The 82,045-nt window shown below is 45.2% G+C and carries 56 protein-coding genes and 2 tRNA genes; 22 read left to right on the forward strand and 36 right to left on the reverse strand.

The features are described 5' to 3' along the window. Positions 1 to 159 precede the first annotated feature (159 nt). Complete coding sequence (locus KW844_RS27100; RefSeq protein ID WP_218379908.1) at positions 160 to 594, reverse strand: MarR family winged helix-turn-helix transcriptional regulator; 435 nt, start codon at positions 592 to 594, stop codon at positions 160 to 162. A 79-nt stretch (positions 595 to 673) separates the two neighbouring features. Between KW844_RS27100 and KW844_RS27105 the strand changes: the two genes are divergently transcribed. The 4 genes from KW844_RS27105 to KW844_RS27120 all read left to right on the forward strand — a co-directional run bounded on the left by KW844_RS27105 (position 674) and on the right by KW844_RS27120 (position 9,659). Further along, a complete protein-coding gene (locus tag KW844_RS27105; protein WP_370626518.1) occupies positions 674 to 2,800 on the forward strand; it encodes a thiamine pyrophosphate-dependent enzyme in 2,127 nt (708 codons plus the stop codon). A gap of 96 nt (positions 2,801 to 2,896) precedes the next feature. Further along, positions 2,897 to 4,189 carry a hypothetical protein gene (locus KW844_RS27110; protein WP_218379909.1) on the forward strand — a complete coding sequence of 431 codons (1,293 nt, stop codon included), beginning with the start codon at positions 2,897 to 2,899 and terminating at the stop codon, positions 4,187 to 4,189. 706 nt (positions 4,190 to 4,895) lie between these two features. Further along, positions 4,896 to 8,051 carry a TonB-dependent receptor gene (locus KW844_RS27115; RefSeq protein ID WP_218379910.1) on the forward strand — a complete coding sequence of 1,052 codons (3,156 nt, stop codon included), beginning with the start codon at positions 4,896 to 4,898 and terminating at the stop codon, positions 8,049 to 8,051. 30 nt (positions 8,052 to 8,081) lie between these two features. After that, positions 8,082 to 9,659, forward strand: a complete 1,578-nt coding sequence (locus KW844_RS27120; RefSeq protein WP_218379911.1) for a RagB/SusD family nutrient uptake outer membrane protein — start codon at positions 8,082 to 8,084, stop codon at positions 9,657 to 9,659. A gap of 58 nt (positions 9,660 to 9,717) precedes the next feature. On the opposite strand, the gene KW844_RS27125 is transcribed toward KW844_RS27120, so the two are convergent. Beyond that, positions 9,718 to 10,254 (reverse strand): RNA polymerase sigma factor, encoded by a 537-nt coding sequence (locus KW844_RS27125; protein WP_218379912.1) that lies wholly within the window; start codon positions 10,252 to 10,254, stop codon positions 9,718 to 9,720. 195 nt (positions 10,255 to 10,449) lie between these two features. Here KW844_RS27125 and KW844_RS27130 point away from each other — a divergent pair, with 195 nt between their 5' ends. The 6 genes from KW844_RS27130 to KW844_RS27155 all read left to right on the forward strand — a co-directional run bounded on the left by KW844_RS27130 (position 10,450) and on the right by KW844_RS27155 (position 21,410). After that, on the forward strand, positions 10,450 to 11,514 hold the full coding sequence (locus tag KW844_RS27130) for a FecR family protein (protein WP_218379913.1): 1,065 nt from the start codon (positions 10,450 to 10,452) through the stop codon (positions 11,512 to 11,514). A 124-nt stretch (positions 11,515 to 11,638) separates the two neighbouring features. After that, positions 11,639 to 15,073 (forward strand): SusC/RagA family TonB-linked outer membrane protein, encoded by a 3,435-nt coding sequence (locus tag KW844_RS27135; RefSeq protein ID WP_218379914.1) that lies wholly within the window; start codon positions 11,639 to 11,641, stop codon positions 15,071 to 15,073. 10 nt (positions 15,074 to 15,083) lie between these two features. Continuing rightward, a complete protein-coding gene (locus KW844_RS27140; protein ID WP_218379915.1) occupies positions 15,084 to 16,889 on the forward strand; it encodes a RagB/SusD family nutrient uptake outer membrane protein in 1,806 nt (601 codons plus the stop codon). 213 nt (positions 16,890 to 17,102) lie between these two features. Beyond that, positions 17,103 to 19,571 (forward strand): PQQ-binding-like beta-propeller repeat protein, encoded by a 2,469-nt coding sequence (locus KW844_RS27145; RefSeq protein ID WP_218379916.1) that lies wholly within the window; start codon positions 17,103 to 17,105, stop codon positions 19,569 to 19,571. A 173-nt stretch (positions 19,572 to 19,744) separates the two neighbouring features. Next, positions 19,745 to 20,524, forward strand: a complete 780-nt coding sequence (locus tag KW844_RS27150) for a type IV toxin-antitoxin system AbiEi family antitoxin (protein WP_218379917.1) — start codon at positions 19,745 to 19,747, stop codon at positions 20,522 to 20,524. Further along, positions 20,508 to 21,410 carry a nucleotidyl transferase AbiEii/AbiGii toxin family protein gene (locus KW844_RS27155; RefSeq protein WP_218379918.1) on the forward strand — a complete coding sequence of 301 codons (903 nt, stop codon included), beginning with the start codon at positions 20,508 to 20,510 and terminating at the stop codon, positions 21,408 to 21,410. Before KW844_RS27150 ends, KW844_RS27155 begins: the two co-directional genes overlap by 17 nt. Before the next feature lie 77 nt (positions 21,411 to 21,487). Here the strand turns inward: KW844_RS27155 and KW844_RS27160 are convergent. Both KW844_RS27160 and KW844_RS27165 read right to left on the reverse strand, forming a co-directional pair. Continuing rightward, positions 21,488 to 21,559: transfer RNA gene (locus KW844_RS27160), tRNA-Met, on the reverse strand. Between the two features lie 151 nt (positions 21,560 to 21,710). Continuing rightward, positions 21,711 to 22,478 (reverse strand): NIPSNAP family protein, encoded by a 768-nt coding sequence (locus KW844_RS27165; RefSeq protein ID WP_218379919.1) that lies wholly within the window; start codon positions 22,476 to 22,478, stop codon positions 21,711 to 21,713. A gap of 90 nt (positions 22,479 to 22,568) precedes the next feature. On the opposite strand from KW844_RS27165, the gene KW844_RS27170 reads away from it, so the two are divergent. Next, on the forward strand, positions 22,569 to 23,678 hold the full coding sequence (locus KW844_RS27170; RefSeq protein WP_218379920.1) for a suppressor of fused domain protein: 1,110 nt from the start codon (positions 22,569 to 22,571) through the stop codon (positions 23,676 to 23,678). 96 nt (positions 23,679 to 23,774) lie between these two features. Here KW844_RS27170 and KW844_RS27175 read toward each other — a convergent pair whose 3' ends face one another. From KW844_RS27175 to KW844_RS27240, 14 genes are all read right to left on the reverse strand, one after another. After that, complete coding sequence (locus KW844_RS27175; protein WP_218379921.1) at positions 23,775 to 26,951, reverse strand: lantibiotic dehydratase; 3,177 nt, start codon at positions 26,949 to 26,951, stop codon at positions 23,775 to 23,777. A gap of 107 nt (positions 26,952 to 27,058) precedes the next feature. Further along, the gene (locus KW844_RS27180) at positions 27,059 to 27,421 is read right to left on the reverse strand and encodes a response regulator (RefSeq protein WP_255578653.1); all 363 of its coding nucleotides are present in this window, start codon (positions 27,419 to 27,421) and stop codon (positions 27,059 to 27,061) included. Positions 27,422 to 27,443: 22 nt separating this feature from the next. After that, entirely contained in the window at positions 27,444 to 27,650 is a 207-nt protein-coding gene (locus tag KW844_RS27185; RefSeq protein WP_218379923.1) for a hypothetical protein, read from the reverse strand. Between the two features lie 137 nt (positions 27,651 to 27,787). Next, entirely contained in the window at positions 27,788 to 28,537 is a 750-nt protein-coding gene (locus tag KW844_RS27190; RefSeq protein ID WP_218379924.1) for a LytTR family DNA-binding domain-containing protein, read from the reverse strand. An 8-nt stretch (positions 28,538 to 28,545) separates the two neighbouring features. Then, the gene (locus tag KW844_RS27195) at positions 28,546 to 29,325 is read right to left on the reverse strand and encodes a sensor histidine kinase (protein ID WP_218379925.1); all 780 of its coding nucleotides are present in this window, start codon (positions 29,323 to 29,325) and stop codon (positions 28,546 to 28,548) included. Positions 29,326 to 30,236: 911 nt separating this feature from the next. After that, on the reverse strand, positions 30,237 to 31,493 hold the full coding sequence (locus KW844_RS29310; protein ID WP_218379926.1) for a TlpA disulfide reductase family protein: 1,257 nt from the start codon (positions 31,491 to 31,493) through the stop codon (positions 30,237 to 30,239). A 10-nt stretch (positions 31,494 to 31,503) separates the two neighbouring features. Continuing rightward, positions 31,504 to 32,370, reverse strand: a complete 867-nt coding sequence (locus KW844_RS27205; protein ID WP_218379927.1) for a peroxiredoxin — start codon at positions 32,368 to 32,370, stop codon at positions 31,504 to 31,506. After that, on the reverse strand, positions 32,370 to 33,803 hold the full coding sequence (locus KW844_RS27210) for a PKD-like family lipoprotein (RefSeq protein ID WP_218379928.1): 1,434 nt from the start codon (positions 33,801 to 33,803) through the stop codon (positions 32,370 to 32,372). The genes KW844_RS27205 and KW844_RS27210 overlap by 1 nt, the downstream gene beginning before the upstream one ends. 21 nt (positions 33,804 to 33,824) lie before the next feature. After that, positions 33,825 to 34,511 carry a DUF4843 domain-containing protein gene (locus KW844_RS27215; RefSeq protein ID WP_218379929.1) on the reverse strand — a complete coding sequence of 229 codons (687 nt, stop codon included), beginning with the start codon at positions 34,509 to 34,511 and terminating at the stop codon, positions 33,825 to 33,827. 10 nt (positions 34,512 to 34,521) lie between these two features. Then, on the reverse strand, positions 34,522 to 35,937 hold the full coding sequence (locus tag KW844_RS27220) for a RagB/SusD family nutrient uptake outer membrane protein (RefSeq protein ID WP_218379930.1): 1,416 nt from the start codon (positions 35,935 to 35,937) through the stop codon (positions 34,522 to 34,524). A 10-nt stretch (positions 35,938 to 35,947) separates the two neighbouring features. Continuing rightward, the gene (locus KW844_RS27225) at positions 35,948 to 39,385 is read right to left on the reverse strand and encodes a SusC/RagA family TonB-linked outer membrane protein (protein ID WP_218379931.1); all 3,438 of its coding nucleotides are present in this window, start codon (positions 39,383 to 39,385) and stop codon (positions 35,948 to 35,950) included. A 140-nt stretch (positions 39,386 to 39,525) separates the two neighbouring features. Then, entirely contained in the window at positions 39,526 to 40,686 is a 1,161-nt protein-coding gene (locus KW844_RS27230; RefSeq protein WP_218379932.1) for a FecR family protein, read from the reverse strand. Positions 40,687 to 40,765: 79 nt separating this feature from the next. Beyond that, positions 40,766 to 41,362 carry an RNA polymerase sigma factor gene (locus tag KW844_RS27235; RefSeq protein WP_218379933.1) on the reverse strand — a complete coding sequence of 199 codons (597 nt, stop codon included), beginning with the start codon at positions 41,360 to 41,362 and terminating at the stop codon, positions 40,766 to 40,768. Between the two features lie 72 nt (positions 41,363 to 41,434). Continuing rightward, positions 41,435 to 42,049 carry a bifunctional 2-polyprenyl-6-hydroxyphenol methylase/3-demethylubiquinol 3-O-methyltransferase UbiG gene (locus KW844_RS27240; protein WP_218379934.1) on the reverse strand — a complete coding sequence of 205 codons (615 nt, stop codon included), beginning with the start codon at positions 42,047 to 42,049 and terminating at the stop codon, positions 41,435 to 41,437. Positions 42,050 to 42,153: 104 nt separating this feature from the next. Between KW844_RS27240 and KW844_RS27245 the strand changes: the two genes are divergently transcribed. Next, on the forward strand, positions 42,154 to 43,266 hold the full coding sequence (locus KW844_RS27245) for a Fic family protein (protein ID WP_218379935.1): 1,113 nt from the start codon (positions 42,154 to 42,156) through the stop codon (positions 43,264 to 43,266). A gap of 14 nt (positions 43,267 to 43,280) precedes the next feature. Further along, positions 43,281 to 44,090, forward strand: coding sequence for an ATP-grasp domain-containing protein (locus KW844_RS27250; protein ID WP_218379936.1), 810 nt, complete (start codon positions 43,281 to 43,283; stop codon positions 44,088 to 44,090). 2 nt (positions 44,091 to 44,092) lie between these two features. Here the strand turns inward: KW844_RS27250 and KW844_RS27255 are convergent, their stop codons facing one another. The 4 genes from KW844_RS27255 to KW844_RS27270 form a co-directional block, all read right to left on the reverse strand. Continuing rightward, positions 44,093 to 44,980, reverse strand: coding sequence for a hypothetical protein (locus KW844_RS27255; protein ID WP_218379937.1), 888 nt, complete (start codon positions 44,978 to 44,980; stop codon positions 44,093 to 44,095). Positions 44,981 to 45,073: 93 nt separating this feature from the next. After that, positions 45,074 to 46,117: a bifunctional transcriptional activator/DNA repair enzyme AdaA gene (locus KW844_RS29315; RefSeq protein WP_218379938.1), complete on the reverse strand. Its 1,044-nt coding sequence runs from the start codon at positions 46,115 to 46,117 to the stop codon at positions 45,074 to 45,076. Between the two features lie 155 nt (positions 46,118 to 46,272). Then, the gene (locus KW844_RS27265; protein ID WP_218379939.1) at positions 46,273 to 48,420 is read right to left on the reverse strand and encodes a DEAD/DEAH box helicase; all 2,148 of its coding nucleotides are present in this window, start codon (positions 48,418 to 48,420) and stop codon (positions 46,273 to 46,275) included. A gap of 11 nt (positions 48,421 to 48,431) precedes the next feature. Further along, a complete protein-coding gene (locus KW844_RS27270; protein WP_218379940.1) occupies positions 48,432 to 51,284 on the reverse strand; it encodes a BREX system ATP-binding domain-containing protein in 2,853 nt (950 codons plus the stop codon). A 345-nt stretch (positions 51,285 to 51,629) separates the two neighbouring features. Between KW844_RS27270 and KW844_RS27275 the strand changes: the two genes are divergently transcribed. Next, entirely contained in the window at positions 51,630 to 53,054 is a 1,425-nt protein-coding gene (locus tag KW844_RS27275; protein WP_218379941.1) for an ATP-binding protein, read from the forward strand. Positions 53,055 to 53,328: 274 nt separating this feature from the next. Here KW844_RS27275 and KW844_RS27280 read toward each other — a convergent pair whose 3' ends face one another. The 3 genes from KW844_RS27280 to KW844_RS27290 form a co-directional block, all read right to left on the reverse strand. Beyond that, positions 53,329 to 54,072 carry a hypothetical protein gene (locus KW844_RS27280; RefSeq protein WP_218379942.1) on the reverse strand — a complete coding sequence of 248 codons (744 nt, stop codon included), beginning with the start codon at positions 54,070 to 54,072 and terminating at the stop codon, positions 53,329 to 53,331. Positions 54,073 to 54,518: 446 nt separating this feature from the next. Further along, positions 54,519 to 56,744 (reverse strand): hypothetical protein, encoded by a 2,226-nt coding sequence (locus KW844_RS27285; protein WP_218379943.1) that lies wholly within the window; start codon positions 56,742 to 56,744, stop codon positions 54,519 to 54,521. A gap of 196 nt (positions 56,745 to 56,940) precedes the next feature. Beyond that, positions 56,941 to 58,386, reverse strand: coding sequence for a caspase family protein (locus tag KW844_RS27290; RefSeq protein WP_218379944.1), 1,446 nt, complete (start codon positions 58,384 to 58,386; stop codon positions 56,941 to 56,943). Positions 58,387 to 58,742: 356 nt separating this feature from the next. On the opposite strand from KW844_RS27290, the gene KW844_RS27295 reads away from it, so the two are divergent. After that, entirely contained in the window at positions 58,743 to 60,365 is a 1,623-nt protein-coding gene (locus tag KW844_RS27295; protein WP_218379945.1) for a recombinase family protein, read from the forward strand. Positions 60,366 to 60,560: 195 nt separating this feature from the next. Here KW844_RS27295 and KW844_RS27300 read toward each other — a convergent pair. Next, positions 60,561 to 60,634: transfer RNA gene (locus KW844_RS27300), tRNA-Met, on the reverse strand. A gap of 119 nt (positions 60,635 to 60,753) precedes the next feature. Then, on the reverse strand, positions 60,754 to 63,291 hold the full coding sequence (locus KW844_RS27305; protein ID WP_218379946.1) for a mechanosensitive ion channel family protein: 2,538 nt from the start codon (positions 63,289 to 63,291) through the stop codon (positions 60,754 to 60,756). Between the two features lie 113 nt (positions 63,292 to 63,404). Between KW844_RS27305 and KW844_RS27310 the strand changes: the two genes are divergently transcribed. Then, entirely contained in the window at positions 63,405 to 64,970 is a 1,566-nt protein-coding gene (locus KW844_RS27310) for a glycerol-3-phosphate dehydrogenase/oxidase (RefSeq protein WP_218379947.1), read from the forward strand. A 76-nt stretch (positions 64,971 to 65,046) separates the two neighbouring features. Here the strand turns inward: KW844_RS27310 and KW844_RS27315 are convergent, their stop codons facing one another. From KW844_RS27315 to KW844_RS27330, 4 genes are read right to left on the reverse strand one after another with little or no spacing between them, the layout of a single operon-like run. Further along, positions 65,047 to 65,640, reverse strand: coding sequence for a nitroreductase (locus KW844_RS27315; RefSeq protein WP_218379948.1), 594 nt, complete (start codon positions 65,638 to 65,640; stop codon positions 65,047 to 65,049). Between the two features lie 12 nt (positions 65,641 to 65,652). Beyond that, positions 65,653 to 66,087, reverse strand: coding sequence for a thioesterase family protein (locus KW844_RS27320; protein ID WP_218379949.1), 435 nt, complete (start codon positions 66,085 to 66,087; stop codon positions 65,653 to 65,655). A gap of 20 nt (positions 66,088 to 66,107) precedes the next feature. Further along, positions 66,108 to 66,689, reverse strand: coding sequence for an RdgB/HAM1 family non-canonical purine NTP pyrophosphatase (rdgB, locus tag KW844_RS27325; protein WP_255578651.1), 582 nt, complete (start codon positions 66,687 to 66,689; stop codon positions 66,108 to 66,110). Positions 66,690 to 66,696: 7 nt separating this feature from the next. Continuing rightward, a complete protein-coding gene (locus KW844_RS27330) occupies positions 66,697 to 67,194 on the reverse strand; it encodes a hypothetical protein (protein ID WP_218379950.1) in 498 nt (165 codons plus the stop codon). Positions 67,195 to 67,325: 131 nt separating this feature from the next. Between KW844_RS27330 and KW844_RS27335 the strand changes: the two genes are divergently transcribed. The 3 genes from KW844_RS27335 to rpsG all read left to right on the forward strand — a co-directional run bounded on the left by KW844_RS27335 (position 67,326) and on the right by rpsG (position 69,615). Continuing rightward, positions 67,326 to 68,423, forward strand: a complete 1,098-nt coding sequence (locus KW844_RS27335; protein ID WP_218379951.1) for a branched-chain amino acid aminotransferase — start codon at positions 67,326 to 67,328, stop codon at positions 68,421 to 68,423. Between the two features lie 314 nt (positions 68,424 to 68,737). After that, complete coding sequence (rpsL, locus tag KW844_RS27340) at positions 68,738 to 69,118, forward strand: 30S ribosomal protein S12 (RefSeq protein ID WP_012789278.1); 381 nt, start codon at positions 68,738 to 68,740, stop codon at positions 69,116 to 69,118. Between the two features lie 29 nt (positions 69,119 to 69,147). Next, positions 69,148 to 69,615, forward strand: coding sequence for a 30S ribosomal protein S7 (rpsG, locus tag KW844_RS27345; protein ID WP_073083158.1), 468 nt, complete (start codon positions 69,148 to 69,150; stop codon positions 69,613 to 69,615). Positions 69,616 to 70,342: 727 nt separating this feature from the next. Here rpsG and KW844_RS27350 read toward each other — a convergent pair. Genes KW844_RS27350 through KW844_RS29320 form a run of 5 tightly spaced genes read right to left on the reverse strand, consistent with a single transcriptional unit; the run spans position 70,343 to position 77,932 of the window. Beyond that, positions 70,343 to 73,282, reverse strand: coding sequence for a collagen-like protein (locus KW844_RS27350; RefSeq protein WP_218379952.1), 2,940 nt, complete (start codon positions 73,280 to 73,282; stop codon positions 70,343 to 70,345). Positions 73,283 to 73,336: 54 nt separating this feature from the next. After that, entirely contained in the window at positions 73,337 to 73,708 is a 372-nt protein-coding gene (locus tag KW844_RS27355) for a hypothetical protein (RefSeq protein WP_218379953.1), read from the reverse strand. Between the two features lie 42 nt (positions 73,709 to 73,750). Then, positions 73,751 to 74,917, reverse strand: a complete 1,167-nt coding sequence (porV, locus tag KW844_RS27360) for a type IX secretion system outer membrane channel protein PorV (RefSeq protein WP_218379954.1) — start codon at positions 74,915 to 74,917, stop codon at positions 73,751 to 73,753. A 31-nt stretch (positions 74,918 to 74,948) separates the two neighbouring features. After that, on the reverse strand, positions 74,949 to 75,455 hold the full coding sequence (locus tag KW844_RS27365; protein WP_218379955.1) for a T9SS type A sorting domain-containing protein: 507 nt from the start codon (positions 75,453 to 75,455) through the stop codon (positions 74,949 to 74,951). Between the two features lie 11 nt (positions 75,456 to 75,466). Continuing rightward, positions 75,467 to 77,932: a tail fiber domain-containing protein gene (locus KW844_RS29320; protein ID WP_218379956.1), complete on the reverse strand. Its 2,466-nt coding sequence runs from the start codon at positions 77,930 to 77,932 to the stop codon at positions 75,467 to 75,469. Between the two features lie 629 nt (positions 77,933 to 78,561). Between KW844_RS29320 and fusA the strand changes: the two genes are divergently transcribed. From fusA to KW844_RS27385, 3 genes are all read left to right on the forward strand, one after another. Beyond that, positions 78,562 to 80,706: an elongation factor G gene (fusA, locus tag KW844_RS27375; protein WP_218379957.1), complete on the forward strand. Its 2,145-nt coding sequence runs from the start codon at positions 78,562 to 78,564 to the stop codon at positions 80,704 to 80,706. Positions 80,707 to 80,981: 275 nt separating this feature from the next. After that, positions 80,982 to 81,752: a glycosyltransferase gene (locus tag KW844_RS27380; protein WP_218379958.1), complete on the forward strand. Its 771-nt coding sequence runs from the start codon at positions 80,982 to 80,984 to the stop codon at positions 81,750 to 81,752. A gap of 10 nt (positions 81,753 to 81,762) precedes the next feature. Beyond that, a complete protein-coding gene (locus tag KW844_RS27385; RefSeq protein WP_218379959.1) occupies positions 81,763 to 81,984 on the forward strand; it encodes a hypothetical protein in 222 nt (73 codons plus the stop codon). The last annotated feature ends 61 nt before the right edge of the window (positions 81,985 to 82,045 follow it).

Consider the following 82,045-nt stretch of genomic DNA (forward strand, 5'->3'; position numbering starts at 1 on the left):
AAAGGCGCATGGCTATGGAAGTCAGGGATCTGGCAATTGCTCAAATCGTTGTCTTATGTGGCGGAAATCCTGATATTTACTTCAAAACATAAAGAAATGGTCGGAATTTCTTCCGACCATGACTACCTTTGGCCCCTTTATTTTTTTTGTAATCCAATGCTATGGCACATTCGCATAAATAGTATCCAATATGCGCGTCAGCTCATTATAATCCTTTTCCGACAAGGTTTTCCACCCCACCTTACGCATGTCATGCACCATCGGCTTCACATCCTTGTATTTATCCACACCCTCCGGCGTGAGTTGTAAATACACCTTCCGGCGGTCCAGACTATCCGCCTCCCGCTTCACCAGCCCCTTCTTTACCAGTAACTCAATAATCCGGCTGATCGTGGTAATGTCTTTCGACGTATTCCGCGCCAGCTCATTGTGGGTGGTCTTCTTATGCTTGTACAGATTTTCTATCAGTAACCATTGATCCACTGTGATGTCTTTCTGCTTGGCATCAAACTCTTTCTGCCAATAATTGCGCAGTTTCTTAAGCGTAGCATCCAACTTAAAAAAAGATGGATTACTGACGAAAGTATCAGTCATATTTCTTTAATTTGCATTAGCAACAGTTGTTATAGCAACTATTTTGCTTTTTCGGATTTCATCACCAAAACAGTCTTACGTGTTTAAAGATAGTACAAGCGTTTCAACTTTAAAAGCACCGGCTGAAGGGATCGAGAAACCAGACGGTAACCAGGACCTGCTCCGGGCCTACCGCCTGATGTGTGAAGCCGCCGCCATGGCAGCTGTATATGAAGCCAACCGCCCCATCTGCAAGTACGTACATTCCACCTCCAGAGGCCACGAAGCCATTCAGATCGCTACCGGATTACAACTACACCCATGGGATTTTGTAAGTCCCTACTACCGGGACGACAGCATGCTCCTCGCCATGGGATTCTCCCCGTATGAACTGATGCTGCAACTCCTCGCCAAAGCGGAAGACCCCTTCTCCGGCGGACGTTCCTACTACGCACATCCTAACAGCAACCGGGCCGACAGGCCAAAAATTCCCCATCAGAGCAGTGCCACCGGCATGCAGGTAATCCCGGCAACCGGCATGGCCCAGGGACTCCAATACCTGGCTCAGATGCAGCTAAACCTGCTCCAGACAGGTCCGGATGGAGAAATGCCCGTTGTACTCTGCTCCCTCGGCGACGGCAGCGTAACCGAAGGAGAAGTAAGCGAAGCCCTGCAGTTTGCCGTACTCAAACAATTGCCGATCATCTACCTGGTGCAGGATAACGATTGGGGGATTTCCGTAACCGCGGCAGAAGCCAGGGCCATGGATGCCTACGAATATGCCGCCGGCTTTAAAGGCCTGGAACGTATGCGTATCGATGGCAGCGACTTTGAAGCTTCCTGGTCAGGAATGGCCGCCGCTATCAATTATGTACGCCATGAGCGCCGGCCCATACTGGTGCAGGCTACCGTGCCGCTCCTGGGCCACCATACCTCCGGCGTGCGCAAAGAATGGTATCGCGGTGCCGATGACCTCGAAAAACACGCTAAAAATGATCCTATTCCAAAACTGCGACAGCTCCTGCTCAAAAAAGGCATAGCGGAATCCGCCCTGCTTGAAATTGAAACAGACGCCACCGCCTATATACAAACCTGCTTCGATAAAGCCGTAAATGCGGCTAATCCGGACCCTGCTACTATTCATGATCATGTGTTTGCCCCAACGCCGGTAACGGCCGAAAAGGGGGATCGTACGCCCGCAGGAGGCGCTAAGGTCGTGATGGTGGACGCAGCCCTGCATGCAGTGGAAGAAATCATGCAGGCCTGCCCGGAAGCCATCCTGTTTGGACAGGATGTAGGCCGACGCCTCGGAGGCGTATTCCGGGAAGCAGCCACCCTCGGCGATAAATTTGGTGACCACCGCGTGTATAACACCGCCATTCAGGAGGCTTATATTATCGGCTCCACCGCCGGCTTGTCCGCCACTGGCGTGAAACCTATTGTGGAGGTGCAGTTTGCCGACTATATCTATCCCGGTTTTAACCAGCTGGTAACCGAGATTTCCAAATCATGCTATCTGTCCAATGGAAAATACCCTGTCCAAACCCTGGTACGTGTGCCTATAGGTGCTTATGGAGGAGGAGGACCCTATCATAGCGGCAGCGTGGAATCTACTTTGCTGACCATCAAAGGCATCAAAGTGGTATATCCTTCCAACGCAGCAGATATGAAAGGGTTGATGAAGGCCGCATTCCTTGATCCTAATCCGGTAGTGATGCTGGAACATAAAGGATTATACTGGAGTAAGGTACCAGGTACCCAGGATGCAATGACGATCGAACCTGCAGCGGATTATGTGCTTCCGTTAGGAAAAGGCAATGTGGTGCTGCAGGCGCATCCTAAAGATGTAGCCAACGGGAATTCCCTTTGCGTAATCACCTACGGTATGGGTGTTTACTGGGCAAAGGCAGCAGCTAAAAACTTCCCGGGAAATGTAGAGATCATCGACCTCCGCACCTTGTTCCCGCTGGATGAGGAATTGATTTATACTACCGTTAAAAAACATGGCAAATGCCTGATTTTAACCGAAGAGCAGCTGAATAATTCCTTCACGCAGGCGCTGGCCGGACGCATACAACGTACCTGCTTCCGGGAACTGGATGCACCGGTGTTTACACTGGGTGCGCTGGACCTGCCGGCCGTTCCGCTCAATACCGACCTGGAAGCAACCATGCTGCCCAACCCGGATAAAGTAGCTGCGGCCATCAATGAGTTATTGCACTATTAATCCATACTACCAAACAATCAGAAAAAGCAGCGCCCCGGTGCTGCTTTTTTATTTCCGGCATAGTTCGTGCAAATGATCCCGGCAAAACATGCCCGTATGCCTGCTATCCATGATCTGAACATCCGTGAGCTGATCCCTGTGTATGATACCACCCGCAACGCTGATGCACGCGAAGTGCTGACTTCCCTGATGCTGGAATTACCCGGTAGTCCGGAACTGATTTACAAAAAACAGGCAGTGATGAAAGCCATGATTCATCACGGCTACTACCGTACGCAGCTGGAGTATTCAAAGGTGGACTATAGCGAAGTACAGACGTTTCTGCACCGGTTGCAGCAGGTGGAGTTGCCTGCCGCCGCGGATGTGATAAACAGGGTGTTTAATTACAAAACCTTGCGCGATGACCAGTATATGCTACAGGGTGGATTACGCCAGTTAATTGGACTGCTGGATGTCGCGGATCGCTATTTCTCTTTTATAAATCCTGCACATTTTCCGGATGAATTTCGCAGGCAAATAATAATAATCCATGAATTATTTCGGAAGATGCAATTGCCGTCCTGGGCCATAGTAGCGCGTAACGGAACATTTACCACCAGGGAGATCAGGCGGCTGATACAATTATTCCGGCATGAAATAACAGCTTCTGATTGGGCGCTGTTCTGGCAAACCTTTAATTACTGGGAAGCATGGTTATCGCTCGCTAATGCAGCAGTACGGATGAATATGGCATTTGCAGCGTTTACGGGTAGCGGTTTTGAGCTCACAGATTTTTATCATCTGCTGGTGAAGCAGCCCGTGCGAAACAGCATTTGTACCAATACTACAGTGCTGTTACTGACCGGCGCAAATATGTCCGGCAAATCTACTTTGCTGAAGGCGATAGGTTGTTGTGTATATCTCGCACACGCCGGTATGCCGGTACCAGCCAGCGTTTGCAGGATTCCATTTTATGATGAGCTGCGTGCCGCCATTCACCTGCGCGATGATTTGCAAAGTGGTTACAGTCATTTTATGATGGAGGTGCAGCAGTTAAAGCAAACCCTGCATATGGCAGGTGAGGGACGTAATTGTTTTGCCATCTTCGATGAATTGTTTCGTGGCACCAATGCCGACGATGCAACTGATATTTCCCTGCAAACAATCCAGGGACTAACTACATCTCCCCGGGGATTATTTATTATATCTACACATTTGCATGCACTGGAAAATTTGCTCACACCCGCGCCGGGCTGGAAGGCCCTGCATATGGAATGTGTGCTGAAAGAGGGAATGCCGCGCTTTTCTTATCAGTTGCAGGAAGGGTGGGGGCGACTCAAAATAGGCCGTATAATTTTTGAGCAGGAAGGCCTGCCTGCGATGCTGGGCCAGTGGAAAAGCTTAACTTGAAAATAGCGGTTTAAACAGGTAAAATGCGAATATTCTACCATTGGAAAAAAAAGTTGCAAAAACGTTTTAGTTATTGGGAATAATAACTATTTTTATCAAGAGAAACTGCCCGTGTGAGGACCCGGTTCTGTATTGCTTAATGACCATCATCAAAATGAAAAATTAATTAACCTACTGCATAAAGGAACAAAGATCCAGTGTTGAGACGCTATTGCGAAAAAGTTTTCCACGAAAAATGCTGTAAAACCAAACTGAGTAGTAGAAATAAATTAAGCTGATAAGTATGTAACAAAAATTCACAGTAGTTCTGGCTTGCCTTCTGTGCTAAATCGATTTTATAATGCAGTTGCAGCTGCATTATATCCATCTTGTATTCCAGAGACTGTTGAATTGCTTGTAAAAGTTAGTGCCAATAATATTGCAGATGCTGAGCGTATTTTTCCACGTATGGCACTCAGGCTTTCTGCAATCGTGATTCAATTCTATTTTTTTAATCGACATCGCATGTAAAACTTAAAAACATTTCTGTAATGCAACGCTGACGGCTATACGAAACTTATAAGTAGCCCTCTTCCCCATGTACCCATTCCGGTACATAACAGCTTCCTATTGTCCATTTTTCATTACCGCTATGCCGGGATGACTGGATGCTGTTTGCAAAATCGATTTAGCATACGTGCTAACCAAAACCTAAAAATCAAAATGTATGAAGAAGAATTTGACATGCTTTTTGCGGTCGGCCCTGTTCAGCATGCTGTTCCTGCTCACCGGTCTGATGGCATTTTCACAAAACAAAAAAATCACCGGGCGCGTATTCGACGGTAGGGATAACTCCCCACTGCCCGGCGTAACCGTGCAGATAAAAGGTACCAGCTCCGGCACACAAACAGGCGTTGATGGCTCCTATACCCTCGAAGCACCAGCAGGAGCAACCCTGCTATTTACCTTTATCGGCTATACCAGCCAGGAAAAAGCCCTGGGAAATGCCACCCAGCTCAACATGGCCCTCACCACCGATACCAAGTCCCTCCAGGACGTAATCGTAATCGGTTATGGTACTACCAAACGCTCGGACCTCACCGGCTCCGTAGCCTCCGTACGTGCCGCACAATTGCAGGAAAGACCCGCACCTTCCCTCAACCAGGCCCTCAGTGGTCGCGTACCAGGGGTGCAGGTTAATACCAACTCAGGCCGCCCGGGCGGACAAACAAAAGTGCGCATCCGCGGCTTCAGCTCCATCAACTCATCCAACAACCCACTCTATGTGGTAGATGGTGTGGCACTGCCAGTTGGTTCACAAACCCAAAACAGTAACGCCATTGACTTTATTAACCCAAGCGATATTGAATCAGTGGAAGTACTCAAAGATGCTTCCGCCACTGCTATCTATGGCGCCCGCGGTGCCAATGGCGTGATCCTCGTGACCACCAAAAAAGGCTCCGCCACAGGCGGCCGCGTTACCTACGACGGCTACCTCGGCAGAAACGTACCAGGTCCTAACCGCGTGGAAATGCTCAACGCTAAAGAATATATGGCCGTAGAAGACCTGGCATGGAAAAACGCAGAAATCTATGACCCGGAAGGATGGGCAAAAGGTGACTACGTATCCAAAAATCCGGCACTCAAAAGAACAGACCCACGCCTCTTTGATAAAAACGGGAACCCGCTGTATGATACCGACTGGTTCGAAGAATCACTGCAGCACAAACTCTCGCAAAACCATCAGGTGGGATTCACCGGCGGTAACGAAGATTCACAGTACGGCCTCTTCCTCGGTTACCTCGATGATGAAGGGCTCCTGAAAAATTCCTACCTCAAACGCTACTCCGCACGCTTTACCATCGATAGCAGAGTAAAAAGCTGGCTGCGTGTAGGCGCCACCATGTCCTATAACAATCAGGAAGAAAACCTGGTAGATATCGGTACCGGCGGTTTGAACTCCGTTCGTATGATTACAGAAGCATTACCTTTTCTGCCAGTTAAATTTGCAGATGGCACCTGGGCCAACAACAAAGTATATCCTGGTGCAGAAGGTGGCTCCAACCCAGTACAAATCCTCAACGACAGAAAATATATCCTCAATACCCAAAACCTGCTGGGTAGCGTATATGCAGAACTGCAACTGGCTAAAAACCTGACTTTCCGCAGCGTGTTAGGTACCAATATCGTTACCCGTGGCCGTAATGAATGGAATGGCCGTTCGCTGATCGACATCTCCGCGAGCCAGAAAGGTATTGCCATCAGCGCCAACGATCGTGAAACCTACTGGTCATTCGAAAACTATATGACCTATACCAAACGGTTCAACGATAAACACAGCTTCACCGGCATGGTGGGCTTGTCGTGGCAGGAAAATAATTTCTTTGGCTTCAACGCCAGGGCTGAAAACTTTTCGACAGATTATTTCGAGAACAACTCCCTGGGTTCCGGTTCCAACATTCCAGCCAGTGGCGTGGGTTCCAGTCGCACTAAATTCGGATTTAATTCCTACTTCGCCCGCTTGAACTATGCCTTCCGTGATAAATATATGGTAACGTTTACCGGTCGCGCAGATGGCTCTTCCAAATTCGGAGAAAACAAGAAGTTCGCCATATTCCCTTCCACAGCATTGGCCTGGAGAGTATCTGAAGAACCATTCCTGAAAAACAGCCGCGTTATCTCTAACCTGAAACTGCGCACCAGCTACGGTTTAACCGGTAACTCTGAAATTGCACCTTACACTTCCCTTGCATCGCTGGCTGCCAGCAGCACTTATGCGGCGGTTATCAACGGCGCTAAAGTACAGGGCGTAGGTACCAACCGACTTTCTAACAGCGACCTCCACTGGGAAAGAACCGGGCAGTATGATGCCGGCGTGGAAATAGGCTTCCTCAAAAACAGGTTGAACCTGGAACTGGATTACTACTACCGCAAAACCACTGACATGTTACTGGATGCACCAGTGCCTACCACCAGCGGCTATACCACTATCAAAAAGAATATCGGTACCATGGCCAACAGAGGGGTGGAAATCGGTATCAACGCTACCATCGTGGATAATGAAAAATTCACATGGAATAGTGCCTTTAACATCTCCTTTAATAAAAATGAAGTACTGTCACTGGCTACCCCTGCGGATATCTTCGGGGTGGGTGGACCTAACTTCACCAACCAAACGAATATTATTCGTGTAGGCGAACCCGTTGGTTCTTTCTGGGGACTGGTACGCCTTGGTACCTGGAGCCAGGCAGAAGCAGCGGAAGCAGCTAAGTTTAAAGATTATCGCGGCGGTAAACCAATCCTGCCCGGTGATATCAAATACCTGGATGTAAATGGTGACCACGCTATCAACGATGCGGACCGTATGATCATCGGCAACGGTAACCCGGACGGATGGGGCGCCTGGAATAACAACTTCAAGTATAAAAACTGGGAACTGGCCATTGAACTGCAGTTCATGTTCGGCAACGATGTGCTGAATATGACCCACCACTCCGGCGAAGACCGTACCGGCCTGGCTAACAGCTTCAAATCCGTATTGGACTACTGGACTCCGGAACACCAGAATACCATGATTGCCGCACCACGTAATCCGAGTGCTGGATACGTAACCAACGTGGATACACGCTGGGTAGAAGATGGTTCTTTCCTCCGCGGCAAAAACCTGCTGCTAGGCTATTCTTTCCCGGGTGAGACCGTACAACGCCTGCACCTGCAACGCCTGCGTGTATACGGTTCCGTTCAGAACTTCTTCCTGAAAACCAAGTTTAGCGGCAATGATCCTGAAGTAACTACCTATGGCGATGTGTTCGCACAAGGGCAGACCTTCTTCGACTACCCGAAACCAACCACTTTCACCGTAGGGGTAAATGTGGCATTCTAAACCAGTTGTGTTATTAAAATGAATAAGATTATGAAACGTAAGATATTTAATAAATCCTTGCTCCTGGTGCTTACAGGTGCGCTTATGCTGGGTACTGGTACTGGTTGTAAAAAGTTCCTCGAAGAGCAGGATCCGTCCAACCTCTCGCCGGACAGTTACTTCACCCTGCCTGAACATGCGGATGCTGCTGTGTTTGCAGCCTACGCACGTACACGCATCATCGCCGAAGGCGCGGGTATCTTTTCCAACAACTTCCAGATGCTGGATGCGGTAACAGGTACAGCTAACACCGGTACTGCCCAAAACTCCGATCTCAACAACCTGCTGGGGCTGGTGTACAACGGAGAAAACCTGCACGTACAACAGTGGTGGAGAGGGTTATACCGCGTAATTGCACAATGTAACCTCACCCTCGACAACGTGCCTAAAATCAATCCGATGGATGAGGCGCAGCGTAAGCGGGTAATGGGAGAAGCCAGTTTCCTCCGCGCATGGGCCTACTTTTATGCCGTAAGGCTCTGGGGCGATGTGCCGTTGGTATTGAACTCACAAACCGCCAGCTCACCCGATTTTGCCCCTTCCCGCACCAAGGCAGAGGAAGTCTACAACCAAATCGTGAAGGACCTGCAAACTGCTGAAGCAGCAGGCCTGCCATGGATAGACCCTACCGGCCGCGTAAGCACGGCAGCTATCAAAACTGAACTGGCAAAAGTATACCTGACCATGGCGGGGAACCCGCTGGGTAAAGGTGCCACTCACTACAAACTGGCTGCTGACAAGGCGAAAGAGGTGGTGGACTACGCCAATGCGCATCCTGCAGAAATTGGCCTGTTCCCAACCTACAACCTGCTGCATGCTGTTGCCTCCAACAATAAGCTGGAACACCTGTTTGAAGTGCAATACCTGAGTGGAGTGGAAGAAAACCCGCTACAATCCATCATGCTGCCCAACAACTCCCTGTCTAAAAACATCTCCGCAGATGGCAGTGGGGTAGGTAGCTCCATGCCAACGCGCTCATTCTACGATTCCTACAAAAAATTTGAGCCTAAGGATAAACGTACCGATGAGCAGCAGTTCTTCTTCACCACTTATTATGTAGATGGCAGTGGGGCCGACTTCCCATTAGGAGCCCCTTACATCTTCAAACATTTCGATGTGGTATGCCACGGTACAAAAGGTGTGGCCGGTACCGGTATCAGCAACCTGAACCTGCCGCAGATCCGTTATGCAGAAACGCTCCTGATCTACGCCGAAGCACAGAACAAAGCGGATGGCGCACCTAACGCACAAGCCTATACGGCACTGAATGCCATTCGCGGAAGGGCGGGTTTGGATGCACTCTCCGGCCTGAGCTCCGAGGTATTTGAACAAGCGGTATGGCGCGAGCGCTGGCATGAATTCGCTTACGAAGGCATCATCTGGTTTGATATGGTACGACTCAAAAAAGTCTACAATGAAGATAATAACGGTTTCGACGAGTTTGAAGGACACGTGAACAAAAATTCAGGTCAGGCCCTGCAGAAAAAGCACCTGCTTTTCCCGCTGCCTACCTCTGAAATGAAGAACAACCTCAACCTCAAACCGCAGAACGACGGTTACGGTAACTAGCAGGTTACTGGTTTAAGGCAGTGTTTTCCCGTGGCATAGCGCGGGAAGCACTGCTTTTTTATTTATACAGATCTTCCTTCTCAAGGGTAAACTTCACCGCAGCGGTGAGGCGCTTAATAGCGATAGACAGTTGATTCTCCACTGTTTTTACAGATACATTGAGGATTTGCGCCACTTCCTTGTACTTCAGCCCATGCTGTTTGATCATCAGGTAAATAGCTTTGCACTTGGGCGGGAGCTGCTGAATGGTGGACTCCATTTTCCGGACCATCTCAGAAGTGATCATTAGCTCCTCAGGATTGCTATCGAATGTAATTTGGATATGTTCCTCCGGATGTAGGTCGACGGCCTTAAATTGGGCTTGTTTTCGCTTGTAATCGACCGATTTGTTACGTGCCACTACGAAGAGGTACACTTCCGGGTTCTTTATGTCTCCCAGAGAACCCCTTTTTTGCCAGCAATGCATAAAAACGTCATTGGCAATTTCCTCGGCAACTTCTCTTGACCGGGTGAGGGACCAGGTATAACGCAACAGGCGGACAAAACACTGATTATAGAAAAGCTTGAAAGCCTCTTCATCATTGTTCGCCGTCATATCAGTAAAAAGCTGATTAATGTTACACTGTTCCATCCCTGTTGACTGCTAGATATTGGTTGCAATTTATATAACGCAGATTAAGCTAAAGTTAACAAAATATTCCGGCTGCATACACGCCAAAAAAAAATTCAATTCGCTTTGGGGGTTTTTCCCGGTTATGCCGACCTACCTGTATAACGATCAGCAGAATTAATGAGTGAACAAAGCCGTATTTATGCACTAATGGCCAGAAAAGCAGCAGGGGAGGCCTCCGCTGAAGAACTGGAAGAACTGGAGCAACTGCTGCTGGAAAACCCGGAGCTGCAATATGCTTTCAATATAGTAGTGGATATCCGCGAAGTGCAGGAACCTGATAACTTTACGGATGAGGAAGCCGAGGCACTCAAAGCTAAAGGCCTGGAACAACTGGCCGGCTGGCTGCAACAGGAGCCGGACCCGGTTAAACGCCACCACCTCACCTGGAAAGTTTTTGCTGCCATCGCTGCCAGCGCAGGGCTCCTGATAGGTACCTTCTTCTACTGGCCTAAGTCCGGTACCACCACCTTTGCCAACCAGGTAGTGACCCGGAACGGCTCCAAATCCACCATGGTATTGCCTGACGGCAGTACCGTAGCACTGAACGCCTGCAGCCAGCTGCAATATGATGCCGACAAATTCCTGAAAGGTAACAGAGAGGTAACACTCACCGGTGAAGCCTATTTCGATATCAGGCATGATCCCGCCCACCCTTTCATTGTACACTCAGGAAAAGTAAATATCAAAGTTTTAGGTACCTCCTTTAACGTGAAAGCCTACCCGGAGGATAAAAATATTGAAACAACGCTGATCAGCGGAAAAGTAGCCGTCTCGTTTAAAACTACCAATGAGGAAGAAGTGATACTGCTACCCGCCCAGCGACTCATCATCAGCAAGCTGCCTTCATCGGATACACGTCAGTCCGCACAGCAGGCAGCCCTGACCAACTATTCGGTTGCTCCTGTCCGCAACACCAATACAACAGTAACAGAAACCGCCACACCAACGGCCTGGATGAGCGACCGCTTCGAATTCGACAGTATCACCCTGGAGGAGTTATCACACGACCTCGAACGCTGGTACAACGTCCACATCATCTTCAAAAACGAAAAATACAAACAGGAACTTTTTACAGGCGTATTCAAAAAACAACAGCTGGAAGAAGTGCTGAACGCACTCCAACTTACGCTGGGCTTTAATTACGAGATCGATAAAGACAAAAAAACAGTGATCATCCGATAATTATCATATTTCCAGACATGAAAAAAGGGAAATGCGGCAACATTCCCCTTTTCAAAGGCTAAACAAGTAAACCGATCAGCGAGATCCGGTAATGGCCTATTATTTAACCTAATGAAACAAAATTATGAAAAAAAACTATTGGTGGCCTTCGCATATTCCCGATGGGAGTATGAGGAAACTCATTATGCGTATGAAATTGACTTCCGTATTGCTATGCGCCGGTTTTTTACAGTTGAGCGCCCACGGTTTCTCCCAGGAGAAAATAAGTGTGGACTTCAACAATGTACACATCAGTAAATTACTCAGCCTCATAGGCAAGAAAAGCGACTATACCTTCCTGTATAAAACCGGCGCCCTGCCCGATGTGCGCGTAAGCCTGCGCATGGAAAACGCCGCAGTTACCGCTATTCTGGATAAAGCCTTTTCCGGCACCAACCTCAACTATCGCGTAATGCCCAACAATCTCGTGGTAATCGTGAAAGGTGGTGAAATAGTGAAAACCATACCTGTAAAGGGGATTGTGAAAGATATGGAGGGTACCCCCCTCATCGGTGTGACCGTAAAAGTACAAGGCACCTCCCAGGGTGTTACCACCAACGTAAAAGGAGAGTACGAACTGGAAGTGCCTGAAAATGCAGTGCTGGAATTCAGCTATATCGGCTATGAAGCCCGGCAGATGCCCATCAAAGGGGTACAGAACTTTAATGTAACACTCACCGCTAACTCCAGCGGCCTCAACGAAGTGGTGGTAGTAGGTTATGGCACCCAGAAAAGAGTAAACCTCAGCGGCGCCGTAGATAATATCTCCGGTAAAGCACTGGAAAGCCGTCCGATCACCAACGTAGGTACCGGTTTACAAGGGCTCATTCCCAACCTGAACATCGGTATCAACAACGGCCGCTCTTCCTCTGCACCTTCGTTTAACCTTAGGGGTTATACCTCTCTTTCCGGTGGTGAACCCTTTATCCTGGTAGATAATATCCCTTTCAGTGCCGATGAGGTGTCGCGCCTGAACCCTGCTGATATTGAAAGCGTAACCGTATTGAAAGATGCTGCCTCTGCTGCCATCTACGGTGCCCGCGCAGCTTTCGGGGTAGTGCTGATCTCTACTAAATCCGCCATGGACGGCCGGCTCACAGTATCTGCCAATACCAACTATGCTGTGCGCACGCTCGGCAAAGTGCCGGATGTGGTGACTGACCCGCTCACCACCATGCAAATGAAGCATGACGCAGCCACACCGCTCTATAACCTCTTCCCGGACGCCGTACGCGAGTATGCCGCCAAACGCTCCAAAGACCCGTCCCTGCCGGCAGTGATTACAGACCCTACTAACCCTAACGCCTATGCGTATTACGGTACTACCGACTGGCTGCATGAGGTATACAACAAAACCGCTCCTGCATTTACCGGTAACTTCAGCATAGCAAGAGGCGACGAAAAACTGAATTACTACCTCTCCGGAGAATATTATCAGCAGGATGGTATGCTGCGCTACAACCCGGATGTATACAAGCGTTACAACCTGCGTGCAAAGGCGACCTATACCTTTAATGATCGTATTAAAATAGGTACCAACACTACCTATACTACCTCTTCTTATGATGCGCCCAGCACGGCAATGGACTACCTGTTTTTCCATAATGCCAACCGTACACCATCCCTGTCAGTGCCACGCAATCCTGATGGTACCTGGACATCCGACGGTGCCTCCCTCCTGGGCCGCCTTCAAAGCGGTGGACGCAATACCAGTAATATGAACGAATTCCTCGCCAGCTTCAACGGCGAACTCGGTATCATCAAAGGTATATGGAAGCTCAAAGGAGAAGCCACTTTCCGCCGTACTAACTCCACCGGTAAATCATTTGTGCTGCCGGTAGCCTATCGCACCGGCCCTGCACAGCCATTACAATATACGGATGGCAACCAGTCCAGTGCAGCGTTTAACAGCATGGGCATGAAGTATACGGTGTACAACCTGTATTCTGATTTCTCCAAGAAATTCGGAAAGCATGAACTGTCGGCACTGGTAGGCTTTAACCAGGAGTATTTCCAGACAGATGCGTTTAACGGTAACCGTAATGGCTTAATCAGCACACTGTACCCAACCGTGCAACTGGCCACCGGCGCACCTAAAATTGGTGAGAGCTATGAAGACTGGGCAGTACGCGGTCTTTTCTACCGCCTTGCCTATAATTACAACGATAAATATCTGGTAGAAGTAAACGGTCGCCGGGATGGATCTTCCCGTTTCCCGATGTTTAACCGCTGGGGTACTTTCCCCTCCGCCTCTGCAGCATGGGTAGTATCCAACGAGAACTTTGCCAAACCATTGGCTACCACCATCGGAATGGACTTCCTGAAACTCCGTGGCTCCTACGGCTCTCTGGGTGATCAAACGTTTAACTCTTACGGCTACTTCGAAACAATGAAAGCCGCTACGCTGAATACTATCCTCGATGGTACACAGCCGGTTGCCGTGTTTATGCCAAGCCCCGTAACAGCAGATTATACCTGGCAAAACGTTCGATCTGTAAATATGGGGGTGGATGCAGCCTTCCTGAAAGAACGCCTCTACGTTAGCTTTGACCATTATACCCGCTTCACCGAAGGAATGTTTGTAAAAGGTAAAACACTGCCTGGTGTATACGGGGCAGAGTCGCCAAAAACAAATGCAGCCGACCTGAAAACCCGCGGTGGTGAACTGTCCATCATGTGGCGCGATCGTATCGCCATCGGTAAAGACAACCTCTCCTATAGTATTAAAGTAGCAGTGGCCAACAGTAAAACATTTATCACCAAGTATGATAATCCGGTAGGCAATCTCAGCGACTACTACGTAGGCCAGCGTTTAGGTGAAATATGGGGACTGGAAACAGAAGGTTTCTTCCAGAGTGAGGATGAAATCAAGGCTCATGCGGATCAATCTAAAGTTGGGTCTGATGATCAGGGATACAAATGGTATGTAGGAGATCTGAAATTCCGCGACCTGAATAACGACGGGGAAATCAGCTATGGAAAAAATACGGTAAGTGATCACGGAGATAAGCGAATTATTGGTAACAACCTGCCACAACTCCCGTACAGCGTGGATTTGAATAGCAGCTTCAAAGGCTGGGACTTCAGGGCATTTTTCCAGGGTATCGGCAAACGCGACTGGTATCCGGGTGCGGGTAACCACTATTTCTGGGGTATCTATGCACAGCCATGGGCAAACGTGCAGGTACAGAATATGGACCACTGGACACCTGAAAATCCTAACGGCTACTTCCCGCGTGTAAAATCCTATATCGCGGAAGATGCTACAGAACTAGGTGCACCGCAAACGCGCTACCTGCAGAATGCCGCCTACCTGCGCCTCAAAAACGTAACCCTGGGTTATACCCTGCCTAAGTCAGTAACCGACCGGTTAAAGATCGCACGCCTCCGCTTCTATGCTTCAGCAGAAAACATCTTCACCGTGTCCCACCTGAAAGCAGACATCGATCCGGAAGGCCTGGACGGTGCCGTGTACCCTTTCCAGAAAACCTATTCTGTTGGTTTAAACCTGAATTTCTAAAATGTGCAACATGAAAAAAACTACTTCTTATATACTTTTGCTCGCTGCAGGCTTTTGGACCGCCTCCTGCAATAAAGAGTTCCTGCAGAGAAATCCGCAGACCGACCTTGTGCCGGATGCCTACTTCGCATCACCGAAGGACCTGGAAACCTATTCCAACTCTTTCTACAATGTAGCTACCTACGCTACGGATGATATCAACAGCGATAACATTTCCTACTATAGCCAGGCAGGTGAGCTGGACCTCATGCTGGAAGGTGGCCTTAATGCTACTACTGTAGGTAATTCCGGCTGGAACGACTGGGGGCGCCTGCGTTCCTACAACTACCTGCTGGATAATGCATACAAAGCTACCGGCGATACAGCGCTGATCCATCATTATATCGGTATCACCCGATTTTTCCGGGCTAAATTTTACTTTGATAAACTGGCCCGTTATTCTGATGTGCCATGGTATTCGCACGTGCTGACAAATATTGACTCTGCCTTGTATGCGCCACGCAGCCCACGTGCGCTCATTGCGGATTCTATCATGGCTGACCTGAAGTACGCCATTACTTTTATTAAACCGGATGAAGGTAACAGAACCCGCATCAGTAAGTGGACTGCGCTGGCGCTGATGAGTCGCTTTGGTTTGTTTGAAGGTACCTTCCGTAAATATCACGCGGAACTGAAATTACAGGAAACAGCTACTCCTTTTCTGGAGGCTGCGGTAGCGGCTTCGCAGGAACTGATTAACAGTGGCAGGTTCCAGGTGTATAACACCGGCAAAGGTGCACCGGATTACCGGGCACTGTTTGTGAGCGGTACACTGGCAGGAAACCCGGAAATGATTCAGTGGTATGAATGTCAGCAGGCGCTGAAAGTGGGCAACAACTCACACGCAGTGCTGGGCTGGACCTGGTCCATCAGTAATAGCCTGGTAGAAACTTACCTGATGAAAGACGGGACACCATTTACCAGTCAACCTGGTTATAACAAAAAAGGTTTTGTAGAAGTGTTTGCCAACCGTGATCCCCGACTGGCGGAAACCGTGGCCTATCCTGGATTTTCCACTACCAACGATGATAAGTATTATATTCCAAAGCCCAACCTGGGTGGTTTTGATCAGCTGAAATTTTATCCCCGCGATCCTGCACAGCGTCAGGGCTGGGATGCCAATTACACCAGTTTACCGGTGTACCGCTACGCGGAGGTTTTGTTGAATTATGCAGAAGCAAAGGCCGAGCTGGGCTCGCTCACGCAGAATGATCTTAACAACAGTGTAAACAAGCTGAGGGCGCGTGTGCAAATGCCCGACCTGTTGCTGGCCAATGCCAATACTATTCCTGATCCGGTGCAGGCGGCTGCCTATCCTAATGTGAGCGGTGGTAACCAGGGCGTATTGCTGGAAATCAGAAGAGAGCGCCGGGTGGAAATGGCTTGTGAAGGCTTGCGCCTCAACGACCTGAATCGCTGGGCTGCAGCGGCACGCATGGAACAGTCGCAGCAGGGTATGTATGTACCAGCGCTGGGTCCTATGGATATTACGGGAGATGGTATTGCTGACATCGCCATACTGGCTACGCCTAATGACACCGCTTCGCTGGATGGTTTGCCACCCGCGGTGAAGCAGTCGATCAGCCGCTATGCGCTGAAAGATGTGAACGGTAAGGAAAATAATTTCTACCTGGATAATACAACTTCCGGTCATATTTCGTTTACCCGTTACCGTGATAACAAGCGAAAGTTTGTGGCGCCACAATATTATTATCGTCCGATTTCTTTCAGTGAAGTAGTACTGAATCCGAATCTGGATCAGATTCAGGGCTGGTAAAATTTATTGCATAGCGTTATCCCTTGCTTAGCCTGGGATAACGCTGATTATTTTACATGAATGCGGGTTGCATGCCGGGTAAATACTTGCGCGAAAAAACGGAATAGCGCGTTTCGCCTGGCAGCCATGAGCCCATAAGCAACCAACGCAGTTAACCGCGCGAAGCGCGGTACCTATCCAATGACACCTCGGTGTCATTTTTAAATTATTTATATGAAGATACAGCTACTCCTCGCTGCGGTGCTAAGTTTCGCCGGCAGTGCATCCGGGCAAGCCTTCACCGGCAATGTGTACCACGACAGTAACCGCAATGGTGTGAAGGATGCCGGAGAAACAGGCATTCAACACATCAGCGTTTCCGATGGACGGAACGTTGTGAAAACTGATGCTGCCGGTAATTATACCTTGCCAGGTCATGCCAGGCAAAAGTTCATTTCCGTTACCCCTGCGAACGGGTACAACTTTGTGAATAATTATTACCTGCCAATCGACTCCGGAAAAAGTACTTACAACTTTCCGATGTATCACACCGGCAAATCCGCTGCCAGCAGTCACTTTATAAGAATCACCGATACGGAAACCTATATGTATGGCAACTGGATCAACGAAGTGAAAAACTTTGCGCGCAACGAGGCGGCGGACTTTGTTGTTCACACCGGTGATATCTGTTACGAAAAAGGAATGCAGTTTCACGCACAGCAGGTGAATACTAAGACGATGGGGCTGCCAGTGTATTACTGCATAGGCAACCATGACCTGGTACGTGGGCCGTATGGCGAAGCGCTGTATGAATCTCTCTTCGGACCTGTATTTTATTCTTTTGAATATGGGAACACGCATTTTGTAGTAACGCCTATGCCGTATGGGGATTACAAGCCATCCTACACCTACGACGACCTGTATTACTGGCTGCAAAACGATCTTGCCAACACAGACCCTGCTAAATCGGTAGTGGTGTTCAATCACGACCTGCTCACCTACGGGACAGACTTCTCCATTAAGAACGCTAAAGGAGAAGTGCTGAACCTCAGTCAACATAACCTGAAAGCCTGGATCTACGGCCACTGGCACTACAATTTTACACATCAGCATGGCAATAGCGGCATTCGCAGCTTATGTGCGGCGCCGGCTGCTGACGGCGGCATCGATAATTCCATCTCCAATTTTGAAATGATTCATGTGGATAAAGAAGGAATTCAACAGGTGACACGGCGCTACAGTTACGTTGCCAATCACATCTCCCTGATAACCCCTACTGTAAAGGGTATTAGCTATAGCAAAGGCAAAATACAGGTGAGCGCAAACATTTATCAAACGGATGAACTGGTACAAACTGTTCATTATAAAGTTTACAACAAAAAGGGAAACCTGCTGAAATCCTTGTCGCTACAGCCTTCTGGCGACTGGAACTGGAACGCAGGCATAGAAGCTTCTACACTGAAACCTTATCTCAAAGATACCTGCTATAGTACACTGGAGGCTACCTTGCGCTCCGGACGTGTACTTTTCAGGCGCGATACTTTTGTGATGCAGTCGCCGGTGGAACTCAAATCCAATAGCGACAACTGGACACAGGTCCTCCAAAACGCGCAGCGGATGCCGGTTACAAGGCAGGAGATTTTCTCCGGACTGCAATTGTTATGGTCGGCCAACTTGGGCACAGCCATTTGGAAATCGGCTCCTATAGTAAATAATGGTAAGTTGTACCTGGCAACTATCGATGATGAAAATCTGGATAAATGCGCTATTGTTGCCATGGAAGCCACTACAGGTAAGGTTTTGTGGAGATATAAAACTACCAATTCTATCAAGCATAGTCTTTCGCTCAGTGGTAACTACTTGCTGGGCACGGATGCAGAAGGTATCACTTATGCCCTGGATGCCGCTACAGGAAAGCTTCTCTGGCAGCATAACGGACCGATGAAAGGCTTGCCTCCTTATAACTGTGGTGGTGTGGTGTATGAAGATTTGTATATCACCGGCACAGGAAACTTCTTACAGGCACTCGATATAAAAACCGGAAATCCACGCTGGACCAATACTTCCTGGAACGGTGGAGAAGCTACGCCCACTGCCATGACTATCTGGAATAATCTCCTGATTACTTCCAGCAACTGGAACCATCTTTTTGCTCACGACCTCCAAACCGGCCAGCTTCGCTGGAAAAGAAGTGATGGTGGTATCCGTTTCAGGAGCGGCACACCGGCAGTATACAACAATAAATTGTTGGTACAAGGGATCAATATGCTCCATATTTTGAATGAAGAAGGAAAAACAATCGACAGTATCAAAGTAGGCGGAGAGCTGAAAACGATGACTGCGCCTGCTGTCTGGAAGAATCAGGTACTGCTTGCCACTGCCGCAGATGGTATTCAGACTTACGAATTAAGCACCGCCGGTTGGTTGTGGAGCTTCAAACCTGCGCAGTCATTGAGTTTTACTGCGCCGTATTCTTTACCACCGGCAGCTACTGTAGAAAGCACGCCTATCATCATTGGTGACCGGGCTGTAGTAGCCGCTGCAGATGGCTGGTTGTATGTGTTGGACCTCGCCGCCAAAGGCAAGATGGTGGCTAAGTTCGAGGTAGGTGCGCCGGTGTATGCAGATATGGCATTAGTGGGAGAGGTGTTGTATGTGGCAGATTTTTCCGGAAATATCAATGCATTTAGGTTGGTTAAATAAACGGAAGAGACTTTAGTCTCGCATCAGAAGAAGGAGGCGGAATTCTTTCCGTCTCTTTTTTTATACTACTTTTACTTTATTTTAAATTAAAAAGTAGTACTATGAGTACTTGTTTTTTACTTAAAATAAAGCAATATAATGTTTTACTTTGAAAGTTTTCTTATTTTAGTACTATGGGTACTAATAATGAAAGTAAATTAAATAGGCTGTTCTCCCTACAACCGCCTGGGGTGGTTCTCCAGTCAGATTGGCTGGTAGCCCAAGGATATTCTCATGATCTGCAGCAACGTTATAAAAAAGGAAACTGGCTAACTCCAATTGGAACGGGGGCCTTCATAAGGGCTAGCGAGCCAGTTAGCTATGAAGGGGCTGTATACGCATTGCAAAATCAAAGTAAGTTATCCATACATCCGGGCGGGAGAACTGCATTATCATTATTGGGGAAGGCTCATTACCTGGAGTTGGCACCAACTCATGTCTTCCTTTTTGGGTATAGTAATGAAAAGCTACCTGCTTGGTTTAGGAAACGAGAATGGCATGAAAAAATTATTTATTACCCAACTTCATTTCTTCCTATGGACGTGGGGCTGACATCGATCGAGATGAAAAGTTTACAGATTGTGGTGTCTAATGCTCCTCGGGCGCTCATGGAGTGTTTATATCTGGCACCGGATAAACAGGATTTACAGGAATGTTATGAATTAATGGAAGGACTAAATGGTTTGGTCCCAAAACAAGTGCAGTTGCTATTAGAAGTGTGTAATTCTGTCAAGGTTAAAAGATTGTTCGTATATATGGCAGAGAAGGCCGGGCATCAGTGGTTTAAATATCTTAACATAGAAAGAGTTAACTTCGGAATTGGAGTTCGAAGTATTGTGAAGAACGGTATATATGTAGATAAATATAAAATCACAGTTCCAAAAGAGTTCGAGCAAAATGCAAGCAAACTATAAGAAACAGGTTTCATTATTACTTCAGATTTTACCGGAAGTTGCAGAAGAAAAGTGCTTCGCTTTACACGGTGGCACTGCAATTAATTTGTTTGTGAGGAATATGCCCCGGTTGTCTGTTGATATTGATCTTACCTACTTGCCAATACAAGATAGAAAAAAATCTGTGGCTGAAATATCGGCAGCACTCCAAAGAATTAAATCTCATATAGAAGGGGTGATTCCCAATGTTCACATTCTACACCGGGCAGAAAATGCTAAGCTACTAGTATCATCCAAGGGAGCAGAGGTGAAATTAGAAGTTAATTTAACAAATCGTGGAGGCTTGGCTGAACCTAGAGAAATGGAACTTTGTCAAAGGGCACAAGATGAATTTGAAGCCTTTTGTGTTATGCCTGTTGTGTCTCAGGGCCAGCTTTACGGAGGGAAGATCGTAGCTGCATTAGATCGGCAGCATCCACGAGATCTGTTTGATGTGAGAGACTTACTGGCAGAAGAGGGAATTACTCAAGAAATAAAAGAAGGGTTTATTCATTACCTCATTTGTAGTAATAGAGCCATTGGTGATGTTATTAGCCCAAATTTACAGGACCAGCGTGGTACTATGAATAATCAATTTTCAGGAATGACCAATGTAATATTTGAATATTCAGACTTTGAACAGGTGCGTGAACAGTTGATAAGAGCACTTCATGACTCCTTAACTACCCGCGATAAGGAATTTATACTGAGTGTAAAGAATGTAACACCTGATTGGAGCATCTATGATTTTGAGAAATACCCTGGTATAAAATGGAAGTTGAATAATTTGGAAAAGCTAAAAAAAGAGAATCCTCAAAAGCATAAGGCAGCGTATGAGGCATTACTACAAAAAATTAATCATCAATAAAAACAACATTAATTTTATCATTCAAGCTGCCAACTAAAAAAGGCTTTTAAGCGTCTGCTTAAAAGCCTTTCTCTTTGTAGCGAGGAGCGGATTCGAACCACTGACCTTCGGGTTATGAGCCCGACGAGCTACCTCTGCTCTACCTCGCAATGTGGTTGCAAATGTAGGCAAATAAATCAAACCACAAAAAATAGTGTTAAGTTTTTTTTATCAATTGCTAAAAAGTTGAAATTTGATGCGCGCTGTAATCCTTTGTGGTAAAGCGTTTTAAGCCTGTTGAAAAAACTTCAAAAAACTTTTCTAAAAATCAGAATATGCAGTAGGTCGTACAAATATTATATCCTGATGTGATACATTGTGTGCATATTCAGGCAATGCAGATAATTTTTTCCACGCAGGATCAGCCCCAAAAGATTTCCAGTGTGCATCGCGATCGGCCTTGTTATTAAAGGTCGTCATGTACATCAGGTTGGGCGTGTGGCTACCGGCAACTACACTGCCGTAGAACACTGCGTTAAATCCAAGGCGTCTGAAGATTTCTATTTCACCACCGGCATTAAACATCTTTACCTTATTGCTGTGATAAGCTTCTGTAGCGCTTTCGTAACTGCGGAGCTCATATACTCTTTCCGCTTTTGGGCTGTTAAGTGCAGGAAGTGCCATTTTGGGCATATCTGCAAAAGCCAGGAGCAATATGGATTCTATGCGATTGTAGGGCGCATTGTTATTATAGCCACTCATGAAAGTAGCAGCAGCATTGGTGTAGGCGGCATCCTTGTCGAGCCTGGCTGGCAGCTGTGAAATCTGCTCCGGGGATTTGAATGCAGCGAACACGTATACACGAAGATCGGCAGTATCCTGCGTCACTGGCTTGAATACGCCTACCTGACTAATGCCTGCACGATGTAATGCCGGCAGGTAAGCCTGTTCCAGGTAGCTGTCGAGCGCTGCTTCCTGGCCGGCGCTGATATGATATACCTTCAGTTGGTAATATTGCTGATTACCCTTGCCAGTAGCGAGGAAAGGCAGGGTTATACACAATGTCAGCAATGATAATAATGTTTTCATACACGGTGAATTTGCCGGTCAAAATACAAAAAGATGTCTGAGTTTCATCTGCCTGGATAGCCGTATATTAGCTGCCACAAATGGAAACTTATGTATAGCGAACCTGAAATGCTAATAGAAGAAACGAACGAGAGAGGCACCATGTATGCCATGGTAGAGCAGGATGATCGTACCGCGTATTTTTATTTATATCCATCTGAGATCATGGGAAACCGTTTCAAACCCAGGCCTTGCTGGTTACGTAACCTGCAACCTGCCCCTGAAAAACGGGATACGGCAGCCATGCAAAACGGTGTAGCTCCCATGCTGGAAGCTAAATTTTGTAAACATCCCGAAGGGGAAGCGCCATTGGAAAAAGAACGGATTTCCTTTATCTGGAATGCAGAAGGAGATGGCGCCGCCATTTTATATGATAACGAAATCATTGGTATTATTCCGGGCTGGGGATTATATATGGATCAACCGCCGGCTTATGCCGCGGGTTGTGTAGAAAGTAATGACAGCAGTATTACTTTCCCGCTGGGAACTCCGGAAACCAATATCCAATACCGGAAGTTTGTGGCTGTTGCTGATTTCTGGCGCAGCTGGTTCGACGAGGAAAACCCGCAATGGCCGCCTATTCAGCATGCCTTTGTAGATGCCTATACAAAGGTATTTGGCCCACACCAAACTTATTATGGTATTGATGATAATAAATGGCCACCGATGGCGATGGTCAGCTTTGAGAAAGATGATATTGTATACTTTATTACGCTTGGTATGAGCATTCGTCCTATGCCATGGGTCGATTTCCTGTATAATGAAAATGCCGGTGCTTACCACCGCGCGGAACTAGGCCTGGCGATGGATACGAAGGTATATACCACTGAGCAGATCACCAACGTAGCATTGGCATTGGCAGGCCTGGCCGACAGGCCATGGAAAATCATGACCTGGCTCGGAGAAGGGCATACGCTATCCTCTGGTTTGTTGCCAAAACCTTATGAGAGCCTGATTCTCTCCTCTGCATTATATAACGGACCAGCTATAGAATTGCCGCAGGTGTATGGGGATAAAGTAAACCTCTACTGGTGTGTGCCTATTACCTTCGAAGAGCGTAATTTCGCTCACAGCAAGGAAAACGGTGGGTACGACCTCCTTGAAAAAATGATCGGGGAAGGCAGCAATCATATTGTTACGGAGAGAAATCCTGTAGTATAAAAGCGCAGGTGTAAATAATCAGGAACTGATAGAAAAAAACAGGGGTGTATCAAGAATGATGCACCCTTTTTTAATTACCAACTATTCTATTTTATCCTAAATCATTAAGTTTCGCAAATTGAAACTAGTCTTTTCTTTTGCCAGTACTGCTGTATAATGCTTGGCCAGGCAGTGGTAGGTAACCAGTTCGTGTAAACGGGGGCTGGCTACGAAAAACCTGTTAAGCATCATATGGAGCAGGTCACCGGTTAACTTTTGCAGCCGGTACGACCGTTGGGCCGTGGCCTTGCCACAAATGATCCGTATTTCTGTACAAATATTTTTTATTTCGGTATCGTACTGGCTGAACTGGTCATAGATCAGGTCGGCCAGTGGGAATGCGCTGGCAGTTTCATCCAGTATACCTGTGATGGCCTGCTGATGTTCCCTGAATTTATTGTTTAGCTGAAACTGGAAGTCGCTGTTGCCATTGAACTCTCTGAACAGGCTGTCGCGCAGTGTGCTGAGCAGTTCCAGCTTTTGTTGAACGGTAAACCCCAGGTTTTCGAGCATGGTATCTGTTGCCTTTACTGCAAAGATCCACCGGTAAAACTCCTGGTTACCGCTTTGTATATGTGGGAGTAGTTCCAGTACCAGTTCGCTGTCGTGGTAAAAGAGCTGCTCGCAAAGTTCCATCGTTTCAGTGCCATAGCGTTCCAACTCGCGCTGATAGGTATCGAACTGGATTTTATGGACGATATCTTCGTCGATATATTCCTGGAAAGCCTGGTTGATTTCATTGATAACGGTCTGGCTTTGCTCCGGATCGGTGAGATGGAAGCGGAGGCGCAGGTGGTTATCGGTATCTACGTATCGTACGAAGAACCATTTGTCGATGATTTCGTCCAGTTTCAGGTTATTGATAATAGGGTAAACTTCTGTGGTCAGCAGTTTATCCACCCATTTCGGGCCGCAGTAAATTTTAGCATACAGCCATTCAGAGCCTGGGCTGAATGTCCTTTTGACACTGGTATGCTGGTTTTCAGGAATGGCTGTTCTGCTTTGTGTATATGTACTATTATAGAGAGGGACGATGATTTCGTTGCAGAAAGCACCTGATTCCGACCGGATGAAGAGGTGTTCTTCTTCCAGGAAAGGTTCATAAAGTGTAACATTTCCTTTTTTGAGATAGGAGATCAGGAGTTCCTGGGCCAGTACACATGTCAGGTCGAGGAACAGTTCATTGTCTGATTCTGCAAGGATTACCTTTTCAGGTATATTATTTTTTTTAAGGAGATGGGAGAGCTGTTGCTGATCACCTCCGTCGTCCTGGAGAAAGTCTTTACTGAGCAGTCGCCATTGTGCCCTGCGGAGGATAACTTCTTTATACCTTACACGAGGCAGGTAGGGAAGGTCCCGCAGGATATTCCAGTCCCAGGCGATGTTAAGGCTTTCCTGCTGGCTTTGCATGGCGCAGAGGAATTTATACACGCTGAGACTGTTGGTAAAGTTATGTGCGCTGGTGAGTCGCGGTACAATTTCTTTATTGAGGGATTTAGAAAACAGGATGATGTTGTCATTGACTACGTTTACGTAGATATCGCTGACAGGTATTTGGAATTCCTTGTCCAGGGAGGATGTTCCGAGGAATGGGATTTCGTAGTCGTACAGTTTGGGGCGAAGTAAAACGTTACCGGTACGGCCTTGTGGGAGGTGGATAATCTCTGCGATTATTTTGTCTCCCAGCAGCATTTTTTCATAGGCTGCTATCTGGCGCATGTGATCGGCGAGGGGTTCACTCGAAGAGCCGAAGCGCCCCATTAGGGGAAGGGCGGAAGGACCACCGCAGCTTTTGAGTACGAACTGGAAATCGCCTTCATCCAGGTTACTGGTGTTAGCAGCGATGAGTGTACCCATGGCGGTGGAAGTAGCCGGCAAGCCGGTCGGGTTTTCGGGGGTCGCTTCCAGCAAGTCTTCAGATGTAAGTACGATTTCGGTTAAATGATGTTGCTGAGCCTCTGCAAATTTTTTCAGGACCAGCTTATGGTGATTGGTCCATTGATTTTGGTTGAAAGAAGGAGCTGAGGGGAGAACAAGATCATCGATGACCGGGGTATAATTGGACTTGTCACCTGTAACGATGCCAAAGCCAATTCCATTTTCACTATCCAGTACCGACATCAGGGGCATTTCTTTCCCGTCGTAGCGGGCCAGGAACTTCTTTTTGAAGGTCGCTAGTTCGGGGTCTTCGCTGGAAATATTGAGGGCGGTTAGTTCGCTGAGTGTTTCTGCAATAGTGTCAATCACCCCGTGGTGGAGGTTATTGGCGGGTGTTTCATGGAACAGGTCTACCACAACAAGGTCTTTGTTGAGCAGGCCCGGACTAACTTTCTGCAGTAGTTCTCCTATAACATTATAAGGTTCATTTCTTTTCTCATAAGCAAACAAATGTTGTTGTGCTTCTGTCAACAGTTGCTGCAAGGGGGCTTTTACCCCTGTTGAATGTAGCTGTGCTGCGATTGTACTCAGATAATCCGGACCTGTTAACGTAGGATGAAAGGCCGAGACGAGTATTTGGTTTTCCACCAGCATGCTGATGAAGCTTCTGGCTTCATCAGCAGTGATAGAAAGATCCATGAGTACAGCAGTGAGCTGTTGAATGGATGCGCCGTTACCGGCAGTAGATAGGATTTTCTCTAGATAGATGTTATGGGAGAAACTACTGAGAAAATAGTGTCTTTTATTTTCCTTGATTTGGTATTCGTAGTAGCGGTAAGTGTTTCCTACCCGGTAAATGCTGCTGTTGGGAAGGAAAGTAAGTACGGCGGCGATTTCCTGGTCAGCCACCAGTTCATCGGCAATGACCGACAGGCAGTGCATGTCGATTTTTGCTTTTTTATGACGGGAGGTCTCGTTGATGGTAATAGCAGTCGGTGCATCTGTGATGCTACCGGTAGAACAACCTGCGAATAAACCATATGGTGTGCAACGAGCACTCATTCTTAATAAATATTTATATAGGGTCAGTACCAGTTTATGTTGTTTATGCGGTCGGAGTACTGATGTACCGCTTAACCAGTCCAGAAGGTTTGAATGTAGCTCCTGGCTGGCAAGATATATAGCTTCCTGCAGCACGGGCTGCTGGTAAATTCCCTTTAATGCTGCCGTTAATGAGGCTACATCACGCTTATTTCCAGAATGAAGGGACTTAATTGTGTTGTAGGACAAAAGCGGCAATCGTAGTAGATAAAAATCGAAAGACTTAACCTGCGGCAGCAATACGCGATCGTGCATGTCTTTTATTTAAAGTACAAGGTGCTAACATCTTTATCTACACAGATATTTTTTCGACCAAATTCATCGTTTACACGACGAAATGATTAACATTTCCAATATCCTGCTTAAGCAAGTTTTAGCATTTTGGTGACCTGATCCCGAAATTTCGGGAAGCTGACAGGTTTTGGAAGATATCCGTGACGCCCTCCCAACGGTAAATCTCCCAGGCTGGCAAGTGGATAGGCAGTGACTACTATAAAGCTGCAATCAGTATTTTTTAATAATTGACTCAAGCCGGTAGTTTGTCTGCCATAGATATTCACATCCAGCAGGATAAGATCTATCTCCCTGCAGCGGATCAGTTCCGAGACATCCTGCAATTTATCAGTAGCGATAACGAGCTCCATGTGGTCCATTTTGTTCAGATAGCTACTGAGTAATTCCACCGCAAGGGGCTCGTCATCGACTATTGCACAACGGTATGGCATCTCTCTCACCTCAACAACGGGATTAGTTATGATACAGGACTAGTGTCGACAGGGAAATCGTCGTAGGAATGCTGCCACCAGTGGTGTCAGTTGTTTCCGTACGATGCTGCAATAATTGATTTTTCCTTACAGAAAGATTGTTAACTGCATGAGAATCAGCTTTAGCCACGATTTCTTTACGCAGCTCGAGGGTAGGTTGCATGTTGGTGTTCAGAAACTGTTTTTTCATGGAGATAAGGGCGTTTTAGTTGTAAACAAAAATGCCGATGTTCCACTACAGTAAATTTTCTTTTAGACCAAATGCAGCCGCTACACGACGAACGTAACTGTACTTCTAATTAGCTGAATGAGTGGGTGAGCGGGTAACTATTCTTCTCCTTCCCGGGCATCTGAGGTAATGCCCAGCCGTTTATTCAACTCGGATTTGTATTGTTTTGAAATGATTATCGTATGGTTATTTATGAGTTCGGCGGTGTTGCCAATGATATTTTTAATCGCATTTAACTGTACTATATAGGACTTATGTACCCTGATAAACTGGTTGTCGGGCAGTAAGTCCTCCATATGCTTCATCCGCTGATAAATGATGTGCGTTTCCCGGGCCGTTACAATTTTGATGTAGTCCTTCATGCCTTCTACATAATAAATATCATCGAAGATGACTTTACTTAGCTTCTGACCATCCTTCACAAACATATAGGTTGCCGGGGAGGATTTCTCTTTCCCGGGTGCTGCTGCGGGCTGTTTCCGCTGTTGTAATATCGCTTTGGCTTTATTGATTGCCTTCAGCAGCCGGTCAAATCCAAAAGGTTTCATCAGGTAATCCACTACATCCAGCTCATAACCTTCCACCGCATAGTCCCTGCTGGCGGTAGTAAATATAACCAGGGGAATATGAGAGAGCGACCGGATCATTTCCACACCATTGATGTTGGGCATTCTGATGTCGGAAAAAAGCAGGTCTATGGAATCCTGTTGCAGAATCTCCAGGGCTTCCAAGGCATTTTCACAGGTTGCCACCAGCTCCAGCTGGGGAACTTTACTGATATAGGTTGTCATTAATTCTCTGGCAAATGGTTCATCATCTACCACCAGACATCTGATCTGCTGCTCCATTTATTACTTTAATTAAGATTTAACGATAGGGTCACCGAATAAGTGTCCTCTTCATCCTGAATGTCCAATTGATGTTTGCCCGGATAAAGCAACTCCAGCCGCTTGCGGGAATTGGCCTGACCAATCCCACCCACTTCTTTTGGTACATTGTTCACACTGTTCTTACTGTTACGCACACTCATAGTGAGGAAAGACCCGCTGGCACTGATCCTGATAGCAACATGGCACTTGCCGTCGTTGCCTACATGACTGTACTTGAACGCATTTTCAACAAATGGAAACATCAGCAAAGGACTAATCAATTGCTCACCCACTTCCTCCTCATTATACTCAAATATAATGATTGCTTTTGCACCGTAGCGCACCCGCTCCAGTTCTGTATAGTTTTTCAGGAAAGCCACATCATCCTGTAACTCCACCATCGGCGTATCAGAATCATATAACGTATACCGCATCATCTCAGATAAATGCAAAATAAGATCCGACGCCTGTTCCGCGCCTTTTAACGACAACATGTAAATATTGTTCAGTGTATTAAAAAGGAAATGCGGATTCAACTGCGACTTCAGAAAATTTAATTCCATGTCCAGCCGGTCTTTTTCCAGCCTTAAAGTACGGGTAATATGCCGGATAATATCCAGCACCAGCTTAGCTACAATACAAGGCGCCACGGATGTAGTGAATGCCCAGGTCCCCCTCAGCATGCGGTGAATGGCCGGTTTGCCAAAAGCACCGTCCGCAATAATCCCCTGCGAAATTGCACGCACCCCCGGTGTAGCAACGTTCAAATGATTATAAATTAATACCGTACTGTAATAATTAATGACGTGAAAAGCCACGAAAGGTACCAGCAACAATATAATCCCCGGTACATACTGCCCCTTTACAATAAAAATGGGGACAACCAAATACATCACCCAGTAAAAACCAAATGCCACCGCCAACACATTCCGAAAGGCAAATGCCTGGCAAACAAGTAACGATTCATTATGAGAAATGACTACAGTAACAGTCTGTAATATATATAATAATAGCCACATAAGAATATGTGCCATTATACTCACCCGTCGGGTAAAGAACTTGTCAAATGCCCCCGAGGTTATCCATCGCATCAGCCAGTTACCCTGCTTCGTTCCGGATGTAACTAAATTATGTCTAGCCGTTATGGACATTGGTCGAATAATATTTCATGAATTCTAAATTCTTTCGTGCTTTGTAACCAAAATAAGAAAAAGTAACAATTCATAAATTAATTATTTGTCGGGAGCACTTATGTTTTACAATACCAATTTTTTTTACTCAGCTGGAACGATATAACTGTTTAATGTAGTGATATCACCTGTTTTGTATATATAAAATATTATTATAATTCAAAAGCAGAATTACATCCACTGAAGTTTCATCCCTCAAAATACCCTGCCGGAAAACCCTTCCAGAGTCGCAAATCCATAGATGGATTTGCGGCTAATGCAGGTGTTAAGACTGTTCCGCCGGAATAACCTTCTACAACATTGGACCATTTAACCCTCCATTTTCATCGTTAACCCCAACTTTTTTCCATTACCAGTAAAGACACTATCGCCATGCACTCGTTGCATGCCACTACCTATAATTACCCTTTTTGCTTTTCCTTCAAACATAACAAGGCCTCCACCGGTGATCCGGGGAGGCCGTTTTCGTAGTGTTAATCAGTATCTTCCTATAATAACTTTTCCAACATCAGATCCAATTCCATCATTGACGCATCAAAATTGCCGGAAAACCCGCTTAATTTATACCGCACATTACCGCTCCTGTCAATGATGAACTTAGCCGGAATACCTTTGACCTGGTAGTCAGTAGCTACCTTCGCTCCCTTATTATCAGCCATGGCCTCATCCAGCAGCACATCAAACCGGTACTTATTTTCCCTGATGTATTTAGCCACCAGGTTATGGCGCTCCACCGGATTAGCTTTCTTCTCCCAACAATTAATGAACAGAAAAACAGCTTTGCCCTTATATTTGTCCGCCGCCGCCTGCATTAACGGGAACGACCCTACGCAGGGACCACACCACGTAGCCCAGAAATCCAGCACTACCACCTTGCCCTTCAGGTCCGCCAGCTTCCACGTTTTCCCGTTAAGGTCCACCAGTTCAAAAGCAGGTGCAACATAGTTCGTGTCGGCATGCGCTACCTCCGCGTGGTACTTACCGCGCAGCTCCTCACTCAGTGAAGCCGTCAACGCATCGTAATCAGCCGGTTTTCTGCCCGCAGCCTTCCATGCCTGCTTAAATAATTCCCGGCTCTCCTTATCACTCCTGCCTTCTTTTACCATCCCCTGTAATATTGCTGCCGCACTATCCGCCTGTTTATTCGCCAGCAAAATTTTCGCATAATACGTCAGGTCCTTGTTCTCCTTCACATAACGCAAACGGTAGGATGGTTCCATATAGGAATAAGCCGCCGGATAGCGTTTTGTATCATACAATAATGTAGCATAGCCTACACTAAACGTATAATAATCAGCGCTGTCCATTCTGGCACCACCCTTTGCCCCCGCTAAATCCTGCAGGTACAATTGTTCTGCCTCGGCTAACCTGCCCTTCTTTATCAGGGCATTGCAGGTAGGCCTGATAAACTGCCGCCTCATCATTCCCGGAGGAATGGCAGCAAACGTATCCAGCGCACCAGGCTTATCCGCCATAATCATTTTGGTCACCACCACAGAACGGGCAATCTGGTAAATGTTCGCGTTCTCCGGGTTTTCCTTTTCCGGGTATTTCGACAGCAACCGCTCAAACAGCATCCTGGCTGTATCCGCATTACTGGCAGTGTCTATCGGTGTAAACTGCCGGAAAATCTCCTGCATCATGTTGGGCTTTTTCGCTGCTGGTGTTGTCTTCACCTGCGCCTGCGCCTGACCATCCAGGTACATACAGGCGGAAAATACCGCAATAGATAATAGTTTCTTCATAATGGTTGGTTTAAGATTTTTTATGTTCCAGGATAATATCCAGCTGGTCTAATAACTTTTGTCCGCGCAGGTTGCGGGCTACAATCCTGCCCTGCGGATCAATCAATACGTTCTGGGGAATAGCATTGATAAAATATTGCTTTGCCACTGCCGACTTCCACCACTTCAATTCAGATACATGCGTCCACGTTAGTCCGTCTTTTTGAATGGCAGCAAGCCAGGCGGCCTTTCCATCTTCCTTATCCAGACTGATTCCAAGTACCGTAAAATTTTTAGGACTGTATTTTTTATAAGCCGCCACTACATGTGGATTCTCAGCTCTGCAAGGCCCGCACCAGCTGGCCCAGAAATCAAGGAGCACATACTTGCCTTTATAATCATGCAGACTTACCATCTTCCCGGAAGTATCAGGTAAACTAAATACTGGCGCCATTTTACCAATTCCCAAGGCTTTCATTTTTTCTACTTCTGCCAGGTAAGCTTTCACTTCCGGTACTTCCATCACGGCTGGCGATAACTGCTTCATTGCCGCATAAATTTTCTCTGGCTCATTGCTGCCACCAATCTGCCGGCGTACAATATCATAACTGATCATAGAGCCAGGATAGGTATGCAGGAAGATCGAATCGTTTTTCATCTTCAAACGGCCAGCCATACCAAACTGCCTCGATACAGCAGCTTTTAAGGCAGTATCCGTCTGGAAGGTAGCTGCATGAATTTTAATGGTGTCCGAAATGGCTGCGGTAATGCTATCCGCTGCGTGATTCAGTGCCATATATTGCTGATAATTTGGGTCGGTAGACCTGTCTTTTTTCTGTGCCTGAGATGCCATGACACCCGCCAGCAGCAGGCTTGTAATTACAATTGTTTTACGCATTATTTTCTGTTTTTATATTCCAGGTCCATCACTTTCTTAAAGCCGGTATAAACCTTCGTATAGGTATTGTTTACAAAATCGCCGGTGTTGGAAATGGAGAAGGAGTATACTTTTCCTTCGTTATTTTCCAGGGTACCTACAGTGATGGTTCTGTTATTGTCCGGATAGCTGATCAGTAATCCCTGTGCCATTTTCAGGCGCATGGCAGTAATCTGTGTACCGCCAGGGAAAGTATATACCAACCTGGCCTTTTGTGCCGGAATATCCAGCAGGTATACCTTGTTGCCTACTGCATAATAAATTTGCAGATAGATACCCGAGGAGGCAAACAGCTTTGCATCCTTTATTTCCGGTGCATCCACCACATCATACTTTTCGGCAGCCATATTCGTGGCGGCAGTGTTGAGGCGGTATACATAGAATTTATCAGCATTGTTATCTTTGAACAGGCAGTTATGATAATCATTATTGCTTTCGCCGGCATATACCAGCGTTTTGCCTACATTGGCCAGGTCAAAGGCAGATCCGGCAGGACTAACCAACGGAGTTATTTTTCCAGCAGTGTGAGAAAGGAAGCGTTGATTTTTAGTGTCATAAAAGATTGAAAAATCATTGTTCATCATGGGTAGCACATGTGGAGATATTACATAATCCCCTTCCAAAGGAGCGCCGTACCTGCGCGTGCCTCCACTACCAAATGGCAGATAATGAACCTTTCCATTGTTAATGAGAAAACCTGCTACGCCGAGTTTATTATAAAAAATGTTGTTTGGTGCTATGGTATCTGGTGTACTAAAGAACCAGTTTCGATAGTCCAATTGTTTCTTAAAGGAAACATAATCCATGGATACACCTCCATCTTTACAGATCAAAAAGATATCCTGGATACCTGTATAAACATTGAGTACACGTACGCGAAAACCATTTGCAGGCAGCTTTTCTCCATTTGCCGTCTGGTAAATATTCCGCATCACACTGGCATCTGGCCTGATAAGGGATAATTCCTGATCATCTCCTTCTCCTTCCAGGACTATCCAGCCTTCGCTATAAATACCGGATACCCGCATAAAGAATTTTTTAAAGGTGCTGATGCCAGTTTTCTTTTCCGTTGCGGTAAACAAAAGCACATAATCGCCGGGATTTACCTTTACAATCGTATCGATGGCCATGCCGAAACCAAGCGTATCATTAGAGCCCCCATTAACGTACGGGAAGACGGTCCAACGGTAGCTATAATCACTCCCAGGCATGGTTTGTGTAATCGCCACTTCCATCTTAATTCTGTCGAACTGGTTTACCTGGATGGAATCAGGTGTGGTACTGCTGATAGCTAATTCATTAATGGGATGCAGATCGTAATTGCCTTTGTCTTTAAAACAGCCTGTGAGTACGATCAGTAACAGGCATAAACAATTGTATAGCTGACGTGTCATAATATTAGTTTTATCCTGATCTTATGGGAACACAACGAGTTCACCGTTTTCATCATATAAAAACCCATGTTCATTTTCATAGGCATAGAGTGCATTGCGGCATTGCTGCAACAGATTTCTTTCGGCGGGATAGTCCAGTCCTGTGTAATCAGCCACACCACTGGCTTTGATGATCAGATCATACTTCACATTACTGTATTTGCCAAACAGGTTATCGCGCCAGCTGGATGGTTTGGACAGAAAATCGTTGAGCCGTACCAGGTATTTCAGCTGATCGTCCACACCGGTTTTAAAATCGGGGGAGTTAGTAATCTGTATCCACAGGCGCATTTCTTTTGTTTTCAAAATCGCTGCCCGGTTTACTTTTACCGGGATAGAACCGGTGTAACTATTAGCAGGAATGATAGCAGGTAATATTTCAAACGTAGCAGGATCCGCTACAGAAGTTGCTGTAATCAGCTCACAACCTACCTGTCGGTCCGTTTTTGCAGCTTCTCCTATGATGCGCAAGGGGAGGTAAATCGTATCGGATTGTATGCTATCCGGTACTACCGCAAAGGAATAGGTGGTACTGTCGTCGGTAATGGTTTTAAACCGAACGGCTTCATAAAAATAAACCAGCGCAGTGGAACTATAGGCCTGCAGCGATTCTTTCTGACAAGCACCCAACAAGATGATCAATGAAAAAAGATATAATAGTCGTTGCATATTTTAAGTTTTATCCGTGGTTGAATTCAATTTCATCGTCAGGGACAGGCAGTACGTATACCGCTTCACTGCCGGCAATACCGGAACCTGCAATTTGTGTACTGTTCTTACGCTTGTAGTAAAAAAACAGCTGTCCTTCCTGGTAGAATTCTTTTCTGTATTCCTTAAAAATTTCATTGTCTAACTGCTCTGCAGTCAGGTTGGTGGCTAATACCGGCAATCCGCGGCGCTGCCGCACCTGGTTGAGCAATGTTGTTTTCTCTGCGAGGTCGGCGGTGGCCTCTGCAGCTATGTAGTACATCTCGGAATATCGGAGAACCGGTACACGTCGAATGGCATTGCCATTACCGGCCAGGAGGTCATCCAGCCAGTATTTTGCCGGATATTTAGTAGCACTGCTACCTTCTGTTTTCCAGAGGTATAAGTACCGGTAATCGGTGCTTCCGCCGGCGGCTATCTCATATAGTGTATTGATGAAAGCTGTTTTGTTGGTGAGCACATTGTTAGTGCCTGCCGTGCTCTTAAACAAGCCTGTATTGATTTCTTCCTGATTGGCAGAATAAACGGAAAATAAATGCTCTGTTGAAAACAGGCGGTCAGGATAAATGGTGCTGACCGCACTCACATCTATAAACGTAAATTTACCTCCATCGATAACTGCCTTGGCCATGGCATAAGCATTCGTGAGGTCGCCTTTGTACAGGTAGATGCGGGCCATCAATCCGGTAACCGCCCAGTAATTCATGTGATTGCGCGTGTGCGACAAAAACAGATCTGCGGTGCCGTTGTTGAGGTTTTGATATACTGTTAATAACTCTCTGGCAGCGGAGAGGTCTTTCAGACAGGCATTCAGCACCTCATTCATTGGGAGATTGGACTTCACCGTCATGGAAAATTCCGTAACGTAAGGAATGCTTTTTTTGTCCAAACCTAATAACGGTACGCCACCAAAGGCTCTTAAAAGGTCGAAGTGCAGTAATGCACGTAACCCCAGCGCTTCGCCTTTGATAATGTTGTAATTGTTATTTACAAACAAGGCTTTGTGGCTGTCAACATTAGCTAATAGGTTGTTGAGGTTGGCGATAGCACTATACCCCTTGGACCAGTACTCGTTAATCAGCGTCTTAGCTTTGGTATCAGTATACTGATAAGCGCCCGCCTTATTATAGATATGAAAGGAATTGGAAACATCGTAGTTGCCGCCTAATACATCCATCATGCCCATCGTAAAATTTTTCCCATACAGCGACGTATCAGAGATGGAGACATACACACCAGTGAGTGCGTCTTTAAATCCCTGTTCATCTTTCCAGAGGTCTGATTCGTTGACGTAAGTTTTAGGCTTCACATCCAGCCATTTGCTGCAGCCGGTGCTGCAGAGTATTACCAGTAGCAGCCAGTATATTGATCTGTGCATAGTAGTCATCAGCAGTGATTTAAAAAGTGGTGGTGAGATTGAAATTGATATTACGGGCAAAAGGATAATCCAACCCTCTTTCCACCTGGATGGTAGATAATCGGAATAGATTGTTCATCTGCAGATTCAGCCGTGTATTTTTGAAGTGCCATCTCTGGGTCCATTTATCCGGCACCTGGTAGCCGAGCGACAAACTTTCCATTTCTATGAAATTGTTGGTTTGTACAAATCTGGAAGTAGCCAGGGTGGGACTGGTAACAGAAAAACCATCCAGATCGGTGAGGCCTTTGAAGTAGGTGTAATCGCCCGGATTTTTCCATCTGCCCAGCAGTACGCGCTCATCCACATTAAAGCGTATGTCGGCATTTTCCACGCGGTCGGCCAGGGTTTGGTTGTACATCTTACCACCGTATTGGTAGCTGCAATACACACCCAGTTGTATGCCTCTCCAGCTTACGTTGGTGCCTACGTTTCCGCTCACATCAGGCAATGCATCGCCCACAATTACTTTGTCGGCCGCATTCCAGATGTAGGTGCGTGCACCAGCTTTGTTGATATAGATTTCCTTTCCGGTACCTGGGTCAATACCTGCGGAGCGTACGGCCCATATTGCGTTTACAGATTGTCCTTCTTCAAAGCGCAGCTGAGGTTTTGTTTGAAGGTTATTATCCGTTTTATCGTTGTTGGCATTCATTTTTTGTAAGGAATTTGAAATCTCTTTGATTTCATTTTTATTGTGAATGCCATTCACGAATACACTCCAGAAGGTTGATTTTTTGTCATTCTTAATCAGGAATACGTTGATATTCCCTTCCAGACCCCGGTTTTGCAGCTTGCCGATATTTTCTTTATAAGAAGACACGCCGACGGAAGGAGGGGTGTTAATATCCAGCAGGAGGTCGTTCGTAGTTTCCAGGTAAGCATCCAGCCGGATAATCACTCTTTCTCTTAACAGGCTAACGTCCATGCCTATATTTTTTTTCATGGTTTGCTGCCAGCGGAGGTTCGGGTTTCCATACGATAATAAGTTGGCACCCAGCATGCCGAGGTAATCGCGGTTGGTATTGTAGCTATAGGTGGAAGTAGCCATGTAGGGAGAGAATGTTTGGCTACCGGTGGTGCCCACGCCACCACGTAGTTTCAGCCGATCTATAATGCTACCTTTCATAGCGCTCATGAATGCTTCCTCATGCAGGTTCCACCCCAGACCTAAAGCCCAGAATGGGGCAAAACGGTTGTCTGCACCAAACTGCGTAGAGCCATCCATGTTAAAGGAGAAGTCGGCCATATAGCGGCGATCGTATGTATAGTTCAAACTGCTGAACATAGATGTTCTGCGGGTAATATCATTTTTCCCACTAGGCCTGGAATTGCGCAGGTAAGTGTTTCCCAGGAAGATTTCGTCGAGGTTGGTATTGGGGAATCCGCGTACTGACATGCCGGAGGCGCGACTGGTTTGTTCCGCGGCACCAGCGCCAATAGTGGCGAAAAACAGCCCGTCGCCGATTGTTTTATTGTAATCCAAGGTGGCGCTGGCATCAAAAGAGAAGAAGCTGCCATTAGTTTTATCGTAGCTGCCCCGCTCCAGGTAAGCCTGTGAGCCGTAATCAACGACGTTGATAAAGGCGGTATGGTCTGCCGGCAGGAATTTATCAGACTGATCTGTTTGATTGACGATCCCCAGCTTACCCGTGAATTTAAGGCCATTGTGTAAGCGCCATTCCAGGAAAGTATTGTTGGTGATACCGAAATATTTGGCATAGTTGGAAGTACCCAGGGATGCATCATACAGCGGATTGGCAACGCGGGTGCCACCTGCATAACCGGGAGTGGTAAGGTAGTCCAGCTGCTTTTGTACGCGTCCATTTGAGTCGTACGGCGTCCAGTAGGGATTCAGGCGGGTATATTGAGAGTAAGCGCCATAGGGCGATTCATCAGAACGATTACCCGTTACCGTTAGTTGATTGCGCACCAGCACATTTTTACGGCGATAGGAGAGCATCATACCACCTTCATAGGTTTTACGTCCGGAGCCGATCATAACACCCCTGTTGTTGGTGTAGCCAAAGTTGACCGCATATCGTAAGTACTGGTCGCCTCCTTCTACATACAGTGACTGGCGTGTGCCCACACCCGTTTGTACCGGTTGCGATAACCAGTAGGTGTTTACCCCTTCTTCTATGGCTGATCTGCGTTTGGAGTATAGTTCATCATAAAATTGCTGGTAGTTGGCATTGGAGCCGATATATCTGCCTGATAATCGTTCTACTTCCAGTTTGTCAGCAGCATTGACCAGGTGGTAAGGAGTGAGGTCAGGAGCTGTAACCTGTAAGGTGGCGGAATAATTTACAGTGAGCTTACCGGGCTTTGGCTGCTTGGTATCTACTACTATCACGCCGTTGGCAGCACGGGAGCCGTAGGCGGAGGTGGCCACCGCATCTTTGAGGATAGTCATGCGTTCAATACGGTTGATATCCAGGTCATATATTTTCTGCAGACTTACCTCAAAACCATCCAGGATGAAAAGGGGCATACTGGGATTGGTTTGGTAGGCAGACATAAAGTCTGCGCCAGAAGCAGGTACGCCGCTACTGGCGCCCTGCACGGGGAAGTTATTGGTCCCACGAAGGCTGATTTGCGGGAGGCGGTTGGGGTCACTGCCGAACTGCACATTGTCCGGTATACGCATAGCGGGGTCAAATACTTTCAGTGCATCAAAAACACTCATTGAGTTGACGGTACGCATTTGTTCGCCGGTAACGGAGGTGGCTACACCGGTGAAGTTTTCTACCGGGCGTTTAAACAAGCCGGTGGTTACCACCACTTCATTAATGTTTTCCACGGCAGTGAGCAGGGCGATGTTGCCAATGTCGGTGCGGCCATTTACGGCGAGTTCCCGTTTTTCATAGCCTATGCTGGAAACCACCAGCCATGCGCCATTGGGCACATTACGAAACTGGAAATTGCCGGTACCGTCGGAGAGGGTGGCCGTGTTGGTGCCACGCACCAGGATGGTGGCGCCGGGTATAGGCTTACCACTTTCGTCGTGAACGCGGCCTTTCAGCGGCTGATCTGACTGGGCAACGGAATGGTCGCCACCGGCTTTGCGCTGGCGGATGATTACCGTGTTTTCCATGATTTCAAACTCCAGTGGTGCATCCTTCAAACAGGCTGACAGTGCATCTTGCAGGGAGGTTTGCTTAAAATCTACGTTGATGCGTTTCTGTTGGCGTACAACCTGCAGGTTGTACACGAAATAATAGTTGGTTTGTTTTTTAAACGACTTAAAAACTTCGTCCAGTGATACGTTCTGGGCTTTCATGGTTACGCGTTGTGCATACGTGCCGGCGCTTAAAAGCAGGCAGATCAACAGTGTGAAGGCAAACGGAAATTTGCAGACGTAATGCCAGGGCATACGTCTGGGCTTCACGGCTTTGTGCAAAGCAGTCGAATTCATGGCTAGTGTTGGTTTAGGGCCATACGATGCCTGATGCGGTGCCGCATAGCATCGGTAGACGGTAAAATGAATAGTGAAACGTTGGTTGGTGGATTGGCCTTATCCTCCTGGCCGGTTTCTGTTATGTTGGTTGATGGTTGTTAAATCTTTACTATCACCTTATTTCCCTGAATGATAAAATGAATGTTTCCTGTTTTTTCTAATAGCGCTAATACTTCTGATAATTTTTTAGTCCGGGATATGGTGGCCGCCACTTCATATTTGGCGATATCTCCCTGGTATTCGACTGATGATATGTCGTACCAGCGTTGCAGCTGGATCATGATGTCCTTAATGTTGCCATAGAACTCGAACCGGCCTTCTTTCCAGGCGATGGTTTCACTGATATCCACGTTACGTACAGTTAAATCGCTGCCGGCAACGGATTGCTGGCCCGGTTCCAGTACTACACTTTTTTGGGGAGATGATACCTTAACGGCTCCAGAAACCAGTGTGGTGGCTATGTTTGGCTCGTCGGTATAGGCTTTCAGGTTAAAGCTGGTACCGAGTACCTGTACTTTTACATCTCCGGCATTTACCATAAAGGGTGCAGCTGCATTTTGAGCGATGTCGAAATAGGCTTCACCGCTTACTTCCACTTCCCGTTTATCTTTCGCAAACGTAGCAGGAAAGCGTATTTGCGAGGATGCATTCAGGGTAACACTGCTGCCATCGGGAAGGGTTAATACAAACTGCCGGCCCCTGGAAGTACTGATGGTATGGTAGGTAATGTCAGTTTTCGTATTACCGTCAGGGTTATACGATACGGCGCCGTTCTGCATGCTTAGTCTAAGTCCATGGCTATTGACTGTGCTACCGTTGTGGAGGCTATCCAGCGAAATAGTGGTACCGTTAGCCAGGGTGAGCGTAGCGCTGCCTTTCACGGCTGCGATGTCATGATGGGTGGCTGGTTCTTCAACCGCGGTGCGGCTATTTTTTTGCCATAGGTATAAGCCGGCTGTGATGAGTACAGCAATGGTGGCGGCTGCCGTCCAGCGTCTACCGGAGCGGAGTGCGCGAATTTTGGGAGCTGCAGCAGTTTCGTGTATACGAGTCCGTAGCCTTTCGAGGCTCTGACGTCTACCTGACTCCTGATCCTCATTGCCCACAAAACTTTTTTCCCTGGCCGCAAGATCTATGGCGGCGGCCAGTAACGTGGCATTGGCGGGGTTTTCCAGCATTTCGTGAAATGTGGATAACTCCTGGGCGGATAAAGTATCCGTTAAATAGCCATCGAGTAATTGTTCAAAAGTTTTGTTCATGAAAGGCAATGATTTTGGTTTGGCCTTTATACTACCACGCAGTAATCAGGCTATAGTCCCGAAAAAAAGTGAAATATTTTTAAAAAATCTGGAAAGCCCTTATCAGCAAAGGGATGCCGGTCCAGTATAAATAACCGTTGCGGTGCAAATAGGTCCGGATGGCGTTAAGCGCAATGGTGATGGTATTGGCCACTGTTTTTTTGGAAAGCCCGGTTTGTGCGGCAATCGCTTCGTGACTGAGGCCTTCGTCGCGACTCATGGCAAAAATCTGTTGCTGCTTCTGCGGCAGGCTGGCCAGGGCCGAGCTGATGACGGCCGAGGTTTCTGTAATGGAGGCTGCCGGCAGCTCTTGTGCCAACAGGGTCCCTGTCATATATTGTTGCAATTGTTTCTGCCGGGTAGCATCCTTGCGGAGATGGCTGATGATTTCATTGCGTACCATCACCATCAGGTAGGGGGTAAATTCTTTTATTTCCGTTAGCTGCGTGCGTTTGAGCCAGAGCTTAATAAAAACTTCCTGGATAATATCCTCGGCCATGGCGGGAGATTTCAGAAATGCCAGGGCCAGGGAGTACACCTCATTCCAGTAGTGCTGGTGGATTTGGGCGAAGGCCGTTTCATCCCCATCGGCAGTCCTTACCAGCAGTTCACCTATGCTTATATTTTCATCCCTCATCCTGATCTTGGTTGTGTCCGTGGTAAAATAAGAAAAAAAATAGGTTTTAGGGAGATGGGAATGCTGCTGGCACTATCTTTTGCAGATCACCAAATAGAAGGGATAGCTTTCTGTGATGTCCCTGATTTCTGTTAATCCGTATCCGCTAAATTCTGCTGTTACTGCTTCTTTATCGTAAAAGTACATGTTGATACCGCCAAACATTTCGTATCGGTCTTTGCTGATATACTGGCCTTTGCCGTAGGTCTGTGCTTCTTTGGTGATCATGGTAAACACCATATGACCGTTATCTGACAGCTGATTATAGCAATCGCTGATCAGTTTTTTTCTTTCTGTTTCATTCAGGAGATGGATGAGTGCATAGCAGAATATGCCATCGAACATTTTTGTATCGAAAGGCATATCCGTTACGGAACCGTGGTATATTGGCAAGTTGCCGCCAAAATGTTTATGTGCTATGTCGATAGCGGTTTGCGATATCTCTATACCTGTTACCTGCATGCCATTTTCGAGGAATGGCTGTGCGTTGCGGCCGTAGCCGATACCGGGAATGAGTACGGACTTTACGTTATTTTGAATAAAGTAGTCTTTAGTGACCATGGCAGAATGGGCGGGTGTGAAGCCCCACATTTCTTGTTTTTGGGAGAAGGCAGCTTCCCAGAATTCGGGTGTTCCGTGGTTGGTCATGGTGAAAATTTGCAACAAAGTTACAAAAAATGGGGTTTCGCTGGATTATTCGCCACATAGGATGCGGTGAATAATGCTTATATTCACCGCATAATTTGCGTAGAATGTCTATCTATCAATTGCAGCAGTGGCCGGAATTCACCTGGGACAGCGAGCAGATAAGCGCGCTGCTAGGGGAAGTGCGCCATAAGCAGGGCAGATTGTTAGGGCAAATGGAGCACCTGGGCTTTCCGTTACAGGAAGAAGCGTTATTGCTTACTCTGACTGCGGATGTCCTTAAGTCCAGTGAAATAGAGGGAGAGATCTTAGATGCCGACCAGGTACGTTCTTCCATTGCCCGGCGGCTGGGAATAGAAATAGGCGGGTTGGTGCCATCCGACAGAGATGTGGAGGGTGTGGTGGAGATGATGCTGGATGCTACGCAACATTACGATAAGCCGTTGGGGGAACAGCGACTTTTCGGCTGGCATGCATCCTTATTTCCGACGGGTTATAGTGGCATACATAGAATAGTGGTTGGCTCCTGGCGGGATAATACCAAAGATGATCCAATGCAGGTGGTATCAGGTGGTATGGGGCGTGAAAAAGTCCACTTCCAGGCTCCTGACTCCGAAGTACTTCAGCAGGAAATGGATCGTTTTTTAACCTGGTTTAATAGGAATGAAACAATCGACCCTGTAGTGAAAGCGGCGATTGCTCACCTCTGGTTTGTAACTTTGCATCCTTTTGATGATGGCAATGGTCGTATAGCCCGTGCAATCACGGATATGCAGTTAGCCCGTGCTGATAAAAGTCCGCAGAGGTTTTATAGTATGTCGGCTCAGATCAGGATTGAACGTAAGGAATATTATCATATCCTGGAGCGCACCCAGAAAGACTCACTGGATATTACCGGGTGGCTTATGTGGTTTCTATCCTGTCTGGATCGCGCAGTGAGCGGTTCGGATAAGATTCTGGCTACTGTTATCCGCAAAGCTAAATTCTGGGATAACCCACAGACACAAACGTTAAATGACCGGCAGAAACTGATGCTGAATAAGCTCTTTGATGGTTTTCACGGAAAGTTGACCTCTTCGAAATGGGCTGTCATCACTAGAACCTCACAGGATACGGCTATCAGAGATATACAGGATTTGATGGAGCGGGGATTGCTGGTGAGAGAGGAAGCAGGAGGGAGGAGTACGAGTTATGTGTTGCGGGAGGAGAGAATTAATTAAATACGATTGAACCTATGAACAAGTTTTCTTCCATTCAATGGGTGGTACAACGCAACCTGACAAGTATTACCGACTTCAATGAATTAGCTGCGGCATGTGAAAAATTGGAAATTCCATTTGTGCATGTTGATATCATTCCATTCACGACAACACTTCCTGCTATTGATACGACTCGCCACTCAATTATTTATGGTTCCACTACTTTTAATAGAATGGCAGAGCAGCATGCAGGGTTAAAAAAGGGCTACTTCTTTGATCCAGACAGGTTTTCGATCGAGAACTATATGGAGCGCTGGGGTGCACATATGCTGAATTTCGGTGCTGAAATTTCTTCATTTAGGTCCCTGATGGAGAATAGTAGCTACGCACCTGAAAAACAATTATTTATTCGACCAAATGATGATGATAAGTCTTTTGCCGGCGAAGTAAAATATTATAGTGAAATTGCATCTTGGTATACCGCACTCACAAACCTGGAGAATACTCCACTTACACCTGATACCAAAATAGTTGTTTCTGAGCCTTATAGCATTCAATCTGAATGGCGACTTTGGATTGTGAATAAAAATGTGGTAGCGGCCTCCAAATACAGGCAGCATTTCAGGCTTGTGAAAGAGCGGGGGTGTCCTAATGCTGTAATAGAGTTTGCTTTGGCACGCTGTGCGGAATATACTCCGCATGATGTATTTGTAATGGATGTTTGTTATTCAGGAGATGCTTATTACATAGTAGAGTGCGGATGTTTGAACGGAGCTGGTTTTTATAAAGCGAATATTGAGGATATAGTAAAGAGTGTATCGTCGTATTTTGTGCAAATCTTGTAATGCTACATAGGATTATCCAACAACTCTTTTAAATCTACAGTTATCTGGAATAACCTACTTGCTCCTTTATCGTCATCAGCCACCATGTGTAATGTCCATCTGTTATCAGTTATGTTTGAAATACAAATCCCTTCTACTTTTTCACCTTTGAATGCGTGATCAACATCGGACAAATTAATCACTCCATCTAATGATATTTCCTTGTCATTTATTTTTTGACTAATGTTGTTAATCCAGGCGAAATAACTATCGCCAATAACACCATCATCATAGGCGTTGCTGGTAGCCTCGCTTGAAAGGATAACGAATAAGATATCTTCTTTTTCTGCATAGCACAGTTCAGATACGCCGGCAAAGTTTGCTAATGGGAGTTTAAGAATTGAGATACCGATTGGTGCAGTTTCCTGTTGGGCTAAGAAGTCTGCGGTGGTGGTGATAAAGTGATTAACCGTATTAGCCTCATTGCCACGATTGCTGAGTACTAAACGATTTCCAAGAACGGCTGCACCTTCAATGTTTATTTCTGGAATCTGGTGCAGGCGTTTTATGAAAGTAGCATAGGATGTTTGAAGTGGTTTACTGCTGCCAACAGGCAGGTTTACCGAAACCGCTATTTCACGTTCTTTGGTTGCACCCGAGCCCAGTGCTAAAAGAGTATCGTTAATAATAACTGAGGTTTCAAGGTCTGGCTTTTGTGCTTTAGGGATACGTTTTCCATCATAACTAAATAGCTTTACGGTATTGACTTCGTTGTAATTACTATCTAAAACCAGGAGTTCATTTGCATCATCACCGATGATATAGAGAAGGCCATCATGGTAATTGATGGAGGAGCCGGAGGGGAAGTGGCTTAGCAGCAGGGTTTTGAGTAAGGTGATGATAGTTTTCAAAAACAGAAATTTTATGTTTGCAAAACTGATATCCTTCACGTTCCAGGAAGGATCGCGTGCTTCATTCCTTGAATATGCTCCATTAATTTACGATCATTTCCTATTCTTCTCCTCCAATTCCAGGAGATATTTTTTTCTCCATAAGCCTCCGCCATACCCAGTCAGTTTCCCATCCGATCCAATCACTCTGTGACACGGAATCAATAATGAAATCCGATTCATTCCATTCGCATTAGCAACAGCTCTTACGCTTTCCGGACTGTCAATTGTAATAGCTTGTTCCCGATATGACCTGGTTTGTCCGTATTTAATGGACTGTAGTGCTTTCCAAACTTTCTGTTGGAATTCAGTACCCGGTGTATCCAGTGGTACTGAAAATTCTTTTCTCTCTCCTTTAAAATATTCCGAAAGTTGGCTTTGCAATGTGTCAAAATGCGGATTGTTCCCTTGAACGATGGTGGCATTCAGCAATTTTGCAATTGATTTTAGTTCCGTTTCCAGCATCTTGCGATCGGTGAATTCCAATAAACAAATACCTTTACTTGTAGCGCAGGCAATCATTGTTCCTAAAGGAGTTTCCAGCCGTGTCATATCAATAATATGCTGTTTTTTCCCATCCCTGGGGGAAACACCGAAGACACTTTTAAAGGTGTGGCCAAATCCACTTAGCGATTCAAATCCAGTATCAAATGCAGTATGGGTAACGCTTTCGCCTTCCTGTATTTTCTTAAATGCCGAATTAATCCTGAACATCCGCTGGTAGGCCTGAAAGGTAATTCCATGGTTTTTTAAAAACCATCTACGGATCTGACTGGGCTCAATCCCTTTTTGCCGGAGGTCGTAATCTTTAAATTTTAAGGAGGGATTTTCAGAGAACTCGTTTATGACCTGTTGGAATTTTGCCGGGGTTTCATTCAAGGAAGCCAAAGGATTACATACCTTACATGCCCTGTAACCTTTTAACATACACTCCCTGGCAGTTTTTAAGAACTCTACATTTTCAAGTTTCGGCTTTCGTGCAGGACAGGAAGGTCTGCAAAAAATGCCGGTGGTTTTAACAGCAGTAAAAAATTGACCTTCAAAGGAAGTGTCCTTTTCGATAATTGCTTTGTACATTATTTCAGTGGTCAGGTTCATTGCTTGCTAAGATTTAAATCTCAGATGGTAACTTTTACAAAAGTACCACTTAGCAACTTTTTGATGCAACCGAAAAATTGACAAGTATTTTTTGATAGTGATATTGCTGCTGTTTCTGCAACTGTTCGGGCCGCTAGGGTATAGAATAATTAATACTAAACTGTAACTATAATTATATTTTGGGCTTCTCTAATTGTTCCAGATAAGTCTATGCTTTTTTCTAGAATCGTTTTCTTAGCAAGGTTGTCGGGTAGACATTCCGAAAATTTTGAAAACCATTTAACTTCAATTTGAGATTCCAGTAAAATGCTTATTTGTTCTGAAGAAGTTAACTTTAATTGTTCGAGTAATTCCATTATTGATTTAATAGAATAACTAACTTCTTGAAACTTTATATAAATTCGCTGGTAATTATACTCTTGGTCTGCATTAATATGGTATGCTAAAAACATACTAATGCAGCGATTAATTTTATCTCCGGCAAAAGTCCATATGGTTATAGTGCTGCCATCTTCAGAACCATCTACAGTCCAATATCCTTCCTTCCACTCTGTTAAATAGAACCTATTTCTTTGGGAGTCTAAGACGCTGAATCCATAAGGATCTAAAAAGTTAATACTTTCTTTACCTATTAAAATATTTCCTATTTCTATGGCTAATTCATATGGTACATCGAAGTTTCCCCAACTCCGCCATTTTGGAGGTAGACCTGTTACATTCTTTTTTACAAGCACTTGTTGGGCATCATGATCTAATTTGATTGCATTCCATTCTTGACCTCCTAAAACAAATACAAAAGGTAAGGTCTGAGTCATCGCAAATGATGCGTCCAGAGTTCCGATTACCTTTTTTCCATCCACTACATTGTACATCGGCCCCGAATCAAAAATCGCAAAAAGCCTTTTCCAATTTGCTTTAAGAAATTTTTGTTCTGCTTCAATACCTATTAATAATACTCCAAATGCTTCACTGCGAAGGTAGTTAGTACTAATCATAGCATCTACCAACTTATCAAATTGCGCACGAGTAATTGATGAAAAACAAAATGCCTTTGATAAAACAGGCCAAATTTGTTCAGGGGTAGCCCCACGTTCCTGCAAACAAAAGCAGATGATTTGGTGGGCCAAAATATGAAAAGCAGATGTCGAAATATTGATGTTTTCCGACTGCCTTTTTAGGCCCAAGCTAACACATCCAACCAGCAATAAAAGCTCTTCAGGATCAGAGCATAGGCCGCGGAAAAACTGAGGGCGTCCTGTTCTTCGTCCAGTTCTACCCACGCGTTGTAAAAAAGATCCTGCACTTGTAAGTGAGCCTATTTGGATTACCTGATCCAATTCTCCAATGTCAATTCCTAGTTCTAGTGTGGATGTGCTGATTATAGCATTCAGGGACATTTCTGTAGCATTTTTTATCGAATTTTCTGCTTCTTCTCTTAAATGTTTACTTACAGAGGAGTGATGGGTTTTGACTTTTACTGGAAATCTTGAATTGAGGTTGAGTTCATTTATCCTTGTGGCTGTTTCTTCGCTTGATGATCGGGAGCGTTCAAATACAATGGATTTCTTACGAATTAACAGGTTATAAAGAGTGGATTGAAGGTCTGCTCCTTCATCTTTGAAAAACTGAACTTTGAAATCCCGCTCTTTCTCAATTCCGGATTTCACGCATAGATATTCTCCTTCATGCATTCGATTCCCAACTAGCCATTTAAGAAGCCCCTGAGGGTTGCCAATAGTCGCTGTGATCGCAATTCGTTGTACAGGTAATGGCAATGCTGTTTCTAAGCGTTCAAGTAAGGATGATAGATGAATTCCTCGTTCTGTTAAAGCGAAATAATGGGCCTCATCAATCACAATTGTCTCAAGACTTTTAAAAACTTCTTGCCAATTTGCTCTCCTAAGTAATATAGCTTCAATGGATTCAGGTGTGGTCAACAAAATATCAGCAGGAAAAGTCATTTGCTGTAACTTATCAGATTGACTTACATCACCGTGCCATTTGAATGCTTCCAGATAGCACATTTGTGCATATGGTAAGACTCGTAATGATAAGTCATTAAGCAACGCCTTTAAAGGAGCAATATACAATATCTTAAATCCAGATTTCGATGACGAAGAAATCCTTGTTAGTAATGGAAATAAAACGGCCTCCGTTTTTCCACCTGAAGTGGGAGCTTCAATTACACAATTCTTACCATGGAATATTGGATCAAAGGCCCTTTTTTGAATTTCTGTGAGGTCCTTCCAACCTTTATTCTTTATGTAGTCTTGAATTCGTGGATGTAGTTTTTTGAACTCCATTTATTTTGTTGCTAATTAAGTATTACTGATCCCTCATTTGTCAATGATGATGCGGATTTTTTTAGAAATTGCCTCAGGTAAACGCCCTGATTTTCTTCACATAAGTCCAGCATTTGGATAAATTCTCGAAGGATTGGTCGGGGTTTTCTATCTACGCTTTCTTCTCCGAAAACCGTCCATTCGTTAATAACTTCAACCACAGCATCGTCATCAACATAATGTTTTGCATTCCATCCATACGCAATTCCATACAAGTCTCTGATTTTAAGTACAACTTTTGTCAAACGCTCACGATTAAGAGATTCCAGGCTTATGATCGGCTGCCTCATACTAACATAGTTTTCATGAGTGAATGGGGTGAGTACCCTTTCAGATAGTGCTTCATAACTCTTAAGCCCATATCGTTCATCTTCGAAAAACTCATCAGTCCCAGTGAATATGAGAAGACATCCCGGGAGTGCATTTCGACCAGCTTCATCTATCAAAAGCCTCAAGGTTTCCAGTGCTTGTTCTCGTTGGCGGGCATGGGGAAACTTTCTGACCAATTCTAATTCGTCTACCAGTAATAGTAACCCTTTATATCTTGCCCCACTAATTATTTCCAAAATGGCGCGCATTCTTGCGAAAACATTATTTGACTCTAAATAACCTTTTACTCCTATATCTCTTAGTGCTTGAGCGGATAGAGATTTACTACCCATAATCCATGCCACTGCATTTGAAGTCAATTCCATATCTCCTTTCATCTTTCCCTCATAAAATGCTCTTAATGCCTGTGAAAAGCCAGGCTCGATATCATTAAAATTTGCCAATTCTACTTCAATCGCTTTTTCAACAATCTTGGAAAGCGTTTCTTGCTCTTGTGGTTGACTGTAGTCTATTCCTTCGATTCTAGCTGTTTTATTATGGATATTCAGTAACCATGATTCTAGAATGTCCACCAGAGCGCTTGAATCTGTCTTTTCTGGAGTGCGTAATCCTGTAATCAATCCAGAAAAGAATATTGGCAAATCTGATAAAGGTTGTTCGTGACTAATGTTAATGAATGATACAGCAAATTCATGTTCTAGTGCAAATTCCTTTAACCAGGAACACAAAAATGTTTTGCCAGAACCATACTGGCCTCTAATAAATTTAAAGTGAGATTTATTTGAATTTACTTCTAGCAATATGTCTGCTAAATGATTACGTGCGGTTTGTTGTCCGACCATCAACAGATTGAGATTGGTTCGCGGTACTACGCCATGTCTTAATGCATCAATAATATCACGGGCCGATCTCTTTTCCAAAATTATCCCATCTGCAATATCATTGGATGTCCATTGGTAGATATTGGTGCTTTGCACACTTTTAATCTGAATATATGGTCTGTTTTCTTTCTTGAGCTTAGCCATTATTTCCGCCATATGGGCTTTATGCAGAAACCAACCTAGCTGGTGTTTGGTTACAATTCTGGTGAGATCTTGTTCAGTAATCGACTTTGCCTCCTTAAGAATTGATATAATTATTTTTTCATCGTTGCCAAAATTAGGGAATGATCCATCAACTTCTGTCCAATTTGATGGTAAAACACTTGGCTCTAATATCTTTTCTTGAAGTTCGGAGCTTGCCAAAGCTGCATCCAACTCAGGAGCTACAGTAGCCCGTAATTCAATTGATAAATAAGTTGGTGAATAATCCAGGATTCTGTCGATCAACTCTTGTTTTGCACCTGAAATATTTAATCCAAATTTTCGACACAGCAATGAAAGGTCATCCTTCCTAAGGTAATTCAATATTGACCTTTCAGATTTATAGCATTCTAATATTCTCTTTATTTTTTCATCCTTTGTACCACTCGTCATTAATTGGTTTTGATATAGGATGTCATATAGTTGCTGTCCTGTTAAATTCCCCAATACTTTGGCATAAACATCTGAATCCATTTCTCGCATCTCGGGTTCAGGGGGAGCAAGTGGGGATAAATCGTGAGTAATCTTTGCCGCCAGATCACACTCTTCATCGAAGTACTGAATAATGTTTGCAATTACGGCATTCTTAGATCCACTTATTGCTATTCCATTGCTTCTGCAATAGTCACGAAGATTTTCAAGATTTATTTGGGAGAGCAAATCGTTTGGAGGAATAAGGGCTTCTATGAGGCGGTTGACCATTATGTCTTTTGTTCCACTTATGTTTAATTGATAGAAGTTCAGTAATTGTGATAACTCCTCTCGACTAAATGCTGTTAATAATCGACGAAATGAATCATCCATTAATTCTATCCCAAATGTTTTTCGGATCTGAACCGCTACCTCGTCAGCGATGAGATATTTATTATCATAAGTTAGCAAAATGCCTGTAGCAAGTAAGAAATTTCTCACATTATAGTATTCTTGATCAATATTCCAGAGGTCAATAATGGAAGAATCATGCATAAGTGTAAAATGTTCTCGTTCCCATATTCCGAGCTCATTTTTTACAAGTTCCAGTATATAAGCCTCACTTTTATCAATCAAACCATCATTTTCCCAAGCTCTTTTCAAGATCTTAATGTATAATTTGGCGTCTTTTTCTTTGCCGGAAGTGCTTTGGGTTGCTCTTTGTGTCAGCTCTTTTAAATTCATCAATACTTTCGCTCTAAAACCATCCACTTCTATCATGAAATCTGGAGCCTGTATTATCAGATTTAATATAGCATACATAGGGGGCTTCCCATATTGGATTTTATCCGAGATATAAGATTGGGAGCTTAACGCAGATATTATTTCTTGGATGATAACTGTTTGAGGAAGTCTCAGGCTTATTGCCTCATCTATCTTATCTGCTGCTAATTGATCAAGCATTGCAGGTTCATAAGTTTCAAGAACATTCAATAGCTTCATAAATACGTGAGAGTTTGGTGGTTTAGTATTGGGATCGCTTAAATCTATCTTCCTGTCTTTCCTTCATGGGGCATTCGCATTGCACTCCTGTTGCAACTTAGAACACTTCAAAATTTAGTATTAAATTAAGTAATTGATTTATAAAAAGAAAATACTTAAGATATATGTTATAATAATTTAATTTAAATGAATAGGTAAAGCAATCATCATTTACTTTACTATTTGAATTCATTTCAATTGCAGAGGTGCCTGTATCCTTTGTTTGTAAACTCATCAGAAGGTTTTTATGTTTTTCAATTTGGCCATAACTGTCTGTTTTTTTATATTTATGGCCAAATTGACTTTATGGAAAGGCTAATAGGTAGAGAAAAAGAAATTGTTTTGTTAGACCAGATCAAAGAAAGCAAAGCATCCTCCTTCGTGGCGGTGTATGGTAGAAGGAGGGTAGGGAAGACTTTTTTAATCAGGCAAGTATTCGATAATAAGTTTGATTTCCAATTGACGGGTATGTCTAATGTGAACCTATCCCAACAGCTTGCAAATTTCCATACTTCCCTTATAAAATACCATCCTTCAGCTCATAGTGAGGAGCCTCCTGCCGATTGGTTTACTGCATTCCAACAGCTTATTGATTTGCTGGAGTCTAGTAGGCGTAAAAAGAAAATTATTTTCTTGGACGAACTTCCTTGGCTTGATACTGCACAATCTAATTTTATACCAGCACTCGAGCATTTCTGGAACTCTTGGGCAAGCGCAAGAAATGATGTGATATTAATAGTGTGTGGTTCAGCTGCAGGGTGGATGATCAATAAACTGATTAATAGTAAGGGGGGGCTGCATAACCGGGTAACTCATCGACTTAGATTAGAACCCTTTACACTAAGGGAGTGTGAAAGCTTCTTTAATAACAGGAAAGCAAGATTCGACAGATATCAGCTCATCCAATTATACATGGTTATGGGAGGTATTCCCTTCTATTTAGAACAAGTTGATATTAGACAAAGTGCCGCTCAAAATATTAATAAACTGTGTTTTGATAAGGATGGAATACTTCGGTCAGAGTTCGATAATCTTTATCAGTCTCTGTTTGACAACGCAGAAAAACATATTGCCATAATCGAAACTTTAAGCAAAAAATCAAGGGGATTGACACGCGGGGAGCTGATCAAAGGTGCTAAAGTCCCTACAGGTGGAAGTGTAACCCGATTGCTAAAAGAGTTAGAAGAAAGTGGTTTCATTCGCAAATACATCTCATATGGGAAAAAGGAAAGAAATAGCCTTTATCAGCTAACTGATTTTTATTCATTGTTTTATTTAAAGTTTGTAAAAAAGGCGAGCATATTGGATGAGAATAGTTGGATTAATAGCTTGGATAGTCCGGAACAACGCTCCTGGAGTGGTTACGCTTATGAGCAGATCTGCCTGGCTCATATTAAGGAAGTGAAAAACGCACTTGGAATCAGTGGGGTGCAAACAATAACGTCATCATGGATCAGTACAAATACCACAGCGGGTGCACAAATTGACCTTGTGATTGATAGGCGTGATCAGGTCATTAATATTTGTGAAATGAAATTTTCTATTAGTAAGTATACAATCGATAAGAGATATGCAGAGGAGTTGAGGAATAAGATTGGGATATTTAAAGAAGAAACCAAAACGCGAAAAGCTATTTTTCTAACTATAATAACAACCTTCGGCCTGAACAGAAATAGTTATGCCGATTCGATGGTACAGAACAGTCTGACTATGGATATTTTATTCAAATGATCTTTTGTAAATGGAGTAAGTGACCTTGGATTCCTATTGCAGTGGAAATTAATATTTAAGGACCACTCTTTACTATGCAGCCAGTAGTACCTTTCTAAAATAGCGACTTATTTTAGAAAATTTTCTACCACCAAACCGACCACCACGCCCAAATAAGAAAACCGCAAACACTTCTTTCAAAGTATTTGCGGTTTAGATTGCCTGTAACCCAAACGGAACAAATGTTGAACATTTTATTGCTTGATACTTTCAACCTAGACTATTGAAACATTTGTTATTCTTTGAATCGGTCTAGAAATAAAATTGTATTATCCAGTTTCCTTTGCGCACCGTGATGCAGGACAGCCCCATTCATATGTCTATTGAATGTGTCTGTAATAGATCTTACCATATTGTTATATGCAATTGGGTTTAGACTTGGTTGAATGATACAGAATGAATATTGCTCAATAGTCGTTTGATCTCTTAAAGGAACAGGGTGTAATATCAATTTCCCATCTTGTGCCAATTGATGAACGATTTCAGGCCTTACTGCATTTATTGCGGAATTATCAACATATCCACCTGCCCAGTCTTGATTTTCTCCTTTTAGATATGCTTCGACAATACCTTTGCCATACATTGAGGAGTTATAAAATCTTGTGCCATTGGCTCCTGGTAAATTCGATGGAGTAAACTCCATGTCCCCTAAAACCATACAACCCCTTATTGGAAACGAAGCCTGCATGCATCTCCAGTAAAATTGATGGCAAACATTAACTAGATCAGTGAAGCTATCTTCTGTGTCGTCATTAGACCAAAAAATTATACTATCCGAGATATGCATACAATTTATACGTGAAACAGCTAGATTAGGGACAACAATTCCAGGCCTTGCATTAATCAATTGACCATTAGCAAGTGCTGTTTGAGATTCTCTAAAGATATGTTGGAAGTGATGGTCAACATAGGCCTTATCATTGTTGTCTATAAATTCTTTAAAACCTAAAATATCGAAGTAAGCGATAAATTTATTCATTTGGAGAATTTCTTTGGGTGAGTGATTAACAATTTTTAGTCTTAAAAATATTAAAAAAGGCCACCCTTAAAATAAGAGTGACCTTTTTACCTGTAGCCCAGATGGGATTTATTTGGAACCGCTGATGGCGTTTTTGGGTGAAATTCAAGGGGTGATGGTCTGTTAATTGGGCAGTTCATTCTATAACTATTTGCCTCTGCGTCTGTCTGAAAGGTCTTGTAGATATATATCAAGCTCAAGAGTTGCGATTTCCAAATCAAGGTATAAGCCACTAATCTTATTTTTTTTTGTGTATATATATACTGTATTATGTTTTTTTTGACCAGAAAATTCTTCAGTCCTTATCTTTAGTCATTTTCTGAAAGGAGTATGTGTTTTGAAGGTGTCGATTACATTGCTTAGTGGGAATTATTTTCATGTATAAAAAAATCAATGTATTTAAATCCTCAATTTTGATCCATGAGTTCTTCCGATTTATGGATACTATATTTGTAACGTTGTTTGAGATTATTGATTGCGGCGGAAAGATTGAGAAAATAAGATGTGATCTCTGTGGTTTTATTTATTTCAACGCTGTACTCTTCCATGGAACTAAGAAATGCTTGGTGGGGGCCATTATTTTGGCAGAAGTTAATCAGGTCTGAAACTTGAAAGTCTTGTTTCGCCCAGAGTCTGAAACTAAGTAAGTCTTCTCCAGGTATCTGATAGTTCCAAACTCCTTTATTAACGAATGCTGTCAATTCATGTACATTTCTTACTGGATATCCATTTATGTGATATCCGTATAATTTTCTTACTGAGGGCACAATAATAAATTGCATTTGCTTAATTTCTGACATCTCAATACCGGTACGTGAACAAAACTCTTTTAAAAAAGAAGGATCACTAAGCGCAGAATTTAAATAGTCTAATTGCGAGACTGCCTTTTCAAAGACATTTACTGTGGTCCTGTACTCGAAGGCGTCAGTAGAGTGGATTGTATCCTTGCACTCTGCGATAAAGAGGTATCCGTCTTTAAACGCATAAAAATCAATATCACTTTCGGTTTGAGATGAACTATCATATGTAACTTTAAATTCTGCTCCAGTTAAGAATCCTTTTTCCTTAAAAGATTTTACTAGAGTATGAGGGATCTGCTCGTGGTATGGCATTTGGCCAGCTTTGAAATTATTTCTTCGTTTGGCTTCTAAAGGGAAAATGTTTCTAACGGTGTTTGAGTTGGCAAGCACAGAAGGTTGTACAAGAAAGTAATCGTCTTTCTGGATGATTGGCGTGTATTGTAAGTCGAGAGGCTCGTTGCTACCAGTTTCCCAGCAAATCATCTTCAGATATTTTTCTACTTTAGAAGGTTCGCCTGCCTTTTCAAGTAGTTCAACTATTTCATTTTTTTTGAAAAGGATAAGTATAGCATCAAAGGTTATGTCTCTATTGTCACTATTCAAATATTCTAGGAATTTATTGCTAAACAGGAAATATAGTAGCACAAATACTCGATTAAATAATATGAAGTCATATAAAGTGAATCCATTACTTAATTCATATTTTATGAGGTTTTCCTGAGGAATAAGAAGTTCTTTTTCAACGTGGCTTAGCATTTGCATTTCCTCTGCAAAGGAATCAATTTGTTTTTTACAGAGAAATTCTATAATTGGAAGGGCAATATTCAATCTGAATCTCTTGTATGGTATTGTTTTTAGTTCAATTGTATTTGGATATTTGTCGTTTATTTCTGTTGCAAGCGCTTTTAGGCTCGGAAATTCTTTGGTAAATTGCTGCACATAAAATTTGTCGGTATCGGTCTGAGTTTTATAAATAATGTGAGAAAGTTCGATGCTTTTTGCTAGATCGATGTCAGCTTGTCTTACGATCGTCTTTTCGCCAGTATGATAACAGACATACCCAAAGGATTCAATAGAGATCTCTAATTCTTTAATTACCCGTAGTTTACAAGCAGCCAGTATTAGTTGGCTTGCTATCTTGCTATTAATGAAGTTATAATCGATAAATATAAGATCTTCTTTGTTTATAGGTAGCCTCTCATTTAACATTAGTAATAAGAGTGAAATGCCTTCTGATATTTCTTCTTTCGTGTAAAAATTCATCCTTTGGTAGCTATATAATTCTCTTTCTGCCTCCCTTTCGGTTAGAAAATTATATTCATTGATGGCTAGTAAAGATTTAATTATACTTAATTTCCCTAAGCGTCCGGGTACTTTTGGAGTATTAAATCCTCTGCAAGTTTTGATTTTTTTAAGTATATCATTGTGTAGAATCTTTATCTCACTATATAGTTCTGTAAAATTGTTTAATGATTCGAGGTAGATCTGCTCCTTTGGACTAAGCCTAAATAAATTTTTATACCTTATGAGATGTGTGGAAATACTTGGAACCGGATTTTTGACGTTTAAATATCTAGAATGCCTAAGGAATCCATTCTTTTTAATTCGTTCCAATGAATAAGCTTTATTAATGCAAAGAACTAGTGATATAAAATCTATCGCACGATTCAGTTTGCCAGCTAATAAAAAAGAATCAATGTCATTCAATAATTCCTTTATGAAATTTTCTTCTTCTTTTCTGCTTTTAAAGCTAAGTGGAAGTGGGTTCGTATCTAAGAAGTGAGCCCAATCTGATTTGGGTAGGGATTTTTGCCAATCTGTTTTCGTAGCCATCTTATAATGCAATAAGTATATAAATTTACTCTAGTTTACTCCGAAAATTGTGGATAAATGGAACTCGAAAGGCATGGAAAGGACTAATCTATATTGTTTCATAGTGTTTCATAGTGTTTAGATCTATCCTGCTACAAGGAGTGACTTTAGACAACTACCTCTTTCATTAATTCATAAACTGTCGGAAAATGAAAAATTAGAATGGTAAATCATCATCAGATATATTCGCGTTTTGATTTGGTTCGCCAATTTCAGTAGTTTCTGACACATGGGTTGCATCATTGAGCTTAAATTTGGCTTCCAGTGTTTCCATAATTAGGTTTTGAATATTTTGTTTAATATCATCTAGGCTCTTTGTAATTCCATCTTTATCTGTAATTATCTGCTCTACAGTTCGCCATTTGGAACCTGAAATATTTAGTCTTTTGTTCTCCCAGTTTTTTTGGAGATACTCTGCAATATTGAAAAAGAATCTGATGTACTTTTTAGTTAAAAGGTACATTATATGGCAGTTGTAGCTAGTCAAGTTGGGGTACTTTCCAAGTATGTCTATCGAAATCGTTTTAAACGGAGGTTCAACATTAAGTTCAAAACCTGCAATTTCTTCATATTCACCATGATCTTCATCATAGACTGTGTGGTAATAAACATGAGTAGAATAATCGTTGGTTTGTTCATTGATCCATCGTTCTATTATCCATTTTTTGGGAGTAAAATCATAATCTTGTAAGAAACTAACTTCAACGGCATAAATCGAATCGAGATCTGGTCCTAATGTTAGGCTTGACAATATTTTTTTAACAAAATCTAATGTTTGAATGGCACCTTCCTTACTTGTATAATCTTTAGCATCTTTTTTTACCAGCTCCAAAAGGGTAAGTGCTGGTTTTGCTGAGGAAGGGTCTATTAAAATCTGTGGCTTAATAGAGTCTAAATAATTTCTTAAATTAGTATTGATGCGACAAAATATGTGAGTTAAAACCCCTTGGATTACATAGAACGGAGTTTGATCTGCGTTGTCGATGAAGTCATCTAGAATAACGTCAATAATTCCTTTATACCTTATATCCTGCGTCGTACTCACTATTAAAGCTTTGACAAAGCTTTCAGTAAATGCGCTTATGAAGCTGGTTTGATATGACGACTGATTATTTAATGAAGAACTTAGAAAATAGCAATTGTGGTATCCTGTTCCTGAATCACGAAAGTATTTCGCCATGGCATCATTTTCTTTTATATAAGTAGTTCCCGATTGGCAGGCATCCACTACCTTTACGACAAGATTAGGGTTTAACGATTTGAAGAGGTCGTCTATATCCTTGTTTTGTAGAGAGGTTTGATTTCTTTTTTTAAAATCAAAATCGGACAGTACATAATAAAATTCATTATTCGAAAACTCTCCATGACCAGAATAATAGAAGAAAAGATCATCAATTTTTTTTCCTAGATGTGAGTCAATAAAGTTATTTATTAGCTCTTTGGTCTTAGAACTATCTTCGTTATTGTTAATATATAAAATTGGATCGAACTTTTCTGTATGAGATAAAATTTCATAGATTAGTTTCGCATCATTTTTGCACCCTGGGAGGTTGTTTTTTGGATTTTGGTACTCACTGACGCCAATAATAATTGCAATATTCATTTTACAGAATTCTGGTGGTTAATAAGGAAGCTACTATATACTCAACTTATATTCTTTAAGATAACAAAGATTTTTGTATTGAGATAACCCAACCAAGTATTTATTGCATCAATTTCAACCGCTAAACGAACCACGACATCCAAGTAATAAAAACGCAAATGTTACATAGTAAGGAGCTTAAAGCCTTTGGTTTCTGACCCAAACAGATATTGTGTGAGCCAACGATATTTGGGTGTGAAATGTATATTTGTTAGAGAATTTCAAAATATTATTGTTTGTCAATGTGTTATATATCTGTATCGTTCTATTGTGTGGTAATCAATTTACCTCTTTGTCACCATAAAAACTGAATGATTATGAAAAACACTCCCACCAACGGCGCAATTGGCTACGCCAGAATCTCCACCAAAGACCAATCTGCCTACTCCATTCCTTACCAGCGAAAAGCCATCATAGACTATTGTGCCCATTACGAGTTAGATTTACTAGCTGTTTTTACAGATGAAGGTGAAAGCAGCTATTCTTTTGATCGACCGAATTGGCAGGCCCTGGAGAGATTTATCAAGCAACATAAAGGAGAAGTGAGTTATCTCATTATCCTGGACCATGACCGGTTTAGTCGTAATCTCTCAGAGGCATTAACGAAGATAGATCAGCTTGAAAAAAGCCTCAATGTAAAAGTGTTATCCGTTTACGAGCCGACAAGTACAGATACCAGGTCGCCGGATACTTTTTTGAGCCGGGCATTCAAACTATTGTTAGCCAATAATGAATTGCTTCGAATTAGAGAGAGAACCAGGCGGGGGATAAGGTTGGCGCGGGAATCCGGAAGAGTTGTTAATACCGCACCATTTGGCTATAAGAATAAAAGAGATGAAAACGATAGGCCTATAATTGTTGTCGATCCGGCGCGGGCGCCGATTATAGTGCAGATGTTTGATGATTTCCTAACAGGGCTACCTCATAAACGAATTACAGAAGATGCCAGAAAGAAAGGATTTACGTTAAAGGGGAAGAGCGCACTGGTTAGAGTATTGACAAATTCGGTCTATGCCGGACTTATTAAAATTCCTGCTTACGATAAAAAGCCGGAGAAATTCGTTTATGGATTACATGAGCCATTGATCAAAGAAGACGTTTTCTGGAGGGTTCAGGAATTATTAAACAGTAAGCCTAAGCCGAGAATAACACCGACAGACGAGATTTTCTTACGTGGATTCCTTTATTGTGCATGTGGTGCAGCTTATACGGGATCATTCAGCAGGGGCAAATCAATGCAATATTATTTGTATTACAGGTGTCTCCGTGAAGGAAGGCCTAATTACCGCGCTGATGCCTTGCATGCATTCTTCCTGATCTTGCTTAGTAAATTGATTTTCTCGCAGCATTTGAAGGCTGCTATTGAAGGAGCCACTAAGGAACAGCTAGAGAGCATGTTAAACGTTGAAATTTTGACCACAAAAAACAATCAAAAGGAAATAGCAGAAATAGAGCAGAAGTGCGAAAGGTTGGAGGAGTGTTTATTAAATGACCAAATAGAGCCTTCTTCATATAAGAAATGGTACAGCAAATTAAGAGAACAAAAGTCTGTTTTGCAGAAAGAAATTGATGATCTGGCAAGGGAGTCGCAGGCCCTTCAGGAGAAATTCGGGAGAATTATTCCCTTACTATTAAACGCGAAGAATGTCTTTGACCATTGCAAGATGGCTTCCAGGCAAAGGTTTATGCGGAAGATATTTGAAGCGGGGCTGATTTATGATGGAAAAATTTTCAGTGCCTCGTACCTGCATCCGGCGTTTATGCATATACGTGAGGAGTTGAATGGGGAGAGCTTATTGGAGATGGTATCGGTAGTTTCTGATACTAATTGGCTCTCTGATTGTAGCGTAGAAATATCGATTGATGAGGACAAACTACTGGCAGCAGAAAATCAATTAGCTACTTTAATTGTTGAGTTAATCGCTGAAACTATTTGCTAATTCTATTCGATTTTTCAGCTAAGTTTTTTAGATACCCATAATGGGAGTTGAAAACATTATACGTTGAAAATTAATATTTTATGAAGGTAAGAAAAACTGGAATTGTGTCGGAGTTAGGAGAGAGAAAAACTAAATAGGTCTTAATCAGCTACTTAGAAAATAAGAAAGCCGCATCATATGATGCGGCTTTCTTCGTAGCGAGATCGGGAGTTGAACCCGAGACCTTTGGGTTATGAATCCAACGCTCTAACCACCTGAGCTACCTCGCCAAATCGTTTTGTATTTCAGCAACCATGGCTGCTTTCCCTCAAAACGGGAGTGCAAAGATAACGGCTATTAAATGAAAAATCAAAATGTATTTTCAACTTTTTTAAAAAAATATTTCAACTCAGCTTTTTTCATCTGGTTTTTCAAAGTTACGTATAACCGATTCATCCACACTGCGAATGTGTAAATCCCGCTGTGGATAAGGCAATTCAATGCCTGCCCGGTTGAACTCATCGTATATATATGCCAGGACATCACTCTGCAGCGGCCCCGCATCTCCCAACTCCGAAATCCAGAAATACACCTTGAAATTGATGGAGTTGTCCGCAAACTGACTCAGTAATATCAGCGGGGCAGGAGCGGTAAGCACCCCCGTACGCGCCGTAAAAGCACTGTTGATAATATCTTTTACCTGCTGTACATCGCTGCCATATGCCACCCCTATAGTAAAATCTACCCTTCGATTCCTGCTCGTCAGCGTCCAGTTGATCAGCTGCTGTGATATCAGGTCGCCATTCGGTACAATTACTTCCGACCCGTCATAAGCCGAAATCTTGCTGGACCGTATACCTATCTCCTTCACCACGCCGGAGCGCGTACCCAGCTCTATCACATCACCTACCTCGATAGGCTTCTCAAAGGCAAGTATAATCCCCGATACCAGGTTGTTTACCACATTCTGCAATCCGAAGCCAATACCTACGCCCAATGCCCCAATAACAATGGCAATCTTGTCCATCGGTATGCCGGAAGCAGAAAAGGCAAGCAGAAAACCACCCGCCAGTATAGTGAGCCGAAGCAATAAAATCGCCGACCCAAGTTTATTCTTTTTGCCGGTGCTCTGCTGCCCCGAAGAGCCGAACAAATAGGAAATTAGCTGCGATACTACAAATGCCACCCATATCACAATCACAAATACAATGATGCTCCTGAACGTGAATTCAAGGCTACCCAGTGTACGGTTGGTAGATAAAAAGTTACTCAGCCAGTTGTACAAAACTTCATACATGTAAAGGTTGCGCGACACCAACACCAGCCAGCCGAAAAAGGCCAGCACTGTAAAAAGCGTGCGTAGCTTATTTTGCACCTCCTGGTAATCTACAAAAGAGATAAAACTGCTGCTCGTTTTGTTGGCTTCCACCTGCAGATATACTGCCTCCAGCAGAATGGTAGTAACCACATACAGATTTACAGCCATAAAGGTGTTAACAACCGCACTGGAGCCAAGGATTTTAGCGAGACTAACCCGCGCAATCAATACCGCTACCAGCGAAAAAAACGCTGTCAGCATATAGATGATCAGCAACGGAGCCGTGTATTTGGGCTCCGCAAAAGTCGACACCGACGTCTCCCGAAATAACCTGATGCCTAATATCACTGAAAAGGTTGCGCCTATAAGTACCCCCCACTGCTCTACATAAGTCACCTCTGTCAATAAATTATTCAGCGAATACACAATCAATAACCCCATCAGCATCAACCAGTGTTTGAATAAGGTTTTGGGCAATTGTTTGTGGAACATGTAAGTCAATGCCAGCATGATAATAAACCACATGATCTCGGTATAAAGTATGGGATACCGGATCGATAAAACGGTTGACAATGTAGTGATTAACAACAACGTACTGGCTATCGGGAACCGGTACAGATATTTGGAATGCAGTAGTATCGCCTCCGCCTCCTGGTCTGCATGCCTCGCCCGGATACGACGGATATTATAAAAAACCCACCAGCCAAAAAGCATCGTGAGCAACAACCACACAAAAAATATAGGCCAGTGAATCGCAAAAAACAGCCCCAATACTTTGGTGCTCTTATGTAACGACACCTTGGCCACCTGCAGGAAGGTCATCGGATTAATGCTGTCCCGCTTCGGTTTCCAGATGTAATGATAGTCCCGGTTAAACATATGACGGGTAAACTGCTGAATCCTGAAATTCATATCTTCCAGCAGGTCACTTACCTCTATATACCGGTTAGCCACCTTGTTCTGCAATAGCCCTATTTTGATAAGATTAACCCTGTTTGCACTATCTACCGCCCTGAATTTTGTGATCAGGTTGGATAACTGACCCACATAAAACCCATACAGCTCATCCTCCGAAGGAATGTTGCGCATAGCAGTATCCCTGCGGAGAGAATGAATGGTGTCATTGATCTCCACCAAACGGTCGTAATAAGAAAAAAGGGTCGATTGCCAGGAATTCAGCTTGCGCTCCAGCTGATCCAGCATGATCTTGTTGGTGTGGATATCATTGAGGTTGGGAGTACGGGAAAGACCGGCAATATTCAGTTTTACCAGTGCCAGACAGCTGTCTATCAACGGCAGCATATCAGTAATGCCGGAAGTATCAAAGCCCCTTTTTAAGGAGCTCATCTCCTGGTTGAGTAAAAGGGTATAATTTTCTATCCGGTTGATAAGTAAGGCCACGGTGGTGTCAGACCTGCGTATCCGCGACTCACTACTGGTATCAGCAGCGGCTTTTTTCAGATTCCGGCTGATGGTAGCACTGTCCGCCGGCCGCAGGGTGTCATGCGCCATCGTATTGATAGCCGCCGTCTTCTTGCGCTGGGCCTCCGCCGGCATGAAATGCATGCACAGCCAGCAACACAGCAGCACCGGAATTATCCGCCAACGTATAATAACCTGAATGGACATATGTTAATTATATCAGGAACGCTTTTATAGCGTTAAAAGTTTGCTCTTTCCCAAACATTTAGGCGTTTAGGCCGTTTACTTTTGGTAGCCTGACCGCTGGAAAAATTTTTTATATGAAAAGAGAAGAAATTGTCGCATCGCTGCGCGCCGACCTGGAGCCATGGGATATCATCGTCATCGGTGGAGGGGCCACCGGCCTGGGAGCCGCACTGGAAGCCGTTACCCGCGGATATCGTACCCTCCTGCTGGAGCAGGTCGATTTCGCTAAATCTACCTCCAGCAAAAGCACCAAACTGGTGCATGGAGGTGTCCGGTACCTGGCCCAGGGAGATGTAAGCCTGGTACGCGAAGCCAGCGTAGAACGTGGCCTGCTTACCCGCAATGCGCCACACCTGGTGCGTAATCTCTCTTTTGTAATCCCTACTTTCTCCTGGTGGGAAAACCTGAAATATACCATCGGCCTCAAAATGTACGACTGGCTCGCCGGCCGGCTCAGCCTGGGTAAGTCCAAACATATATCCAAAGCGGAAGCGCTGGAGCGCCTGTCGACCCTCAAGCCCGATAAACTCGCCGGCGGTGTGCTTTACCACGATGGTCAGTTCGATGATAGCCGCCTGGCTATCAACCTCGCCCAAACCATTGTGGATAAAAATGGGACCGTACTCAACTACATGAAGGTGACCCGGCTGCATAAAGATGAACTCGGAAAAATTTCCGGAATAACGGTTAGGGATACACTAAATGGTGGCCCGGATTTTCATCTCAATACCCGCGCTGTGATCAATGCTACCGGCGTGTTTGCGGATGATATCCTGGAAATGGATAACCCCGCTGCACCCAAGTCCATCGCCGCCAGCCAGGGGGTACATGTGGTATTGGACCAGAAATTCCTGCCAGGCCATAACGCACTCATGATCCCTTCCACCAGCGATGGTCGCGTATTGTTTGCAGTACCATGGCACAACAAAGTAGTAGTAGGCACCACAGATACGCCGGTCAATTATATCACCCTTGACCCGCATGCGCTCGAAGCAGAAATTAATTTCATCCTCACCACCGCCGATCAATACCTGGCCCACCCACCCCAAAGGGCAGATGTACGCAGCGTTTGGGCAGGACTTCGGCCACTGGCAGCCGCCAAAGCGGAAGGACATAAAACCAAGGAAATCTCCCGTAGCCATAAAATTATTGTCGCTAAATCCGGGCTCATCACCATTATCGGTGGTAAATGGACCACCTACCGCCGCATGGGCCAGGATGTGGTGGAAAAGCTGGAACAAACGCTGGTATGGAAACCAACGGAAACAGCTACACGTCATTTGCAGATTCATGGCGCTATCGATAACGTCAACTGGGAGGATCCCTGGTACTTCTATGGCAGCGACGAAAAACATCTCAAACACCTGGAAGCCAGTCATCCTGAATTACAGGAAGTGCTCAGCCAGGCATATGGAATCAATAAGTCGCAGGTGGTTTGGGCAGTGAGAGAAGAAATGGCCCGGAATATAGAAGATTTTTTAGCCAGACGGGTAAGGCTGCTGTTCCTCGATGCCAGGGAAGCTATTCGTATAGCCCCTGCCGTAGCCACCATCATGGCGAAGGAGCTGAATAAGGATGAAAGCTGGATCAACCAGCAAATTGACTCCTTCAATAAAGAAGCACAGTTGTTTTTATTATAAGCCCCACGCGCAGCGGGGATAAAAAAACCAGTGACACCCTCGGTGTCACTGGTTTACAACAGTAAGTAAAATCAGATTACATCCATTTAAACTTCTCTTCTGCAGGCTTCACACGTTTTCCGGCAGGAGCAGGCTCGTCAGAATAACCTAAATAGAAGAAGCCCAGTACCTGGTCGTCATCACCCAGTCCCAGGTAATCTTTCATAGCAGGGTGGAAGGTCATACCGCCCGATCCCCAGTAACCTGCAATACCGCGTGCATTGGCGCTCAGCCACATATTTTGTACGGCACAGGCTACCGCTGCCACCTCTTCCACTACCGGAATGTTAGGCTTGTTACCTCTTTTCATGGTAATGGCAATCACATGAGAAGCCAGGTCACCCTGGGTTTTCAGCTTGTCATAGTTACCGGCAATGTATTTTTCAGCAAGCGTATATTGTTTGTACATATCTGCATGAGCAGTACAAAATTCCTGTACTTTTTCGCCGCTGAAAATCACGAAATACCAAGGTTCGGTATAACCGTGAGTAGGCGCCCAGTCGGCCATCTGAAGCAGTTCACGTACGGTTTCGTCAGCAATCTTTTTGCCGTTCATGCTCGTAGGCTTAATGTTGCGGCGGTTGCTGATAATGCTGTCCACAATTGTGGCTGGTGTTGTTGTATCTATCATGAGTTGGTGTTTTTATTTTTCAAGACTGGCCTTCATTTCGGGCGACAGTCGCGCAACTTTTCTGGTATTGTAATCAAAGCAAACCATGCCGGTTTTGCCTTCTGCTATGGTGTGGGATTTGTCGGCCCTGTTGGTGGTGATGCGATAGAAAAGCTCAAAACCGAAAGTGCTGAACTCGCCCGCAGCCACTTCTACCATCAGTACATCGCCGTGAAAGGCTTCTCCTTTATAGGCGATTGCCACATCTGCCATGATCAAACCGGTATTGGTGACCAGGTCCAGCTCTTTATATCCGATGGATTGCAGGTATTGAAGCCGGGATTCGTGCATGATGCTGAGGATGGCGTCGTTGCCCACATGGCCGCCGTAATTTACATCCTGAATTCTTACCGGTATCTGTATGCTGAAAGGAAAAGCAGCCGGTAATTCAATTTTTATTCTTGCCATTATGCTGGTTTAGGGAGATGTTATTGTAAGCCCTGCAAAAAGGCTACGAATTTTTGAAATGCTCTGGCGCGGTGACTGTACTGGTTTTTTTCGGAGAGATCCATTTCCGCAAATGCTTTATCTGCACCATCCGGAACAAAAACCGGGTCATACCCAAAGCCTTTGCTGCCTCTGATATCAGTGGTGATAGTACCCTTACTCACTCCTTCAAACTGGTATTCTTTATCATTTAATATCAGGGAGATGACAGTGCGGAACTGGGCGGTTCTGTCGGTCTTACCCTGCAGCTCTTCCAGTACTTTGTTGATATTGTCGGCGGAGGACTTCTGTTCTCCGGCATAGCGGGCGGAGAGCACCCCCGGAGCACCGCTCAGGGCTGCTATTTCCAGGCCGGTATCTTCTGCAAAGCAGTTGGTGCCGGTCATGCGGTGAATGGTTGTTGACTTTTCCCGGGCGTTAGCTTCCAGGGTGTCGTGTGGCTCCGGAATGTCGATGTCAATACCGGCATCCAGCAGGGTCACAATCTCAAACTGGTCGCCCAGCAGTGATTTAAATTCCCTGACTTTATTTTCGTTATTCGTCGCAAAAATTAATTTCATCATTATATGGCTATATCGTCAATAATTGTTTAAGTGCCGCCCATAGTCTGGCTTTCAGGGCCTTGTCGGTGCCAATGATCTGCAGTCCGTCGGAAAACAGCACGGCGCTGCTGCCGATGGTGAACAGCTGGTAGTTTGGCAATTCATCGATGGCCAGTTGCTGCGGTGCGATCCCAAATACAACGGCCTGGTTTATTTTAATAGCCTGTTGCCAGTCGGCAAAGCTGAGATCAGGGTAGGAACTGATGTTAATAAGGGCCACATCCTGCATCCCCAGTTTACAAGCATTTAATATATTGGTAAGGAGGTTGAATAATTCGTCGTTTAAATAGGGTTCATTTTCGTTTTGTATGAAGAGCGCAACGTTTTTTTGATTTTCTCCTAAAAATTTGACTTTAGGGAGCGATTTTTGTGGGCTGGCAGTCCCGCCTGTTTTCCCGGGAATGATCGGCTGGGCAAAGAGTTTCGCCAAAAAGTACGGGTCCAGTTGCAAATCTTCAAGTGCCATAGTTATTACAATTATAATTTATATGAAAGCCCCGCGTGGGGAAAAATCAGTTTATTTGCACAGTCCTGCCTTTCCAGGTAGGATGTGTACACAACGAAAGTGTAAAAATATTGAGATAAAATTGATTAACCATGATGGTAGCTAAATCAACAGTAAAGGAAGAAGCTGTTAAGAAGATCAAGGTCACCAAAACAGCGCACAGTCGGATAGGTGAGATAGATTTTAATAACCTGGTATTTGGTAAAAAGTATGCCGACCATATGCTGGTGGCGGATTTTGACGGTAAAGAGTGGACAAATCCACAGATTATCCCTTTCCAGAACTTTTCAGTAAGCCCTTCCAATGCGGCCTGGCATTACGGTCAGGCGATTTTTGAAGGTATCAAGGCCTACAAAGATCCTCAGAGCAATCCGATGATCTTCCGCCCTTACGATAACTATAAGCGCTTTAACCTCTCCGCAGAGCGGATGGGCATGCCTCCTGTGCCGGAATGGTTGTTCATTGGTGGTATGGATATGCTTATTGATCTGGACCGCGACTGGGTACCAACCGGCGAAGGTTGCTCCCTGTACCTGCGTCCGTTTATGATTGCAGCCGATGAGTTTATTGGGGTTCGCCCATCTGATACTTACAGATTTGCTATTATTAATTCACCTTCCGGTCCGTATTTTAATAAGCCTATTAAATTACTGGTGCAGGATAAATATGTACGCGCCTTCCCAGGCGGTGTAGGTTATGCAAAAGCGGCCGGTAACTACGGGGGAGCCATGTATCCTACCCAGCAGGCACGCCTGCAGGGCTTCGATCAGATCCTCTGGGTAGATGGCTATGAGCATAAATACCTGCAGGAATGCGGTACCATGAACGTTTTTGCCATAATCGGCAACAATGCCATTACGCCTGACCTTACCCAGGGTACTATCCTGGAAGGCGTTACCCGTAACAGTGTAATGGATGTTTTAAGAGATATGGGCCTGAACGTGGAAGAAAGGCCTATTTCTATTGACGAAATCGTGGAGGCATACAATAATGGTACGCTCCGCGAAGTGTTTGGTACCGGTACTGCTGCCAGTGTGGCTTATGTAGAGCAGCTGGACTACCTGGACAACCACCTGAAACTGGACACTACAAAGTATGAAGTAGGGGCAGAAGTAATCCGCCGCCTGGACGGTATCCGTACCGGCAGGGCAGCCGATACCCGCAACTGGAATTACATAGTAGGCCAATAATCAGTCTGTTATATAATATTATATAAAGAGAACTTATGCTCACAGAAGGCATAAGTTCTTTTTTTGAGAGAAGTCGATATTTTTTTATGGTAGATTTCGGGAGAAACCCTACCTTTGCGTTCCGGTTACAGGTAAGCGTATCAATTACCTAAGGAACCAAAACCGCTTCCGGGGTAGTTGCACCACTGGTGTGACGAAAAAATTTTTCGAAACAATTTTGTTATTCACAGTTATAGTTTTACCTTTGCCGTCCCAAAATCCCATATGGGAAATTTGGTCGTCTTAGTAAACCGACATAAAAAACTAGGTAAAGAATGCCTACTATACAACAATTAGTAAGAAAAGGAAGAGAAATTATCCGGGCTAAGTCTAAGTCCAGGGCATTAGATAGCTGCCCTCAGCGCCGTGGCGTTTGTACGCGTGTATACACTACTACGCCTAAAAAACCTAACTCCGCATTGCGTAAGGTTGCGAAAGTTCGTTTGACCAACAAAGTTGAGGTGATTGCATATATCCCAGGTGAAGGTCATAACCTCCAGGAGCACTCTATCGTACTGATCCGTGGTGGAAGGGTAAAAGACTTACCAGGTGTTCGTTATCACATCGTTCGCGGTTCCCTGGATACTGCTGGTGTGAAAGACAGAAAGCAGAGCCGTTCCAAATATGGTACTAAAAAGGAAAAGGCTAAGAAATAATAATTAATAATAGTAGTAATTTTCAATAAATGAGAAAGCAAGCTGCAAAGAAATTGCCTCTGGCTCCAGATCCAAGATTTAATGACAAGCTGGTTACCCGCTTTGTTAATAATGTTATGGAGCAAGGAAAAAAGAGCATTGCCTATAAAATTTTCTACGATGCTGTGGATAAAGTGAGCCAAATGACCGGCGAAAACGGTTACGAGGTTTGGAGAAAGGCATTAACAAACGTTACTCCTGCTGTTGAAGTTAGAAGCCGTCGTATCGGTGGTGCTACCTTCCAGATTCCTGCTGAGGTTCGTCCTGACAGAAAGATCTCCCTGAGCATCAAATGGTTAGTTCGTTACGCTAGCGACAGAAACGGTAAGAGCATGGCTGATAAGCTGGCGAATGAAATCGTAGCAGCAAGCAAAGGTGAAGGTGCCGCTTTCAAAAAGAAAGAAGATACTCACCGTATGGCTGAAGCTAACAAAGCTTTCTCTCACTTCAGAGTATAGTTCTTGCCCTAACCGGCAAACTCAATATATTTGGCGAACAGTTCTGTTATCGGAACTGTTCGCCTATTTATGTTTGTAAAATACCCTTATGAGTTATTAATCGACATATTATCTTCCGAAGGTCCCCTCACTATACCTGATCACTCTGACCCAACAACACTGCCATCTCCCTAAAACAAACCACTTCCTCACCAGCTAACCCAAAGTAGCATTGCCATCTCCCTAAAACAAATCACTCCTGCACCAGCTAACCCAAAGTAGCACTGCCATCTCCCAAAAACGAACCACGCCCTCACAAACTAACCCAAAGTAGCATTGCCATCTCCCTAAAACAAATCACTCCTGCACCAGCTAACCCAAAGTAGCACTGCCATCTCCCAAAAACGAACCACGCCCTCACAAACTAACCCAAAGTAGCACTGCCATCTCCCTAAAACAAATCACTCCTGCACCAGCTAACCCAAAGTAGCACTGCCATCTCCCAAAAACGAACCACGCCCTCACAAACTAACCCAAAGTAGCATGCCATCTCCCTAAATCAAACCACACCCGCTCCATCCCAACACAAACTCGCTCAAACCTGCAGCAGCACCAACATCTCCCTAAAACCCACCCGCGCGCAGCGCGGAACAACTCCAATGACACCGAAGGTGTCATTACCAACCTTAAAAACAAAAGGCCGGAGTAAATACCCCGGCCTCTAACCATTTAGTTCCTCGACTAAGTATTATTTCACATTCACCAGCACCCTGATTTTCCCTTCTTTACCAGTAAGCTCTTCCAGGGCTTTACCAATCGCCTGGCCTGGCTTCAGTTTGTCCATATCCGCTTTCATGGCATAACCAGCCCTGCTGGAAGTTACCAGTATATCACCGCGGTGAATCACGCCACCCTCGTTACATACCTTGGTAGGAATCACGCCTACTACACCCATTGGCACCTGGTGCGATAAATCATCGTCTATACCGGCTTCTGTCAGTAACATCCCCGGTTTGGTCGCATACACGCCTGCCACCAACGTAGAATAAGCATCCTGGGAACGCTCCACCGTACGGTCAGCAGTAGTGGAAATCACCAATACATCGCCGGCTTCGTAATCAGCCACATGACCAGTTACCTCAAACGACTCCGCAACGTCAGCACCACTGGTTTGCGTACCGCCGTTGAAGAAACCGCGACCAGCAGCGTTAATCCTGGCCACATTCACAGTTCCCGGATTACCTGATTTAAACACCGCAATACTACCATTGCTGTGCTGCTCCAACGTGAGCACAGGATTGGTATTACCTGTATTAAAATTCACCATACGGCCCGCACGTCCCTGCCCAAAGTTTGGAACCCAGGCAAACAAGGCACTACCTGTACCATCTGCTGTGGTTTCTACACCATCACCACCATTAGAGGCATTGGCAGTTATGCCGTTGCCATTGCCATCAGCAATCGCAATCAGCGCAGGACCATTCCCGGCAGGATTGGAAGCATGGAAAAGTCCGGCAAATCCGCCAGTACCCGAGGAAATGCCATAAATACCTGCGGTGCCAAAATTTGCAAATTGTGAGTTGACTTCACCTCTCACCGCAGGTGATGTTCCTGTTACTCTATCAACTTTAAAGTTACCCGCTATACCATTCCCTACAGTTTTTACAGTAATAACATCGCTGGTATTGCTTTCATTGAATATTTCAAACCGTCCTGCACGGCCGGTGGAAAACGATGGAACCCAGGCATACAGCGCATTTCCGGTGCCATCTATATTGGTTTCCACACCGTTACCATTCTTGCCGGCGTTGGCAGTAATGGCATTGCCATTACCATCCGTCAGCGCAATCAGCGATGCGCCATTACCGGCCGGATTCGAAGCATAAAATAACCCTGCACGGCCACCTGTTCCGGAGGAAATACCGAAAACACCCGCGGCACCAAAGTTTCCGAAGATGGTGTTTACTTCCGCTCTCACGGCGGCACCTACACTATTGGTGTTATCCAGCAAAAACGAGGAAGCATTACCCAATGTATTGTCCGGAATATTACCGTTACCGTTAGAGACTACCTCCAACGTATTGGCGTCAGTATTAACATTGTTGAAGTTTTCAAACCGTCCCGCACGACCAGTACTATTGTTTAAACCTACCTGGCCTAATACACCCACGGCGCTACCAGCTGTATTGGTAGCAATGAAACCCCTTACGCCATAACCACCACCATCATTTCTACCCACTACGGCACCGGCTATGTCGCTGGTAGTTCTGCCCACCACCGCTTCACCGCCACCGTTATTATCACCTACCACACCTGCGGATGTTTGTGAACTGGTAATGCCATGCACCCCAAAACCGGCAGCAGTAGAACTTCTCACACCTGCGCCATTACCGGTAGTGGTCACATTTACCACCGTGCCATTACCTACCGAATTCACCACCAATGCATTGTTATTATTGGCATTGTTGAAAATGGAGATACTGGCCGGTATACCGTTATTACTGGTAGCCTGTAAACCTGTTCCTGTATTGCTATTGGCATATACGCCGTACCCATTGGCACTGGCGTTACCATATACGCCAAGTCCGTTAGGAGTGGTTCCATACACGCCCCAGCCACTGCCGTTCTGCGAGCCGTACACGCCTACGCCGAGTCCGCCGGTCCCATTGTTGATACCCCGCACGCCGGACGAAAATCCTCCCGGTGAAGCACTGCTGATCAAACCTCGTACAGCGGCCACATTGGAAGTGGAGGTGCCGTTAATACCTTCAATGGAAGTGCCATCCCCACTGTTGGCAATGGAAAACAAAGTACTGGCATTATTTTCAGCGGCAATATACGGGAGCGTCAGCGCTCCACCACCGCCACCACCAATAGATGCCGGCAGCCACTCGATCCCATCAAATCTCAGGAACTGATTAGCCGTTGGTACCACGGCGCTTACAGGCACCCCCTGGATTTTAGCCACAGTAGGGCCAGGGTAGTTCCCGGTCAGATCCCCGCTGGCCGGTCCGGTAGAAAGTCCGGATGGTCCTTCAGGTCCTATAGGTCCTACAGGCCCTGCTGGTCCTATAGGTCCTGCCGGTCCGGCTGGTCCAGCTGCTCCGGGGGCTCCTGGTGTGCCTGCCGGTCCTGCTGGTCCGATTGGTCCTGCTGGTCCCATTGGTCCTAATGGACCTATGGGTCCCGGGATACCGGGAGCACCCGGAAGACCCGCTACACCCATGGCACCTTCTACACCAGGCTCTCCCTGTGGACCCGCAGGTCCTGCAGCCCCCGGAGGACCCGATGGCCCTGCCGGGCCCGCCGGGCCAGGTTGACTATTAGCTGCATATAAAGCAAAGGGCACACTCGCCAGTTGACTGGAACCCAGTAAGGCAAATGGGCTGCCATTCACAGATGCTTCCACTTGTATAAACTGGTTCGCATCTGCCCATGGTACACCTGCAAAAGTGCCCGTAACGGGCGTGCCGGCGCCAATATGCAAAGTAAATAAGCCGAGTTGATTGCTGACTACATCATGTGTTTCCTGGTATTGTACCGGCCCATTGGCTGCGCCACCCAAAACCGAAATACGTACTTTAACAGCCGTATTGGACAGCACGGTTCCATTGGTGTTTCTGGCAATTGCCTGATAATTGATTCTCTGTAAGCTGCTCTGACCGGAGGCACCCTGTACTACAGCCATCAGAAAGAGTATAAGAACAAAGTTTCTTAATAGCATAATCTGCTTTTTTAAGGATTAGTTTTTCTTGGTTGCTTCTTCTCCCTGCGTAGGGATGTAGATTTTGGTTGGTGTGGAATCGGGAGTATGCACAGCCGCCTTTTCAGATGGGATGCTGCCGGAATTGGATTTAGACCTGGCTGCAGCGGCAACAGGCCTTTGGGTGGTAGCCGGTTTGTAATCTGTAAAAAGCACTTCCTTGGTAGGCCTGCCGGAAGGTTTGACCTGCAACTTGTCATTTACAGCAGAACGTTGATTAATCGCATCAATATCCTGCTGCATCGTTGGAAACAATCGTTGCTTTAATGATTGCCCTTCTTTGGCATCCTGGGCATGCGCTGCGGTTGCTACGGTGCAGCAAATAGTAAGTAATGTTAATAGTCTTTTCATATCGACATGGAGGTTTATCATTATTGAATACGAGTGGCCTTGCTAGTGGTCTTTGTTTATATTGTAGAGTAAGGAGAACATCAGTGTTTTCTTCTGATACAAGCTGCCATCAGTAGGTATCAGGTAGGCCATGTCCAGTTCCACGTTGGAAAACCGAACGCCCAGGCCACTGGTGAAATGCTGGCGATATCCCTTGTTGGGATGCTCATAGAAATACCCTGCCCGCAAAAACAATGTCTGCTTGTAAGAGTATTCTACACCCGCGCCAATCGTGAATTCCCGCAGCTCTTCCTGGAAGCCGTCCGGCGCATCTCCGAAGGAGGAGAAAATGGATTCTACCACTCCTCTGTTAGGGTCCTTTCCCTTCAGAATCTGGTTGGTCATTAAACCGTTGGAATCCAGGGCATAAATAGGAGGGGTAGGCACCAGCAACTTGTTCACTTCCAGAGTAAGGGTAAACGTGTTGTAGTCGGTGTTTACAAAAGCATAGCCGCCACCAATGCGTAAGTTCATTGGTAAAAAGCTCTTCCGGTCTTTATCATCCGTGTACGACAACTTGGTGCCGATATTGGTGATACTCACGCCAAAGCTGTAACGGTTGCCAAAGTCGAGGTTGTCGGCGGTGTTCTGATAGTAAAAACCGATGTCGCCACCCACTGCCGACGCAGGCTTTTGCTGCAACCCATTGTAGTTACCTTCCCCTAGCTGGCTGCGGATATATCGCAGTGAAATGGCCAGGGAGGTGCGCTGGCCCAGCTTTCTGGCGTAGGAACCGTCTATCGCAAATTCTCTCGGATTATAATCCTGTAAAACGGTACCGTTATCATCCCGGAAGGTCATACTGCCATAATTGAAGTATTTCATGGAGATGCCTATTCCCTGATTCTGATCCTGGCCAAAGTTTTTGAAAGCGGCTACATAAGCCATGTTCGACTCACTGTTATTTAATTCCCACATCCAGGGGGCGTAATTGGCGCTTACGCCCCAGTCGCCGGCAAATACAATCTTTGCGGCATTGGAAAACAGTGCGTTTACATCCGGGGTCAAACCCGTAGGTGCATTACCGGCGCCGCTGCTGCGGGCATCCGGATTAACCAACAGGAAGCTGGCACCAATGTCTGGTGGCCGCTGTCCGGTTTTTTGCGCCATCAGCAGTGATGGCGCATAGAGCATGCACACAAGCAAAATCAAATAAGACTGTTTTTGCATAATGGTAGCTTTTATCTATGTGCGAGGAATGTTATTGAATAATGATTTTTTCAAAGAAAATCTGCGGTCCTACCTTGATCTTCAGGCGGTAAATACCTGCAGCAAATTTGTTGACGGAGATGACCACCGTGTTCCGGCCGGCTCCCATCGACTGCCCTTCCCGGTACATGCTCTGGCCGGCAGTATTGATCAATTCAATATTGACCACTGCAGCGGCGAGTAAGTCGAGCTGGACTTTAAGATTAGTAGAAGCCGGGTTAGGGAAGATGATAAACCCCTTCACCACGTTGGCGCCCGGGTCAACAGGCGGTAATTCTTCCGGTTGCTGGAAGCCTTGGGTAAGCAACACGCGGCCATCGGTAATCAGTGTGATCATCGGTTCTCCAATTGTATACTGAATACGCGTATTACCCGCTGTGCCGCTACCACCCGCAGTTGCAGCCACCTGCCTGTTGAGGATAAGTTGAGCATGAGCAACGGTAATGCACACACTCAGCAAGAAGAGTATGCAAATACCTGCACGTGTAAATACATTCATAGCGATACTGGTTAGTGTGTTTGATTGATATTTGATGCTGTTGTTTTTGGTTGATCGCCTGCACTTGATTTAACAGTAGCTTCCAGTTGCATTAACCGTTGCGTCAGTGCTTCCACCTTGCTCAGGGCAGCTTTCAGCTCTTCATTTTCTTTTCTCAGGGTCGCCAGGTCTGTTACCTGTGAAACCAGTTTTTTGTTTGCTACTTGTAATGCTTCGCAGCGTTTGTTGAGTGCCTGCAGCATAATCAGCATGATGCCATCCATATCTCCGCTGTTGATGAGGGTGTCGCAACCTATTTTGCCATATTTGTCTGTTCCGAATGCTGCAAAAATTTCCTGCGCAAATGGTCCATAGTGGCGGTATTGTGCTGGTGAATATGTTTTGTAGTTCCAGGAACCCAGGCGTAGCTGGTTTAACTTCTCCAGGAACTCCTCTCCATCAGCAAGGGCAAATTTTTCCTTTTTAGTGGAATCGGAAACCGCACTCCAGGAACTGCTGCCAGGAGCAAGTATGCCGCCCACACCAGCACTTCCACCAGAGGTAGGTTGCGTATAAAAAATATACCCGCCTGCGTACCGTGCTACAAACTGATTAGCTGCAGTATTCACCACCACATCAAGGCCTGAGGAGTTATCTCCCATGATCATGCATCCATTATAGCCTGCATTCTTAGCTGCTTTGCCCAGTGCCACGCTATAGTCTCCATCGGCGGCTACTGTATCACCGAGGGCTACAGCACTGAGTTTTGGGGCGTAGCATCTGGTGCCTATTGCTACTGCACCGGAGCCACTGGCTTCATTTGCCCTGCCAAGCGCTACACTGGCATATCCGGATGATCTGATCGCATCTCCTGCGGCGATACTGGCAAAACCACTGGCTAGTACATTGGTGCCAAAGGCTGTTGAATTCAGTCCGGTGTTGGCATCGTCCCACTCATTGGTAACAGCGGTGCCTGCACGAAAACTTCCTTTCCCTGGATACCATATCATATGCTCGCCCGCGCCAGTTGTTGGAATGGTGCCGATGGATTTTTTTCCTGTCGCATACATTCCTCCAAAGTCGTCCACAACAAAAGTGGTGGCGGTAGGGCCCAGACTTCCTGGATTGGTGGTCAGGGTGAGTTTGCCGGCGTCCGTAAGGTTAATACCTGTATTCGTAGGCTGATTGGTCAGTTTAAATCCGCGCAGCTGAATATCCATGGTGGCGATGTGGTTACCCAGGTTATCACCGGTAAGGTTACCTGGTATCCAGTTCGTACCGTCATATATCAGTCCCTGGCCATTTACGGGTGGGGTTGGGGAGACGTTAATGCCTCTGATGCCTGCCACCTGTGGATTGGGATAAGTACCCGTCAGATCGCCGCCTGCTGCGCCGGTTAAACTACCTGCTGGTCCTACTGGTCCTATTGGTCCCTGAGGGCCTGTGGCTCCTGTTGGTCCAACTGGTCCTGGTGCGCCGGTTGCACCTGCTGGTCCTATGGGTCCTATTGGTCCTACCGGTCCCATGGGGCCTATAAGTCCCATCGGTCCGGGAACACCCTGAGGGCCTGTTGCTCCGGCTGGTCCAGCCGGGCCTACTGGTCCTGCTATGCCGGTTGCACCAATGGGGCCGGCGGGTCCTATTGGTCCTGCAGGACCTTGAATACCTGCGGCTCCTGCCGGGCCGGGATCTCCCTGGTCGCCTTTAGGGCCGGCTAAGCCGGTAGGGCCCATGGGGCCTTGGATACCGTCGTCGCCTTTAATACCCTGTGGGCCAATGGGGCCGGTTGCTCCGGTGCCGCCGGTGAATCCGATCATACCTTGTGGGCCGGTTAAACCCTGCTCACCCTGGAGGCCTTGTGGTCCGATGGGGCCTGCTGGTCCTGCTGGTCCTGCTGGTCCTGCCTGGCCGGGCTCACCTTTAGGACCTGCCAGGCCTGCAATGCCTGCCGGGCCCTGTAGTCCCTGCAAACCCTGAGGTCCTGCGGGTCCCGCTGGTCCTGCCGGACCGGTGGCGCCTACATCTCCCTTAAGACCCTGTATGCCCTGTACACCCTGTACTCCGCGGGGTCCGGGAGAACCCGCGTTAGCGGCATACAACGCATAGGGTACAGCAAATAGCTGGGCAGTACCCAGCTCACTGTAACTGCCGCCATTGATGGCTACTTCCACACGCAGATATTGGTTGGTATTTGCCCATGGAATAGCAGCAAAAGTGCCGGTCGTCGGGGTTCCTGTACCAATTTGCGTGGTAAATAACCCAAGTTGATTGGTTGTTAAATCATGTGTTTCCTGGTATTGGACCTGGCCTCCGGGAGAGTTGTCCAATACGGAGAAACGTATCTTTATCGGCTGGTTAGGAACTGCGGTACCACTTGCATTGCGGACTACCGCCTGATAATTAATGCCGCCCATACCGCTTTGGGCCTTGGTTTGCTGAGGTTGAAACAGGCATATGCAAGCGATCAGCATGCATATAACCCTAAGGGGTCTTTTCATTTTGCAGAAGTTTTCTATCTATGGAATGGGATTAAATTCTTGTTCGTTGTGTCCTTCTGCGTAGAATAAATAGTATGGCCTGGCACCTGTCTGCACACAAATCTCGCCCTGTTAATGCGCTGGCAATAACAGTATTCATGTGCTAATGCATCAAAAATTACAATCTATCTGTCTGACTTGATGTTGCTCGAACTAAGCCTCTGGTGCAATGCAGGGGTCATATCGTTTCGATTTTGGTAAAACTCGGGGTCAGGATAAAACATTACAGAATAAGTAGTAATTCTCTCATACGTGCATTAGTTAAGGATGAACAATAACGGTCTCCGGTGTTTAAACATTCATCACGCTGATTTCCAACTGATAGCTGTGTACCGTTCCCAATGGAACACAGAAACTGCAAAAATGTTCTCTAAATTATCAAAACAATTATTACTTCATTGATAATAAATGAAATACGGCGGCAAATTTTCCAAATCCGGTAGATTTTTATGGGTCGGTGGCTATTGGGGAAAAAAAGCCGAAATTCGTTAAGGAATAAATAACACGCCCACCCGCCCGGGCGTTTTATTTATTACGGAAAAAAGATTACCTTTGCGCCCTAAATTGCATTATTTAGTCATTTTAATATTATGGCAGACTTAAGATTTCAAAGGAACTTTGGTATTGCGGCGCACATCGATGCGGGTAAAACCACTACCACAGAGCGTATCCTGTATTACACAGGTAAATCCCACAAAATTGGTGAGGTACACGAAGGTGCCGCTACCATGGACTGGATGGCACAGGAGCAGGAGAGAGGTATTACCATCACATCTGCTGCTACCACTTGTTTTTGGAATTTCCCAACTTTACAAGGTAAGCCACAACCAGATACTAAACAATACAAATTCAACATCATCGATACTCCGGGCCACGTGGACTTTACCGTTGAGGTAGAGCGTTCCCTCCGTGTACTGGACGGTCTGGTGGCACTGTTCTGCGCCGTATCCGGCGTTGAGCCTCAGTCTGAAACCGTTTGGCGCCAGGCTAACCGCTACCGTGTACCACGTATCGGTTTCGTTAACAAAATGGACCGTGCAGGTGCTGACTTCCTGAACGTAGTTAAACAGGTTAAAGAAATGCTGGGTGCTAACCCTGTTCCTTTGACCCTGCCTATCGGTGCAGAAGATACTTTCAAAGGCGTGGTGGACCTGATCACCATGAAAGGTATCATCTGGGACGAAGAAGGTAAAGGTGCTACTTACCAGGAAATCGAAATCCCTGCTGACATGGTAGAGGAAGCGAACGAATGGAGAGCTAAACTGGTTGAAGCAGTTGCTGACTACGATGATAAACTGATGGAGAAATTCTTCGACGATCCTAACACCATCACCGAAGCGGAAATCCACGAAGCTATCCGTAAAGCTACCATCGATATCGCTATCATCCCTATGATGTGCGGTTCTTCCTTCAAAAACAAAGGTGTTCAGAAAATGCTGGATGCGGTTTGCCGTTACCTGCCTTCTCCAATGGACATCGAAGCAGTAAAAGGTACCAACCCGGATACTGGTGATGAAATCGAGCGTAAACCAGATGCTAAAGAACCATTCGCTGCACTGGCGTTCAAAATCATGACCGATCCTTTCGTAGGTCGTCTGGCGTTCTTCCGGGCTTACTCCGGTCACCTGGATGCAGGTTCTTACGTTCTCAATACCCGTACAGGTAAAAACGAGCGTATCTCCCGTATCATGCAGATGCACGCTAACAAACAAAACCCTATCGATTTCATCGAAGCTGGTGATATCGGTGCGGCTGTTGGTTTTAAAGATATCAAAACCGGTGATACCCTCTGCGATGAGAACAATCCTATCGTACTGGAATCAATGACTTTCCCTGAGCCGGTAATCTCCATCGCTATCGAGCCTAAAACTCAGGCGGATGTGGATAAAATGGGTATGGCCCTCGCTAAACTGGTAGAAGAAGATCCTACCCTGAAAGCGAAAACCGACGAAGAAACTGGTCAAACAGTTCTCTCCGGTATGGGTGAGCTTCACCTCGAAATCATCGTTGACCGTATGCGTCGCGAATTCAAGGTAGAAGTTAACCAGGGTGCACCTCAGGTTGCTTACAAAGAAGCACTGACCCTGAAAGTTTCTCACCGTGAAACCTTCAAAAAACAATCCGGTGGTAAAGGTAAATTCGCCGATATCCAGATTGAAATCGGACCTGCTGATGCAGAATGGCTGAAAGAAAACGACGGTAAATCATTCCAGTTTATCAACGACATCTTCGGTGGATCTATTCCAAAAGAATTTATCCCTGCAGTACAGAAAGGTTTTGAAGCTTCTATGAGCCAGGGTGTTCTCGCGAACTTCCCACTCGTAGATATGAAAGTTCGTCTGTTCGACGGTGGCTTCCACGCAGTGGATTCCGACGCGATGTCCTTCGAGCTTTGTGCTAAACAAGCCTTCCGTGAAGCTGGCCGTAAAGCGAAACCAGTTCTGCTGGAGCCAATCATGAAAGTAGAAGTTCAAACCCCAGACCAATACATGGGTGACGTAACAGGTGACCTGAACCGTCGTCGTGGTATGCTGGAAGGTATGGACTCTAAAAACGGTGTACAGGTAATTAAAGCTAAAGTTCCACTGAGCGAAATGTTCGGTTACGTAACTCAGCTGCGTTCCCTGTCTTCCGGTCGTGCAACTTCCATCATGGAGTTCTCTCACTATGCTCCGGCTCCAAACAACGTAGCTGAAGAAGTGATCGCGAAAGTTAAAGGAAAAGCTCACGCTTAATCTTTAAGCATAACGAATATGAAAGGGTGTTCCGGTTTTCCGGAACACCCTTTTTCTTTGACCCCCCTATCCCCCTAAAATGCTATTGTAGTTGCAGTGTATTTACCTATTTTAGCTATAATAACCTGCAACTGATAAATGCTTTCTTGCCTGCCAGGGTTTTCGGTTTTCCGGGAGCCCTTTTTTTATGCCCGATAGAGGGTTTCCCCGCTTTGTACGTCAATAGGATAGCATCTGACAATAACCTGCATTAATTACTGATAGCCAATTTATCTATGCCTTTGTCATTGACGATACAAGCACCGCCTGCAACTGTTATCATAAATCCGGTGCAACCGGATATTCTTACTACTGGCCTCGACCTTATCCTGCCTTGCTGGAACCCGTCGGGGCAGTGGGTGGAATCCCTGATCCACCACTATCATGAGTTAACCTCACTCATGCCCGAAGTTCCTGTACAACTTATCCTCGTAAACGACGGCTCCCTGAAAAACTTTACCAGCCAGCATATTAACTGGCTGGAAGCAGCTATACCCGGGATTATTATTGTAGATAATAAAGTCAACAGAGGAAAAGGACACGCCGTCAGATCCGGTGTAAAACAGGCCAGGTTTGAGTACCAGGTGTATACCGACCTGGACTTCCCGTTCGGCGTCGGCGCCGTAAAACAGGTGTATGACTCCCTCCGGTTAGGGGCCGACATCGTTGCAGGAGAAAGAGGGGAAGCGTATCTTCGCAAGCTGCCCCGTAAAAGAAGGATCATAACCCGCATTAGCAGGGCCATGAACCGCTTTATTCTCCGCCTGCAGGTAGATGATGCCCAGGCAGGCTTAAAGGGCTTTAACTGGCGCGGAAAAGACGTACTGCTGCAAACGGAAATTGATGGATTCCTGTACGATAGCGAATTCATTTACAAAGCCGGCCGGCGCAAAAGGATAAGAATGAGCTCTGTGCCGGTCCTATGCCGCCCGGATATCAAATTTTCGGCTTTCAGAATGAAACTGTTGTTAAAAGAATTGCGGAATTACTTTAGAATTATTTCATAGATAACCTTATATGTATAGTAAAAAACGGATATTGATTAGTGTAGATGTAGAAGAATTCGATATCCCCGAAGAATTTGGCCAACAGGTACCGTTACAGGAGAAACTGGAAGTCTCCCGCAACGGCCTGATTAAAACCCTCGAAATATTCGAAAAATACGAGGTAAGGGTAGTCATGGTCGGAAGAAATTTCTTCCGACCATTTTCTTTTATATATTTTCTTTTGATTTTTTAACAAGATACTGACAACCATTTATTTATGATTACATATCACTATTTTAGTGATTGATGTATCA

It is taken from the genome of Chitinophaga sp. sic0106 (assembly GCF_019219075.1).
GTDB lineage: Bacteria > Bacteroidota > Bacteroidia > Chitinophagales > Chitinophagaceae > Chitinophaga.

What these genes read in the sequence shown, in the direction of transcription:
- KW844_RS27100 (WP_218379908.1), bottom strand. Translation starts at nt 594, where the DNA reads ATGACTGATACTTTCGTCAGTAATCCATCTTTTTTTAAGTTGGATGCT.
- KW844_RS27110 (WP_218379909.1), top strand. Translation starts at nt 2,897, where the DNA reads ATGCCTGCTATCCATGATCTGAACATCCGTGAGCTGATCCCTGTGTAT.
- KW844_RS27115 (WP_218379910.1), top strand. Translation starts at nt 4,896, where the DNA reads ATGAAGAAGAATTTGACATGCTTTTTGCGGTCGGCCCTGTTCAGCATG.
- KW844_RS27120 (WP_218379911.1), top strand. Translation starts at nt 8,082, where the DNA reads ATGAAACGTAAGATATTTAATAAATCCTTGCTCCTGGTGCTTACAGGT.
- KW844_RS27125 (WP_218379912.1), bottom strand. Translation starts at nt 10,254, where the DNA reads ATGACGGCGAACAATGATGAAGAGGCTTTCAAGCTTTTCTATAATCAG.
- KW844_RS27130 (WP_218379913.1), top strand. Translation starts at nt 10,450, where the DNA reads ATGAGTGAACAAAGCCGTATTTATGCACTAATGGCCAGAAAAGCAGCA.
- KW844_RS27135 (WP_218379914.1), top strand. Translation starts at nt 11,639, where the DNA reads ATGAAAAAAAACTATTGGTGGCCTTCGCATATTCCCGATGGGAGTATG.
- KW844_RS27140 (WP_218379915.1), top strand. Translation starts at nt 15,084, where the DNA reads ATGAAAAAAACTACTTCTTATATACTTTTGCTCGCTGCAGGCTTTTGG.
- KW844_RS27145 (WP_218379916.1), top strand. Translation starts at nt 17,103, where the DNA reads ATGAAGATACAGCTACTCCTCGCTGCGGTGCTAAGTTTCGCCGGCAGT.
- KW844_RS27150 (WP_218379917.1), top strand. Translation starts at nt 19,745, where the DNA reads ATGGGTACTAATAATGAAAGTAAATTAAATAGGCTGTTCTCCCTACAA.
- KW844_RS27155 (WP_218379918.1), top strand. Translation starts at nt 20,508, where the DNA reads ATGCAAGCAAACTATAAGAAACAGGTTTCATTATTACTTCAGATTTTA.
- KW844_RS27165 (WP_218379919.1), bottom strand. Translation starts at nt 22,478, where the DNA reads ATGAAAACATTATTATCATTGCTGACATTGTGTATAACCCTGCCTTTC.
- KW844_RS27170 (WP_218379920.1), top strand. Translation starts at nt 22,569, where the DNA reads ATGTATAGCGAACCTGAAATGCTAATAGAAGAAACGAACGAGAGAGGC.
- KW844_RS27175 (WP_218379921.1), bottom strand. Translation starts at nt 26,951, where the DNA reads ATGCACGATCGCGTATTGCTGCCGCAGGTTAAGTCTTTCGATTTTTAT.
- KW844_RS27180 (WP_255578653.1), bottom strand. Translation starts at nt 27,421, where the DNA reads ATGCCATACCGTTGTGCAATAGTCGATGACGAGCCCCTTGCGGTGGAA.
- KW844_RS27185 (WP_218379923.1), bottom strand. Translation starts at nt 27,650, where the DNA reads ATGAAAAAACAGTTTCTGAACACCAACATGCAACCTACCCTCGAGCTG.
- KW844_RS27190 (WP_218379924.1), bottom strand. Translation starts at nt 28,537, where the DNA reads ATGGAGCAGCAGATCAGATGTCTGGTGGTAGATGATGAACCATTTGCC.
- KW844_RS29310 (WP_218379926.1), bottom strand. Translation starts at nt 31,493, where the DNA reads ATGAAGAAACTATTATCTATTGCGGTATTTTCCGCCTGTATGTACCTG.
- KW844_RS27205 (WP_218379927.1), bottom strand. Translation starts at nt 32,370, where the DNA reads ATGCGTAAAACAATTGTAATTACAAGCCTGCTGCTGGCGGGTGTCATG.
- KW844_RS27210 (WP_218379928.1), bottom strand. Translation starts at nt 33,803, where the DNA reads ATGACACGTCAGCTATACAATTGTTTATGCCTGTTACTGATCGTACTC.
- KW844_RS27215 (WP_218379929.1), bottom strand. Translation starts at nt 34,511, where the DNA reads ATGCAACGACTATTATATCTTTTTTCATTGATCATCTTGTTGGGTGCT.
- KW844_RS27220 (WP_218379930.1), bottom strand. Translation starts at nt 35,937, where the DNA reads ATGACTACTATGCACAGATCAATATACTGGCTGCTACTGGTAATACTC.
- KW844_RS27225 (WP_218379931.1), bottom strand. Translation starts at nt 39,385, where the DNA reads ATGAATTCGACTGCTTTGCACAAAGCCGTGAAGCCCAGACGTATGCCC.
- KW844_RS27230 (WP_218379932.1), bottom strand. Translation starts at nt 40,686, where the DNA reads ATGAACAAAACTTTTGAACAATTACTCGATGGCTATTTAACGGATACT.
- KW844_RS27235 (WP_218379933.1), bottom strand. Translation starts at nt 41,362, where the DNA reads ATGAGGGATGAAAATATAAGCATAGGTGAACTGCTGGTAAGGACTGCC.
- KW844_RS27240 (WP_218379934.1), bottom strand. Translation starts at nt 42,049, where the DNA reads ATGACCAACCACGGAACACCCGAATTCTGGGAAGCTGCCTTCTCCCAA.
- KW844_RS27245 (WP_218379935.1), top strand. Translation starts at nt 42,154, where the DNA reads ATGTCTATCTATCAATTGCAGCAGTGGCCGGAATTCACCTGGGACAGC.
- KW844_RS27250 (WP_218379936.1), top strand. Translation starts at nt 43,281, where the DNA reads ATGAACAAGTTTTCTTCCATTCAATGGGTGGTACAACGCAACCTGACA.
- KW844_RS29315 (WP_218379938.1), bottom strand. Translation starts at nt 46,117, where the DNA reads ATGAACCTGACCACTGAAATAATGTACAAAGCAATTATCGAAAAGGAC.
- KW844_RS27265 (WP_218379939.1), bottom strand. Translation starts at nt 48,420, where the DNA reads ATGGAGTTCAAAAAACTACATCCACGAATTCAAGACTACATAAAGAAT.
- KW844_RS27270 (WP_218379940.1), bottom strand. Translation starts at nt 51,284, where the DNA reads ATGAAGCTATTGAATGTTCTTGAAACTTATGAACCTGCAATGCTTGAT.
- KW844_RS27275 (WP_218379941.1), top strand. Translation starts at nt 51,630, where the DNA reads ATGGAAAGGCTAATAGGTAGAGAAAAAGAAATTGTTTTGTTAGACCAG.
- KW844_RS27280 (WP_218379942.1), bottom strand. Translation starts at nt 54,072, where the DNA reads ATGAATAAATTTATCGCTTACTTCGATATTTTAGGTTTTAAAGAATTT.
- KW844_RS27285 (WP_218379943.1), bottom strand. Translation starts at nt 56,744, where the DNA reads ATGGCTACGAAAACAGATTGGCAAAAATCCCTACCCAAATCAGATTGG.
- KW844_RS27290 (WP_218379944.1), bottom strand. Translation starts at nt 58,386, where the DNA reads ATGAATATTGCAATTATTATTGGCGTCAGTGAGTACCAAAATCCAAAA.
- KW844_RS27295 (WP_218379945.1), top strand. Translation starts at nt 58,743, where the DNA reads ATGAAAAACACTCCCACCAACGGCGCAATTGGCTACGCCAGAATCTCC.
- KW844_RS27305 (WP_218379946.1), bottom strand. Translation starts at nt 63,291, where the DNA reads ATGTCCATTCAGGTTATTATACGTTGGCGGATAATTCCGGTGCTGCTG.
- KW844_RS27310 (WP_218379947.1), top strand. Translation starts at nt 63,405, where the DNA reads ATGAAAAGAGAAGAAATTGTCGCATCGCTGCGCGCCGACCTGGAGCCA.
- KW844_RS27315 (WP_218379948.1), bottom strand. Translation starts at nt 65,640, where the DNA reads ATGATAGATACAACAACACCAGCCACAATTGTGGACAGCATTATCAGC.
- KW844_RS27320 (WP_218379949.1), bottom strand. Translation starts at nt 66,087, where the DNA reads ATGGCAAGAATAAAAATTGAATTACCGGCTGCTTTTCCTTTCAGCATA.
- rdgB (WP_255578651.1), bottom strand. Translation starts at nt 66,689, where the DNA reads ATGATGAAATTAATTTTTGCGACGAATAACGAAAATAAAGTCAGGGAA.
- KW844_RS27330 (WP_218379950.1), bottom strand. Translation starts at nt 67,194, where the DNA reads ATGGCACTTGAAGATTTGCAACTGGACCCGTACTTTTTGGCGAAACTC.
- KW844_RS27335 (WP_218379951.1), top strand. Translation starts at nt 67,326, where the DNA reads ATGATGGTAGCTAAATCAACAGTAAAGGAAGAAGCTGTTAAGAAGATC.
- rpsL (WP_012789278.1), top strand. Translation starts at nt 68,738, where the DNA reads ATGCCTACTATACAACAATTAGTAAGAAAAGGAAGAGAAATTATCCGG.
- rpsG (WP_073083158.1), top strand. Translation starts at nt 69,148, where the DNA reads ATGAGAAAGCAAGCTGCAAAGAAATTGCCTCTGGCTCCAGATCCAAGA.
- KW844_RS27350 (WP_218379952.1), bottom strand. Translation starts at nt 73,282, where the DNA reads ATGGCTGTAGTACAGGGTGCCTCCGGTCAGAGCAGCTTACAGAGAATC.
- KW844_RS27355 (WP_218379953.1), bottom strand. Translation starts at nt 73,708, where the DNA reads ATGAAAAGACTATTAACATTACTTACTATTTGCTGCACCGTAGCAACC.
- porV (WP_218379954.1), bottom strand. Translation starts at nt 74,917, where the DNA reads ATGCAAAAACAGTCTTATTTGATTTTGCTTGTGTGCATGCTCTATGCG.
- KW844_RS27365 (WP_218379955.1), bottom strand. Translation starts at nt 75,455, where the DNA reads ATGAATGTATTTACACGTGCAGGTATTTGCATACTCTTCTTGCTGAGT.
- KW844_RS29320 (WP_218379956.1), bottom strand. Translation starts at nt 77,932, where the DNA reads ATGAAAAGACCCCTTAGGGTTATATGCATGCTGATCGCTTGCATATGC.
- fusA (WP_218379957.1), top strand. Translation starts at nt 78,562, where the DNA reads ATGGCAGACTTAAGATTTCAAAGGAACTTTGGTATTGCGGCGCACATC.
- KW844_RS27380 (WP_218379958.1), top strand. Translation starts at nt 80,982, where the DNA reads ATGCCTTTGTCATTGACGATACAAGCACCGCCTGCAACTGTTATCATA.
- KW844_RS27385 (WP_218379959.1), top strand. Translation starts at nt 81,763, where the DNA reads ATGTATAGTAAAAAACGGATATTGATTAGTGTAGATGTAGAAGAATTC.